The following is a 111,699-nucleotide window of genomic DNA, read 5'->3' on the forward strand; positions in this document are numbered from 1 at the left end:
CTCGAGGGCCTGCTGGGCCGGCTCGCCGCGCTGGACGTGGCGCTGCTGACCACCGCGCCGCCTTCGCGTCCGGTGCCTTCGCTGCGCGCCTGCCGCGAGGCCGGCGTGACGCTTTTCGGCGGCAATGACGGCATCCGCGACACCTGGACCCCTTACGGCAGTCCCGACATGCTGGCGCGCGCCATGCTGATCGGGCTGCGCAATGACCTGCGCCGCGACGACGAGGTCGAATGGGCCTTCGATTGCGTGACCGCCGCCGCGGCCCGCGCCTGCGGCTTCGCCGATTACGGCCTGGCGCCGGGCGCGCGCGCCGACCTGGTGCTGGTCGACGCCAGCTGCGTGGCCGAAGCCGTGGCGCAGCGCGCGCCGCGCCGGCTGGTGGTGTCGCGCGGCGCAGTCGTGGCGCGCGACGGCCGCGGCGCCTAGTCCCGGGCCAGCCCGAGCTGCGTCTCGGTCAGTTCCACGAAGGCCTGCATCAAGGCCGAACGCACGCCCGCGCGCGGCCAGATCGCGCCCACGGTGCGCACCGGGCAGGGCGCCGGCAGCGGCCAGCGCCTGACGTCGGCGGCCGGCGCGCCCGTGCTGGCCCAGTCCGGCAGCAGCGCGACGCCCAGCCCTTCCGACACCAGCCTCGCGATGGAATCGATGCCATCGAGCTCGAAGCGCACGTGCGGGCGCAGATTGCGCGCGCGCAGATAATCCTCGGCCATCTTGCCGCCCACCACGCTGCGGTCGTAGCGGATGTACGGCTCGCGCGCGAGCACGGCCAGCGGGTCGCGCACTTTCATGCCGGCCGGGGTCACCAGCACCAGCGGCTCGCGCCGCAGGTCGCGCCACGCGCAGGTCTTGGGAATGGAAAACAGGGGGTGCACCAGCAGCGCGCCGTCCAGTTCGCCGGACAGCACCTTGCTGTAGAGCAGGGTGGTGGGGGCGGGTTCTATGTAGATCTCGATCTGCGGATGCCGCGCCACCCAGGTCCGCAGCACCGGCGGCATGATGCCGGTCAGCGCCGTGGGCGTGGCCCCCAGCCTGAGCGGGCCGGCGGGCAGTTCGGTGTCCGAGGCCGCCGAGCGCAGGTCGCGCACGTCGCGCAGGATGGCGCGGGCGCGTTCGAGGATGCGCACGCCGGCCGGCGTGGGCTTGACGGTGCGGCCCGAGCGCGCGATGAGCGCGCTGCCCATGTCGGCTTCGAGCGCCCGCAGCCGCTGCTGCACGGTGGCCGGCGTCAGGCCCTGGTGGCGCGCGGCCTGGGCGATGGAACCGAGTTCCACGACGTGCACGTAGGTTTGCAGAAAACGCGAGTCCATGGCGGCGGTAGCCCTGCGGAAGATGGTTTTTCCATATTCTAAAGATGGGTGACGATAATTGTTGTTTTCTTTGGCCACGGCAAGAATACGTGCAGGGCGTCGCGCTGGCGGCGCCAGCCGAACCTCTCAGCCCCCCAAAGGAGCCTGTTGTGCCCATCATCGAATCCATAGACGTCTGCGCCGCCGCGGTGCCCCTGGACAAAGTCACCTCGTTTTCCAACCGCACCGTGTCGTTGCGGCACTATGGCCTGGTGAAGGTCCGCTCTTCCGACGGCGTCGAAGGCATAGGCTTCTGCTACGTGGGCAGCGCCGGCGGCGCCATTTTCGAGGCGGCGGTGCGGAGCCTGCTCGCGCCGGTGCTGCTGGGCAAGGATTCCCATGCCGTCGAGGGGCTGTGGCAGGCCATGTACCAGGAGGCGCTGCTGCAGGGGCGCCAGGGCACGGTGATGCGCGCGCTCAGCGCGCTGGACATCGCGCTGTGGGACCTCAACGCCAAGGCCGCCGGCCTGCCGCTGCACCGCTACCTGGGCGCGGTCGAGCTGGAGTCGGTGCCGGCGTACGCCAGCGGCGGCTACTACCTCGACGGCAAGACGCCGCAGCACCTGGGCGAGGAAATGGCCAGCTACGTGGACAAGGGATTCCGCGCGGTCAAGATGAAGACCGGCCGCCTGTCGCCGGCCGAGGAAGAGGCGCGCCTGAAGGCCGCGCGCGAAGCCGTGGGGCCGGACGTCGAACTGATGATGGACTGCAACAACGCCTGGCAGGACGTGACCCAGGCCATGCAGTACATCCGCCGCTTCGAGCAATACGATCCCTACTTCATCGAGGAGCCGTTCGGCCCCGATGACATCGATAGCCACGCCAAGCTGGCGCGGCTGACGCGCCTGCCCATCGCCACCGCCGAAATCGGCTACGGCCGCTGGTATCACAAGGAGCTGCTGGACAAGGGCGCGGCGGGCATCCTCCAGACCGACGCCGCCGTGTGCGGCGGCATCACCGAATGGAAACGCATCGCCGCCACCGCCGCCAGCTACGGCGTGGTGGTCTGCCCGCACTGGTTCCACGACGTGCACGCGCCGCTGGTGGCTGCCACGCCGAACGCGCGCTACGTCGAATTCTTCTGGGACGACCAGGTGCTGAACTTCCGCAAGCTGGTCGACCGCCAATTGAGCCACAAGAACGGCCGCGTGATCCTGCACCAGGAACCCGGCCTGGGCTTCGGCTTCGATGAGCGCATGGTGGAGCGCTACGGCAAGTGGACCCGCGTCGGCCGCTGAGCGCCGCGGGCGGCGTCGCGACCCGCGGCGCGGCATGACTATCAGTCGCCGGCGGCAAGACCGGCGCGCGAGGAGACAGCAATGCAACGTAGGCAATTCATGAGCGGCGCCGCGGCGCTGGGCGCGGCGCTGATGCTGCCGGCGATGGCGCGAGCGCAGGACATGCCGTCGGGGCCGGTGAAAATCGTGGTGGGGTTTCCCGCCGGCGGCGGCACCGACGTGCTGGCGCGCCTGCTGGGCCAGAAGCTGGGCGTGCTGTGGAACCTGCCCGTCATCGTCGAAAACCGCGCGGGCGCGGCCGGCGTCATCGCCGCCGAGCAGGTGGCCCGCCAGCCCAATGACGGCAATACGCTGATGATGGCGCACGTCAACAGCCACGGCATCGCGCCCGGGCTGCAGCCCAAGCTGGCCTATTCGGTCGAGCGCGATTTCTCGCCCATCGCGCTGGTGGGCAAGACGCCCACCATCCTGATCGGCGGCGCCTCGCAGCCGGCCAGGACGCTGCCCGAACTGGTCGCGCTGTGCCGCGCCCAGCCGGGCAAGATCGTGTTCGGTTCGGCCGGCAGCGGCTCGGCCCAGCACCTGGCGCTAGAGATCTTCAAGGCGCGCGCCGGCATCGACGTGCTGCACGTGCCCTACAAGGGCTCCGCGCCGCTGATGAACGACCTGATGGGCGGCCACGTGCAGTACTGCTTCGAAGGCATGACCACCGCGACGCCGCTGCTGCAGTCCGGCAAGGTGATCGGCCTGGCGCAGACGCTGCAGCGCCGCTCCAAGAGCCATCCGGACGTGCCCACCGTGGCCGAGCAGGGCTATCCCGGATTCGAGGCCAGCATCTGGTTCGGCATGGTGGGTCCGGGCAATATGCCGGGCCCCATGGTCCAGCGCATGAACCAGGACATCGATCGCGTGCTGGCCATGCCCGACGTGCAGGAAAAGCTGGCGCAGATCGGCGCGGAAGAAGGCGGCGGCAGCGCGCAGCGCTTCGCCGATTTCATGCGGCAGGAACAGCAGAAATACGCCAGGACCATCAAGGACGCCAAGCTCGTCGCCGAGGGCTGAGCGGCCGCGGGCGGGCCGCTCAGCCCCCGGCGGGGGCCGCCCAGCCGGCCGAGGCCGAGATCGAGCGCGCCTTCTCGCCGAGCAGGCGCGCGGTCTCGGACTGTAGATCGTCGTCGATGGAACCGACCGGCCCCATCAGCGTGATGGCGGCCTTCATTTCGCCCAGCATGTCGAAAATGGGCGCCGACAGCGACGTGAAATGCGGCAGCAGCGCGTCGCGGCAGCGGCTCAGGCCGTGCTTGAGCACCTCGTCGCGGATGGCCTGCACGTCCTGCAGCGTGTACGAGCTGCCCGCCGCGCCGCCGGCGCCCTCGGGCACCGACGAGGCCATTTCCTGCTCCAGCAGCTCGCGCGTGCTGGCTTGAGGCAGATGCGCCAGGAAGTTGCGGCCCAGCGCCGACGACAGCAGCGGCAACACGCTGCCCACGCGCAATTCCAGCAGCGGCCGGCTGCGGCTGCCCTCGACCCGGTAGACGATGGTCGGACCCTTGTTGCCCCAGACTCCCAGGAACACCGTCTGGCCGGTGATCGCGGCCACCTCGGCCATGACCGGCCGGGCCGTGGTGAAGACGTCGAACTGCTCCAGCGCCGCCAGTCCCAGCCGCAAGGCATAAGGGCCCAGGCCGTAATGGCCGGTGTCCGCATGCTGCTGCACCACGCCCACCTTCTGGAAACTCACCAGGTAGTAATGGACGTTGGGCACCGTCAGTTCACAGGCCTGCGCGATTTCCTTCAACGGGATCGGGCGGCCGGCCTTGCGGATCAGGTCCAGGATGCGGAACCCCACTTCGATCGACTGGATGCCTCTGCGCGCGGCGGCTGGCGCTTTTTCTGCGTTTTCATCGACCTTGCCGGCGGGCCTAGCCATGACTGCCTCCTCTGTTTCTGGCGGGAGTGTAGCAGCGGCGCCGGGGGCCTTCCGGGGCCGCGTGCCGGGTTTTCCCCAGCTTTTTCAGCCCCGGCTTTAGATTTGATAATAGTTAATGACTACAGCAGTATCAATCTAAGTGATCGGGAAAGCAGGCATGGACGCGAATATTGCAATGCAGCATCCGGGTGGCGCGCAGACGCTCAGCCGCAAAGAGGAACGCCAGGTCGTGGTGGCATCGACCCTCGGCACCTTGTTCGAGTGGTACGACTTTTTCATCTATGGAACCCTGGCCGTCTTCATGAGCCAGGTGCTGTTTCCGCAGGACAATCCGACCGTGGCGCTGCTGGCGGCGCTGGGCGCGCTGGCGGTGGGCTTCATCATCCGGCCGCTGGGCGCAGTGCTGTTTGGCTATCTCGGCGACAGGCTCGGGCGCAAGTACACCTTCCTGATCACGGTGGTGATGATGGGCGGGGCGACCGTGCTGATCGGCTGCCTGCCCACCTATGAATCGGCGGGCCACCTGTCGTGGATACTGCTGCTGACCCTGCGCGTGGTGCAGGGCCTGGCCGTGGGCGGCGAATACGGCGGCGCGGTGATCTATGTGGCCGAGCATTGCGAGCCGCGGCGCCGCGGCCTGTTGACCGGCTGGATCCAGATCACCTCGTCGGCCGGGCTGATCCTGTCGCTGGTCGTGATCCTGTGCACCCAGGCCGCGATGAGCGCCGAGGACTTCCGCCAATGGGGCTGGCGCCTGCCGTTCATCCTGTCGATCGTGATGCTGGCGATTTCCATCTATGTGCGCGCCAGGCTGCACGAGTCGCCCGTGTTCACGCGCATGAAGCAGCAGAACCGCCTGTCGAAGAATCCGGTCAAGGAGACCTTCGGCCAATGGTCCAGCCTGCGCCTGGTGCTGCTGGCGCTGGTCGGCGTCACCGCCGGCCAGGGCGCGACCTATTTCACCGGCCAGTTCTACGTCATGATCTTCCTGCAGCAGGCGGTGCAGCTGGACCAGACCAGCGTGTACACGCTGATTCTGATCGGCTTCATCATCGGCGCGCCGACCTTCGTGCTGTTCGGCTGGCTGTCCGACCGCATCGGCCGCAAGTGGATCATGATGGCCGGCCTGTTCATCGCCGCCATCGGCTACCACGCCATGTTCGACGTGCTGCTCAAGGCCGGCAATCCCGCCCTGGCGCAGGCCATGCAGACCACGCCGGTGCGCGTGCATGCCGATGTCGGCGGCGGCGCCTGCGACTTCGGATTGCAGGCGGCGATGGTGGGCAGCCATGCCGACCACAAGAAAGTCTGCGTGCAGGCCAAGAAATTCCTGGTCGCCAAGGGCATCAACTTCGAGTACGCCGAGCCGCTGCCGGGCCAGGAGATCGCCATGAGCGTGGGCGGCCAGACCGTCAACGGCTTCGACCGGGCGGGCTACGCCGCCGCGCTGGCCGCCGCCGGCTACCCCGAGCGCGCCGATCCGGCGCGAGTCGACAACACCGTCATCGTGCTGATCCTGGTGCTGATGACCGCCGTGGTCGCCATGGTCTATGGCCCGGTCGCGGCCTACCTGGTGGAGCTGTTTCCGGCCCGCATCCGCTATACGGCGCTATCCTTCCCGTACCACATCGGCGCCGGCATCTTCGGCGGCATCGTGCCCTTTACCGCGACCTACCTGGCCCAGGCCAGCGGCAATATCTTCGGCGGCCTGATGTACCCGGTCGCCGTGACGGCGGTGGTCGGCGTCATCGGCAGCCTGTTGCTGCCCAACACCCGCGCCACGGCCATCGACGAAGACCCGGCGCACTGAGAGAGAGGAGAGACATGTCCGTGCAACCCAGATTCAAGGCCGCCGTCATCCAGGCGGCGTCCATCCCTACCGACAGCCTCGCCTGCGCCCGCAAGGCGGCGGCGCTGATCCGCCAGGCGGCCGAGCAGGGCGCGCGGGTGCAGGTGTTCCCCGAAGCGTTCCTGGGCGGCTATCCCAAGGGCAATTCCTTCGGCGCGCCGATAGGCATGCGCAAGCCCGAAGGCCGCGACGCCTACGCCAGCTACCACCGCCAGGCCGTGCGCCTGGACGGCGAGGAAGTCGCGCTGATCGCGCAGGCCGCGGCCGATACCGACAGCTTCGTGGTCATGGGCTGCATCGAAGCCGACGGCGGCACGCTGTACTGCACCGTGCTGTACTTCAACGGCCAGCAGGGCCTGGCGGGCAAGCACCGCAAACTCATGCCCACGGCCGGCGAGCGCCTGGTGTGGGGGTTCGGCGACGGCTCGACCCTGCCGGTGTTCGACACGCCCTACGGCAAGATCGGCGCGGTCATCTGCTGGGAAAACTACATGCCCATGCTGCGCATGTACATGTACGGCCAGGGCGTGGCGCTGTATTGCGCGCCCACCGCCGACGACCGCGACTCCTGGATTCCCAGCATGCGCCACATCGCGCTGGAAGGGCGCTGCTACGTGCTGACCTCGTGCCAGCACCTGCGCCGCGACGCCTATCCCGACGACTTCGAATGCGCGCTGGGCGACAAGCCGGACACGGTGCTGATGCGCGGCGGCAGCGCCATCATCGACCCGCTGGGCGAAGTGCTGGCCGGGCCGGACTACTCGGGCGAGACGATTCTGTACGCGGACATCGACCCCAACCAGATCCTGCGCGGCAAGTTCGATTTCGACGTCGCCGGCCACTACGCGCGGCCCGACGTCTTCCAGCTGCAGGTCGACACCCGCGCCAAGCGTCCGGTGTCGGCGCTGGACGACGGCCGGCAGGAGGCCTGACCCATGCATTTCGATTTCAGCGCCTTGCCGGCGCAGACGGTCTACAACGTGCTGACCTCGACCGTCACCCCGCGTCCGATCGCGTGGCTCACCACCATCTCCGGCAAGGGCGTGGTGAACGCGGCGCCCTTCAGCTTTTTCAACGTCATGGGGCACCAGCCGCCCACGGTGGCCATCGGGCTGATGCGCCATGCCAACGGCGAGTTCAAGGACTCCGGCGCCAACATCATCGAGAACTGCGAGTTCGTCGTGAACCTGGTGCCCGAGTCCCTGGTCCGGCAGATGAACCAGACCTGCGCCGACTATCCGCCCGAGGTGGACGAACTGGCGGCGGCCGGCCTGACCGCCAGGCCGGCCATCCACGTGCGTCCGCCCCTGATCGAGGGCAGCCCGGTGTCGTTGGAATGCGTCAGCCAGGCCACGGTCGTGACCGGCCCGCGCCAGATCGTGGTGATCGGCCGCGTGCTGGGGGCGCACGTCGACGACGCGTACGTGCGCGACGCCGCCCGCGGCCACGTGGATACGCCGGCCCTGGGGCTGATCGCGCGCATGCACGGGGGCGGCTGGTATGCTCGCTCCTCGGACCTGTTCCAACTGGCCCGGCCCACGGCGCCGGTCTGAGGAAACGCGGGTCTTCAACCCAGGATTTCGGCGCAAGGAGGCCCGGCCCCGATGGCATGTGTTGCAAGTAGCGTTCGTTGCGCCCTGCTGGGCGCGGCACTGATGGCGGCGGCGCTGCCGGGCCATGCGGCAGACGTGGCGGGCTCCAAGGACCACCCGCTGGTGGGGCGTTTCTCGGGCGCGCAGATCAACGCCTACAAACAGCTGGATTACGATGAAGCGCTGGCGCCCGACCAGGCCATCCCCAAGGAGTCCGAGGCCAAGGCCCTGGCGCTCGAAGGCAAGGTCACGCGCATCGGCTATCGCATCGACGGCGGCAAGTCGGCGCTCGAGGTCTACCGCAATTACCAGGACACCTTGCAGGCGGGCGGCTTCAAGACCGTCTTCGAGTGCAAGGGCGACGAGCAGTGCGGCGGGGATTTCCAGTCCTACGTCTTCAACAGCGGCAAAGTCAGCCCGCTCGGCCACGGCGACGCCGTCTTTGGCGGCAAGTACTACGCCATGCTTGCCAGGAAGCAGGCGCCGTCGGGCGACGTCTATGCGTTCCTGGACGTGATGCAGGACGAAGCCAACAAACGCACGCCGGTGTTCCTGCAGGTGGTCGAACTCAAGGCCATGCAGACGGGCCAGGTCGAATTGCCCGACGCGACGGCCATGCAGAAAGCGCTGACCGAGTCCGGCAGGGTCGCCGTCTATGGCGTGTATTTCGATACCGACAAGGCCGAGGTCAAGGCCGATTCCAAGGCCGCGCTGGACGAAATGGGCAAGCTGCTGCAGGCCAATCCCGCGCTCAAGGTCTACATCGTCGGCCATACCGACAACCAGGGCAGCCTGGCGCGCAATATGGACCTGTCGCAAAAGCGCGCGGACGCCGTGGCCAAGGCATTGGCCGAGTCCTACCGCATTCCCGCCGGCCGGCTGTCGGCCAGGGGCGTGGCATCGCTCGCGCCCGTGGCGTCCAACGACGCCGAGGAAGGCCGCGCCAGGAACCGGCGCGTGGAGCTGGTGAAGCAATAGGGAGAGGTGCCCGGGTCACCGACAGAAAAAAGGCCAATCCCGAGGGATTGGCCTTTTTGAATACTGGCGGAGAGGGTGGGATTCGAACCCACGGTACGGGGATACCGTACGCCTGATTTCGAGTCAGGTACATTCGACCACTCTGCCACCTCTCCTTTTCGCTATTGATGTTCCGATGACGGCGAAAGCCGGATCTTGCGATCCGCACTATCCAGCTTCTGGCGAAAGATCCCTGGTCGGAAGAATCTTCGTCGTCGAACTAGCGAAGCCCGCAATTCTACAGGATCTTTTTCGTTTGTGTAAAGGGGCCTGAAAAAAGCCCGCCACGGGGGTTTTAACTAACTACCGGTGCCGCCGTTCTTTGCCCAGAATCCCGGCAACGCCGGCGCGCCGCGCCGGTCTTTCCGCTCCCTTGCGCCCATGGATCTGATCCTCATCCTCCTGCTTGCGGCCGTGCTGTGCGTGCCCATCACCCAGCAGCTGGGGCTGGGCGCCATTCCGGGTTACCTGATCGCCGGCATCCTGGTGGGGCCGTCCTGCCTGAAGCTGGTGACCAACGTGGACACCATGATCGGGGTGTCGCAGTGGGGCGTGGTGATGATGCTGTTCATCATCGGGCTGGAACTGTCGCCCAGGCGGCTGTGGGCCATGCGCAACGAGGTGTTCGTCCTGGGCTCGCTGCAGATGCTGGTCTGCGGGCTGCTGCTGGGCGTGGTGTTCGGCGCGGCGCTGCGGCACCTGGCCGGGATGAGCTGGCAGGCGGCGGTGCTTTGCGGCCTGTCGCTGGCGCTGTCGTCCACGGCGGTGGCCCTGCGCCTGCTGGAGGAACGCGGCCTGACGCGGATGCCGCTGGGGCGGTCGGCGCTGGGGGTGCTGCTGTTCCAGGACATGGCGGCGATACCGATGCTGGTGGCGGCCGGCCTGATGGGATCGGACGGAAGCTCGGCGCCGTCGTTCAAGGAGGCGCTGATCGCCGTGGCCGTGGTCGCCGCGGCTCACCACTTGCGTCTGCTGGGCTGGGCCGCGCGCGCGCAGTTGAACGAGCTGTTCACCGCCGCGGCGCTGCTGATGGTGGTGGGCGCCGCCCAGCTGTTCGACTATGCCGGGCTGTCGGCCGGCCTGGGCGGGTTCCTGGCGGGGGTGCTGATGGCCGAGTCGCGCTACCGCGACGAACTGGAAAAGGCCATCGACCCGTTCAAGGGCTTGCTGCTGGGCCTGTTTTTCGTGGCCATCGGCATGTCGGTGAACCTGAAAGTGGTGCAGCATCATTGGCTGTTCATCGTCGTCGGGGTCACCGCGCTGCTGCTGGTCAAGGGCGCGGTGCTGTACGGCTTCGCGCGCTTTCTGGGGCTGCCGCGCTACCACCGGCTGCTGTTCGCCGTGGCGCTGGCGCAGGGCGGCGAATTCAGCTTCGCCATCTTCAACGAAGCCTGGGACAACCATCTGGTGGACCTGGAACAGCGCGACGTGCTTTCCGTGGTGGTCGCCATCTCCATGGGCGTGGTGCCGGTGCTGATCAAGCTGCTCGAGCGCATCCCGGAAAACCGCGGCGGCATGGCCGAGCTGCCGGCCGTCCAGCCGCCCGCCGACGAGGCCGGCACGCCGCGCGATCCGCCTTCCGCGGCTTGACCCTGACGGTCTTGCGGGCATGGCATGATGGCCGACATGCGGGGCAGCTACACTTGACGCCTGCTTCGCTTTCCGCCCCATGCGAGATCACAGGAGAACGTCCATGTTCAAAGGAAAAATCGCCCTCGTCACCGGTTCCACCAGCGGTATCGGCCTGGGCATCGCCACGGCCTTCGCCGCGCAAGGCGCCGATATCGTCCTGAATGGTTTCGGCGACGCGGCCGAGATCGAAAAAGTCCGCGCCGGCCTGGCCGAAAAACATGGCGTGAAGGTGATCTACGACGGGGCCGACCTGTCCAGGGGCGAGGCCGTGCGCGGCCTGATCGAGAACGCCGTGCGCCAGCTGGGCCGCATCGACATCCTGGTCAACAACGCCGGCATCCAGCACACCGCGCCGATCGAGGAATTCCCGGTCGAGAAATGGGACGCCATCCTGGCGCTGAACCTGTCGGCCGTGTTCCACGGCACCGCCGCCGCGCTGCCGCACATGAAGAAGCAGGGCTTCGGCCGCATCATCAACATCGCTTCGGCGCACGGCCTGGTGGCCTCGGCCTACAAGTCGGCCTACGTGGCCGCCAAGCATGGCGTGGTGGGCTTCACCAAGGTCACGGCGCTGGAGACGGCCGGCCAGGGCATTACCGCCAACGCCATCTGCCCGGGCTGGGTCCGCACCCCGCTGGTGGAAAAGCAGATCACCGCACTGGCCGAAAAGAACGGCATCGACCAGGAAGCCGCCGCGCGCGAACTGCTGGGCGAAAAGCAGCCGTCGCTGCAATTCGTGACGCCGGAACAACTGGGCGGCACCGCCGTGTTCCTGGCCTCCGACGCCGCGGCCCAAATCACTGGAACGTCCGTCTCGGTCGATGGCGGCTGGACGGCGCGCTGAACAAAGGAAACCCGCAATGCTGTTTTTGCTTTCCCCCGCCAAGAAGCTGGACTACGACTCGCCGCTGCACATCGAGACGCATACCCAGCCGCTGTTCGTGGACCAGGCCGCCGGCCTGATCAAGGTGCTGAAGACCAAGTCGGCCGAGGACATTGCCGAGCTCATGAGCCTGAGTCCGGCGCTGTCGGAGCTGAACGTGCAGCGCTACGCCCACTGGAAGCGCAGCTTCACCCAGGCCAATTCGCGCCAGGCGGTGCTGGCCTTCAACGGCGACGTGTACGAAGGGCTGGAAGCCTCGACCCTCTCGGCCAAGCAGCTGGACTGGGCGCAGGAGCACGTCGCCATCCTGAGCGGCCTGTATGGCGTGCTGCGTCCGCTGGACCTGATGCAGCCGTACCGGCTGGAAATGGGCACGCGCCTGCAGACGCCCAAGGGCAAGAACCTGTACGAATACTGGGGCAGCGCCATCGCCGACTACCTCAACGAACGCCAGGCCGGCCAGAAGGCGCCGGTGGTGGTCAACCTGGCGTCCGAGGAATACTTCAAGTCGGTCGACCTGAAGACCCTGAAGGCGCGCGTGGTGCAGTGCGTGTTCCAGGACTGGAAAAACGGCGCCTGGAAGGTCATCAGCTTCCATGCCAAGCGCGCGCGCGGCCTGATGGCGCGCTACGCCATCCTGCACAAGGTCTCCAAGCCGGAAGGCCTGCAGGGCTTCGACCTGGAAGGCTATGCGTATGACGCCTCCGCGTCGTCGGCGGACAAGCTGGTGTTCCGGCGCAAGGCGTAATACGGGGGGCGGCGCTCAGGCCGCCACCGCCATCTGCGGCGCGTGGGCGGGATCTTCCAGCGCCTGCAGTTCCTGGCGGATCATGTGGGCGGCCTTCAGTATCTGCTTGATGGGATAGACCAGCGCGGCCTGTTCGCCTTCGGTGTCGAACTGGGTGGGCAGGTCGGCGGGCGGCTGAGCGCGGCTCTGGTCCAGCAGCCCGGCTACGCCGTTCAAGGCCCGCTGCACGGCCTCGGGCGTGGCGGGCAGGGCGGCCAGGATGGGAATGGCCGCCGTGATCTGCGAGGCCAGCACGTGGTTCTGGATCAGCAGGTTGTTCAGCTCCGGCACGTTCACCTGGTGCGACTTGGGCTCGCTCATCATCCGGTAGAAGGCTTCGGCGAAATTGCTGAACGCGATGTGCACGTTCTTGCGTCCCAGCCGCCACGCCAGGTCGGCGTCGGTCACGGCGGGCGTGTCGCCGGCGGCCGCGCCCACGGGGGCGCCGTGGGCCTGCATCGCCTCGACGTAGCGCAGGCCCGCCAGCAGGTATTCGCGGTTGGCGCGCGTGGCCGCCGCGGCCAGCGGGCGCAGGTAGCGTGCTTCCCACCAGGGCAGGATATAGCTGCAGACCAGCGCCAGCGCGCAGCCCAGCAGCGTGTCCAGCGCGCGTTCGCCGATCACCGCCATGGACACCGTGCCCGGCGAGACGAAGTGGAACACCAGCACCACGAACAGCGTATTGAAGATGGCGCTGGCCATGTAGTTGAGCTGCACCAGGCTGTTGCCCATGATGCATGCGCCCAGCAGCACGGCGAACAGGATTTCGGGCTGGTCGGTCAGGTGGAACAGCAGCAGGGCGCCCAGGCAGCCTATCAGCGTGCCCATCAGCCGCCAGCCGTTGCGCTGGCGCGTGAGCGCGAAGCCCGGCTTCATGATGATGACGATGGTCAGCATGATCCAGTAGCTGTGCGACGAGAACGCCGGCGACAGCCAGCGGCTGGCCAGCGTCATGGCGATCGCGGCCGCCGCCGTGACCCGCAGCGCGTAGCGGAAGTGCGGCGAGTCCAGCCGCAGGTTGCTGGTCAGCAGCCCCAGGCGGAATTCCTGGCGCGAAATGAAGCGCGTGAGCGACTTGTTGATGCGCAGCACGTCGGTGGGCTTGGCGTCCGGCGAGGCGGCGGTGTGGTCGGCGAGCCGGTCGACGATGCGCGCCGAATTGCGCAGGCGGCGCAGCACCTGGATGATGAGCGCCAGCATCTCGGGCTCGCGCTCGCCCAGGCCCTGCTGCTTGAGCTGTTCGATCTCGTACTCGATGGCGCGCAACTCGGCCTTGGCGCTGCTGCGGTACTGCACCTTGCGTCCGCGCGACACGTCCAGCGCGATGCGGTTGAGCTCCAGCGACATCTTCACCAGCGCGTCGCGCATGAACATCAGGCAGTCGTTGCCGGCCAGCGCGCGGCGCAGCGCCGCGTAGTCGGTGTGCGTGGCCACCAGCGTGTCCAGGAGCAGCAGCATGTCGACGAACATGTTCCAGATCATCACGCGCTGGCGGTCGCCCAGGCCCTTGCCGCGGGGCAGGGCGCGCAGCACCATGTCGCGCGCGGCCTGGTGCTTGTCGGTCATGACGGACTGGCGCTGGATCAGGTCGCGGTAGGCCTCGTCCAGGTCCGACGTGGTGTCGTAGAAGGCGGCGCGGGCGGCGACGTAGTCGGCGGTGGCGAACAGCGCCACCGACATGGCCTGCTGCTCTTCGCGCAGCCAGAACAGGCGCGAAAAGCCCAGGCTGAACACCAGGTAGAACAGCGCGCCGCCCAGCGTGGCCGTGGCGTGCGCCAGCACCTCGTGCGGCTGCAGCGGCGTATGCATGGTCAGCGTCATCAGCAGCAGGCCGGCGAAGCCGATCAGCCCGCCGCGCTTGCCGAACACGCTGAACATGGAATAGACGAAGCACTGCGCGATGACCGCCAGCCAGATCAGCACCGGATAGCTGGACGCCAGCCCCGTGATGACCACGGTCAGGGTGCCCAGCGCCGCGCCGCCCAGCATTTCGTTGGTGCGGTGGCGCTGCGGGCCGCCGGGCTGGTCGATGATGGCCAGGCACTGCGCGCCGAAGGTCGCCACCAGGCCCGTCGTGTAATTGCCGAACAGGCCGCCCACCACCAGCACGGGCAACAGCATCCCCACCCCCTGGCGCACCCCGCCGAAGAAGTAGTGGCTGTAGAGGAAGCGGCGGATGCTGGCGATGCGCAAATCCATGGGCGGGCTCGATTCTGGGCGACGGGATAAGTATAGAGAGACTGTGGATTTTTTCGGGGTCGGATGGTTACCGAAACTTCCACGCAACGCCGATTTGCCACCTTTGACGCAACGCGGTAAATTCCCCCACTTGCGCCGGCCCGCTATCCGAAGCCGGTGCGTTGAGGCGGATGGCCAGGGTCACCTCCCAGCCCTCCCGCAGCAGTTACACCTGCCGTTGGCCGCGCCACAAGCGTGTGTTGCCAAGGCTTCCATTTCGACCTCCAGCGTCCCCCAGGGGCGTTTGCACTGCGTTCTGTCGAGCGTGTGCCGGGTCGGCAGGGTGTCCGGGTGGCGTGGCTCCGTGAGCCGCTAAGCGCCGGATCATGTTGCCGCAGCCGGTATGGGTTCAGTTGCCGTCGTATCCGGGCGGGCAGCAGACAGGGTTTGCAGGGCCGGTTTTGAAAGGAATGACAACATGGAACTGAATGGCGCCGATATCGTCGTGCGCTGCCTGGCCGAAGAAGGCGTGGAACACGTTTTCGGCTACCCCGGCGGCGCGGTGCTCTACATCTACGACGCGATTTTCAAGCAAGACAAATTCCAGCATATCCTGGTGCGCCACGAGCAGGCTGCCGTGCACGCCGCCGATGCCTATTCGCGCTCGTCGCAAAAGGTCGGCGTCTGCATCGTGACCAGCGGCCCCGGCGTGACCAATGCCGTCACCGGCATCGCCACCGCCTACATGGACTCCATCCCGATGGTCATCATCAGCGGGCAGGTGCCCACTGCGGCCATCGGCGAAGACGCCTTCCAGGAATGCGACACCGTCGGCATCACGCGCCCCTGCGTCAAGCACAACTTCCTGGTGCGCGACGTCAAGGACCTGGCCGAGACCATGCGCCGCGCGTTCTACATCGCGCGCACCGGCCGTCCCGGCCCGGTGCTGGTGGACATCCCCAAGGACATCACCGTCGCGCAGTGCAAGTACGCGCCGCCCAAGGGCGAAATCTCGATGCGCTCCTACGCGCCCGTCAACAAGGGCCACCAGGGGCAGATCAAGAAAGCCGTGCAGATGCTGCTGTCGGCCGAGCGCCCGATGATCTACACGGGCGGCGGCGTGATCCTGTCGGACGCCGCTCCCGAACTGAACAAGCTCGTCACGCAGCTGGGCGCGCCGTGCACCAGCACTCTGATGGGGCTGGGCGGCTATCCCGCCAGCAGCGGCCAGTTCGTGGGCATGCCCGGCATGCACGGCACCTACGAAGCCAATATGGCGATGCAGCACTGCGACGTGCTGCTGGCCATCGGCGCGCGCTTCGACGACCGCGTGATCGGCAATCCCAAGCACTTCGCGCAGAACGCCCGCAAGATCATCCACATCGACATCGACCCCTCGTCGATCTCCAAGCGCGTGCGCGTGGACGTGCCGATCGTGGGCAACGTGAAGGACGTGCTGGCCGATCTCAGCACCCAGTACGACATTGCCGCGGCCGAACACAAGCCCGCCTCCATCGCCAAGTGGTGGGAGCAGGTCGAGGCCTGGCGCGGCAAGGAATGCCTGAAGTACGCCAACTCGGACGAGGTCATCAAGCCGCAGTTCGTGGTGGAAAAGCTCTGGGAAGTGACCGGCGGCGACGCCTTCGTCACCTCCGACGTGGGCCAGCACCAGATGTGGGCGGCCCAGTACTACAAGTTCGACAAGCCGCGCCGCTGGATCAATTCCGGCGGCCTGGGCACCATGGGCGTGGGCCTGCCCTACGCCATGGGCGTGCAGATGGCCAATCCGGGCAGCGACGTGGCCGTGATCACCGGCGAGGCGTCCATCCAGATGAACATCCAGGAGCTGTCGACCTGCCACCAGTACCGCCTGACGCCGAAGATCGTCTGCCTGAACAACCGCTTCCTGGGCATGGTCCGGCAGTGGCAGCAGATCGACTACGGTTCGCGCTATTCCGAGTCCTACATGGATTCGCTGCCCGATTTCGTCAAGGTGGCCGAGGCCTATGGCCACGTGGGCCTGCGCATCGAGCGCCCGGCCGACGTCGAGCCGGCGCTGCGCGAAGCGTTCAAGAAGCACAAGGACCGCCTGGTCTTCCTGGACTTCATCACCGACCGCACCGAAAACGTGTGGCCGATGGTCAAGGCCGGCCGCGGGCTGACCGAAATGCTGCTCGGCTCTGAAGACCTGTAAGGAGGCCACCCATGAAGCATGTGATTTCCGTCCTCCTCGAAAACGAACCCGGCGCGCTGTCGCGCGTGGTGGGCCTGTTTTCCGCGCGGGGCTACAACATCGAGACCCTGACCGTGGCGCCCACCGAGGACGCCACCCTGTCGCGCATGACCATCGTGACCACCGGGTCCGACGAGATCATCGAGCAGATCACCAAGCACCTGAACCGCCTGGTGGACGTGGTCAAGGTCGTCGACCTGACCGAGGGCGCGCACATCGAACGCGAGCTGATGCTGGTGAAAGTGCGGGCCGTCGGCAAGGAGCGCGAGGAAATGAAGCGCATGGCGGACATCTTCCGCGGCCGCATCATCGACGTGACCGACAAGTCCTACACCATCGAACTGACGGGGGTGCAGGAAAAAGTACAGGCCTTCCTGGAGGCCCTGGACCGCAGTGCCATCCTGGAAACCGTGCGCACCGGCGTGTCCGGCATCGGACGCGGCGAACGGATTCTGAAGCTTTGACCGCCGCACCCTACATCTGAACTGAAAAAATCCAAAATACTGGAATCTGGAGCACAACCATGAAAGTTTTCTACGACAAAGACTGCGATCTCTCCCTCATCAAAGGCAAGACCGTCGCCATCATCGGCTACGGTTCGCAAGGCCATGCGCACGCGCAGAACCTGCATGACTCGGGCGTGAAGGTCGTGGTCGGCCTGCGCAAGGGCGGCGCCTCGTGGAACAAGGCCGCCAACGCCGGCCTGGAAGTCAAGGAAGTCGCCGAAGCCGTCAAGTCGGCCGACATCGTCATGATGCTGCTGCCCGACGAGAACATCGCCGCCGTCTACAACAAGGAAGTGCACGCCAACATCAAGGCCGGCGCCGCGCTGGCCTTCGCCCACGGCTTCAACGTGCACTACGGCCAGGTCGTGCCGCGCGAAGACATCGACGTCATCATGATCGCGCCGAAGGCGCCGGGCCACACCGTGCGCAACACCTACAAGCAGGGCGGCGGCGTGCCGCACCTGGTGGCCGTGTACCAGGACAAGTCGGGCGCCGCGCGCGACGTGGCCCTGTCGTACGCCAGCGCCAACGGCGGCGGCCGCGCCGGCATCATCGAAACCAACTTCCGCGAAGAAACCGAAACCGACCTGTTCGGCGAACAGGCCGTGCTGTGCGGCGGCACCGTCGAACTGATCAAGGCCGGTTTCGACACGCTGGTGGAAGCCGGCTACGCGCCCGAAATGGCCTACTTCGAGTGCCTGCACGAGCTGAAGCTGATCGTCGACCTGATCTACGAAGGCGGCATCGCCAACATGAACTACTCGATCTCGAACAACGCCGAATTCGGCGAATACGAGACCGGCCCGAAGATCGTCACCGACGAGACCCGCAAGGCCATGCGCCAGTGCCTGACGGACATCCAGACCGGCGAATACGCCAAGAAGTTCATCCTGGAAAACGCCGCCGGCGCCCCGACGCTGACCTCGCGCCGCCGCATCAACGCGGAATCGCAGATCGAAGTGGTGGGCGGCAAGCTGCGCGCCATGATGCCCTGGATCGCCGCCAACAAGCTGGTGGACAAGTCCAAGAACTGATCCCTTTGCGGCGCGGGGCCCGTTCCCCGCGCAATCAGGGTCAAAACGGCATGCCCGCAGGGGCATGCCTTTTTTTTCGGGTATTCGACTGGCTAATGCCGGGCACGCCGCTTGCGGCGGCCCGCAAGCGGGGCCAGATGGGTTAACCTTTGAAAGTCCGTTGTAAGTTATTGAGACCATGCCCAATTTTTCCATGCGCGATTCCGAGAATCGCCACCGAAGCATCTACCTGCTGCCCAACGCGTTCACCACCGCGGCGTTGTTCGCGGGGTTCTACGCCGTCGTGCAGGCCATGAACGATCGCTTCGAAGTCGCCGCCATCGCCATTTTCGTCGCCATGGTGCTGGACGGCATGGACGGCCGCGTGGCGCGGCTGACCAACACGCAGTCGGCCTTCGGCGAGCAATACGACTCGCTGTCCGACATGACCTCGTTCGGCGTGGCCCCGGCGCTGGTGATGTACGAATGGATCCTGAACGACCTGGGCCGCTGGGGCTGGCTGGCCGCCTTCGTCTACGTGTCGGGCGCGGCGCTGCGCCTGGCGCGCTTCAACACCAATATCGCCGTGGTCGACAAACGCTATTTCCAGGGCCTGCCCAGCCCGGCCGCGGCCGCGCTGGTGGCCGGCTTCGTCTGGCTGGCGGTGGACAACAAGCTGCCCATCCACGACAGCCTGATGGCCTGGGTGGCGTTCACGCTGACCATGTACGCCGGCATCACCATGGTGTCGAACGCGCCGTTCTTCAGCGGCAAGAGCTTCGCGCTGGGCCGCAGCGTGCCGTTCTGGGGCATCCTGCTGGTGGTGGCGGTCTTCGTGTTCGTCTCCAGTGATCCCCCGGTCGTGCTGTTCGGCCTGTTCGTGCTCTACGGCCTGTCGGGCTGGATCACCTGGGCCTGGCGCTGGAACCGGGCGCGGCGCCTGACGCAGGAACGCCGCAACCATACTTCCTGACCGCCGCCCGCCCGTAAAAACAAAACCCGCCGACGAACCGGCGGGTTTTGTTTTGGGCCGGGCCCGGCGCTACCACCACATGAAGCGGTCTTCGTCGTACATGGGGTCGGGGCCAGGATGGAAATGCGTGACCTTGTTGCCGTCGCGGCCCATGTATACGTACATGAGCGAGTTCCACACACCGTTCTCTTTGTAGCGGTACGACCACACCACCTCGCGTTTTTCGCCCAGGCCGGTTTCCTCGATGCGGGCCGGCGGGCCGAATTCGCAGCGCACCCGGTCGGGGCTCCAGTCGCCCTGTTCCAGCACCTTGAAGTGCGCGTCCGTCAGCAGCGGCAGCACGCGGTCCACGCGGCCGTCGGCGCCCACGTTGGTGCCCCAGGCGTACTGGCCCATGGGCTGCTGCGTCCAGATGACGCGGCGCCCGCCGTTGGCCTGCGGACATTCGAAATTCGGGTTGCCGAACTGGGTCAGGACCTCGCCGTAAGGGGTGCCTGGCTGTATCTGGGCCATGTTGGCGCAGGCCGACAGGCCGGCCAGCGCGGCGGCGGCCAGCGCGCCGCGGGCGATCTTGTAGTATTTGGACATATTCATCTCCTGCGAAGCTCGGTTCGCGGCCGTCCAGCCGGGCCCGAAAGGGAGAGGCAGCCGGCGCATTGGGGTAATTCTAGCGAATCGGCTATAATCATCGAGCTTTATCAAGTGTATTGATTTGAGCAAGGTATTTAAGCAAGTACTTTGTGCCGGCCACAGCAACCGGAAAGTGCATCGAAAGTCGGGCGTCGAAGCTCGCCTGAGCACGTTTCAGGGCGCTGTTTGAGTCATCATTGGCAGCAGTGAGAAAGCGAATACAGCCAGGCTCGCACAAATTTTTTCCAAACCACGTCAGGGCGCCTCGGCCCTGTCGCATGTCCGAAGAGGTCATTAATGTCTGTTGCTGACATCAAGAAATCCGATATCGTTGCGCAATTCCAACGCGCTCAAGGCGATACCGGCTCCCCCGAAGTCCAGGTGGCTCTGCTCACCGCCCGTATCAACGAGCTGACCGGTCACTTCAAAGAACACATGAAGGATCACCACTCGCGCCGCGGTCTGCTGCGCATGGTCAGCCGTCGCCGCAAGCTGCTCGACTACCTCAAGGGCCGCAATCCCGATTCGTACCGCGCACTGATCGAAAAACTCGGTCTGCGCAAGTGATCGACGGGGCTGGCTCCCCATGACGCAACCGTGGTCGGTGCGACGCATGTCGCGGCGGCTACGGTTTTTCATTTGTAAGGAATAATCGTCATGTTCAATAAAGTGACAAAATCGTTCCAGTACGGCCAGCATACGGTCGTCCTGGAAACCGGCGAGATCGCCCGCCAGGCTTCCGGCGCCGTGATGGTGTCGATCGAGGACACCGTCGTCCTGGCCACTGTCGTGGCTTCCAAGAAGGCCAAGCCGGGCCAGACGTTCTTCCCGCTGACCGTCGACTACATCGAAAAGACCTACGCCGCCGGCCGCATTCCCGGCGGCTTCTTCAAGCGCGAAGGCAAGCCGTCCGAGAAGGAAACGCTGACCTCGCGCCTGATCGACCGTCCCCTGCGTCCGCTGTTCCCCGAAGACTTCTACAACGAAGTCCAGGTGGTCATCCACACGCTGTCGGTCAACCCCGAAATCGATCCGGACATCGCCGCCATGATCGGCGCCTCGGCCGCGCTGGCCATTTCGGGCATCCCGTTCAACGGCCCGATCGGCGCCGCCCGCGTGGGCTACATCGATGGCCAGTACGCCATCAACCCGACCGCCTCGCAGCTGAAGTCGTCGCAGCTGGACCTGGTCGTCGCCGGCACCGAGAACGCCGTGCTGATGGTGGAATCGGAAGCCCGCGAGCTGTCCGAAGAAATCATGCTGGGCGGCGTGGTCTACGGCCACGAGCAGATGCAGGCCGTCATCAACGCCATCCACGAACTGGTCAAGGAAGCCGGCAAGCCCGATTGGGACTGGCAGCCGCCGGCCAAGGACGAGGCCCTGATCGCCGCCGTCACCGCCGCCGCCCAGGAAGGCCTGAGCGCCGCCTACCAGATCCGCGAAAAGCAGGCCCGCACCACGCAGCTGCGCGAAGTCTACGCCAGCGTGTCGGAGAAGCTGAACGCCGCCGCCGCCGAGAAGGGCGAGCCGGCCCCGGACGCCGTGACCGTCGACAACATCCTGTTCTCGCTGGAATCGGCCATCGTCCGCGGCCAGATCCTCAACGGCGAGCCGCGCATCGACGGCCGCGACACCCGCACCGTGCGTCCGATCAGCGTGCGCCTGGGCGTGCTGCCCCGCGCGCACGGCAGCGCGCTGTTCACCCGCGGCGAAACCCAGGCGCTGGTCGTCGCCACGCTGGGCACCAAGCAGGATGAGCAGATCATCGACGCGCTCATGGGCGAGTACCGCGACCGCTTCATGCTGCACTACAACATGCCTCCGTTCGCCACCGGCGAAACGGGCCGCATCGGCGTGCCCAAGCGCCGCGAAATCGGCCACGGCCGCCTGGCCAAGCGCGCGCTGATCCCGCTGCTGCCGGCGCCCGAGGACTTCCAGTACACCATCCGCATCGTGTCGGAAATCACCGAGTCCAACGGCTCCTCGTCGATGGCTTCGGTCTGCGGCGGCTCGCTGGCCATGATGGACGCCGGCGTGCCGGTCAAGGATCACGTGGCCGGCGTGGCCATGGGCCTGATCCTGGACGGCGGCAAGTTCGCCGTGCTGACCGACATCCTGGGCGACGAAGATCACCTGGGCGACATGGACTTCAAGGTCGCGGGCACCGAGAACGGCGTCACCGCGCTCCAGATGGACATCAAGATCCAGGGCATCACCAAGGAAATCATGCAGGTGGCGCTGGCCCAGGCCCGCGAAGGCCGCCTGCACATCCTGGGCAAGATGAAGGAAGCCCTGGACGGTTCGCGCGGCGAGCTGTCGGCTTTCGCCCCGCGCATGCTGACCATCAAGATCAACCCCGAGAAGATCCGCGACGTGATCGGCAAGGGCGGCGCCACCATCCGCGCGCTGACCGAAGAAACCGGCACGCAGATCGACATCTCCGACGACGGCACGATCGTGATCGCCAGCGTCGACGAAGCGCAGGCCAAGGAAGCCCAGCGCCGCATCGTCGAGCTGACCGCCGACGTCGAAGTGGGCCAGATCTACGAAGGCTCGGTGCTGCGCCTGCTGGACTTCGGCGCCATCGTGCAGGTGCTGCCGGGCCGCGACGGCCTGCTGCACATCTCGGAGATCGCCAACTACCGCATCGCCAACATCAACGATGTGCTGAAGGTCGGCCAGCAGGTCCGCGTCAAGGTCATCGAGGCCGACGACAAGGGCCGCCTGCGCCTGTCGATCAAGGCCATCGGCGGCATCGAGCAGCAGCAGGCCGCTGCCGCTCCGGAAGCCGCCCCGCAATCGGAACCGCAAGCCGAATAAGCCTGCGCGACCGGTAGCCAGGAACGGCGCCCCTCGGGGCGCCGTTTTTCATTCTGTAGCCGGCCGCGGCCGACGACGCGCCGATTTCCTGTAAAGTCTTGCGCGAAGAGCCGGACCGGGCCGATGCCGCCGGCGGCCGGTAGAGCGCATGGGGGAAACGGATGGGCAAGGCATGACCGGATGGCTGAGATCCGCTGGCGCGGCGGGGCTGATCGCGGCGCTGCTGGCCGGCTGTATGAACCCCGCGCCCGGCCAGCGCGGGCCCAAGAGCGAGGACATGTCCGCCGACCAGTTCGGCCAGACCGACTTCAACCGCACCGTCACGCTGGAGGTGCGCGACAACCTCGCCAGCCTCTACGTGCTGCTGGACAAGCTGTATCGCCGCAACCCGCGCGAATGGCGCAAGACCGGGGCCCCGGACCAGGCCAAGGCGGTGGCGCTGGTCAAGCACGCGATCGAAGTCCGCATCCCTCCCCGCGACCTGCAGGGCCTGCGCGACATCCAGATCCTGGCGGTGTCGCTGGACCCCAACTACACCGGCGACCGCGTCGGCGCATTCATCTACGGCCTGGCCGACACCATCATCGCGGCCCATAATGGGAAAACCCGCTTGTACGCCATGGACGCGCTGGACGGGCAGCGGGTCTACAATGCCGCACGGAACGTCGAAGCGGCCGCCTGGCTGCTGGCGTCGCGCCGCGACAACCAGGGCGAACCGCTGCTGCTGGCCAACGAAATGTCCCAGAACGCCACGAACCTCAGCTTTGAGCGCGAATTCGGCGCCATCATCGGCCGGTTGGACCTGATCGCCAACCTGCTGGGCGAGAACGCGCGGCGCATCGGGATCAACTATGCGCAGGGGCTCTTGCTCTTCAATTTCCTTCCGGTGCGCTAAGGATTTCCCATCGTGATCGATATCGCTTCCATTCAGACCGCCCGCGAGAACCTGCGCGGCCAGGTGCTGAAGACCCCGTTTACCCTTTCCCGCACGCTGTCCGATATTTTCGGCGCCGAGATCTGGCTGAAGTTCGAGAACCTGCAGTTCACGGCTTCCTTCAAGGAGCGCGGCGCGCTGAACCGCATGCTGACCCTGTCCGACGCCGAGCGCGCCGCCGGCGTGATCGCCGTGTCCGCCGGCAACCACGCCCAGGGCGTGGCCTACCACGCGCAGCGCATGGGCGTGCCGGCGGTGATCGTGATGCCGCGCTTCACGCCCACCGTGAAAATCGCCAACACGCGCCGCTTCGGCGCCGAGGTGGTGCTGGCGGGAGACACCTTCGACGACGCCAAGGCGCGCGGCTACGAACTGGCCCGGGAGCGCGGGCTGACCATGATCCATCCGTACGACGACGAGGCCGTCATCTCGGGGCAGGGCACCGTGGCGCTGGAAATGCTGGAAGACCAGCCGCAGCTCGACATGCTGGTCATCGCCATCGGCGGCGGCGGCCTGATATCCGGGGTCGCCACCGCGGCCAAGGCGCTCAAGCCCGGCATCGAGATCGTCGGCGTGCAGACCGAACGCTTCCCGTCCATGTACGCCGCGGTCACCGGCGTCTCCATGCCGCAGGGGCAGTACACCATCGCCGAAGGCATCGCCGTCAAATCGCCCGGCGCGCTGACCCAGCCCATCGTCAGCAAACTGGTCGACCGCATCGAACTGGTGTCCGAAAGCGATATCGAACACGCCATCGTGGTGCTGCTGGAGATCGAAAAATCCGTGGTCGAAGGCGCCGGCGCGGCCGGCCTGGCCGCGCTGCTGCACGCGCAGGAAGCAGGCAGCGACCGCTACAAGGGCAAGCGCATCGGCCTGGTGCTGACCGGCGGCAACATCGACCCGCTGATGCTGGGCGAACTGATCGAGCGCGGCATGGTGCGCGCCGGACGCCTGGCGCGCATCCGCGTGGACCTGCGCGACCTGCCGGGCGCGCTGGCCCACGCCACCAAGCTCATCGCGGACGCCCAGGCCAACATCACCGAGGTCCACCACCAGCGCGCCTTCACCTCGCTGCCGGTGCGCAACGTCGAAGTCGACTTCGTGCTGCAGACCCGCGGCCCGGACCACATCCAGGAAGTGATCGACGTCCTGAACGCGGCGGGTTTCGCCGCCAGCAACCACGACCACTGAGCGCGGCCGCGCGGCGGCTCAGCCCGCCTCGCGCGCCAGCAGATTCCTCAGGCCGTACAGCCGCTCGCGATGCAGGGTGGTCGCCAGCGGCTCGGGTTCGCGCCCCAGCGCGACGTAGTCGGCCGGCACCTGCGCCACCGCTTCGCGGATACGGTCGGCGCCGGTCTGCCACCATTGCACCAGCATGCGGTCCGGGTTGTAGACGTCCAGCCCCTGGCGCCGCAGTTCGGAACGGTTGAAATCCTTCAGGTTCCAGGTCAGCACCTGCACCACCGGCGGCTGCTGCAGGCCGCAGCGCGCGCGCCGCGCCAGTCCGGCCGCGATCACGTGGAAATCCTTGGGATCGCTGTAGCGCAGCGACGCCTCGTAGACCGCCGTGTCCAACTCCCGGGCGGCCGGGAAACGCGCATTCATCTCGTCCCACATCTCGCTCATGACCTCGGGCGGGATCTCCCAGATACGCGAGGCGTTGCGGCGCCATTCCTCGCCGATGCGGTCGGTCCAGACCGGCACGAACACCCCCGCCTCGGCCAGCCGCAGCAGCAGGCGGCGGAGAATGCCGGACATGAGAACGCAGGCGTCCAGGACGATGAAGGGCGGAGAGACGGCAGGGACGGTCAAGGTGCGGCCGGACAGGGTGGAAAGGCGAGGCGCAAGAATAATGGATTTTTCGATGGGGCTGCGCGGCGGGGCGGGCGGCGCGCTCAGCGGCTTGCCCCGGCGTCGCTGCGCGGCGCCGCAAGCAGCCCCCGCGACGGCATGAAAAACGCCGGAATCCGGCCTTGCGCGATGGCGGTCCTACCCAAGGCCGCCGAGCCGGGCATGCTGATGTGGCCGGGATCGAAATACACGGGCACGCCCTGGACCTCGGCGCGGCACACCGATCCGTTGCATAGCAGGTTGTGTATGTCGAAGGTTTCGACGTTGGGAAACTTCGAGGCCAGCGCAATCAGGTAGGCGTTGACGTCGCGCTCCGGGCCGTCGCGCTGGGTGCGTTTTTCGTCGCAGCGCATGGCCGGAATCGTCAGCGCCTTCTTGTCGCATTCGCGGTCGTATTGCAGGAACAGCGGGGCCGACAGGGCGATCACGACGTGCGGGACCCGCTTGCTCAATGTCGCGACCGTGGCGGCGATGTCCTGGCGCGAATTGCCCCGGTCGAAACCCACCCAGGCGCTGCCCAGGATCACCGTGTCGTATTTGCCGACCTCCGTCTCCATGGCCTCATTGAATTTGGCGCAGGTGTCGCGGATGGCGGGCATGGTGTATTGCGCGGATGTGCCGAACAGCGGCATGCAGCCGGAGATGGATATGTTCCTGAGCGCGACCCCGGCATATTTGCCGATTTCGTCGAAATAACCGACGTAGTGCGCCGCGTGCGAATCGCCCCAGAGCAGGGTTTTTACCGGCGCGCCTTTTTTTCCGATCACGCAGCGCGGGTCGCTCAGCGCATGCTCATCGAAGGAGCCGGTCTGGCAATTGTAGGAATACTCGCTGGCCGGCTTGGTGGCGCCGTCCAGCCGGGCCAGTTGCGCCTCATACCCGGCTGGCTTGAACAGCAGGCCGCTGGTGATGGAAACATAAACGGCGATGCCGGCCAGCGCGGCGCTGACGGCGCCGAATTGCGCCGCAGCCCGGGCCCGGGACCTGGAGCGGCCGGCGCGCAAGGGCTTTTCCACGCCGAAATACGAGATCAGCGTCATGATGGTCATGGCCGCCACGCAGTACAGATAGCCGGCCGGCGTCGGTTCGCCGTAGGCGTACCGATAGAACGCCATCACGGGCCAGTGCCACAGATAGAGCGAGTACGAAACCCGGCCCACAGCGACCATGGGGGCGAGCGACAACAGGCGGCCCGTGATGGTCCGATGCGTCGATCCGGCCAGGATCAGCATCGCCGCGCCCAGCGTGGGCGGAACCGCGGCGTATCCGGGAAATCCTCCCGTCTCGCTCAGGCGCGCCACGGACCAGGCGACCAGGGCAAGGCCGGCCACGGCCAGCAGTTCGGCGTACCCCCGCTTCAGCCCGGCCATGCGGGTGCTGCACCAGTAGGCCGCCGCGCCCATCATCAGCTCCCCGGCGCGCGCCGGCAGCATGTAATACGAAAAAGAGGGATCGGACGCCAGGTAGCGCTGGCCGACCAGGAAACTCACTGCGATCAGGATGAGGCCCAGCACGGGCCTCATGAAGCCGGGCAGCCACTTGTAGGCCGCCAGCAGCATCAGCGGCCAGAACAGATAGAACTGTTCCTCCACCGCCAGCGACCACAGATGCAGCAGCGGAACCGTTTCCGAGGAGGCGGCGAAATAGCTGGTGTCGAGGAGCTTCCAGAAATAGATGTTGCCCGCGGAAATCACGCTGGCGGCGGCCGAAGCGCCCAGGTCGCGGGCGTCCTTGGGCAGCATGAAAACGGCGCCGACCAGAAGCGTGACGACGATGCAGAACAGCGACGCCGGCAGGATGCGGCGGGCGCGGGCCAGATAGAAATCGGCGAAGGAAAATGTGCCGGCGGCGATGTTGCGGCTGAGGATGCCGGTGATCAGATAGCCGGAGATGACGAAAAAAACGTCGACGCCGACGAAACCGCCGGGCAGCCAGGCTTTATTCAGGTGGAAGACGACGACCGCCAATACTGCGATGGCCCGCAAGCCATCGATGTCGGGCCTGTATCCGGCTTTGTGCTGGGGTAGTGACATATCCTCGGAATCCGCCGCGCAACATGTTGAGCCGTAGACGGAATTTTCCGCAGGCCGCCGAAAAATCCATTGATTCTAAAAGACAAATGCCAGCCGAAGCCCATATCGGCCATCGGTATTCATCCGTATGGCGCAGGCGCGATCCCGGGGTTATAGGGCCGTGGGAGAGGAAAAGCGCAGGGGAGAGGGGTGGTGCCCGAGACCGGAATCGAACCGGTACGGCCGCGAGGCCGAGGGATTTTCTTACCACTTCGGCTTTCGCCGCCAGCGCGGGCGCTGTTCGTGGTCTGGAGCACGCCTTCACCTTAGCCTTGCGGCCTTAGGTGCCCGCCGTCTGCTCTCTACACCTTCCCCGGCGATACGGCCTGGGCTTGGCTCGGCGTTGGCTCGGAACGGGTCCAGGGCATTCGCCGAGTTTGACGGGCTACACCTTTGGAGTTTCCTCCAAAGGGCTCAAATTGATTCAAGTCCCTTGTGTCTACCAATTTCACCACTCGGGCGTTGCCGGCCCGGTGAGGGCCGGCAGCGGGCGTGACTATACCATCCCACGCATGGGGATATTGGCGGCGGCGTCCATCACTCGGTGAAACGCACGGACGTGCGCGGCCGTTCGTCCACGGTCAGGGAAAACACGTCGGGACGCGCATAATGCCCCACCACGTCGAAATCGTAGCGGGCCCGCACCAGTTCTTCGGTGTCGACCTCCGCGGTCAGCAACCCCGTCCCGCCGTGCATCGGCCCGGCCAGCACCTGGCCCAGCGGGCCGACGATGACCGAGCCGCCGTTGATCAGCGGCCGGGCGGCTTCCCAGCCCGGCACGTCCTGGCCGAGTTCGGCGGGCGAGGGCTGCACCTGGCAGGCGCTGACCACGAAGCAGCGGCCTTCGTGGGCGATGTGGCGCATCGAGCATTGCCAGATGTCGCGTTCGTCCACCGTGGGCGCGCACCAGATTTCGACGCCCTTGGCGTACATGGCGGTGCGCAGCAGCGGCATGTGGTTTTCCCAGCAGATGGCGCCGCCGATGCGGCCGGCGGCCGTGTCGACCACGGGCAGGGTGGAGCCGTCGCCCTGGCCCCAGATCAGGCGCTCGGTGCCCGTCGGCATGAGCTTGCGGTGCTTGGCGGCCAGGCCCGCGCCGGGCTCGAAGAAGAGCGCGGTGCAGTACAGCGTGCTGCCGCCGCGTTCGATCACGCCCACGACCAGGCTGGCGCCGGTGCGCTGCGACAGGGCGGCCAGGGCGTCGGTTTCCGGGCCGGGCACGTCGATGGCGTTCTCGTAATAGCGGGCATAGGCCTCGCGGCCTTCCGGCAGGCGGTAGCCCAGGCGGGTGCCGAAGATTTCGCCCTTGGGGTAGCCGCCCAGCAGCGCTTCGGGCATGACGACCAGCGCGGCGCCGCTGGCGGCGATGTCGGTTTCGAAGGCCAGGATGTGTTCCAGCGTGCGGGCCTTGCCTTCGGGGGAAGCGCCGATCTGCAGCGCGGCGACGGTTTTCGCGGTCATGGGGGTCTCGCGGGTGGATGGAGGGTCGGCACAGTGTCCGGCCCGCCCTAAAATCAATCAATCCCGCCCGGAGATAAATGATATGAACAGAATTGATATCGAATCGACGGACCTCAACCTGCTGAAGGTCTTCGAGGCGATCTACGACGAGGGCGGGGCCGGCCGCGCGGCCTTGCGCCTGGGCGTGACGCAGTCGGCGGTCAGCGCCGCGCTGGGACGCCTGCGCACGCTGTATGCGGACCCGCTGTTCGTGCGCACCGGCCGGGGCCTGGCGCCCAGCCTGCGGGCGCGCGAGCTGCGGCCGGTCATCGGCGAGGCGCTGGACAAGTGCCGCCAGAGCCTGGCGCTGGCGCGCCCGGAGGCGGCGGACTTCGCCGGGCGGTCGGTGACGCTGGGCCTGTCCGACGACTTCGAGATCGCGCTGGGGCGGCAGGCGATCGGCGCGCTGGCCGCCAGCGCGCCGGGCCTGCGCCTCATCTTCCGGCAGACCCACAGCCGGCTGGCCGCCGACATGCTGATGGCGCGCGAGGCCGATCTGGTCATTGCTTCGGGCGGCCTGGCTTCTCATGCCCTGCAGCGGGTGACGGTCGGGCAGGGCGGCTACGCCTGTCTGCTGGACCCGGCGAGCCTGGCGCCGGGACAGGCGGCGCTGACCGTGGACGAGTTCATCCGCCGCCGGCACGTGCTGGTGTCCTCGGGCGGCTTCATCGGCGTGGTGGACGAGGTGCTGCACGGCCTGGGGCTGGCGCGGCGGGTGCTGGCGTCGACCACGCATTTCGCCGCGTTGGCCTTTCTATTGCGCGGCAGCGATTCCATCTCGACCCTGCCCGCGCATGCCGCGCGCGGACTGGCCGCCGCCACGGGGCTGCGCATGCTGCCCTGTCCGCTGGCCATGCCGGGCTACGCCATCGAAATGGGATGGCGGGCCGACGCATTGCGCGACGCGGCGGTGGCGGCGGTGAGGCGCAGCGTGCTGGGCCTGCTGGAGGCGTTCGACTGGATGCCTTCGGGCACGGCTATCGGGGAAACCCCCGTGACCGCTGCGGCGGACAACGCGGGACACTTGCGCCCATGAAACCCGCCGCACCCCTCATCCCGCCGCCGCGCGACATCGATCTGGTGTCGCTGCGCCTGTTCCTGTCCGCCCTGCAGGAAGGCAGCCTGGCGCGCGCCGCCGCCCGCGAGAACATCGTGCCTTCGGCGGTCAGCAAGCGCATGTCGGAAATGGAAGAGGCGTTCGGCGTGCTGTTGCTGGAACGCGGCGTCAAGGGCGTGCAGCCCACGCCGGCCGGCGATGCGCTGGCCGCGCACGTGCGGCGCCTGCTGCAGGACATGGAGCGCATGCACCGCGAAATGGCGGGATTCGCGACCGGCGTGCGCGGGCGCGTCAGGCTGGCGGTCAGCGTGGCGGCGCTGTCCGGCGAGCTGCCGGAGCAGATCCAGTCGTTTCGCCGCGCGCATCCGCAGATCGACATCCTGCTACAGGAGGACACCACGCAGGCCGCGTTTCGCGCCGTGCTGGAAGGGCAGGCCGACGTGGCGGCGGGCTCGGACTTCGGCCACGAGGGCCTGCAGGTCTATCCCTGCGGCCATTGCGAGCTGGCGGCGGTGGTGCCGGGGCAGCATCTGCTGGCCGAGCGCGAAACGCTGGACTATGCGCAGCTGCTGCCCTATGAGCAGATCGAGCTGAACCGCGACAACGGCATCAGCAGCGTATTCGAGCAGGCCGCCCGCGAGGCCGGCGTGACGCGGCGCATCAGCGCCCGCGTCAGCGCGCACGAGACCATCTGCACGCTGGTTGCCCGCGGCATGGGCGTGGCGGTGGTGCCGCTGTACCTGAAGGCGCGCCACGCGCACCTGGACATCCGTTTCATCCGCCTGACCGGCCCCTGGTCCAGCACGCCCTTGTGCATCGCCGTGCGCGACCCGGACGCGCTGGCGCCGGCGGCGCGCACGCTGCTGGCGCACCTGGGCGTGCTGCCCGCCGCCGGCGCGTGACGCCTCACTGGGGCTAACCCGGACGTTCCGAAACGAGAATGCCCCGGTGCTGAAAGACCGCTACCCGCGACGCGCCCGCGGCGGCGATCATGGATGCATTGCGGCGGCGGCCGGCCCGGTTTCCGGAGCGGGCCGCGCCGGTTCATCCAACGCGGGCCAGAGGAAACATCGATGAGCGCAGCACCGGCTTCACCCTTCATGGACAACGACGAATTACCCTTGCGCGGCATCAAGGTGCTGGAGCTGTCCCACATGATCATGGGGCCGGCGGCCGGCCTGGCGCTGGCCGACCTGGGCGCCGAAGTCATCAAGGTCGAGCCCATCGAAGGCGACCGCACGCGCCGCCTCAAGGGTTCGGGCAGCGGCTATTTCCCGGTGTTCAACCGCAACAAGCAAAGCCTGGCCATCGACCTGAAGGCGCCGCAGGGGCAGGCGGTGGTGCGCGAGCTGGCGCTGCAGGCCGACATGCTGGTGGAGAACTTCCGCGACGGCAGCCTGGCCCAGTACGGGCTGGACTACGAATCGCTGTCGGCCGCGAACCCGAAGCTGATCTACGTATCGCTCAAGGGCTTTCTGTCCGGCCCCTACAAACACCGCACCGCGCTCGACGAAGTGGTGCAGATGATGGGCGGGCTGGCCTATATCAACGGGGGCGCCGATACGCCGCAGCGCGTGGCGGCGTCGGTCAACGACATCCTAGGCGGAACGTTCGGCGTGGTGGGCGCGCTGGCGGCCCTGCACGACCGCCATCTGACGGGGCGCGGCCGGCACGTGCGCTCGGGCCTGTTCGAGAACAACCTGCTGCTGGTGGCGCAGTTCATCGCCCAGTACCAGTTGACCGGATCGGCGCCCAGGCCCATGGGCGCCGAGCGGCGGCCGCCCTGGGGGGTATACGACATCTTCGATACGGCCGACGGCCGGGTGTTCGTGGCGGTGGTCGGCGATGCGCAATGGCGCAACTTCGCGCAGACCTTCCTGCCGCCGGAATGGGCCGCCGATCCGCGGCTGGCCACCGCCGTCGACCGCGAGGCCGCGCGGCCGTGGCTGGTGCCGGGCGTGGCCGAGATCCTGAAGACCTGGAAGACGGATGCGCTGTGCGCCGCGCTGGAGGCGGCCAACCTGTCCTACGGTCCGATCCGCCAGCCGCACGACCTGCTGCAGGACGCGCACCTCAACGCCGGCGGCGCGCTGCTGAAGACGCGGCTGCCGGACGGCGGCGAGATCGACGCGGCGGCCCTGCCGATCGAATTCGACGGCCGCAAGGCCGGCAAGCGCTGCGACCCGCCCCACCGGGGCGGCGACACGCAAGCCATCCTGCGGGGCCTGGGCTGGGATGCCGAGCGTATCGACGCCTTGCGCTCGGCCGGCGTCATCGCCTGAGGGGACGCAGGCGCCCGAACCCCGTCGAGGCGGCGACAGACCGCCAAGACTTCCATCGAAGAGGAGACACCCGAGATGATCCGCAAACTTCTGGCGGTGGCCGCCCTGGCCGCCGCGTGCACGGCGCACGCGCAGGACTACCCCAACAAGCCCATCCGCATCATTATTCCGTCCACGCCCGGCGGCGGCACCGACTATATCGGCCGCCTGATGAGCACCAAGCTGCATGAACTCAACGGCTGGGCCGTCATCCCGGAAAACAAGCCGGGCGCGGGCACGGCGCTGGGCCTGGCCCCGGTGGCGCTGGTGGCCACCACGCCCATGGTGCTGCTGGTGGCCGACGGCTCGCCGTACAAGACCCTGCCCGAAGTGATCGAGGCCGCCAAAAAAGAGCCCAACAAGATCTCGTACGGCACCTCCGGCACGGGCGGCGGCGTGCACATCGCCATGGAGATGCTGCAGCACGAGGCCGGCTTCAAGATGCAGCACGTGCCATACAAGGGTTCGGCGCCCGCGCTGGCGGACCTGATGGGCGGCCACCTGCAGTTCGCGGGCTCGTCGATCTCGTCGGCCGCGACGCTGATCAAGTCCGGCAAGGTGCGCGCGCTGGCCGTGACCTCGCCCAAGCGCAATCCCGCGCTGCCGGACGTGCCCACCGTCGCCGAGCTGGGCTACAAGGACTTCAGCGTGGTCACCTACTACGGCGTGCTGGCTCCGGCCAAGACGCCCAAGGCCGTGGTGTCCCGCCTGAACAGCGATTTCAACAAGCTGCTGGCGCGCAAGGACGTGCAGGAGGCGCTGGCCTCGCAGGGGCTGGAGACCGATCCGGTTTCCACCGAGCAGTTCGCCGCGCTGATTCAGTCGGACATCGGCAAGGCGCGCGAGACCATCAAGAGCGCGGGCATCGTGGTGCAGCAATAAGCCCGCTTCAGACCACAGGACGCCGCATATGAACCAGGAAGTCAGGCTTTGCGAAGTGGGCCCGCGCGACGGGCTGCAGATGGCCAGGGGCATGATGTCCGCCGCCGACAAGCTGCGCTGGATAAGGCAGTTGGCCGAGGCCGGGCTGCGCGAGATCGAGGTGGGCAGTTTCGTGTCGCCGCGGCTGGTGCCGCAGATGGCCGACACCGGCGCCATCCTGCCCGAAGCGCTCAAGGTGGAGGGGCTGACGGTCTGTGCGCTGGCCTGCAACCTCAAGGGCGCCATCGCCGCCTACGAGGCCGGCGCGCACGTGCTGTCGTTTCCCGTCTCGGTCAGCGACACGCACAGTCGCGCCAACGTGGGCAAGAGCACCGACGCGCAGCTGGAGGCGCTGGCGGCCATCGTCGACTGGGTCCGCGCCCAGGGCCGGCCCATGCGCATCGACGCGGCCGTGGCCACCGCCTTCGGCTGCTCGCTGGAAGGCGCGGTGCCGCTGCCGCGGGTGGCCCGGGTGGCGGCGGCCGCGGCCCGCGCCGGCGCCGACGAGATCGCCTTGGCCGACACGGTGGGTTACGCCCATCCCGCCCAGGTCCGCGACGCGGTGCGCGCCGCCCAGGACGCCGTGGGCGCGCGCCTGACCAAGCTGCACCTGCACGACACGATGGGGCTGGGGCTGGCCAATGCGCTGGCCGGCCTGAATGAAGGCATCCGCAGCTTCGACGCCTGCCTGGGCGGGCTGGGCGGCTGCCCGTTCGCGCCCGGCGCGTCAGGCAACATCGTCACCGAGGACCTGGTGTTCATGCTGGAAAGCATGGGCTATGGCACCGGTATCGACCTGCCGCGGCTATTGGCCGCGCGTCCCCTGCTGGCCGAGGCGCTGCCGCAGGAAAGCCTGCGCAGCGGCGTGGCCGCCGCCGGGATTCCCAAGACCTTCCGGGCGGCGGCCTGACAGGCCTCAGCGATACACCAGCACCGGCAGCGTGGAGTGCGCCAGCACCTTCTGCGTTTCGCTGCCCAGCAGCATGGCGGCCATGGCGCCGTGGCCGCGCGAGGACATGGCGATCAGGTCGCAGCCCTGGGTCATCGCCAGGTCGATGATGGCCTGGTAGGGGCTGTTGCTCTCGCGCATTTCGGTCGTGCAGGCCACGCCGGCGGCCTGCGCCTTGGCCGCGGCCTGCGACAGGTACGACTGGGCCAGGTCGCGCGCGTGGCGCTCGTACTCCGTGCGCACGCCTTGCAGCTGCACGGCTTCCATGGAAATGGTATGGAAGGGGCTGTAGACCGTCAGCACCGTGACTTGCGCGCCCAGCGCGCGGGCCATGCCCAGTCCTTGCTCCAGTCCGGAGAAGGACAGCGCGGAGCCGTCGATGGGGATGAGTATGTGCTTGTACATGACAACCTCCCTGGAGTGGGGGAGGGCGCGCCGGTCCGGGAGCCCTCCGCAGGAGCGTGAACAGCGACAGCTATCGTCATACTACGCCTTGCGGCGCCTTCCGGCGAACCGGGCCGGCGCCGCGGATGCCGCGCGGGGACGAAAAAAAGCCCTTGCGCACGCAAGGGCTTGATTTCCTGTGTTGGCGGAAGCGGTGAGATTCGAACTCACGAACGGTTGCCCGTTGCCGGTTTTCAAGACCGGTGCAATCGACCACTCTGCCACGCTTCCGGGGGGCTTTGCCGCGCATTGTGCGGCACAGTATTGTGCGGCAAATCTTGCGGCGATTCGACCATCTGGCAAACAATCGGGCCGAGGCGGACGCGATCCGCAGCAAAGGGCGCAATAATAATCCATTTGATGCAAAGGAAGGAGGCACGCGATGCACGCCGTAGAAATCTCCCGCCCGGGCGGCCCCGAGGTCCTGGTCCCCGTGGAGCGTCCCACGCCGCAAGCCGGCGCGGGTGAAGTCCTGATCAAGGTCAGCGCGGCCGGGGTCAACCGCCCGGACGTGTTCCAGCGCAAGGGCAACTACGCGCCGCCTCCCGGCGCCTCCGACCTGCCCGGCCTGGAAGTGGCCGGCGAGATCGTCGGCGGCGACGTCGCCGGCAGCGGCCTGGCCGTGGGCGACCGCGTCTGCGCGCTGGTGGCCGGCGGCGGCTACGCGGAATACTGCGTCGCGCCCGCGGCGCAATGCCTGCCCATCCCCAAGGGCCTGTCCGATATCGAGGCCGCGGGCCTGCCGGAAACCTATTTCACGGTCTGGAGCAACGTGTTCGACCGCGGCCGGCTGTCCGAGGGCGAGAGCCTGCTGGTGCATGGCGGCGCCAGCGGCATCGGCACCACGGCGATCCAGCTTGCCCGCGCACTGGGCCACAAGGTCTACGCCACGGTCGGCAGCGACGAGCGCGCCCGCGCCGTGGAAGCCCTGGGCGCCACGCTGGGGATCAACTACAAGACCCAGGACTTCGTCAAGGAAGTGCTGGAGGCCAATGGCGGGCGCGGCGTGGACGTGATCCTGGACATGGTGGCCGGCGACTACATCGCCCGCGACATGCAGTGCCTGGCCGACGATGGACGCATCGTCATCATCGCTCAGCTGGGCGGGGCCCGCGCCGAGGTGGACACGGCCCAGGTCATGCGCCGCCGCCTGACCATCACCGGTTCGACCCTGCGTCCGCGGCCGGTCGCCTTCAAGGGCGCCATCGCTCGCGCGCTGCGCGAACGCGCCTGGCCGCTGCTGGAAAAAGGGGACATTAAGCCCATCGTGCACGCGACCTTCCCGCTGGCCGAGGCCGCCCGGGCCCACGCCATGATGGAAAGCGGCGAAAACATCGGCAAAATCATTCTGACGATGTAAGAATCGCGGGGCCTCTCGGCGTAGCGCCCCGCAACAGGATACAATCACGGGTTTCGCCTGGAATTATTTCCAGGCAGGCCCGTGGGCGCTTTTCGCCGCCCGCATCCTCTCTAGACACTACGCCATGACTTCAGTCGAAAACCGCGCCCGCCTCGTGCTGGGCAACTGGAAGATGCACGGTAACCTGGCCGAGAACGCTGCGTTGCTGACCGAGCTGCGCGCCGCGGATGCTGCGAGCCACTGCGAAATCGGCGTCTGCGTGCCGTTTCCGTACCTGGCGCAAGCCGCATCGGCCCTGACCGGAAGCAGTGTGTCCTGGGGGGCGCAGGACGTCAGCGCGCACGAAAAGGGCGCCTATACCGGCGAGGTGTCCGGCCCCATGCTGAAGGAATTCGGCTGCCGCTGGGCGCTGGCCGGCCATTCCGAGCGCCGCGTGCTGCACGGTGAAACCGACGAAGCGGTGGCCGCCAAGGCCCAGGCCGCCCTGGCCGCCGGCCTGACGCCGGTGGTCTGCGTCGGCGAATCGCTGGCCGACCGCGACGCCGGCAATACCCTGGCCGTGATCGAGCGCCAGCTCAAGCCGGTGCTGGCCCTGGGCGCCGACGCCGTGTCGCGCATGGTGCTGGCCTATGAACCGGTCTGGGCCATCGGCACGGGCCGCAGCGCCAGCCCCGAGCAGGCCCAGGAAGTCCACGGCGCCATCCGCGCCTCGCTGCGCGCGCTGGGCGCGGAGCAGGTGCAAGTGTTGTACGGCGGCAGCGTCAAAGCTGCCAACGCCGCCAGTCTGTTCGCCATGACTGATATCGACGGGGCCCTGGTCGGCGGCGCGTCGCTCGTGGCCGAAGAATTTTTGCGTATCGCCGCCATCTAAGTTTCCGCTCCGGAGTCTGTAATGCCCATCACGTTCAAACTTCTGCTGGCCGTCCAAGTGATCTCGGCGCTGGCTATCATCGTCCTGGTCCTGCTGCAGCAGGGCAAAGGCGCCGACATGGGGTCCGCCTTCGGCAGCGGCTCGGCCGGCAGCCTGTTCGGCGCCACCGGCGCCGCGAACTTCCTGTCGCGCGCGACCAAGTGGGCCGCCGTCGTGTTCTTCGCGTCCACCGCTGGCCTGGCCTACTTCAGCCACCAGGGCTCGGCCGCTCCCGGCGTCGATTCGGGCGTGATGCAAAGCTACCCGGCCGACCGTTCGGTGCCCCAGGTGCCGGGTTCGTCGGCGCCGGCCTCGTCCGTGCCGGGCGCCGCCTCGGTGCCCGCCGCCCCGGCCAAGCCCGACGCCTCGGTGCCGTCGGTGCCGGCGGCTCCGGCCACCCCCGCGCCCGCCGCGCCGGCTCCGGCCGCCGGCGACAAGCCGGCCGAAACGCCGGCGAAGTAAGCCACAGCAGTCCACGGGGCCGGCGCAAGCCGGCCTTTTTCATGGGCGCGCTGGAACGTCATGGTCGCGCTGGAACGGCCTGCGATAATGCGGGCGGACGGCGGCCGGCGAGGATGCGCGGGCCGCCGGCACAGGTATTTTCGGATCGGCCCCCATGGAAAAGCGTTTGATGCCATCGATGATGGCGCTGCAGTGTTTCGAGGCGGTGGCGCGGCACATGAGCTTCACGCGCGCCGCCGAGGAACTGCACATGACCCAGAGCGCGATCAGCAAACAGATCGCGCAACTCGAGGCGCTGCTGCGCAACCCGCTGTTCCTGCGGGTGCGGCGGCGCCTGCAGTTGACGCCGGCGGGCGCGCTGTACCAGTCCGAGGTCCGGGCCATCCTGAACCAGGTGGACATGTCCTCGCGCTACATCCTGACCTACGGCAGCGAGACGCAGGTTCTCACCATCGGCACCCAGCCGACCTTCGGCGCGCGCTGGCTGATCCCGCGCCTCAAGCGCTTCATGGCCGCGCATCCGGACATCCAGGTCAAGGTCCGCAGCGAGACCCGGCCGTTCGACCTGATGCAGGCCAAGATCGACATTTCGTTCTTCTTCGGCCACGGCACCTTGCCCGGCGCCCAGTGCCGCGAATTGTTCGAGGCCGAAGTGGTGCCGGTCTGCGCGCCCGGCTTCCTGCCGGGCGACCGGGTCGACAGCCTGGAAGCGCTGAGCGCGCAGGAACTGATCCAGTGCGCCTCGCGGCCCGAGGCCTGGCACGACTATTTCTCGCACCAGCAGTTCCAGTCCGACCGCAGCTACCACGGGCCGCGCTTCGACACTTTCTACATGTGCGTGCGCGCCGCCGAAAGCGGCTGCGGCATCGCGCTGACCCCGCGCCTGCTGGCCGAGGAAGAGCTGCAGGCCGGCAAGCTGGTGATCCCGTGGGGCTACGTGCAGCCCAGCGACGGCGCGTATTTCGTCGCCTATTCCGAGCATTCGGCCGAGGTGCCGAAGATCAAGCAGTTCGTCGCCTGGGTCGAGCAGGAAGCCGCGCGCCGTCCATGAAAAAATGGACTGATTAAGCCGAATTTTTTCATTTGATTGCGGCGGCGCGGCATGATTTCATGCGGGCCTTGTCTACCGATGCGCCAAGCCCGCCATGAATCAGAATTTCGTCAGCCCCGACCAGATCCGCGCCTGGTTCTCCCGCGCCATGTCCGACATGTACAAGTCGGAAGTGCCCCTGTATGACACGCTGCTGGACCTGGTCGCCCAGGTCAACGCCAAGACCCTCGCCGAGCAGCCCGAACTGGCCGCACAGCTGGCGCGCACGGGCGAGATCGAGCGCCTGGACATCGAGCGCCATGGCGCCATCCGCGTGGGCACGGCCGAAGAGCTGTCCAATATGCGCCGCGTGTTCGCCGTGATGGGCATGCAGCCCGTGGGCTATTACGATCTGTCGCCGGCCGGCGTGCCGGTGCACTCCACCGCGTTTCGCGCCACCCACGAGCAGGCGCTGCAGGCCAGCCCGTTCCGCGTCTTCACCTCGCTGCTGCGCCTGGAACTGATCGACGACGCCGCGCTGCGCGAGAAGGCCGCACGCATCCTGGCGGCGCGCCGCATCTTCACCCCGCGGGCGCTGGAACTGGCCGCGCGCTTCGAAGCCGAGGGCGGCCTGGACGAGGCCTGCGCCCGGGAATTCGTGGCCGAAGCCCTGCACACGTTCCGCTGGCACGGCGAAGCCACCGTCAGCCTGCAGGACTACCAGGAGCTGCATGGCCAGCACCGCCTGATCGCCGACGTGGTGGCCTTCAAGGGTCCGCACATCAACCACCTGACGCCGCGCACGCTGGACATCGACGAAGCCCAGGCCGAGATGCCGCGCCGCGGCGTGGCCGCCAAGGCCGTGATCGAAGGCCCGCCGCCGCGCAAGTGCCCGATGCTGCTGCGCCAGACCAGCTTCAAGGCGCTGGAGGAAGCCGTCAGCTTCATCGGCGCCGACGGCCGCGCCGCGCCCGGCAGCCATACGGCCCGCTTCGGCGAGATCGAACAGCGCGGCGTCGCGCTCACGCGCAAGGGCCGCGCGCTGTACGACCACCTGCTGGACCTGGCGCGCAGCCGCAATCCGGGCGCGACCAACGAAAGCAATGCCGCCGCCTACATGCAGAACCTGCAGGACTGCTTCGCCGCGTTTCCGGACGACTACTCGGAACTGCATGCCCAGGGCCTGGCTTATTTCCGCTACTACCTGACCGGCAAGACCGGCGCGCCGGCCAGCGCCGACGCGCAAGCGCTGATCGAGCAGGGCTACATCCGCTACGAGCCGCTGGTGTACGAAGACTTCCTGCCGGTCAGCGCCGCCGGCATCTTCCAGTCGAACCTGGGCGACAAGGGCCAGGCCGAATACGCGCAGAACGCCAGCCAGGCCGCTTTCGAGCAGGCGCTGGGCGCGCCGGTGCTGGACGAGCTGGCGCTCTACCAGGACACGCAGGATCGCTCGCTGGCGGCCTGTCTGCAGGCGCTGGGCGTGCAGGCCGGCGAGCCGGCGGTAGCATGAGCCGGCTGGACCGCTGCCTGTCGGTGCGCGACTTCGAGCGCGAGGCGCGGCGCATCATGCCGCGCTGCGTCGAAGGCTACGTCTGCGGCGGCACCGAGGACGGCGCTTCGCTGGCCGAGTCGGTGCGCGCCCTGGGCGACGTCGGGTTCCGGCCGCGGGGGCTGCGCGTAGTGGACCAGCGCAACAGCAAGGTCGAACTCTACGGCCAGACCTACGCCATGCCGGTGGGTTTCGCGCCCACCGGATTCTCCGCCATCGTCATGCACGAGTGCGACCTGGCGCTGGCGCAGGCCGCGCAGCACGCCGAGATTCCGTTCATCATCAGCGGCGCTTCCAGCGTGCCGCTGGAACGCCTGCAGCAGGCCACGGGCAAGCGCTGCTGGTACCAGGCCTATCTGCCGGGCAACACCGAACGCATCGGCAGGCTGTTGGGCCGCCTGCGCCAGGCCGAGATCCCGGTGCTGGTGGTCACCATCGACACCTGCGTAGGCGCGAACCGCGAGAACCTGCAGCGCCTGGCCTTCACCGTGCCTTTCAAGATGAGCGCCAGCGTGGTGCTCGACGGCCTGCGGCATCCGCGCTGGAGCCTGAACGTCTTCATGCGCACGCTGCTGGGCAGCGGCGTGCCGCGCTTCTCGAATCTTTACGAGGAGATCGGCCCGCCCATCACGCAGGACCCGCCCAACGGCTTTCGCGGCGAACGCGACAAGCTGTCGTGGGAGCACATCCGCTGGATTCGCGAGAACTGGCCGGGCAAGCTGGTGCTCAAGGGCGTGATGCATCCCGACGACGCGCGCCAGGCCTGCGCGGCCGGCGCCGACGGCGTCATCGTCTCCAACCACGGCGGCCGCCAGCTGGACGGCTGCATTTCGCCGCTGCAGGCGCTGCCCGAGATCGTGGCGGCGGTGCCGCCCGGATTTCCGGTCATGGTCGACGGCGGATTCCGCCGCGGCTCGGACGTGCTCAAGGCGGTGGCCCTGGGCGCGCGCATGGTGTTCACCGGCAGGCCGCAGCTTTTCGGGGCGGCGGTCGGCGGCCAGGCCGGCATCCGCAAGGTGGCCGCGATTTTCCGCAGCGAAATCTCGACCGACCTGGCGCTGCTGGGCTGCAGCAGCCTGGCCGACGTCACGCCGGATCTGATCGCGCCGATACGGCCGGCCAGCCCGGCATAGGCCGCCGCCAGCCCCCCACAACGATAAAAACGGCCGCGCCCGCCCGGGGCGCGCCGATCCGCTTTCGACAGGAGGAAACATGAAGAAGATCCATACCAGACTGGCCGCCGCCGCGGCGGCGCTCGCCTGCTTCGCGTCGGCGCCGGCCCACGCCCAGGCCGATGCCTATCCGTCCAAGCCGGTGCGGCTGGTCGTGGGCTATGCCCCCGGCGGCACCACCGACATCAGCGCCCGCATGATCGCCGACGTGCTGGGCAAGGAGTTCGGCCAGACTTTCGTGGTCGAGAACAAGCCTGGCGCCAACAGCAACATCGGCGCCGAGTCGGTGGTGCGCGCGCCCGCCGACGGCTACACCTTGTTCGTGGGGTCCATCTCGACCGCCATCAACCAGTCCCTGTACTCCAAGATGTCGTTCGACGCGCTCAAGGACCTGGACGCCGTCGCGCTGCTGAACGTGGTGCCCAACATCCTGGCGGTCAACGCCGCCGTGCCCGTCAAGACCGTGCAGGAATACATCGATTACGCCAAAAAGCATCCCGGCAAGCTGACCTGCGCCTCGCCTGGCAACGGCTCGTCCGCGCACCTGGGCTGCGAGCTCTTCAAGATGAAGACCGGCATCGACATCCTGCACGTGCCGTATCGCGGCAGTGGCCCGGCCGTGGCCGACCTGCTGGGCGGACAGGTCGATTCCATCTTCGACAACCTGCCGCCGCTGCTGCCGCACGTGCGCGCCGGCAAGCTCACCGGCCTGGCCGTCACCACCGGCAGCCGCGTGCCGTTCGCGCCCGAAATCCCCACCATCGCCGAATCTGGCGTGGCCGGCTTCGACGTGGCGGCCTGGTTCGGCGTATTCGCGCCCGCCGGCACCCCGGCGGACATCGTGCAGAAGGTCAATACCGCCATCAACAAGGCCCTGGCATCCGACCCCGCGCTGGCGGCCAGCTACCAGAACAACGGCTTTCTGATGCCCCCGCCGCCCAACACGCCGCAGGCGTTCAAGGCCTTCATGGAAAGCGAAACCCGCAAATGGGACGAAGTCGTCAAGGCGACGAACCTGCAGATCAACTAGAATTGCTGCAACTCGGCGGGAGCGGGCCGGACGACAAAGAACCGGCCGCTTCCCCCGAATCGCAATTTGCGTGGTAGAATGCTCGACTTTCCAGGAAGTTATGATTTTCTGGAAACCCCAGCCGACGTGGTGAAATTGGTAGACACGCTATCTTGAGGGGGTAGTGGCGAAAGCTGTGCGAGTTCGAGTCTCGCCGTCGGCACCAAGCATTTGGAATCCGTTGAACTCATATAATCAATAACGTTCAATTTCAACGGGTTGCAGGATAGGGCCTAGATCCATTGACTGCAGAAAATCAAGTTTTCGCAGGCAACATCCGAGGCAGGCCCCAGGCAATCCCCACGCATGCCAAGCATCCAGAAGATGGCGAAAGCTCACCGCACTTCGCCTTCCACGATGCGCGCCGCACTGCCGCCGCGACCGATCCTCCTCCTGACAGCCGCCGGCGCAGGCCGCCCCTCGCCGCTCAGTTTCCGTCCACGCGCAACACCAGCGACCTGAGGCGGGAGCGGTCCTCCAACATGGCGTGCGCCCCGGCCGCATCGCGCAGCGGCAGTTCCTGGCTTTCCGGAATGTCCAGGGCGCCTTCCTGGCACGCGGCAAAGTAGCGCCGGGCAGCATCGCGCAGCAGCGCGGGCGTTCGCACGTGCTGGAAGACACTGGGCCGGGAAAGCGAATTGGATTTCGGAAAGAGCATCGACACTTCGAAGGCGGGCACGGCGCCCGACGCCTGGCCGTAGTTCGCGAGATGCCCGAAGGGCGCCAGGCATTCCATCGAGCCGAAGAACGTGTCCTTGCCCACCGCGTCGTACGCGACCTGGACGCCGGCGTTCCCGGTGATCTCGCGCACGCGCGCCACGAAGTCCTCGTCGCGGTAGCGCACCACCGAATGGCAGCCGGCCGCCAGCGCCAGCGGCACCTTCTCCGCGGAGCCCACCGTGCCGATCACATTGGCTCCCAGGTGCCGCGCCCATTGGCACAGCAGCGTCCCGACCCCGCCCGCCGCCGCATGCACCAGCACCCAATCGCCTTCCTGGACGGCATACACGCGCTGGACCAGCATCTGCGCGGTCAGGCCCTTGAGCAACGAAGACGCGGCCGTGATGTCGGACACGCCGTCCGGCAGCGGCACCAGGAGATCCGCGGCGATGGCGCGCCGTTCGGAATAGGCGCCATATTGCCGGGTGACATAGGCGACGCGGTCGCCCGGCTTGAAATCCCGTACGTCCCTTCCGGCCGCTACGACGACGCCGGCCGCCTCGATGCCAGGAATACCCGGCAGGGCCAGGGTCTTGTAAAGACCCGAGCGCACATACGCGTCGTGATAGTTCACGCCGACGGCGGTATGGCGCAGCAGCACTTCATGCGCCTGCGGCTCGGCGACTTCGATGGGTTCCCACTGCAGGACATCCGGGCCTCCGGTGGTGCGCATGACGATGGCTGAAGTCATGGATTTTCCTCTTGTTCGATGAAGGGGTTACAGGGTGCCGGGATAGGCGCCGCCGTCAATCAGCAGATTCTGCGCCGTAATGTAGGCGGCCTGCCGGCTGCAAAGAAAGGCGCAGGCGGCCCCGAATTCCTCCGCGTGTCCAAAGCGCCGCGCGGGAATGGCGTCCAGGCGCTTGGCGATGTAGGCCTCCAGTTCCATCGCCGCCTGAGCGGCGCCCGCGGCCAGATTGGACCTGAGCCGGTCCGTATCGAACGTGCCGGGCAAGAGGTTGTTGATGGTGACGCCGCTGCCCGCGACCTGGCGCGCCAGCCCCGCCACAAAGCCGGTAAGGCCGCTGCGCGCCCCGTTGGACAGGCCCAGATAAGGGCTGGGGGCCTTTACCGCCGTGCTGGTGATATTGCAGATCCGCCCCCAGCCGCGCGACATCATGCCATCCAGCGTCTCGCGCATCAGCGCGATCGGGGTGAGCATGTTGGCGTCGAGCGCGCGGTGCCAGGCCGCGTCGTCCCAATCACGGAAATCGCCCGCGGGCGGGCCTCCCGCGTTCGTCACGAGTATGTCGAATTCCCCCCGTGCGCCGCCGGGCAGCCGGGCGGCGGCTGCAAGCGCGTCCGCGCGCCCTTCCGGGGTCGTGATGTCGGCGGCGACGGCCTCCACGCTTACCGGCCCCAACGATCTCAGATGCCCGGCCGCGGCCTGAAGCGGGGGCTCGTTGCGCGCCACGATCACCAGATGCACGCCGGCCCGCGCCAAGGCCTGGGCGCAGGCGTAGCCCAATCCCTTGCTGGCAGCGCACACCAACGCTCTCTTTCCTGAAATACCGAGGTCCATCGTCTCCTCCATTTCCTTTGTGCGACAAGGCGGCACTTTGCATGCGACGCCGGTACGCGCATTATTTATCAAAATAAATTTTGCTGCTTGTGAAATTTTACTTTCATTATTATGATGAAAACCGAAAATTCACCCCTCTCCATCTACGCAACCATCCGAGAAGCAATGAGCGCAACGCATACAGCCCCCGTCCCGATGTCGCGGCCCCGCACCGGCGGCCAGATCCTGGTCGACCAGCTTCGCATCCACGGAATCGAACACGTCTTCTGCGTTCCGGGCGAAAGCTATCTTGCGGTGCTGGACGCATTGCACGATGCCGACATCAACGTGACGGTATGCCGCCAGGAAGGCGGCGCCATGATGATGGCCGAGGCGCATGGCAAGCTGACCGGCCGGCCCGCCGCCTGCTTCGTGACGCGGGGGCCGGGAGCCGCGAACGCGACGCCTGGAATCCATATCGCTTCGCACGATTCCACTCCCGTGCTGGTTTTCGTCGGCCAGATAGAACGCGGCGTGCGCGAGCGCGGTGCGCTCCAGGAGCTGGACTACCGCGCCGCATTCAGCCATTTCGCGAAGTGGGCCACCGAGATCGACGACGCCTGCCGCATACCAGAGATCGTGTCGCGTGCGGTCCACACGGCCATGTCGGGCCGGCCCGGGCCGGTTCTGGTCGCGCTGCCCGAGGACATGCTCGTCGACCGGGTCGAATGCGTGGATGCGCAGCCGGCCCGGGAAACGCAAGCCTATCCCGGCGCCGGGCAGGTGGCCGCCGCGCTGGCGCTCCTGGCCCAGGCCAGCCGGCCCCTGGTGGTGCTCGGCGGCACCCGCTGGACCGCCGAGGCGGTAAGCCGTTTCGCGCAGTGGGCGCGCGACTCGCGCCTGCCGGTGACCGTTTCGCTGCGCCGCCAGATGCTTTTTCCAACCAGCAACGAATCATTCGTCGGCGATCTCGGCTTCGGGCCCAATCCGGCCCTGGTCGAACAGGTCAAGCAGGCCGATCTCATTCTCCTGGTCGGCAGCCGGATGTCCGAGACGCCCAGCCAGGGCTATACCCTGCTCGACATTCCCGTTCCGAGGCAAAAGCTCATCCACGTCTTCCCCGATGCGGCCGAGCTTGGCCGCGTCTACGCGCCCACGCTCGGCATCTGCGCGACCCCCTCGGCATTTGTCGAGGCGCTGGCCGCCAAGCCGCTGCCGGCCTCGGAATCCCGCGCGGAATATGCCGCCAGGCTGCGCACCATCTACGAGACGTGGCGCAGCACCGAGCCAGTGGCGACTCCGGGCGCGTTGCAGATGTCCAGGGTGATGGACCATCTCAACAAGGTGCTGCCGCAGGACGCCATCGTATGCAACGGCGCCGGCAACTATGCCACCTGGATTCACCGCTTCTACCGCTTCGACGCATTCGGCACCCAGCTGGCGCCGACCTCCGGTTCGATGGGCTATGGCGTTCCGGCCGCAGTGGGCGCAAAACGCGTGTTCCCGCACAAGACCGTGGTCGCGTTCGCCGGGGACGGCTGTTTCCTGATGAACGGCCAGGAATTCGCGACGGCCGTGCAATACGGGCTGCCGATCATCGTCATCGTGGTGGACAACGGCATGTACGGGACGATACGCATGCACCAGGAACGAGAGTATCCCGGCCGCGTCAGCGCCACGGCGCTGCGCAACCCCGACTTCGCCGCCTATGCCCGCGCCTTCGGCGGGCATGGAGAGCGCGTCGAGAAAACGGAGGATTTCGCCCCCGCCTTCGAGCGCGCGCTGGCCTGCGGCCAGCCCGCCATCCTGCATTGCGTGATCGACCCGGAGGCCATCAGCCCCGCTTTCACGCTCTCGCAGGTGCGCGAATCCGCGCTGGCCGCCGGCCGCGGCCGCGCCTGAACCCAAGCACGGAGAACACCGCCATGGATACAGCAAAAGCGGCGCATCGCAACCTGATCGGAGGCGAATGGTGCGATGCGGCCGACGTCACGCAGAACGTCAACCCATCGGACACGCGGGAGATCGTCGGCCTGTACGCGCGCGGCGGCGCGGCCGACGCGCAACATGCCGTGGAGGCGGCGCGCGCCGCCTTCCCGGCATGGTCTGGCAGTTCCCCGCAACTGCGCCACGACATCCTCGCTCGCGCGGCCCATGAGCTGCAGTCGCGCAGGGAGGAGTTGGGGCGTCTGCTTTCCAGCGAGGAGGGCAAGACGCTGCCCGAGGGCATAGGCGAGGTGGCGCGTGCGGCGAGCGTGCTGTCCTTCATGGCGGGCGAGGCGCTGCGTATACGCGGTGACCGCCTGCCCGGCCTGCAGCCGGGTAGCGACACCGAAGTCACCCGGGAGCCCCTGGGCGTGGTGGGCGTGATCTCGCCTTGGAATTTCCCCATCGCCATCCCCGCCTGGAAGATCGCGCCGGCGCTGGCCTATGGCAATACCGTGGTGTTCAAGCCGGCGGATCTGGTGCCGGCCTCGGCCTGGGCGCTCGTGGACATCCTGCACCGCGCCGGCTTGCCGGATGGCGTGCTCAATCTGGTGATGGGCCCCGGAAGCCAGATCGGCAGCGTGTTGTGCTCGCATCCCGAGGTCGACGCGATCAGCTTTACCGGTTCGGTTCCCACGGGCCGCCGCATCGCGGCCGACTGCGTGGCCGGCCCGTCCATGAAACGCATGCAACTGGAGATGGGCGGCAAGAATCCGCTGGTCATCCTGGACGACGCGGACCTCGACGTCGCGGTGGAATGCGCCGTGCAGGGCGCGTTCTTCAGCACGGGCCAGCGCTGCACGGCATCGTCCCGCTTCATCGTGACAGAGGGCATCCACGACCGTTTCGTGCAGGGCGTCGCCAGGCGGCTGGAAACGCTCAGGATCGGCCATGCCTTGCGGGCCGACTCGCATATCGGTCCGGTCGTGGACCGCAAGCAGCTCGACGTCGACCTGTCGTACATCGACATCGGCCGCAAGGAAGGCGCCCGCCTGGTCTGGGGCGGGGAGCGCCTGGAACGGGACACGCCGGGCTTCTACCTGCAGCCCGCCCTGTTCAGCGAGGTCGACCCATCCATGCGGATCGCCCGCGAAGAGATCTTCGGCCCCGTCGCCTCCGTCACGCGGGCCCGCGATTTCGAGGAAGCGCTCCATCTCGCCAACGACACGGAATTCGGCCTCGCCGCCGGCATCTGCACCACCAGCCTGCGCCACGCGTCCCAATTCAAGCGGCAGGCCCAGGCCGGCATCGTCAAGGTCAACCAGGCAACCAGCGGTCTGGACTACCACTTGCCGTTCGGCGGACGCAAGGCTTCCTCTTACGGGCCGCGCGAACAGGGCCAGTATGCGGTGGACTTCTATACCGTCATCAAGACGGCGTACACGTCCGCCTGAAGCCGGTCGCCGCGCGGTGAGCGGTTCCCCATCCACTGAAGGAGACAAGAAGATGAAGAAACTGATCGGCAGCCTGTTCCTGTTCTCGGCGGCCGCGATGGCGACCGCTGCGCATGCGACGGATTATCCACAGCGCGCCATCCGCATCATCGTCCCGTTCGCCGCGGGCGGCATCACCGACGTGATGGGGCGCACGATCGCCAACCATCTCGGCGCCGAGCTCGGGCAGCCCGTCATCGTGGAGAACCGGCCCGGGGCCAGCGGCATGATAGGGTGCGAAGCGGCCGCCAAGGCGGAGCCCGACGGCTATACCCTGCTGGTGGCGGGCATCGCCCCGCTGGGCACGAATCCCGTGATGTACCGGCAGATCCGGTACGACCCGGTCAAGAGCTACGAACACATCGGCCTGGTGGCCAAGCAGCCGCTGGTCGTCGTCGTGGGCAAGGCGGTGCCGGCCGACAGCATCCAGGAGCTCGCGGCCTACCTCAAGGCGCGCCCTCAAGGCGACATGTTCTATGGCACGTCCGGCAGTTCGTACCAGCTGATCACCGAAGCCTTCAACGCGCAACTGGGCGTGAAGATGACCCATGTCCCCTTCAAGGGCACGAGTCCCGCGATCGAGGCGATGCTGGGCGGACAGATCGGCTTCATGATCGATCCCTATTCCACCATGGGCGCGCTGGTCAAGGCCGGCAAGGTCAAGGCGCTGGCGCTCACCGCCGACAAGCGTTCCGACGCCGCGCCGCAGTTGCCCACGGTGAGCGAGGAAGGCATACCGGGATTCGAGGCTTCGTCGTGGCAGGGCCTGCTCGCGCCGGCGGGAACGCCCAGGGAGATCGTCGAGAAGCTGAATACAGCCCTGGTGAAGATTCTCGCATCCGATGAGATCAAGCAGAACTTCGCCGCCTCCGGCGTGCAGCCCTCGCCATCTTCGCCGGAAGAGTTCCGCCGATTCATCATCGCCGAGAACGAGCGCTGGAAGCGTGTTGCCGCGGCCGCGGGCATTCAGCCTCAGGACTGACCGCGATGGCGCCGTCCGGCCGCCGTCAACGGCCGGACAGTTGCGCGATCTGCTGCAGAGCGGGCACCTGGAGTGGCATCAGGCGGGTGCAGGCCAGCAGTTCCCTGGCGACGAACGCGACGGTCTCGTCGTCGAAGCTTTCGGAATAGGCCGTGATCGCCAGGCAGCCAAGCGCGGTCTTGTCCCAGGAATAATAATTGGCGGCGATGGCGCTCAGGCCATCGTAGAACTCGTCGCGCACCAGCACGTAGCCGTTCTCCGCGGCCCGTTTGAGATCCGCGTCCAGCGCCGCCTTCGTCGTGAGGGTCTTGCTGGTCCGCGCCGCATAGGGAGGCTTGCCCAGCAGCGCCTCGCGCCTGGCCGGATCGGATGCGAGCAGCAAGGCCTTGCCCGGACCGGAGGCATGCATGGGGCCATGCAGCCAGGTCGAGTAATACGGATTGAGCGAAGTGCCCGCCTGCATCACATCGACCACGACCCGCTCGCCGCCGATATAGGCTACCAGCACGACCGACTGGTTCACCTTGTTCGCGAGGCCGCGCACCAGCGGATCGGCCTGGCGGCGCAGTTCTTCCAGCGGGTGCTTCAACCCCAGGGGACGCAGCGTGGAAGGCGAGGCCAGATAGTATTTGCCGTCGCCGATGCGCAGGACGCGCTTGGCGTCCTCCAGCGTTCTCAACAGGCGCAACGTGGTGCTTAGATCCAGTTTGACGTCGGAGGCCAGTTCCGCGAGCGTCATCGGGTGGCTTGCGGCGATCAGGGTGTCCAGCAGGGCCAGTCCGCGCAACAGGGTGCCGGCCAGCGGCCCGCTCCCCTTGGCGCTATCGGTCAGTGCGGCCGTTCCGGCGGCGGTGGAAGATGCAGGATTTTTACGTGGTCTCGGCATAGTCTGGTCTACAAGGCGGGGCACGCATAGGCTGGAGTCCAGCCGCTGACGCGCTCCGGCCAAGCTGCGGATCAGAGTTTAGCGTACTTGCGCAGCGCTTCCGTGAACGAAAGTCCCGCCCGGATTTCGTCGCTGGCCAGCCTGTCCTGGTGTTCGAGTTCGCTTGCGCGCTGCGCCACTTCCGCCGCCCGATCGCGCGGCACCACCACCAGGCCGCTGGAGTCCCCGATGATGATATCGCCCGGATGTACGGGCATGCCATCGATCTTCACCGTGGTATTGATCTCGATGACCTTGACCCGCGTCTTGCCCGACAGCGGCACGACGTGGCGCGAGAACACCGGGAACCCCAGTTCGATGATCTCGTCGGCATCGCGCACGCCGCCGTCCACCACCAGCCCCACGACGCCGTTCTGCACGGCCGCTACTGAAGCCACCCCGCCCCAGGTGGACACCTGCTGGCCGCCGTTGTCGATCACGACGACATCCAGGGGCCGGCACATGTCGACGACGGCGCCCAGCCCGAACTCGGAGGGCTGGTAGGCGTTCTTCGCGCCCGTCACTTCCTTGACGGTGAGCGCGGCGCCGACGAATCGCATTCCTGGCGCGACCGGCCCGAGGTTCAGGCCGATGCTGCCGATGCCGAGGTCGTCGAGCACATTACCGATGGTGCTGGTAGCAAGGCCCTCGAACGCTTTGATCAGTTCGGGGGAGGTCTCGGGACGGGTTCCTTGATGGATAGGCACTTGCGTTCTTCTCCAAATTGAATGATGATGCATGCCAAAATTACAATAAAGAAATAAAACTTTCAATGGATGATTAATTAATTTCGTCTAGTGAATTACCTTTGTTTGTGCGGCCGAGTGGCAGAGCCAGGCGACGATGACTCTGCATATCTGGACGGCAAAGGTCCAAATACAAGGAGACTGGATACATGCGTGAAACTCGACGTACCGTGCTCAAACAACTCTCAGCCGCGGCGCTGGTCGGCGCCTTCGCCCCGCGGGCCTTCGCCTCCGGCGACTGGCCAAGCCGGCCCGTCCGGGTCATCGTGCCTTTCACGCCCGGCGGGTCCACCGACATCGCGGCTCGGCTGGCGGCCGAAGGCATGGGCCGCGCGCTGGGGCAGACCTTCGTGGTGGAAAACCGCCCCGGCGCCGGCGGAAACCTGGGGCTCGAGGCCTTGGCGCGGTCGGACAACGATGGCTACACGATCGGTATTCTCACCACGGCTCACCCGATCAACAGCTGGCTGTACAAGAAGCCCGGCTATGACCTCGCAAGCAGTTTTTCGCCCATCGGCTTTCTGCAGGAAGGGCCCATCATGCTGGTGGTGCATCCCAGCCTGCAGGTCAACTCGCTGCCGGAATTCATCGCATACGCCAAAGCGCGCCCGGGCAAGCTCAACTTCGCCACCTCAGGCACCGGCAATTCCACCCACATGGCGGGCGAACTGTTCTGCAACCGCGCGCAGATCCAGATGACGCACGTGCCCTACAAGGGCAGCGCGCCCGCGATCACGGACACCATCGCGGGAGTATGCGAGCTGAGCTTCGACACGATGATCTCCGCGCTTCCGCATGTAAAGGCGGGCAAGCTCAAGGCCATTGCGGTCACGACCGCCCAGCGTTCCCCGATGACGCCCGAGGTGCCCGCCATCGCCGAGACCATCCCCGGCTTCGACGTGTCGGCCTGGAACGGCATGGTGGCGCCGGCGGGCACGCCCAAGGAAGTCATCGGAAAGCTGCATCAGGCGATGGTGCAGGCGCTGGCCGCTCCCGCAGTGATCCAACGCTTCGCGGACATGGGCGTAGCGCCCCGCGCCATGCAGCCGGACGAGTTCCAGCGCTTCATCCTGCAGGAGCGGGATATGTGGGGCAAGACGGTCCAGGCCGCGAACATCACCATCGATTGAGAACGGATCCGTTGCGCCGCCTTTGATACAAAGGCGGCAAGCGTGGAACGAAAAGATAAAAACAGGAGACAAATATGAAAGCAAATCGGCGTTCCGCCATCAAGGCGGCATTGGCCCTGGCCATCGTCACGGCCGGCATGACGGGCGTGCCCGCGCATGCCAAGGACGAGGCGGCCGCCGCCTACCCCGCCAGGCAGGTGACCTTTCTGGTGCCCTACGCCGCCGGGGGGCCCACGGACCTGATAGCGCGCCAGCTCGCCTTCGGCCTGAGCAAGCTGTGGAACCAGCCCGTGGTGGTCGAGAACCGCACGGGCGCCAGCGGCATCGTCGCCTTGACGGCCCTGGCGCGCGCGCCTTCGGATGGCTATACGCTGGGGATCATGGTGTCCCCGGTGACGGCCATCGCGCCGCTCACGCAGCCCAGCTTCCGCTACGACGTCACGCAGGACTTCACCGCGGTATCCGATCTGGTCGACTACGCCCTGGTTCTGCTCGCCGGGCCTCAGATCAAGGCGGCGAATCTCAAGGAACTGGTGGAATTCGCCAAGCAGAACCCGACGGCCGTCAGCTACGGTTCCTCGGGCCTGGGCGGCACCAACCATCTTGCGGGCGAACTGTTTTCCCGGTCAGCCAACGCGCCCATGCTGCACGTTCCCTACAAGGGGAATGCCCCGGCGCTCAATGACGTCATGGCGGGGCAGGTCAGTTTCGTGTTCGCCCAGACCGATGCGGCCATCGGGCTCGCCAAGAGCGACAAGGTGCGGGCGCTGGGCATCACTTCCAAGCAACGCAACGCCATGCTGCCCAACGTTCCCACGATGGAAGAAAGCGGCTTCAAGGGCGTGGACGTTGGAGGCTGGACGGGCGTGATGGGACCGGCGAAACTGCCTCCCGATGTGCTCAAGAAGCTGGAAGCGGGCATTGCCGAAGTCAAGAAGACCCCGGAATTCAAGGAAAGAATGGAGTCCCTCGGTTTTGTGATCACCGGCACCTCTTCCGCCGATTTCACCCAGCGCGTGCGTGCCGAACGGGATTTCTGGAAAGCCAAAGTCACCGAAGCGAACATCCAACTCCAATGAACTCAAAGAAACTCCTGTCGATAGGCGACTACGAGCGTGCGGCCAAGGCGGTCCTGCCGCACGCGGTGTTCGGCTACGTCAACGGCGGCACCGAAGACTGCCTGACGCTGCAAGCCAACCGCGAGGCGTTCCGTTCGGTCCAGTTCCGTCCGCGCGGCCTGGTCGGCGTCGCGCAGCGCACGCAGGCCGTGGAACTCTGGGGAAGGCAATACCGGCATCCTTTCGGGATCGCGCCCATGGGCATGACCGCCATGTGCCGCCATCGCTGCGAATGGGACCTGGCCAAGGCCGCGTCAGAGGCGAAAATTCCGTTCGTGCTCAGCGGTCTTTCCACGCTGGCCATGGAAACCGTGCGCCAGGCCGATGCCGATTTCTGGTACCAGGGCTACATCCCCGGCGACAGGGAAGTCATCGAACCGCTGCTGCGGCGCCTGCGGGCCAACGAGGTCGACGTGCTGGTCGTCACCATCGACACGCCCGTGGGCGCGAACCGCGAGAACAACCAGCGCAACGGCTTCACCATTCCGTTCAAGTTCAGCGGCGGCCTGCTCTGGGACGGGCTGCGCCATCCCCGCTGGTCCGCCAACGTGTTTCTCCGCACCTTGCTTTCGGACCGGCAGGTGCCGCGCTTCTGCAACGTGGTCGCCGATAGGCGCGGCTACCGCATCACCGAAGAACCCAAGGGCGGCCTGCGCGGCGGCCGCGACCGGCTGGACTGGTCGCACCTGGCCTGGATGCGCGACATCTGGCCGGGCCGCATCGTCCTCAAGGGCGTCGCCCATCCCGGCGACGCGCAGCTGGCGGAACAAATGGGCCTGGACGGCGTCATCGTCTCCAACCACGGCGGACGCCAGCTCGACGGCGCGCAGGGCGCCCTGGACGCCTTGCCCGAGGTCGTCGCCGCGGTGGGCCCGAATTTCCCGGTGATGGTCGACGGCGGTTTTCGCCGCGGCGCCGACGTCCTCAAGGCCATCGCGCTGGGCGCGCGCATGGTGTTCCTGGGCCGCCCCTTTCTCTACGGCGCGTCCGTGGCCGGACAGGCCGGCGTGGCGCGCATCATCGACATTTTGGGAACCGAAATCGACCGCAACCTGGGGTTGCTCGGGTGCCGCGACCTGGCGGAGCTGGGAAGCGACTTCATCGTGTCGCGCCCTTGATCTTCGCGAGCGGGTAGTTGCCCCAATGCGCCCCTTAAGGAATTCATCACGCAGCCGGCGGTTGAACGATTCGATCAGCCCATTATCCGTCGGCTTGCCTGGGCGTGTGTAATCGAGGCCGTCGTTCGCCGCAGTAGGATATATCGCATGGCGACACCCGAAGAAATCATGAAACACCACGAACCGGACCCGGACGAAGACCCCTGGGTCCGAGGCCGGCCGGCGCCGGCGCCGGTGGAAGTCGTGCCCTACGATCCCCGATGGCCGGCCCGCTACGAGGCGCTGGCCGCGGCGATACGCGAGGCGCTGGGGCCGGCGGCGCTGGACGTGGAGCATATGGGGTCCACGGCGGTGCCGGGGCTGGCGGCCAAGCCGGTGATCGACATCGACCTGACCGTGGCCGATCCGGCGCGGGAGGAAGACTACGTGGGGCCGCTGGAGGCGATCGGCTATGTGCTGGCGCTGCGCGAGCCGTCCTGGCATCAGCACCGCGCGCTGCGGCTGGAGGCGCCGGCGGCGAACCTGCATGTGTTCGGGCCCGATTGTCCGGAGAATATCCGGCACCGGATGTTCCGCGACTGGCTGCGCGCCAATCCGGCGGACCGCGACCTGTATGCGCGGGCCAAGCAGTCCGCGGCCGTGGGCGCGATGCAGGTGATGGCGTACAACAAGCGCAAGGAGGCGACGTTGCGCGAGATCTACGAGCGCATGTTCCGCGCGGCCGGCTTTCTATAAGGCACTCAGGCGCCAGGCAGCATGTAGCGCGCGGATACGGCGAGGATGCGTTGGGCGGATTCGCGCAGCTGGCGGGCTTCGCGGTAGGCCTGCAGGGACACGACGGCGTCATAGCGGCGCGCGCTGCGGGGGCCGGCGAGCAGCGCCGGACGGCGGCTCAGGATCGGGGATATCAGGCGTTGCATATTGGAACCTTCGTGGAACCTTGGTACGGGCGTCTGGCCCGGGGTATGGCAGGCATCGTAGGCCGGCCGGCAAGGCGCGGCAACGAATTACCTTTCATATGGATATCCAGGGATATCCAGAGATATCCGGGCCTTTCCCCGGGGATGCCGGGGAGTTGCGCGCATTGCGGAGCCAGTATCGCCGGCTTATATGACAGTCTGATGCCGGCGGCGGACGCTAGCCCAATATGCGCGAGGAGGAGACCGCCGCGACCCAGACCCAGCGCTCGCCGCGCAGTTCGAAGTCGTAGGTCATGGCGTCCGAAGGCCTGTGCAGGAACGGCGCGAACCAGACGCGCACGCGGCCGGGCGACGGGGTCTGCCATAGCGAGACGCCGCTGATGGGACTGTTCGGCGTCAGGCCCAGCATGGAGATATAGGCCTCGTCGCGCGGGCTGTGGCTTTCGATCTCGATGGGCCATTCGCCCAGTTCCTTGCTGCCGGAGTAGAACGTCATGCCGGTGCCGAACGAGTCGGCCGCGTCCTCGCCGTAGCGGGCGATGGAGAGTTTGCCCATGCCGTCGTCGGAGCGGGCGCACAGGATGCGCTGGAACAGGTCGAGCAGGGCGGCCTCATGCGCCACGCCGAGCTGGCCGCGCAGCTGCGCGGCGACGGGCGCCTGGCCGTCGATGCAGTGGCGTGTTTCCAGCAGCAGTCCGCGGTCGCTGCGGACGATGGCGCTGCCGCTTTTGGCGCCGGAAAGCATGGCGCCGATGTCGCGCAGCACGGGTTGTGCGAGGGCGGGGTTGCCGGCCGCCAGGGCCGCGCAAAGAGTCAGTGTAGGGGTGATGCGCATTGCTGCTTGTCGTGAACGTCGTTGCGGAATCCGCGCCAGGTGCGCGAGTCAGGCGGGTTTCAGCCGCGAGGGCACTTCGTCGGTGTCGCTGCAGACCGCCAGCACTTCGGCCGGCTTTTTGCTCAGCGACAGGTAGACGTGGCCGATGCTGCTGTCGAAATAGGCGGTTTCGTGCTTGGCGAGCACGACGCTGTCGCCGTTCTCGAACTGGATGCGGACCTTGCCCGACAGCACCACGGCGAATTGCTGGCCGGGATGCCGGATGTAGTCCTCGAACTCGACCACTTTGCGCGAATCGATGAGGGCGACCATGGGCGTCATTTTCTTGCCCGGGTATTCGCCCATCAGCAGGCGGTAGTGGTAGTTCTCCGTGACATAGTCGCAGGCGTCGCCGAGCTTGTTCTTGACGTAGGTCGGCGCGACGGCGGCCTGGGAGGCGTCGCCCAGCATGAACAGCCGGGTCATGTCGACGTCCAGCGCGCGGGCCAGCGCGCCGAATTTCTCGTAGCTCAGGGCGATCTGCCCCAGCTCGGCCTTGGAAAGCGTGGACACCGCGATGCCGCTGGCGCGGGAGACTTCCTGCAAGGTCAGTTTTCTTGCCTTGCGCTCGGCCCGCAGGCGAGCGCCCATTTCTTCCTTGCCCACGATTTCGGGCGGAACGGTCTTGCCGGGTAGGGCCATGTAGCGGTCTGGCATCAAGGGTTGAGGGCTGGGGCTGGGGCCCGCAAGCCCCGCCGCGTTTGCCGGATTGTAAAGGTTGCGCCCGGTTCAGGCGGCCCGGTTCAGCACGCGCCCGGCGTGCAGGCCGGTAAAGGCCTGGTCCTGCCAGACCGGCGCGCCGTTGACGTAGACCGAATGGATGCCGGCGGCGCTCTCGGTGGGCCGCTCGAAGGTGGCGGAGTCGGCCACGGTGGCCGGGTCGAAGACCGTCAGGTCGGCGTAGTAGTCGGGCCGCACCTGGCCGCGTCCGGCCAGGCCGAAGCGGGCGGCGGTCAGGCCGGTCATCTTCCAGACGGCCGTCTCCAGCGGGAACAGGCCCAGGTCGCGCGAGTAGTGCCCCAGCACGCGCGGGAAGGTGCCCCACAGCCGCGGGTGCGGGCGCTCGTCGTGGGGCAGGCCGTCCGAGCCGATCATGGTGGGGCCGAAGGCCAGGATGCGCTGGACGTCGGGCTCGTCCATCATGAAGTAGATGGCGCCGGCCGGCTGCAGTTCGGGCACCACGTCGTACTTGGACTTGCCGCGTTCGGCGGCGATCTCGTCCAGGTCGCGCCCGCTCAGTTCGGGGCAGGGCTTGCACCAGGTGATGAGGGTGCGGCCGGCGAGCAGCACGCGGTCCTGCTTGAGCATGGTGGAGCCGGCCACGTAGGGATAGGCGTCCAGCGAGACGTCCTGGCCGGCCATGGCGGCCTCGATCAGGGCCAGGGTTTCGCGGGAGCGGCCGAAGTTGGGCTTGCCCATGACCTTGTGGTGCGAGATCACGACGGGCACGCCTAGTTCGCGGCCGATGCGGAAGGTTTCTTCCAGCGCCGCGACGATGTGCTCGCCTTCGTCGCGCATGTGGGTGGCGTAGACGCCGCCGCGCGCGGCCAGCGGCCGGCAGACTTCGATGATCTCTTCGGTGCTGGCGCAGGCGGCGGGCGGGTAGAACGCGCCGGTGGAGATGCCGATGGCGCCGCTGGCCAGGGCTTCGTCGGCCAGCGCCCGCATGGCCTCGATCTCGGCGGGCGTGGCCTCGCGCTGCAGCTCTGGCATGACGGCGGCGCGCAGCGTGGAGTGGCCCACCATGCAGGCGGCGTTGACGGCGGCGGGCGCGGCGCGCAGCGCGTCGAGGTAGTCGCGGAAGCGTTCGTAGCGATAGGAGCCGCCTTCGTCCAGCAGGTCCAGCGGCGCGGGCGGATTGGCGTGCGCCAGCGGCGCCAGGCTGATGCCGCAATTGCCGGTGACCACGGTGGTGACGCCCTGCGAAATCTTGGGCGTCATGTCGCGGCGCTTGAGCAGGTAGTTGTCGTCGTGCGTATGGGAGTCGATGAAGCCGGGCGCCACCACCTTGCCGGCGACGTCGATGCGGCGTGCGGCGGCATGGCCGGCCAGGTCGCCGACGGCGGCGATGCGGTCGCCGCGCACGCCCACGTCGGCGCGGCGGCCGGGGGTGTTGGCGCCGTCGATGACGGTGCCGCCGGCAAGAATGTAATCGAACGGGGTGGCGTCGGGCTGGGACATGCGTATCTCCGTCTAGGCAAAGTGGCAGGCGACCTGCTGCCCGGGGGCGACGTGGCGCGGCAGCGGGGTTTCTTCGGCGCAGCGCGGCCGGGCCATGGGGCAGCGGCTGCGGAACGCGCAGCCCGAGGGCGGCGACAGGGGGCTGGGGATTTCGCCCCTGAGCACCTCGACCGGCGTGCGCTCGCCGCGGCGGGCGGACGGCACCGCGGCCAGCAGGGCGCGGGTATAGGGATGGGCCGGGCGCCCGAAGATGGCGTCGCGCGGGCCGCTTTCGACGATGCGGCCCAGGTACATCACGGCCACCTGGTGGCTGATGTGGCGCACCACGCTCAGGTCGTGCGAAATGAACACGTAGGTCAGGCCGAGGTCGCGCTGCAGGTCCATCAGCAGGTTGATGACCTGGGCCTGGACCGAGACGTCCAGCGCCGACACCGGCTCGTCGCACACGATCAGCCCGGGGTCCAGCGCCAGCGCGCGCGCGATCACGATGCGCTGGCGCTGCCCGCCGGAGAATTCGTGCGGGTAGCGGTCGGCGGCGTCGGGGCGCAGGCTGACGCGGGCCAGCAGCTGCGCCACGCGCTCGCGGATCGCGGCGCGGCCGTGGCCGAAGTTGCGCAGCGGCTCGCCGATGATGTCGCGCACCCGCATGCGCGGATTCATGGACGAAAACGGGTCCTGGAAGATGAACTGCACCCGCTGGCGCATGGCGCGCAGCTGGCGGCCGTTCATCGCCGCCAGGTCCTGGCCTTCGAGCAGGATGCGGCCGGCGGTGGGTTCGGCCAGCCGGATCAGGCATTTGCCGGTGGTGGATTTGCCGCAGCCGGATTCGCCGACCAGGCTCAGCGTCTGGCCGCGCGGCACCGACAGCGACACGCCGTCGACGGCGCGCAGCACCTTGCCGCCGTCCACCGGAAAGTGCTTCTTGAGGTCGATGACTTCCAGCATGGGCGCGGCGGATGCGGACATGGCGGACGCGGCGGGCGCGAGGGGGATATCGTGCAGGTTCATGGCGGCTCTCACGCGGTCAGGGCGCCGGTCGCGGGCGCGGCGGCCAGTCCTTCGGCGCGCGCCCAGCACCAGACGCGGTGGCGGCTGCCGGCGTCCACGGCGGGCGGGGCGGCGTCGCGGCAGCGCGGCTGCGCCTCGGGGCAGCGCGCGGCGAAGGCGCAGCCGCGCGAGGCCGGCGTCATCACGGGCACGATGCCCGGCAGCTCGGCCAGCCGGGCGTCGTGGCCCTGGCCGTCGACGAAATCGGGCAGCGATCGGATCAGCGCCCGGGTATAGGGATGCTGCGGGCGGTCCAGCACGTCGTCCACGCCGCCTTCCTCGACCTTGCGGCCGGCGTACATGACGATGACGCGCTGGCACATCTGCGCCACGACGCCCAGGTCGTGCGTGATCAGCACGATGGCGGTCCCCAGGCGCGCCTGGATGTCGCGCAGCAGGTGCAGGATCTGCGCCTGGATGGTGACGTCCAGCGCGGTGGTGGGTTCGTCGGCGATCAGCACCTTGGGCTGGCAGGCCAGCGCCATCGCGATCATGGCGCGTTGGCGCATGCCGCCGGACAACTGATAGGGGTACTCGCGCACGCGGCGCGCGGGGTCGGCGATCTGCACCAGGTCCAGCAGTTGTTCGGCCTGGGCCAGGGCGTCGCGGCGCGACAGGCCCTGGTGCAGCATCAGCGATTCGCTGATCTGGCGGCCGACGGTGAACACCGGGTTCAGGGACGTCATCGGCTCCTGGAAGATCATCGAGATCCGGTTGCCGCGGATCGCGCGCATGGCTTTCTCGGGCAGGGCCAGCAGGTCCTGGCCGTCGAACTCGATGCGTCCGCCGGCATTGCGGCCGGGGGCGCGCAGCAGACGCATGATGGACAGCGAGGTCACGCTCTTGCCGCAGCCGGATTCGCCCACCAGGCCCAGGGTTTCGCCGGGCATCAGGTCGAACGACAGGCCGTCGACGGCGACCACCGTGGTCTCGTCGCCGTCGAAACAGGTGGTGAGGTCGCGCACGCTCAGGACGGGTCGGGTTTGCATGGACGCTCCTACAGCTTTTTGGCCAGGCGCGGATCGAGCATGTCGCGCAGTCCGTCGCCCACCAGGTTGACGGCCAGCACGGCCACGCCCAGGAACAGGCCGGGATACAGGATGATGTGGAAGGCCACGGCCACGAAGTTGCGACCCTCGGCCATGATGTTGCCCCAGCTCGGTATCTGCGGCGGGATGCCCACGCCCAGGAAGCTCAGCACGGCCTCCGTCAGGATGGCCGAGGCCGCGATGAAGGTGGCCTGCACCATCAGCGGCGCGAACAGGTTGGGCAGGACGTGGCGCAGCAGGATGGCCGGCACGCGCGTGCCGCAGGACACCGCGGCCTCGATGTAGGGCTGCTCGCGTATCGTCAGCACCAGCGCGCGCACCAGGCGCACGACGCGCGGCACTTCCGGGATCACGATGGCGACGATCACGGTGCCCAGGCCGCCCTTGAGCGTGGCCATCAGCGCGATCGCCAGCAGCACGCCGGGAATGGCCATCAGGCCGTCCATGATGCGCATGATGACGGCGTCCAGGCGGCGGAAATAGCCGGCCGCCATGCCCAGCGCGACGCCGCCCGCGGTGGCGACCGCCGCCACCACCAGGCCGACCACCAGGGACACGCGCGCGCCCCAGAGCGTGCGCGAGTAGACGTCGCGGCCCAGGGCGTCGGTGCCGAAGTAGTGCTCGGACGAGGGCGGCTTCATGCGCGCCATCGGATTGATGTCCTGCGGATCGACCGTGGCCAGCCACGGCGCGGCCAGCGCGATCGCGGCCAGGAGCAGCAGGATGGCGCCGCCGGCATACAGCATCGGGTGGCGGCGCAGCGATTTCAGCGCGCGGCGCAGGCGCGTACGCCTGGCGGGCAGCGGCAGGGTTGCGGTAGTCATGCGTCTCCCCGTCAGTAGCGGATGCGCGGATCGAAGAGCCGGTAGCTCAGGTCGACCAGCAGGTTGATCAGCACGTAGATGCCCGAGGCCACCAGCAGCACGCCCTGGATGACCGGATAGTCGTGGCGCAGCACCGCGTCTATGGTCAGGCGGCCCAGGCCGGGAATGGCGAACACGGTCTCCGTGACCACCACGCCGCCGATCAGCAGCGCCACGCCCACGCCGATGGTGGTGACGATGGGGTTGGCGGCGTTCTTCAAGGCATGCCATACGATGGGGCCGGCCGACAGGCCCTTGGCCCGGGCGGTGCGGATGTAGTCCTCGGACAGTGCCTCCAGCATGGTGGCGCGCGTCATGCGCGTGAGCAGCGCCATATACACCAGGCCCAGCGACAGGCAGGGCAGCACCAGGTGGCGCAGGTAGGGCGCCAGGCCGGCCGACAGCGGCTTGTAGCCCTGCACCGGCAGCCAGCCCAGCTTGATGGAGAAACCGTAGACCAGGCTGTAGCCGATCAGGAACACCGGCACCGAGAACGCGCAGACCGCGCCCACCATGACCAGCCGGTCCAGCCAGCGTCCGGCGTTCCAGGCCGCCAGCACGCCCAGCGGTATCGCCGCGACCACGGCGAACAGCATGGTGAAGGCGGCGATGGACAGGGTGGGGCCCATGCGCTGGCCGATCAGTTCCGAGACCGGCATCTGCGTGGCGATGGAGGTGCCCAGGTCGCCGCTGGCGATGTGCGCGACCCAGATGCCGAACTGCTGCAGCAGCGGCTTGTCCAGGCCCAGGTTCTGGCGGATCTTCTCCACGTCGTCGGCGGTGGCGTTGTCGCCGGCGATGACGGCCGCCGGGTCGCCCGGCGACAGGTGGATCAGCAGGAACACCACGACCGCGACCACGGCCATGACGGGAATGACGGCCGCGACGCGGCGCAGTATGAATTTCACGCTGTTTTCCCCCCGGCTTGCGGCCGGGCGCAAGCCGCGCCCGGCGTCTGCCTTACGGTTTTTCGATGTTCCACATCACCGGGATGCCGGTCTTGAGCAGCTCGGTGTGCTGCAGCCCGCGAAACGCGGAGACCGGCTTGAATTCGCCCCACATGACGTACGGCACCGTCTGGTAGGCGCGCGCCTGCAGCTGCGCGGCGATCTGCTTGCGCTTGGCCGCGTCGGTTTCGCGGATCCATTGCGTGCGCAGCGCGTCCAGCTCCTTGTCGCAGGGCCAGCCCGGCAGGCTGTTGCCGCAGGCCGCGGACAGCCAGGGGTTGGTCACCGGCGTGCTGGCGTCGTAATAGCCGCCCCAGGTCAGGAAGATGTTCCAGCCGCCTTGCGCGGGCGGGTCTTTCTTCAGGCGGCGCGCGGCCAGCGAGGCCCAGTCCATGGATTGCAGGTCCACGTTGATGCCGGCCTTCTTCATGTTCTGCGCCAGGACCATGACGGCCGGCGCGCTGATGTGGTCGGTCGGATACAGCACCACGACCTTTTCGCCCTTGTAGCCGGCCTCCTGCAGCAGCTGTTTGGCGCGTTCCGGGTCGCGCTTGGCGTAGGGCGCGGCGCCGGCGTCGGTGGCCGGGGGCGAGCCGCAGACATAGAGCGTGGCGCAATAGTCGACCCGGTACTTCTCGGGGTAGCCCATGGCCGACAGCATTTCCTTCTGGCTGACCAGGTAGTAGAGGGCCTGGCGCGCCTGCGGCTTGTCGAAGGGCGGATGCAGCGAGTTGAGCACGACCATGCCCTGCGAGGACACCGAGGTGTTCAGCGTGATGTCCGGATTGCTTTCCAGCACCGGCAGGAAGTCCGGCGTGGTCTGCTCGATCATGTCGACCTCGCCGTTCATCAGCGCCGCCGTCGCGGTGTTGCCGTCGGGGATGTAGACCCATTCGACCCGGTCCACCTTGACCTGCTTGCCGCCGGCCAGGCCGTCGGCCGGCTCGGCGCGCGGCACGTAGGCGGGGTTCTTGACGTACACCACCTTGTTGCCCGGCACCCATTCGTCGCGCTTGAACAGGAACGGGCCGGAGCCGACCATTTCGGTGACCTGGGTGTTGGGGTCCGTCATCGCCAGGCGCTTGGGCATGATGAAGGGCGGCATGCCGGAAGGCTTGGACAGGGCGTCCAGCACCAGGCCGAAGGGCTGTTTCAAGGTCAGCGTGAAGCTGTTGTCGCCGGTGGCGGCAAGCTCGGCGCCGGCGGCCATCATGGCCTGGCCCAGCGTGTCCTTCTTGGCCCAGCGCTGGATCGAGGCCACGCAGTCCTCGGCCTTGACCGGCGTGCCGTCGTTGAACTTCAGGCCCGGGCGCAGCGTGAAGCGCCAGGACTTGCCGTCGTCCGACACGGTCCAGGTGTCCACCATCTGCGGCTGCACCTGGCCCTTGCCGTCCTGCGAGAACAGGGTGTCGAACACCATGTAGCCGTGGTTGCGCGTGATGTAGGCGGTATTGAACAGCGGGTCCAGCGTCTTGAGGTCCGCGTGCGGCACCAGGCGCAGGGTCTTGGTTTGCGCGGCCGCGCCGGCGGCGGCGCCGATGGCCAGCAGGGCGGCTGCGCCCAGCAAACTGATACGTCGGATCATTGTTTTCCCCTTGGTCTTGCGGCGCCCGTGGCGGGCGGCGGTGGATGGCGCTTCACGCCGTGAACGGCCATTTCGGCAGCTTGCGCTTGACGAACGGCAACGCGTTGTAGTCCTGCGTGATGGCGCCCGGCGTCTCCACGTAGATGACGTGGCGGCCCACCTTCGAGTACGAGGCGTAGAAGTGCTGCGACGATTTCACGATGATGAGTTTCATGGCCGCCAGGTCCACGCCGAACTGCGTGAACAGGTCGGTGCCCATGGCCTGGGTGCGATTGGTGGTCAGGGCCAGCGTCACGCCCTGGCTGCGCACGATGGCGGTGTCGCCCAGCAGGGCCGGCGTGCCGGCCAGGCCGGTCATGACGGCGTCGCGCTGCAGCGCCAGGATTTCGCAGTCCAGGTCCAGCGGCCGGCCCGAGACCGGCGCGACCTTGCCGCCGATGCGCAGCTTGATCTGCGCGCCCACGCCGGCCTCGAAGCAGAGCTGCACGGCCACCGGGTCCCAGAACGGACCCGTGGCCACGTCGCGGATGCCGCGCGCCAGCACGCGTTCCAGGATGAAGGTGGCGTCGCTGGGCGCGCCGCCGCCGGCGTTGTCGGCGGAGTCCGCCAGCACCACCGGGAAATCGTCCAGCGCCAGCGCCTGGTCCAGCGCGTCGTCGGCGCCCGGGTAGGGCGGCGCGAGCTGGTCGCGAAAACCGATGATCTCTGCGCCCAGCGCGCGCGCGAGCGCGTCGGCGCCGGCCTGGTCGCCGTCGGTGTAGACCAGCACCTTGGAGCCCATGTCGGGCGTGTCGCCCCACGGAAAGCCATGCGCGATGGACACCGACAGCACGCCGTCCTTGCCTTCCATGGCCAGCAGGCGGTCCACGAAGCCGCGCATCGGCTCGCGGCTGGTGTGCATGATGGAGATCATCTCGCAGTCGTACACGGCGCGCGTGGGGCGGATGCGGCCTTCGGCGCGCGCCACGCACAGGTCCACCAGGTCGTAGGCGCGCTCCAGGATGTCGGTGTGGGGATATTCCTTGAAACAGACCAGGAAGTCCGCGCTGTCCGTCATGGTCGCGGTCAGGTGGCAATGCGGGTCGAGCTCGGCGCCGATCACGGTATCGGGTCCCACGATCTCGCGCGCGCGGCGCAGCAGGTCGCCCTCGCAGTCGTCGTAGCCGTCGGCCACCATGGCGCCGTGCAGGCCGAACAGCGCGATGTCGACCTTGCCGGCGCGGCGCAGGTCGTCCAGCAGTTCGTCGCGCAGGGTTTCGTAGGCATGGCGGGTGGTGATGCCGGCCGGCGTGGCGCCGGCCGTCATGCCTTCGATCAGGGTCCAGTCCTTGCCCTGCGCGCGCTGGCGCGCGGCCCACAGCGGGCCGGAGAACATCTGCATGCGGTCGGGATGCTGGCCGGCGGGGTAGTAGCCGCGCGCGCGATAGGCGGACAGCCCGGTGGGAATGGGAGAGAAGGTGTTGGTCTCGGTCGCGAGGGACCCGGAAAATATTCTCATGCTGCCGCTCCGCGTAAAGAGAGAGTTGGGGGTCGATGAACAATCAGCGCAGGCGCGCGGGACGCACGGCGGCGGCGTCCACCCCGTGCATGTGCAGATGGGCCGGCAGCGGCTGGCGCATGAGCAGCGCGGCGGCCAGCTCCGAGGTCGCCGCCGCGGTCTGGATGCCATAGCCGCCTTGCGCCGCCAGCCAGAAAAACGCCGGCGCCTCAGGGTCCCAGCCCACCACGAAGTCGCCGTCGCGCACGAAGGAGCGCAGCCCGGCCCAGGTGTGCCGGGGGCGGCGGATGGTGAGCGAGGTCGCGGACTCGATCCGGTAGATGCCGGTGGCCACGTCCAGTTCTTCGGGCACCACGTCGTGCGCCTCGACCGGATCGGCGTTGGCGGGCGAGCCCAGCAGCTGGCCGGCGTCGGGCTTGAAGTAATAGCTTTCGTCGACGCCGACCACCGCGGGCCAGCGCGAAAAATCCACGTCCTGCGGGCCGGAGAAGGTGAAGGCGGTGCGGCGGCACGGCTGCAGCCCGACCTGGCGCGCGCCGCACAGGGCGGCGGCCTGGTCGGCCCAGGCGCCGGCGGCGTTGACCACGGCGCGCGCGCGCACTTGGCGGCCGTCGGCCAGCGTCAGCGTCCAGGCGTCGTCGGCGTGGACCGCGGCCGCCACTTCGGCGCGGTTGAGCAGCGCCGCGCCCTGGCGCGTCATGGCGCGCAGGAATCCCTGGTGCAGGGCGTGCACGTCGATGTCGCGGGCGTCCGGCTCCTCGATGGCGCCGCAAAGCTGTTCGGCGCGCAGGCAGGGCACGCGGGCGAGCGCCTGCCCGGCGTCGATCAGCCTCACGTTGGGCGACTGGCTGCGGAAGTCTTCATACACCTGGCGCAGCAGGCCTTCCTGTTCGGGCGTGGCCACGTACAGCACGCCGCGCGGATGCAGCAGCGGCGTGTCGCTGAAGCCCGGCGGCGGGTTTTCGTAGAAGGCGCGGCTGGCCCGCGTGAGCGCCTTGATCTGCGCGGTGCCGTAGGTTTCCATGAACATGGCCGCCGAGCGGCCGGTGGAGTGATAGCCCGGCTGGGGCTCGCGTTCCAACACGGCGACCGAGGCCGTGGCGCTGAGACGGTAGGCGACCGAGGCGCCGGCGATGCCGGCGCCGATCACGGCGTAATCGTATAGGGGCTCTGCTGTCATTTTGTCGGAATCGAGAATTCTCTTATTTGATAATTCTCGAATACGATAGTTTTTTGGCGGCAGACGGGTAATAGGGGTAAGCCCTGATGGGCTCGGCAGGCTTCAGGCCGGCCTGTAATGCATGGGCGCATCCGCGATGCCGGAAGATTTGGCGCATGAGTGGAACGGTTTGTTCCGGCCGGAAACGCGGCCGCATCGGCGCTTTACGCCATCGCCGGCCGTAGAATTCCTCATGCACGTTTCTCTATCTACCAGTCGGAAGGTCATATCGTCATGAGCAATGCTTACCTCGAAGCGCTGAAGAAGCGCCGCACCCAATATTCGCTGGGCCGCAATCTGTCGATGCCCAAGGATGAACTGGCGACGCTGATCCAGGAAGCGATCAAGCACAGCCCGTCCTCGTTCAACTCGCAGAGCTCGCGCGCGGTGATCCTGTTCGGCGCGGAAAGCGAAAAACTGTGGGACATCGCCATCGAGGAAGTGCGCAAGGTCGCCCCGGCCGAAGGGTTCGACAAGACCGAGGCCAAGCTCAAGAGCTTCGCCGCCGGCGTGGGCACCGTGCTGTTCTTCGAGGACCAGGACGTGGTGCGCAGCCTGCAGGAGAAGTTCGCGCTGTACGCCGATAACTTCCCCGTCTGGTCCGAACAGGCCGGCGGCATGGCGCAGCTGTCGGTCTGGACCGCCCTGGCCAACGCCGGCGTTGGCGCCAGCCTGCAGCACTACAACCCGCTGATCGACGCCGCCGTGGCGAGCCAGTGGAATATCCCGGCCTACTGGAAGCTGCGCGCGCAGATGCCGTTCGGCTCCAATGAGAACGGCTTCGGCGAGAAGCCGTTCATGGACGACGCCGAACGCTTCCGCGTGATCGGCTGATCGCACCGGGCGCCCGCGGGCGCCCGACGTCGCGCCCGCCGGTCAGCGCTTGAGCACGACCGGCGGCGTCGGCGATTCGTCGACCACCAGCTGGAAGATGTCCGGCCGCGCATAGTGGCCCACCACGTCGAAATCGAACTTGCCGCGCGCAATGTCGTCCAGGTCCAGGTCGGCGGTCAGGATGCACTCTCCCTCATAGTCCGGTCCGGCCAGGACCTCGCCCAGCGGGCTGACGATGGCGCTGCCGCCGCGCATCAGCACGGTGTCGGGCGCGTTGCCCTGGATCGCGTCGTAGTCCTCCGGGAAGTCGGCGCGGGTCAGGTACTGGCAGGCGGTCAGCACGAAGCAGCGGCCTTCCAGCGCGATGTGGCGGGCGGTGGCCAGCCAAGAATCCTTGTCGTCGGCCGTGGGCATGCAGTAGAGCTGGATGCCCTTGCCGTACATCGCCATGCGCAGCAGCGGCATGTAGTTTTCCCAGCAGATCACCGAGCCCAGCTTGCCGAAGGGCGTGTCGAACACGGGCAGGGTGGAGCCGTCGCCGTAGCCCCAGACCAGCCGCTCCATCGCCGTGGGCATGAGCTTGCGGTGCTTGCCCAGCAGTTCGCCCTCGGGCGAGAAGAACAGCACCGTGCAGTACAGCGTGCCGCCGTCGCGCTCGATCACGCCGATGACCACGTACGAGCCGGCCTCGCGCGCGGCCTCGGCGATCTGTTCGGTCTCGGGGCCTGGCACGTCGATGGCGCTGTCGTAGTAGCGCAGGAACTCATCGCGTCCGCGCGGCAGGCGTCCGCCCACGCGCGCGCCGAAGTCGGCGCCCTTGGGATAGGCCGACAGCAGGGCCTCGGGGAACACCTGCAGGCGCGCGCCCTGCGCGGCCGCCTCCAGGATGAGTTTGACCACCTTCTTGGTGGTGGCGGCGCTGTCGAAGGGAACCGATGCGGTCTGGATCACCGCGGCTCGCAAATGCATAGGGACTCCTTAGTGGGTCTGTCTGGCGGCGTCTGCCGCGGAAATCGCGCCCCGTTCGATCGACAGGGTGCGATCGGCCATGGCGTCGAGCAACTTGGGGTTGGATTCGGTGATGATGATGGCCAGCTCGGGCTGCTGGCGGCGCAGCGTGCGCAGGCTGTCCGCATAGCGCAGCGCCAGCGCCGGGGCCAGGCCCTGGAACGGTTCGTCCAGCAGCACCAGCCGGTGGCCGGCCATCAGCGCGCGGCCCAGCGCCACCATCTTCTGCTGGCCGCCCGACAGCAGGCCGCCGGCGCGCGCGCTCAGCGCGGGCAGCTCGGGGGCCACGGCGTAGATCAGGTCGAGCCGCTGGCGCACCGCGCGCGCGGGCAGGCCGCAGGCCCAGGCCGGCACCATGATGTTCTCCAGCACCGAGAATTTGCCGATCAGGNTGCGCAGGCTGTCCGCATAGCGCAGCGCCAGCGCCGGGGCCAGGCCCTGGAACGGTTCGTCCAGCAGCACCAGCCGGTGGCCGGCCATCAGCGCGCGGCCCAGCGCCACCATCTTCTGCTGGCCGCCCGACAGCAGGCCGCCGGCGCGCGCGCTCAGCGCGGGCAGCTCGGGGGCCACGGCGTAGATCAGGTCGAGCCGCTGGCGCACCGCGCGCGCGGGCAGGCCGCAGGCCCAGGCCGGCACCATGATGTTCTCCAGCACCGAGAATTTGCCGATCAGGCGGCGTTCCTCGGGCGCGTAGCCGATGCCCAGGCCGGCGCGCCGGTGCGCGTCCATGGCGCGCAGGTCCTGTCCGTCGAAGCGCAGCGTGCCGCCGTCGGCGCGCAGCACGCCCATGATGGCGCGCAGCAGCGAGGTCTTGCCCGCGCCGTTGCGTCCGATCAGGGCCAGCGTTTCGCCGGCGGACAGATCGAGGCCGACTTCGCGAAGGACGGCGGCGCCTTCGATGCGGGCGGTGAGTCGGTCGATATGCAGCATCACATCGCTCCCACCACGTCGCGCAGCACGTCCTCGCGCTGGAGGATGTCGGCCGGCGTGCCGACCGCCGCCACCTGGCCGGCGTTCCAGAACACCACGCGGTCCATGTAGCGTTCGACCAGTTCCATGTCGTGCTCGACCAGCAGGGCGGTGATGCCCTGGTCGCGCAGCACGGGTATGAGCATGTCCATGATGGCGAATTTCTCCTGTGAACTGACGCCGCTGGTCGGCTCGTNGCGGTGATGCCCTGGTCGCGCAGCACGGGTATGAGCATGTCCATGATGGCGAATTTCTCCTGTGAACTGACGCCGCTGGTCGGCTCGTCCATCAGCAGCAGGCGCGGCTTGAGCGCCAGCGCCACGGCGATGTCGATGAGCTTGCGCATGCCTTCGGGCAGCGAGCCGATCTCGCGCTTGCTGTGGCCTTGCAGGTGGAACAGGCGCAGCAGCGCCGCGGCTTCGTCGCGCGCCTCGGGGGTGGACAGCGGCGACAGCCGCCAGAAGCCGCGGCGCGCGGCGATGGCGAGCAGCAGGTTCTGTTCGACCGTCTGTTCGGTGAAGAGCTGCGGCAGCTGGAAGGCGCGCGCGATGCCCAGCCGGGCGATCCGGCGCGGCGGCAGCCGCGTCAATTCCACGCCGTCGAACTGCACGCTGCCGGCCGAGGCCCGCACATAGCCCGTGCACAGGTTCAGGAAGGTGGTCTTGCCCGAGCCGTTGGGGCCGATGATGGAGGCCAGTTCGCCCGCGTGCAGCGTCAGGTCCACGCCGTTGGCGGCCTTGACCCCGCCGAATTCGATGTGCAGGCCGCGGGCCTGCAGGATGGGCGCGCTCATGCCGAGGCCTCCTTGGCGGCGCGGGCCGCGCCCGCTTTCCTGACCAGGCCGCACAGGCCTTGCGGCGCGAACAGCACGATGAGTATGAGCACGGCGCCCATGATGAGCTGCCAGGCGTTGGCGGCCGCGGCGCTGGCGTAGCTGCGCAGCAGTTCGAAGCCCACCGCGCCGGCCAGCGCGCCGGCCACGTGCCCCACGCCGCCCAGCACCGCGATGAACACGAATTCGGCGGACTTGGTCCAGTAGCCCAGTTCGGGCGTGACGTGGCCGGTGCCCAGCGCCGCCAGCGCGCCGCCCAGGCCGGCCAGCGCCGCCGAGGCGACGTAGGCGCGGTAGAGCACGGCGCGGCCCGACACCCCCAGGTATTCCAGGCGGGTCTCGTTGGTTTTCAGCGCCGACAGCGCCTGGCCCTGGGGCGAGGCCAGATAGCGCGAGGTGGCGAGCAGCGCCAGCGCCAGCAGCGCCACCGCGAGCGCATACGTGGCCGGGCCGTAGTCGTCGGCCGGCAGCGCCAGGCCGGCGTAGCGGTGTTGCGCGACGGTCAGGCCGTCGCTGCCGCCGGTCAGGTCATAGAGCTTGAGCAGCAGCGTGAAGCCCACCATCGAGAAAGCCAGGTTCAGCATGGCGAAGAAGATGTCGCGGTAGCGCACCAGGATGGCGCCCAGCGCCGCGCCCAGCAGCGCGCTGCACGCCACGGCGAAAGGCAGCGTGAGCAGCAGTTCCGGACCCAGCCAGCGCGATCCGAACGCCACCGCATAGGCGCCGGCGGCGAAGTACAGCGCGTGGCCGTAGGAGATCTGGCCGGCGCGCAGCAGCACCAGGATGCCCAGCGCCACCACCGCCTCGGCGACCGCCATGAACAGGATGGCGCGCAGTCCGGGCGCCATCGCGGGCGCGGCCAGCAGGATGGCCGCGGCCAGCAGCACGGGCGCCTTGTCGCGTAGAGAAAATTGCATGATTCAAACCCTCTTCACCTGCGCGCGGCCGAACAGCCCGTAGGGCCGGACCAGCAGGATTAGCGTCATCACCACGTAGGGGACGACCGATGCGATTTCGCTGTACAGGTGCACGCACAGCGCCTGGCCCAGCCCGATGATGAGCGCGGTTACCGCCGCGCCCTGGAAATGGCCTAGCCCGGCCGCGGCCACGATGGCGAAGGACAGCACGATGGTGTCGGCGCCGATGCCCGGCACCAGCGAAGTGGTGGGCGAGGCCAGCGCGCCGCCCAGCGCCGCCAGCATGGCGCCCAGCGTGAAGGTCAGCAGGTAAACGCGCCTGGCGTTCACGCCCAGCGTGCAGGCGACCTCGTAGTCCTCGATCACGGCGGTGATGAGCTTGCCCTGGCGCGTGTACGAAAAGAACCAGGTCAGGCCCGCCATCACCGCCACCGCCGCGGCCGGCAGCAGCACGAGCTGGTAGACGGTGTAGTAGATGCCGCCGATCTCCAGCATGCCCAGGCGCGCCAGCGGCGCGTCGGCGAAGATGGGCTCCACGCCGAACAGCAGCTTCTGCGCGTCCTCCAGCATCATGAAGATGCCGAAGGTGATGAGGATCTGCAGCGAGGGTTCCTTGCCGTAGACGCGCCGCAGCAGCACGCGCTCGATTACCGGGCCCAGGGCCAGTCCGACCACCAGCGCGGCCGCGAGCAGCGCGGGATAGGTCCAGGCGCCGCCGTCGGGGCCGGCCAGCCACAGGCCGAGCGCCGCGGCCGTATAGGCGCCCAGCGCGTAGAAGCTGCCATGGGCGATGTTGAGGATGCGCATGATGCCGAAGATCAGGCTCAGCCCCACCGCGACCATGAACGAGACCGACGCCTGCGCCAGCCCGTCCAGGAGCGCCAACAATAGGGTTTGCTGCATGGTCGCCGCCGTTATTCAGCCGGGATGGAGATCTGTTCGAGCAGCGACGGCTTGAGCGTGCGCAGCCAGTCGTCGGTCTTTTCGCCCACCGGCGGCGAGACCAGCTCGGGCGGAATCAGCGCCAGCCGCGACAGCGTCAGGAACGGCTGGCCCTCGGCCGGCTTGCTGACGCCGTAGAGCTGGCCTTCCATGGCCTGGTGGTCCGCGCGGATGGCCAGCTTGCCGGTGTAGTCGTCCAGCTGCAGGCCGTCCCAGCCTTGCAGCAGCGCGGTCTTGAGCGTGGCGGGCTGGCCGTCCCAGCGCTGTTCCAGCGCCTGGCGCACGGCCGACAGGGCCTGGGCCATGTGGTAGGCGGGGAAGCTGGGATAGGCGCGCGTCTTGGCGCGGAAGTCTTCCACGAACTTGCGGTGCTGCGCGTTGTCGCGCATGGCCGGGTTGAACGCCCAGCTGTCGCCGCGCATGCCCACGATCGCGTTGGCCGGGAAGGTCTTGCCCAATTGCTCCAGCGAGCTCTGCCCGTTGGGCGCCACCAGGCGGCTGGTGCGGAACAGCGCGCGCGAGGACGACTGCTTGACGAAGGTGTTCATGTCGCCGCCCCACAGCGTGGTGAAGACGACGTCGGGGCGCAGCGCCGACAGGCGCGAGATTTCGGTCGAATAGTCGGCCGTGCCCAGCTTGGGGAACAGCTCGGCCACGAACTTCACGTCCGGCCGCAGCGCCTGCACCGCCTCCTTGAACGCGGCCCAGTTGTCGCGGCCGAAGGCGTAATCCTGGTTGATGCCGGCGATGGTCTTGACCTGCGGCATGTCCTTGAGCAGGTAGAGCGCGGCGGCCACGTTGTTCGAGGGCGTGTAGTCGGCGGTGCGGTACACGTGGTCGTAGCGCTGTTCCTCGAACAGCCGCGCGGTGCCGCAGTCCCACAGCAGGGTCGGCATCTTGAGCTGCTCGGCCACCGGCGCCACCGCCAGGCAGGTCGAGCTGGACAGCCCGATCACCATGGCGTCGACCTGGTTCGATTCGACCAGGCGCTTGTACTCGATAACCGTGTTGTCCACGCCCTGGTTCTCGTCGAAGAACGTCAGCTTCACCTGCGCGCCCTTGATGCCGCCCTGGCGGTTGATGTCGGCGGCCACCAGTTCGGCGGCGTCGCGGGCCGGCACCCCGAACACCGCGCCGGCGCCGGACAGGAAGGTCGAGATGCCGATCCGGACGCTGCGGTCGGATTGGGCCTGGGCTGCGCTGGCGCACAGCAAAAGGGCGCTGACCGTGGCCAGTGCGGTTTTACGGGATAGGCGCATGAGTGACTCCCCTGGGTGTACGCGTCCGGACAAAGATGACGGAAATTTCCGACATCGATTTCTTTTGCTTCCCGTTTTACGGGAATCATGACGCCGAATCGTAAGTTTGTCGGGTATATGCGTCAATGTCGCATGTGCCGCTTTTATCTTGGGAAGTTTATTTAATGCATTGATTATTAATGATAAGTTAATAAAACTAGGTGTTTTCCCTGTTTCCGGCTCCGGTGATTTGAGTGGACAAAGCGATATAGTGTCGGAAAACTCCGACTTGAATTTTTTAAGTCGGATTGTTCCGACAAATTGAATGGCAGAGCGCTTCGTTACACTGCGGCAGGTGGCTCTGGCCATTCACCAACAACGAGCGAACCGGCGCAATGGATGTAGAAGATCAACTCGCCCGCCTGGGCATCAGCGGCAATCTGTTCAAGGTCTATCGCGCCGCGATAGAGCTGGGGGAGGCGCCCGTGTCGGAGGTCGCCACGCGCGCGGGGCTGCCGCGCACCACGGTCTACGACGCCGTCACGCGCCTGCAGGAGCACGGGCTGATCGCGCTGGACGATCGCGGCAGCCGGTGCTTCGTCACCGCGCTCGATCCCAGCGTGCTGCTGGAGCAGGCGCAGGCGCGCCGGCAGATGCTGGAAAACATGATGCCGCAGCTGCGCTCGCTCTATAACCAGGCCAAGGGCAAGCCCAACATCCGCTTCTACGAAGGCGCCGAGGGCGTGCGCACGGTGCTGCGCGATTCGCTGTCGGCCGAGTCCAAGCAGCTGCGCGCGATCTTTTCCATGTCCGAGCTGGAGGACGCGCCCGGCCTGGACGAGATCGACGTCTATCGCGCCGAGCGGATCGCCCTGGGCATCCACATGAAGGTCGTGCGCTCGCGCAGCCGCGACACCGCCGACATCTGGCCGTCCAGCGTGGACGAGCTGCGCGAACTGCGCTTCGCGCCGGAACACATGACGCTATCCATGACCGCGCTGATCTACGACCACCGCGTCGCGCTGGTGTCGTCGCGGCGCGAGAACTACGGGCTCATCATCGAAAGCGAGGAATTCGCCGCCTTGCAGCGCACGCTGTTCGACGCGATCTGGTCGCTGAGCCACCCGCCCGAAGCCGAAGGCTGAGGCGGGCGGGCCCGGTCAGTCCGTCTTCCAGCCCCACTTGCGGAAGATGGCCTTGCCTTCGGGCGCTTCGAGGAAATCGACGAAGGCCTGGGCCTGGGGATTGGCCTTGCCCTTGCGGGTCACGACCGCGCCGGCGTCGCGATAGATGCGGTACGGCTCTTCCACCTCGACCATGCTGGCCAGATCGGGATTCGACACCTGCCAGATGTTCCAGATCAGCCAGGCGTCGATGCTCTGGTCCTCGGTCCATTGCTTGCGGGCCTGGGCGCTGTTGCCCGCTTCCGGCAAGATTAGGTTGGCGCGCAGCGCCCGCACGCTTTCGATGTCGCCCAGCCGGCCGGCCACGTCCTCCCACAGCCCGGTCTGCCCGGCGCCCGAGACCGCCATGACCTTGACGCCCGGCTTGAGCAGGTCCTTGAAGCCGCCGATGCCCTTGGGGTTGCCGGGACGCACCAGGATGGCGGCGGGACGCAGGTACAGCGGGCGGGCCTCGCGCAGGTCGAACACGCCGGGCAGCGCCGTGGCGAAGCCGCTCATCATGTTTTCCGCGCCGCTGTAGATCACGTCGGCGTCCTGTTTGGCCTGTTCGGCCCAGGCCGGCGTGGGGCCGGCGGTGACCGTCACGCGCAGGCCGTGCTGCTTGCCGAAGGCGGCGGCCGCTTCCTTCATGGCCGGGGCGGGGCCGCCCGGTCCGTACACATTGAGGTCCTGCGCCGCCCAGGCGGCGGGGCCCGCCAGGCAGGCCAGGGCGGCCACGCCGCAGGCGAACTTTCTGATCGACTTCATGGTTGTTTCCGCTGTATTCCGATGCGCGCCGGGGCCGGCGCGCCAGGTTGGTCTGAGGGCATGCCGTGGCGTGCGGGGCATGCTTTCAATGGACGCATGCGGGAAAGCGGATATTCCGCAAGACGGTCCGCCGGCGCGTCCGGCGGACAGCAAAATCCGGAAGATAGGGGTGGGCAGCGCGCCGTTAGCGGCTTTTTGGCAAGAAATGCATGATTTTGCGGGTATCGTGTCTATATGTAAACGCGACGGGCCGGCCGCGCGGGGGAAGCCGGAACGGCTTGCAAGATTTTGAAACGGCCTACCCGCCCTTCGGTCCGATTCGTCCATACCCCGGACGTAGAATGCCGCTTTTCACCCGTGCCATCCGGCTCAAAGGACCGAACCATGAAAAAAACCATTCTCCTTGCGTCCGTATGCGCCGCGCTGCTCCAAGCTTGCGCCCCGGCATCGTCCCCTCGCGAAGAATCCTCCATGCCTACCAACGCCGCCACCTCCGCCTCCAGCCAAGTGACCCTGCCCGCCTACTACTGGCGCCTGGCTTCCGCCGTCGACGCCTCGGGCAAGCCGATAGCCGCGCTGCAGGAAGGCATCGGCCGTCCGCTGCGCCTGGAGTTCAGCGACGACAAGATGAGTGTGCGCGGCGGCTGCAACACCCAGTTCGGCGGCTACGCCTACAAGAACGGCGTGCTGCGCATCGACAACCTGGCCTCCACCATGAAGGCCTGCGAACCGGCCCTGATGAAGCTGGACGCCGAACTCGGCCTGCGCCTGAAGGGCGAGCTGCGCGCCACGCTAGGCGGCGACAGCGCCGAGCCCACCCTGGAGCTGGTGGCCAAGGACGGCAGCGTGCTGAAGTTCGTCGGCGAGCCCACGCCCGAAACGCGCTACGGCAGCGCCGGCGAAATCATGTTCCTGGAAGTCGCCCCGAAGAAAACGGCGTGCAGCCATCCGCTGATTCCCGGCTACCAGTGCCTGATGGTGCGCGAGCGCCGCTACAACGAGGCCGGCGTCGCGCAGCCCACGACCGACGAATGGCGCCCGCTGTACCAGTCGATCGAGGGTTATGAGCACCAGGACGGCATGCGCACCGTGCTGCGCGTCAAGCGCTACGACTGGAAGAACCCGCCGGCCGACGCGCCGTCCCAGGTGTACGTGCTGGACATGGTGGTGGAGCAGGGCGCCGCCCGCAAGAAGTAAGAAGCACAGTAAGAAGCACGTGAAAGCGCCGGGCGAGGCGGCTACGCCTCGGCCCGGCAGAACGTGATCTGGAAGCTGCCCGGCAGCTCGAACGCCACGTGGTGCCGCACCTGCGGCTCGATCACCACCTGCTGGCCGCTGGTCAGCACCACCTCGGTATGCGGCGGGTCGTCAAGCGTATAGCGCAGCACGCCTGCATGCACCAGCAGCAATCCCCATGTGCCTTCCTTGACCGTATGCGCGGTGCGCAGCGCGGCGGGCAGATTGTCGGGGGTGAATATCGGACTTTGTGAGTAGGGCCGCACGCCTTCCGGCAGCACGTCGGGCAGGCTGGGCAGGCTGTGCCGCGTCTGCCACACGCTCCAGAGCTTGGCGGCGATGCCTTCGGCCATGATGTCGGCCTGTTCCTGCAGCAGCGGATGCCCGAGGCTGGCGGTGACGCCGTGGAACAGCCCCAGCCAGCGCTGGAACAAGGGCCAGGACAAGTCCGGTATGCGCACGTGCGCCTGCACCGGCGCGCCCTTGAAGCGGCCCGTGCCCAGCAGCACCGACGACCAGAAATCGCACAGCATCTCCAGGTGGTGATCCCAGTCGGCCACGCGGGAGTTGAATATCGGCCCCAGTATTTCGTCCTGGCGCACCAAGGCATAAAAGCGGTGCACCATCTGCTGGATGTCGGATTCGGCGATGAAGTTCGGAGCGGATGCGGGGGCGGTCTGGGGCATGGCGGAACCAGGCAGGGTAGTGGGCGCGCAGCCATTGTCCGGCGCGGCCGGCCGGCCGCCGATGACAATCGTCATTGGGCCGCGCGGCCGAACTGGACGCCATGCCGCCGGTTCGGCATTGATAATCGTCATTCTGGGTGTTTCGGCGTGAATGAGAAGATTTTTATGTAAATCATTCTCGTGTGATATCCAGGAATTCAATGACGGACTCTTTCGCGCGCCGCCACCCTTGCGCCAACCTTTCCGGCGCCCTGCTTTTGCCTGGCCGGACGGCCCCGGTGCGGATCTCGCCGGCCTGGTGCGCGGCCGGCGTGCTGCTGCTGGTGCTGGCGTGGCATCTGGCGGCGCGCCAGCTCGGCCCGCAAGTGCTGGCCACGCCCTGGCAGGCCTTGCGCGCCATCGGCCCATTGCTACACAGCCCGCAGTTCTACGCCAATGCCGGCGTCTGCCTGATGCGCATCGGCGCGGGCGTGCTGGCCGGCGCATCCGTCGGCTTCGCGCTGGGCATGCTGGCCGGGCACAGCGGCCGGCTGCGCGGGCTGATCGAGCCGCTGCGCTGGCTGTTGACCGCCTTGCCGCCGGTGGTGGCGGTGGTGCTGGCCGCGCTGTGGTTCGGCCGCGGCTCGCCCATGGTGATCGTCATCACCGCGCTGATCATGGCGCCGGGCATGTACTCCCATACCGTCCAGGGCGTGCAGGCGGTGGATTGCAAGCTGGTCGAAATGACGCGCGTCTACCGCTATGGAATGTGGCGCAGCCTGCGCCACCTGTACCTGCCGGTGCTCCGGCCCGTGCTGTTGGCCGCGCTGATCGGCGCAGCCAGCACCGGCGCGCGGCTGGTGGTCATGGCCGAAGCGCTGGGCGCCGAGAGCGGGGTGGGCCACGCGCTGGCCAATGCCCGCGGCGCCTTCGCCAGCGCCGAGCTGATCGCCTGGGCGCTGTTGATCCTGGGGCTGGCGGCGGCGCTGGAATTCGCCTGCCTGCGGCCGCTGCGGCGCCGGCTGGAACCCTTGCTGGAGCAGCCCCGCCATGCTTGAAATGCAATCCGTTTCGCTGCGCTACGGCGCCCGCCACGTGCTGCACGACGTGGACCTGCGCCTGCGGCCGGGCGAGCGGCTGGGCCTGATCGGCCCGCGCGGCGCGGGCAAGACCAGCCTGCTGCGCCTTGCCGCCGGCCTGGCGCGTCCCAGCGGCGGCGTGCTGCGCAATGGCTTCCGGCATCCGCTGCTGATGTTCAAGGAGCCGCGGCTGCTGCTCTGGCGCCACGCGCTGGAGAACGTGGCGCTGCCGTTGCGGGCGTCGGGATTGCCGGAGCCGGAGGCCCGCAGCGTGTCGGCGTACTGGCTGCGCCGCGTCGGCCTGGACGCGGCGATGGAGTCGCCGGCCGCCGAACTGCCCCGCGCCCTGGCGCAGCGCGCGGCCCTGGCGCGCGCGCTGGCCCTGGCTCCCGACCTGCTGATGCTGGACCGGCCCTTCAACGCAATGGAGCCGGCCGCGCGCCGCCAGCTCGCCGACTGCTGCCGGCAGGCCGTGGTCCGCAGCGGCGCGGCGCTGCTGTGCGTCAGCGACGACCCCGACGAACTGCTGGGGCTGGTCGATCGTTGCGCGCTGCTCCACCGGGGGCGGCTCAGGCCGGTCTCGCTGGTCTCGCCGTTTGGCGGCAGCATGCAGGCCGACGCGCAGCGCCTGCGCGAACTGCTGGCGGTGGCCGGGGCCGAACCCTGACTGGCTCGGGCCGCTTTGATTTAGCTCATCCATCGGTGGGGCGGCGGGGTGAGACAATCGTTTGCAGGAGCTCCCAGCCATGAATACCTATCCCTTGCTGCTCGTCCTGCATCTGCTGGCCGCTTTCGTGTTCGTCGGCACGGTGACCTTCGAGGTGCTGTTCCTGGAACCCGTGCACAAGCGCCTGCCCGCCGAGGTGCGCAAGGCATTGGGCAGCCAGCTCGGCCCGCGCGTGCGCTCGGTGGTTCCGTGGGCGGTGCTGGTGCTTTACCTGGCCGGCCTGGGCCTGGCCTGGCAGTACCGGGGCGCGCTCGCCAGCCCCGGCTCGTCGCCCTTCGGCATCCTGTTCAGCCTGAAGATCCTGCTGGCCTTGAGCGTGCTGGCGCATGTGGTGACGGCGCTGACGATGGCCCGGCGCAAGCGGCTCACGCCCGAGCGGCAGCGGCGCATACACCGCAGCGTGTTCTGCCACATGGTGGCCATCGTGATCCTGGCCAAACTGATGTTCTACGTGAACGGGTAGCGCCGGGTCAGCGCGACAGCCGCAGGCACTCCATGAAGTAGGCAGCATGTTCCGACGCCAGCGCCGCGTCGCGCCACACCATGCCGGTGATGCCGCGGCTGCGCATCGCCAGCGGCAGCACCTGGATCATGTTCTGTTTGGCGAAATGGCGCGCCAGCCGTTCCGAGATCGGCATCACCAGGTCCGAATCCGCCAATAGCGAGAGGTTGACGAGAACCGACGAGGACTCGACCTGCTGCCAGGGCGCGGGCTGCCCGGCCAGGGCCAGTTCATAGTCCATCCGCATGCGCATCGGGGTGGAGGGGCCGGGCACGATCCAGGGATGCGCCTGCACGTCGCGCCAGGTGACCGAGCGCTTGCCGGCCAGCGGGTGGCTGCCGCCCACGGCCAGGCAGATGGGCTCGTCGTAAAGCTCTTCGTAGTGCAGATTGCGCGGCAGCGAGTGCTGCTCCAGGCGTCCCACCAGCACGTCGTAGGAGCCTTCCTGCATCAGCGGAAGCAGGTGGTCCAGCGTGTTTTCCGCCAGGCGCAGCAGCACCTTTGGATAGCGTTCGCGGAAGCGCCGGATGCCGGGCGGCAGCAGCACCGGCGCGATATTGGGCGTGACGCCCACGGCCAGCGTGCCGGTGGCGCCGTGGGCCAGTTGCGCCATGGTGTCCTGGGCGCGGCCCAGCTTACCCAGGATTTCACGCGCGTGGGTGCGCAGTTCCAGTCCGTACAGCGTGGGTTCGATGCCGCGCGCATGCCGCTCGAACAGCGGCAGGCCGATGTCTTCTTCCAGGCTGCGCAGCCATTTCGACAGCGCCGGCTGGGTGATGTTGAGTTCGGACGCAACCTGGCTCAGGTTACGGCTCTCGCACAGGCGCACCAGGATGGCCAGGTGGCGCAGGCGGATGCGGTGGGTCCAGTCCATGCGTGTCCGTCGTCTTTTCAGACATGAGTCTGTGGTTATGGCTCAGTAATATTAATTCATTATCAATTCATGTCTGCCCTGCACATAATGGCCGCACAACAGAGCCATGCCGGCATCGACCCGGCGGCGAGGAGACACGATGCAGCCGAATTTCCTGCTATTCATCACGGATCAGCAGCGCGCCGATCATCTGGGCAGCTATGGCAACGCCATAGTGCGCACGCCGGAACTGGACGCGCTGGCGGCGCAGGGGTGGTCCGCCGACCGCTTCTACGTGGCCTCGCCGATCTGCATGCCCAACCGCGCCACGCTGATGACAGGCCGCATGCCTTCAGTGCACGGCGTGCGCCACAACGGCATCCCGCTATCGCAGCGCGCCACCACCTTCGTCGAACGCCTGCGCGGCGCGGGCTATGCCACCGCGCTGGTCGGCAAGGCGCATTTGCAGAACATGACGGGCAACGGCCCCGCCTGGCCGCCGGCCGGCGGCGACGGCACGCAGGGCGAAGCCTGGACCGCGGAACCCGGCGACTACGACCAGGAGTGGGGGCCGCTGTGGCGCACCGATCCGGCCCACGACCTGGATACGCCGTTCTACGGTTTCGGCCGCGTGGCGCTGGCGGTGGACCACGGCGACCAGGTCTGGGGCCATTACGAGCGCTGGCTGGCGCAAGAGCATCCCGAGGCGCGGCGCCTGTGGGGGCCCGAGCACGCCTTGCCCGCGCCGGAGTTCGAGCTGACCCGGCATCACCAGGCCTGGCGCACCCGCGTGCCGGAGGAGTGCTCCACCAACGCCTATATCGGCGACCAGACCATCGCCTTGCTGCGCGAGCATGCCGCGGGCGGCAAGCCGTTTTTCATCCAGTGTTCGTTTCCCGATCCGCACCATCCGTTCACGCCTCACGGCAAGTACTGGGACATGTACCGTCCCGAAGACGTGGAGCTGCCGGCGTCCTTCCATGCCTGCGCCGCGCCCGGCCACCGTCCGCCGCCGCACGTGGCGTGGCTGCATGAGCAGCGCGACCGCAACCAGGCGGTCAAGCACACGCCGGCGATCTTCGCCTGCACCGAGCGCGAGGCGCGCGAGGCCATTGCGCTGAACTACGGCTCCATCAGCCATATCGACGCCACCATCGGCCGGGTCATGCAGGCCTTGCGCCAGACCGGGCTGGACCGGAACACCGTGGTCATCTTCACCAGCGACCACGGCGATTACCTGGGCGATCACCAGTTGCTGCTCAAGGGGCCGGTCCATTACCAGAGCCTGATCCGCACGCCTTTCATCTGGCGCGACCCGCAGGCCGCGCCGGCCGCGCCGCGCAGCCAGGCGCTGTGCTCGACCGCCGACATCGCGGCCACGGTGCTGGCCCGCGCCGGCCTGCCCGCCTACAACGGGATGCAGGGCCAGTCGCTGCTGCCGCTGATGTCCGGCGCGGCGACGGCGGTGCGAGACGCTGCGCTGATCGAAGAAGAGGGCCAGCGCACCATGTTCGGCTTTGCGGGCCGCACCCGCATGCGCACGCTGCAGACGCCGCGCCACCGCCTCAGCGTGTACGCGGACGCGGACTGGGGCGAACTCTACGACCTGCAGGAAGACCCTCACGAACTGCGCAACCTGTGGAGCGATCCGGCCGCCGCCGCGCTGCGCGGCGAGCTGCTGATGACGCTTGCGCGCAGCATGATCCGCCACGCCGAAACCAGCCCGCACCCCACCGCCATCGCCTGACATCCAGGCAGGAGACAACCATGATCAAGCCCATGCTGCTGTTCTGTACCGCGATGTTGCTGGGAGGCGCCGCGGCCGCCGCGCCGTCGGACTACCCCACGCGCCCCATACGCCTGGTCGTCAATTTTCCGCCCGCCGGACCGCTGGACCTGGAGGCCCGGGCCATCGCGCAGCATGCCGGACAACTGCTGGGGCAGACCGTGGTGGTCGAGAACCGCTCGGGCGCGTCCGGCAACATCGGCGCCCAGTCCGTGGCCCAGGCCGCTGCCGACGGCTACACACTGCTGATGACCCTGGACACGCTGATGACGGTCAATCGCTTTATCTTCAAGGACCTGGAGCGCGACGTCACCGCCCGGCTGGAACCGGTGAGCCTGGCCGGCAGCTTCGGCATGGCCCTGGCGGTGCGGCCCGAACTGGGCGTCGCTTCCCTGGACGAGTTCCTCAGCTACGCCAGGTCGCATCCCATCAGCTACGCCTCCGCCGGCTACGGCAGCCCGGGCAACCGCGCCTGGCCGTCGGCATACCGGCCGCGCACGTGCCTTACCGCGGCAACGCCCCGGCCGTCAACGCGCTGCTGGGCGACCAGATACAGGCCGCCTTTCTCGCCACGCCCGGCATTCTGCCGCACGTCAAGGCGGGCAAGCTGCAGGCCCTGGCCGTGTCGGGCGGGCAACGCGACGCCGACCTGCCCGAGGTGCCGACGGTGGCGCAGTCCGGCGTGGCCGGCCTGAAGAACTACGACGTGGCCTTCGGTTTCCTGGTGATGGCGCCCAAGGGCACGCCCGAGCCGATCGTGCGGATCTGGGAAAAGACCCTGGCGCAGGTCTATGCCATGCCGGAATTCCAGCGCAGCATGGCGAGCCTGGGCATACGCCAGCCTTACGCCGGCCAGGCGCAGGCCCGCGAATGGGTGCGCAAGGAATCCGAGGGCTGGAAGGCCGTGATCGAGCAGGCCGGCATCAAGGCGCAATAAGTCCCGTCACGCGCCGGCCAGCGCCGGCGCCGGCGGATGGCCGGGCGCCGCCTGCGCGCGCAGGCGCGGCGCTTCGGCGGAAGGGCCGTCGTCCTGCAGGCGGAACACGCCCACGGCCTGCAGCAGATGCGCGGCCTGCGATTGCAGCGCCGTGGACGCGCTGGCGGCCTGGGCCACGCGGGCCGCGGTCTGGCGGGTCAGTTCGTCCATCTTGTCGACCGCCTGGTTGACCTCTTCGATGCCGGCGCTCTGGGCGCGGCCGGCCTCGCCGATCTCGGCGACGATGCCGGCGACGCGGTCGATGCTGGAGACGACCTCGCGGATCACGCCGGCGGCGGCGTCGGCCTGGCGGAACCCGTTGCTGGTTTTCTCCAGCGAGCCGTCGATCAGGCCGCGGATCTCGCGCGCCGCGCCGGCGCTGCGCTGGGCCAGCGCGCGGACTTCGCTGGCCACCACCGCGAAGCCGCGTCCGCTTTCGCCCGCGCGGGCCGCTTCCACCGCCGCGTTCAACGCCAGGATGTTGGTCTGGAACGCGATGCTGTCGATCAGGCCGGTGATCTCGGAGATCTTCTGCGATTCCTGCTGGATCTCGCCCATCACGGCGGCCACGCCGGCCACCGCGGCGCTGCCCTGTCCGCCGATCTGCCGCGCCTGCTCGCTGAGCTGGCCGGCCTGCTGGGCGCGCTGCGCGTTGTCATGGACGTTGGCGGCCAGCGCATGCATGGAGGTCGCGGTGCGCGCCAGCGATTCGGCCTGGGTGCGCGCGCGTTCGTCCAGCTGCAGATTGTCCTGCATCATGTGGTGCGAGGCGGCCGACAGGGCCGACGCGGTGGAGCGCACTTCGCTCATGGTGCGATGCACGGCGTCCATGGTGGTCTTGAAGCTGCGGCCCAGGCCGCTGGCCATGCTCAGCCCGCCGAAGCGCAGGTCGAACATGCCGGGTTCGCGTCCGATGTGCGCGCTGAGCCGCGCCAGTTCTTCGGCGGCGACGGCGGCGCGCTCCATTTTCCAGGCCAGCCATCCCAGCGCCGCGGCCTGCACCACCACATAGGCCGCATGCAGCAGCACCATGCCCAGGCTGGGCTCGGTGAAACAGAGCGTGCCGTATCCCCATTGCTGCAGGTAATTGAAGGACAGGTGATGCACGGCGATCACCAGCGCCGCGCACAGGATGGTGCGCCAGTCGCGATAGGCCAGCAGCAGCGACAGCAGCACGAAAATGCCGAAGTGCACTTCCGTCTGGCCGGATGCGAGGTGGATGTGCAGCGCGGCCAGCACCATCAGGCCACAGGCCACGGCCAGGCGGGTGGAGAGGCGGCCGGGACGCCAGAGGATCAGCAGCGTGGGTATGCCCGCCGCCAGCAGCCCCGCGGTGGTGGCTTCGCCCCAGCGGTTGTAGAGCGGCGCCATGCCCAGCCCTACGATGAACAGCAGCCACAGGAGCGGCAGCATGGCGCGGTCAGTCCGGCGATACGAGTCTTCCAGCAAGCGGCTTGCGGTGCTCATGGGGCGGTTCCTCGGGCTAGGTGGCGCGCGGTGTCGCGCAACCGCGATTCTGCTCGAAAAATCGCAATTTGTGAACAATTATGGCAAATTATGCAGCGATGCAACAAAGGCCCCGGCGGCGGCCGGCGCTATAGTCGAAATCCACACTCTTCCCACGGGAGCTCCCATGCAGACGCACGAAATCCATCGCGGCCGGCTGATCGACCACATCCAGCTGGTGGTGCGCGACCTGGCCGCCAGCAGGCGCTTCTATGAGGCGGTGTTCGACGTGCTGAAGGTGCCGCTGGGCGGCGCCGGCGAGGACTATTTCTGGGCCGACGAGCTGTTCGTGTCCACGGCCGACAGCAAGGCCGCGCTGGGGCAGTTGACGGGCCGCCACCATCTGGCGTTCCAGGCGCGGGACCAGGCCATGGTGGATGCCTTCTACCAGGCGGCGCTGGCGAACGGTGGCAAGGACAACGGCGCGCCGGGACCGCGCAACTATCACCCGGGCTATTACGGGGCCTTCGTGCTGGACCCGGACGGCAACAATATCGAAGCGGTATTCCACGGCGAGGCGCAGCGCAGCGCGCCGTCGGTCAAGGTGACATTCTGACCGAAGGCGGCGCGCCGGCTGCGGACCGGGTTCACTGTGCGCGGACCGGGGGCGCGGCGGCGGGCTTCACCGTGTCCATGTACTGCCGGTAGCTGGCGCGGTATTGCGGGCTGTAGACGTCAGGCGTGCTGTCGCCGCTCCAGCTGTTTTCCAGTCCGGCCTGCTTCCAGGCGGCCAGGTCGCGCATGACGTCCTCGCGGGTGACGGTGGAATTGTCGTCGGGCGAGGCCGCGGCCGATTGCGCGCTTGCCGGACCGGACAGCAGCGCGGCGGCCGCCAGGGCGGCCGGGACGGCGACACGGAAGAATAGGGCGGTTTTCATGAGGTGCTCCTCGATGGCAAGAGTGAGCGCGGCGTTGGGACCGGTGTCCTCGGGGCTTGCGGGAAGGCAGTCTCGGCAAGGGCAGCCGCGCGACCGGTTATATGCATCCGGCTTCATGCTTTCGAGTCCATCGTAGGTCGCATACCGATGCGGCCGCATACCCAAAATGGAGTACGCGGCCGGGCGCGGCCTACAGCAGGGAGGCGAGCCGCACCAGTTCGGACTGGCGGCTGCATTCCATCTTGCTCAGCAGCGACGCCACCTGTTTGCGCACGGTCAGCACCGAGGCCTGGCGCAGCGTGGCGATCTCTTCGACGCTGTGGCCGGCGGCCAGTCCGGCCAGCACGGCGGCTTCGGCATGCGTGATGGCGAACACGGATACCAGCCGGTCGATGTCGGGCGGCGCGAAGGCACTTTTGCGCCGCATGCGCACCAGCAGCATGTGCTCGCCGACCAGGTTGAGCGCTTCCGGCGCCACGCTGACGTCGATCCAGCACAGCTCGCCCCAGCCGGTGGACGAGGCCAGCGAATGCGTGCGTCCATCGCGCACAACGGCTGCGCGGCAGGCGTCGAGCTGCGCCTGCATCTTTCCATCGGCATGGCGCAGGCGCCCGCCGTTCACGTTCCAGCCGTGTCCGTCGTCCAGGTAGCGCGCGGCCAGCGGCGACATCCTGGCCACCAGGCCGTTGTTGGTCATGAGCAGGACCGCTTCGCCGACGTCGCCGAATGCGCTCTCGATGGAGCGCCAGCCGATGGCCAGCGCTTTCTCGCGTTGCGCCAGCAGGCCGCGCAGCATGCGGAAATAATGCGCGTAGGCGCCTTGCTGGACGCGTTCATAGGTCTTGTCGTCGATCGTCGAACGCTGGAAGCCGATGCCCGCGTGCATGGTGGCGTTCGATTCGACCACCAGCGACACGATCTGCGCCATGCGGTGCTTGACCATGAAGTCCGCGTAGTATTCGGTGCGATGCAGCTGTCCGCGCTGGTGGAGGTTGGCGGTGTCCAGCCACGTGCCGGCCGGCGACAGGCGCGCATCTTTTTCGAGCACGTCGTGGCGGTAGTAGTGCTGCTGGTAGTCCGCGGTGCAGTCCTCGGGACAGCCGTGCGAATACAGGTTCACCAGGTTGTTGCGCCTGTCGAACACCAGCAGCGCGCTGCTGTCGGCGCCCACCATGTCGCGCGCGGTAGTGAGTATGTCCTGCCAAGGCGGATCGGGATCGGTAAGGTGGCTGACGGCCTCGATGGCTCGCCGGACCGCAAGCATGTGTTCGGCCATTTGACGCCTCCGACTCTGGTTCAGGCAGGCATGGCAGCCGCTGCCGCTTTTGCAAATTATCCTCGCAAATGCGCGCTTCGGATGAGAATCATCGATCTGGTGCGGCCGTACCGGAGCGTTTCAATCAAGCGCGCCGCCGGGGCCCGGGCCGCCCGTCGCCGGCGCGCCCGCGGGACCGGCGGCCGGCGCCTGGACCGCCGCACGCCACAGGTCCAGGAAGTGTTTTTTCTTCAGCGGGTCCAGGTACACCAGCAGGCCCACGCCCAGGCCCACCGGGCGCACGCCGGCGGCGGCGATGACCGAGGCGTTCACCGGCCGCATGCCGGATTGCTCCTGCACCATCTGCTGGCCGCGCGGCGACAGCAGGTAGTCCAGGAATTGCGCGCCGAGATCGGGACGCGGCGCCTGGCGCGGGATGATGGCCGAGCGCGACAGCATCAGCGTGTAGTCCTGCGGGTACACGATGGCCAGCGGCGCGCCGCGCGCGATGCGGTGGCGCGTATAGGATTCCAGCAGGTTGTAGGCCAGCGTGGTCTGGCCGCGCTCGAGCTGGTCCAGCGCATGTTCGGTGGACGCGTGCATGGCGACGCGGTTGCGTCCGAACGCGGCCAGCAGCGCGCCGGCCATGCTGTCCAGGCGCGTGTCCTGCGTGGCGGCCAGATAGCCGATGCCGCTGCCCTGCACGTCATAGGTCGAGATGCTGCCGGCCAGCGGCTGGTCCGGCGCCTGCAGCAGCGACAGCAGTTCGCGCCGCGTGCGCGGCGCGCGCGCGGCCGGCAGCCTGTCGGTGTTGTAGACCATCACGATGGGATCGGTGCCGATGCTGAAGACCTCGTCGCGCCAGTTCGCCCAGCGCGGCAGCGCCTGCGTCTGCGGCGACACATGGGGCAACGCGTAGCCGTCGTTGACCAGCTTGGTCTGCAGGTCCATGGCGCTGCTGATGACGATGTCCGGGCCGGTGCGCGCGCCGGGCGCCTGCCACGCGCGCGCCACGGCCTGCGCGTACAGGTCCTGCGTGGAGATCTCGGTGTATTCCAGCCGCACGGAGGGATTGAGCCGGCTGAAATCCTCCAGCACGCCGCGAAACACCTGCACGCTGTTGGAGGCATGCACCACCAGCACGTTGCGGCTGTCGGCCGGCCCCAGCGTCAGCCCGTCGCCGCTGGTTTCGGCGGCCTGGCCGGCCAGCGGCAGCAGCACGGCGGCGGCGATGGCGAGCCCGCGCCAGGCGGCGATGAGCCTACTTTTCATGGGCCGTCCCCGGCAGCGTGATCGCGGCTTCCAGTCCGCCGTCCACCCGGTTGCTCAGGACCAGCCGGCCCTGGTGGATCTCGACCACGCGCTTGACGATGGACAGCCCCAGGCCGGCGCCGGACGAGCGCGGATTGGGGCCGCGGGTGAAGCGCTCGAACGCCGCGTGGGCCAGCGCCGGCGGTATGCCGGGGCCGCGGTCCGACACGGCGACGCGCCAGCCCGCGTCCGCGCGCTCCAGCCGCACTTCGATGTGGCCTTCTTCGTTGGCGCCGTGGCGCAGCGCGTTGTCGATCAGATTCTTGAAGGCTTCGCGCAGCATCAGGCTGTCGCCCGGCACGACCGGCGGATGCGCGTCGCCGGCGTCGGGCAGGCGCAGCCGCACGTCGGGCTGCGGGTCGGCCTGCGGCACCGTGTCGTACACCGCCTGGCCGAGCAGTTCGGCCAGGTCCACCGGCTGGAACTGCCTGACGTTGCTGCGGTGGATCACGCTGGCGTCGGACAGCAGCTGGTTGACCAGGCGCGAGAGTTTCTCGGCGTTGCGCAGCACCGCCAGCAGGCTGCGGCGCTGTTCGGCCGGGTCTTCCTCGTCCAGCGCCACTTCCATCTGGGCGTGCAGCGCGGCCAGCGGCGTGCGCAGCTGGTGCGCGGCCTCGGCGATGAACAGGCGCAGCGTGTCCAGGTTTTCCGACAGGCGCGCCATGAAGCCGTCCAGCGCATGCACCAGGGTGTCGAGCTCCTGCGGCACGGGCGCATCGATGGGATGCAGTTCGGAGGCGCCGCGCGCGGCCAGTTCGCGCTCGATGCGCTGGATCGGCGAGAGCGAGCGCTGCAGGCCCCAGTAGGCCAGCGCCAGCGCCGCGGCGGCAAAGCCGATCAGGGCCAGCGTGCCCTGCCACAGTATGCCGGCGGCCAGCGCGTTGCGCGCCTCGCGCGTCTGGGCGACTTCGATGACGGCGGTTTCTGCGTCGCGCGGGCCGGCGATCTTGCGCTCCATCCAGGCCACGCGCACCGGCTCGTCCTGGTAGCGGGCCTCGAACAGGCGCGGCGTGTCGGCCGGCGCGGCCTCGGCGCGCGCGGGCGGCGAGGGCAGGTCGGCGTAGCCCGAGACCAGTTCGCCGCCGCCGGCGGTGACGCGGTAGAACACGCGGTCGCGCGGCGCCTGCTCCAGCAGCGCCAGCGACGCGTAGGGCATGTCCATGCGCCATTCGCCCTGCACCAGCTGCAGGCTGTCGGCGATCGACAGCACCGAGGCGCGCAGCAGCTGGTCGTAGGTGGTGTCGGCGGTCTGGTAGGCGTAGCTGCGCACCAGCAGGTAGAGCGCGGCCAGGGCGGCCGCGAACAGGGCCAGCAGCGTGGCCAGCATGCGGCGGCGGACGGAGATTCGGCGCTGCGGCACGGGCTACTCGGAGTCGTCGGCCGCCTCGCCGACCGCCGTCAGCAGGTAGCCGGTGCCGCGCTGCGTCTCGATGCGCAGCGGCGTGCCTTCGAGCTTGCGGCGCAGGCGGGCGATGTAGACCTCGATGGCGTTGGGGGCCGCGTCGTCGTCGAAGGCGAACAGCTTGCTGGCGATTTCGGCCTTGCTGACGCTGCGGTTCATGCCGGCCAGCAGGATCTCCAGCAGGCTGTATTCGCGCTTGGGCAGTTCGATGCGCCGTCCGCCCAACGTGACCTGGCGCGCCGCGCTGTCGATGGCCAGTTCGCCGAAGCGCAGCACGCCCGCGGCCTGGGCCGCGGGCCGGCGCAAGAGGGCGCGGCAGCGCGCCTCCAGCTCGCGGAAATCGAAGGGCTTGGCGAGGTAGTCGTCGGCGCCGGTATCCAGGGCGTGGACCCGGTCTTCGATGTCGATGCGCGCGGTCAGCGCCAGCACCGGCGTCTTGCTGCCCCGGTCGCGCAGGCGCAGCAGGATGTCGAAGCCCGACATGCGCGGCAGGCCGATGTCCAGGATGACCAGGTCGAAGGTCTCGTATTGCAGCACGCCGTCGGCGCTCAGGCCGTCGTTCTGGCTGTCGACCGCATGGCCGAGCCGGCGCAGCCGGCGCACGATGGCGTCGGCCAGGTCCTCGTCGTCTTCGATCACCAGTATGCGCATGGCGGGAATTGTCGCACGGAGATTCAGGGGGACGGACCAGCGTCCGCCACGAAAAAGACAGGTTGTCGACAGCTTTAGTTTCTAGTCTTGCGGTCCAGCTTCCCCCGCCGGAGGCTGCCTCGCATAACAACGACGAGTCGGAGATAACCCTCATGCTATTGACCCTGCTTGGCTTCGGCATGGTGATCACGTTCATGACGCTGATCATGACCAAGCGGCTGTCGCCCCTGGTGGCGCTCATTCTTGTTCCCATTCTTTTTGCCTTGCTGGGCGGCTTCGGGGCGGGCATAGACAAGATGATGCTGGACGGCATCCGCAAGATCGCGCCGACCGGCGTGATGCTGATGTTCGCCATCCTGTATTTCGGCGTCATGATCGACGCCGGCCTGTTCGACCCCATCGTGGGCCGCATCCTGCGCGCGGTGAAGGGCGATCCGCTGAAGATCGTGGTGGGCACGACCGTGCTGGCGCTGGTGATCTCGCTGGACGGCGACGGCTCGACCACCTACATGATCGTGGTGGCCTCGATGCTGCCGCTGTACCGGCGTCTGAAAATGAACGCATTGGCCATGACCTGCCTGGCCATGCTGGCCAGCGGCGTCATGAACCTGACGCCCTGGGGCGGGCCCACGGCGCGCGCGGCCAGCGCGCTGCACGTGGACGCCGGCGACATCTTCGTGCCGCTGGTGCCGGTGATGGGCGTGGCCATCGTCGCCATCCTGGTCCTGGCGTTCTGCCTGGGGCTGCGCGAACGCCGCCGCCTGGGCGTGCTGTCGCTGCCCGAGGGCGCGTCGCTGCACGCGGGCTACGACGAGGACGGTCCCAAGACGCTGCCCGAGATCGAGGTCGACCACGACCTGCGCCGTCCGCGCCTGCTGTGGGTGAACGCCGGCCTGACGCTGGCGCTGATGGTGAGCCTGATCCTGGGCGTGCTGCCGCTGCCGGTGCTGTTCATGATCGCCTTCGCGATCGCGCTGGTCATCAACTACCCCGACCTGGCCGAGCAGCGCCGCCGCGTGACGCAGCACGCCGGCAACGTGCTGTCGGTGGTGTCGCTGATCTTCGCGGCCGGCATCTTCACCGGCATCCTGTCGGGCACCGGCATGGTCGAGGCCATGTCGCGCAGCCTGCTGGCGGTGATCCCGGACGCGATGGGGCCGTACCTGGCCGGCATCACCGCGCTGGTGAGCCTGCCCTTCACCTTCTTCATGTCCAACGACGCTTTCTACTTCGGCGTGCTGCCGATCCTGAGCGAAGCGGCGCAGGGCTACGGAATTTCCGCGGTCGAGATGGCGCGCGCCTCGCTGGTCGGCCAGCCCGTGCACCTGCTCAGCCCCCTGGTTCCTTCCACCTACCTGCTGGTGGGCCTGGCCGGCGTCGACTTCGGCGACCACCAGCGCTATTCGCTGAAGTGGGCCACCATGGTCTGCCTGGTGATGCTGGCCGCCGCGCTGGCGTTCGGCCTGTTCCCGCTAGTGGGTCAAACTTCCTGAGGACTTGTCATGGCTTTGCGCATTGCTTATGTCACCAGCGGAATGGGCCACACCGGCACCGCGATCTGCCAGGCGCTGCACCTTGCGGGACACCGTGTGGTGGCGGGCTGCGGCCCGCGCTCCACGCGCAAGGACCACTGGCTGAAGGAACAGAAGTCGCTGGGCTACGACTTCATCGCCTCCGAGGGCGACGCCACCGACTGGGCCTCGACCGAGGCGGCCTTCGCCAAGGTGCGGCGCGAGGTCGGCGAGATCGACGTGCTGGTCAACAACGCCGGCGCCATGCTGGACATGCGTTTCCGCCAGATGAGCCACGCCGACTGGTCGGCGGTGCTGCGCAGCAACCTGGACACGCTGTTCAACAGCACCAAGCAGGTGGTCGACAGCATGGCCGACCGCGGCTGGGGCCGCATCATCAACATCGGTTCGGTGGCGGCCGAGAAAGGCCAGATCGGCCAGATCAACTACGCCACGGCCAAGGGCGCGGTCATCGGCTTCACGCGCTCGCTGGCGCAGGAAGTGGCCGCGCGCGGCGTGACCGTCAACCTGGTGTCGCCGGGCTTCATCGCCGACGACACGGTCAAGGCCTTCCCGCCGGCGCTGCTGGACCGCATCGTCGAAAGCGTGCCGGTCGGCCGCCTGGGCACCGCCCAGGACCTGGCCGGGCTGTGCGCGTGGCTGGCCTCGGACGAGGCCGCTTTCGTCACCGGCGCGAACTACGCGATCAACGGCGGCGTCTACATGAGCTGAAGCGCCTGCTTCAGTTCTGCAGCTTGACCGCGCCGCTGTCGAGCAGCTTCTTCCACTTGGCGTCGTCGGCCTCGATGAACTTCTGCAGGTCGGCCGGCGAGCCGCCGCCGGCGATCATGCCGGCGTTGTCGACGGCGGCCTTGAATTCCGGGGTGGCGATGGCGGCACGCAGCGCCGCGTTCACCTGTTCCAACTGCGCCGCCGGGATGCTGTTGGCGGCGGCGACCGAGAACCATTGCGTGGCGGCGTAGCCCTTGAAGCCGGTTTCCTCCACCGTAGGCACGTCGGGCAGGCTCTTGAGGCGGTACGGCGTGGTGACCGCGTAGGCCTTGAGCGCGCCGGCCTTGATCTGCGGCATGACGGGGGCCGAGCCCAGTATCGCCAGCGGAATCTGGCCGCCGGCCACGTCCGACACCGCCTGCCCGCCGCCCTTGTAGGGTACGTGCACCATGCGCGTGCCGGCATACTGGTTCAGCAGTTCGCCGGCCAGGTTCTGCGAAGTGCCGTTGCCCGAGCTGCCGTAGCTCCACGCTTCGGGCCGGCGCCTGGCGTCGGCCAGCACGTCCTGCAGCGTGGCGCGCGCGTTTTTGGCCGGTCCGACGATGACCATGGGGCCTTCGGCCATCAGGATGACGGGCGACAGTTCATGGCCGATCCGCGGCTGCGGCGTGGGGTAGACCAGCGGCCCCGGCACGGTCAGCAGATAGCCGTCTTCCGGCTTGCTGCGCGCCACCAGCTGCAGCGCGATGGCGCCGGCCGCGCCCGGGCGGTTTTCCACGATCACGTTCAGCCCGCTTTGCCGCGCCAGTTCCTGGGCGGCGATGCGGGTCAGGACGTCGGCGGTGCCGCCGGGCACGAAGCCCACGACCCAGGTGATCTGCTTGGCGGGCCAGTCCAGCCCGGCCTGCGCCGCGCCGGCGGCGGCGAAGGCCGCGGCGCCGAACAGCAGCGCGCCGCAACGGATGACGAACTTCATGGTATTCCCCTGATGCTTTTCTTGTGTTGTGTTGGCGGTTCCGCCCGGGCCTTCAACTGGGGTCCGGCTTGCCGGGCGGCGTGTTCGGGTGGGCGAGGCACGACTGGTTGAACGCCTGCACCATTTTCAGAATGGGGCCGAGCACCCAGGTGTTGAAGATGAGGATGTCGCTCTCTTCCTTGGGGTCCTGCTTCAGGTTGAACAGATAGGGCGACTCCAGCTTGCCCTTGCCTTCGTTGACCTCCGGCTCCCAGTAGAAATGCAGTTTCCAGTCGCGCCACTTGACCGCGCGCAGGTCGTTCTTGATGTAGAACAGAAAGCCCTCGCGCGCCGAGGCCGGGCTGGCGCCGGTGAAGAAGTCGGTCTGGTCCACGCCGTCGATGGGCCGGTCCTGCGGAATCGGCGCGCCGCCGATGCGCGACAGCGTGGTGTACAGGTCGGTAACGTGCACGATCTCGTTGGAGACCCGGCCCGGCTCGACCTTGCCGGGCCAGCGGATGATGAAGGGCACGCGCAGGCTGCCTTCCATGGCCGTATGGTAGGTGCCGGTCCAGGGGCCGGCGGTGCCGCGGTACGGCTTGCGGAACTCGGGGCCGTTGTCGCTGCAGAAGATGAAGACGGTATCGTCGCGCAGGCCCAGCTCGTCCACCGCCTGCGAAATCTGGCCCACGCGGTGGTCCATTTCCACCATGGAGTCGGCGAAGTCGCCGGCCCCGGTGCGTCCGGCGAAATCCGGGTGCGGCAGGGTGGGGAAATGCAGGTGCACCAGCGGCAGGTACAGGAAGAAGGGGCGCGCGGCCTGCGCGTGCCTGCGCATGAAGCCGATGGAGCGCTCGACCAGTTCGGCGTCGATGCCGCGGCGCGTGTCCAGGTCGTAGACCTTCACGTTTTCCGAGGGCGAGCCGGCCTGCCCCTGCATGATGTGCGGGATGTCGGCGACCGCGGGATCGAAACCGATCGAGGACGTGAACTGGCTCTCGTCGGTGGTGCGCGGAATGCCGTACCACTCGTCGAAGCCGCGGTCGCTGGGGTAGCGGCCGGGGATGTCGCCCAGGTGCCATTTGCCGTAGTGCGCGGTGGCGTAGCCCTGCGCCGACAGCTGCTGCGCCAGCGTGATTTCGTCGCGCGCCAGCCCCTGCGGCAGCCCGGGAGGCACCGATTGCAGGCAGCCGGTGCGGATCGGATGGCGGCCGCTCATCAGCGCGGAGCGGGTCGGCACGCAGTCGCTTTCCACGTTGAAGTTCTGCAGCAGCAGGCCTTCGGCGGCGAGATGGTCGATGTGCGGCGTGGGCGCGCCGCGCAGGGCGCCGCCGCCATAGCAGCCCAGTTCTCCCCATCCCAGGTTGTCGGCCACGATCAGTACGATGTTGGGCTTGTTTGCCACGCGCTGCACCCTCTGTTTTTTGTCGGTTACGACGGAAATTCTAGGTCGGGGCGCTTGGCGTAATATTCCTGAAGGTATGAATTCCCATAAATAATATTCATGAACCTGTCGCTGCGTGACATCGAATACTTCCTGGCGGCCGTGGAACACGGCAACCTGGGCCGCGCCGCGGCGGCCTGCGACATCAGCCAGCCGGCGCTGTCCAAGTCGCTGCAGCGCCTGGAGGCCGACACCGGCCTGGCGCTGCTGGACCGCGGCGGGCGCGGCCTGCGCCTGACCTCGGCGGGCCTGGTGTTCCTGGAGCACGCGCGCAAGCTGTGGGCCGAGTATCGCGACGCGGTCAGGCACGCGATGGAGTTGCGGGTGGGCGCGGCCGGACTGCTGCGCGTGGGCGCGACCGGCGCCACGGTGGACAGCTTCGTGATGCCGGCGCTGCGCCTGCTGCTGCCGCGCCGTCCGGCCCTGCGCATCGAGCTGACCCAGGGCCTGTCCGACGACCTGAACGAACAGGTGGCCAGCGGCCGGCTGGACCTGGCGGTGACGCCGGTCTATGCGCCCGCGCCGGCGGCGCTGCTGCAGGAGCCCATCATCGAGGACCAGTTGTGCGTGGCGGCCAGCCGCAAGCATCCCCTGGCCGCGCGCCGCAAATTGTCGCTGCGCGATCTGCAGGGACAGCGCTGGATACTGCCGGCTTCCAGCTCCATCGCGCGCAAGGCGCTGGACGCGCGCTATGCCGAAGCCGGCCTGGGCCTGCCGACGGCCGCGCTCGAGGTGGAGCATTTCTCCAAAGGCACGCTCGCGCTCCTGGCCGGCTCGGACCTGCTGGCGGTCGCGCCGCAAAGCGCGCTGGACGCCGAGCGCAGCATCGCGGTGCTGGCGGTCGCGCTGGGCCGGCCCCTGCAGCGCCACATCGCGCTGATTTCGCGCCACGACACCACCTGGTCGCCGTTGATGACGGAGTTCCGCGAGGCGATTCTGGATAGCACGGGGATGGGCGGGTAGATGGCGGCAGGGGCCGCCTCAGACCCTCACCCCTTCAACCCGATACGCCGCGCCAGCTTGTGCAGGTTGCTCGGGTCCACCTCCAGCGCGCGCGCGGCGTTGGCCCAGTTGCCCTGGTGCGCCTGCAGCGCGCGGCGGATCGCCTGGCGCTGGCAGGCGTCGACGGCGGCGCGCAGCGGCTGCGTCACGCCGGCGGCGTGCGCGTCGGAATCCGCGTCGTCTTCCGGCGGCGGCGACGGCATGTCGCCGTCGGCCAGGTCCAGCAGCTTGGCGCCCAGCGTCACGATTTCATTGCGGCTGGCGCCGTGGCTGACGGCCTTGATGGCCGCGCGGCTGATGACGTGCTCCAGCTCGCGCACGTTGCCCGGCCAGCGGTAGCGGCGCATCACTTCCTCGGCCTCGGCCGACAGCCTCAGGCTGCGCAGGCCCAGGCGCGCGCGGTTCAGTTCCAGGTAGCGGCCCGCCAGCAGCAGCACGTCGTTGCCGCGGTCGCGCAGCGGCGGGATCGGGATCGGGTAGACCGACAGGCGGTGATAGAGGTCGGCGCGGAAATCGCCCGCCTGCACCAGGTCGCGCAGGCTGCGGTTGGTGGCGGCCACGATGCGCACGTCCACCCGGCGCGGGCGGTCGTCGCCCAGGCGCTGGATTTCGCCGTTCTGCAGGGTGCGCAGCAGCTTGGCCTGCACCAGCAGCGGCAGTTCGCCCACTTCGTCCAGGAACAATGTGCCGCCGTTGGCGGCCTCGAAGCGGCCGGGGCGGTCGGTGACCGCGCCGGAGAAGGCGCCCTTGGCGTGACCGAACAGTTCGCTCTCGGCCAGCGATTCGGGCAGCGCGGCGCAGTTCACGTGGACCAGCGGCTTGTCGCGGCGGCGCGAGAGGCGGTGCACGCGGTGCGCGAACAGCTCCTTGCCCACGCCGGTTTCGCCCAGCAGCAGGATGGGCAGCTCGGAATCGGCCACCACTTCGATCTCGTGCAGCAGCCGGCCGATGGATTCGCTCTGCCCCAGGATCTCGTTGCCGTCGAGCGCGGCGCTGTCGGCCGGTTCGGCGCCGCGCGCCACGCGCAGCGCGCGGATCTCGGCTTCCAGCCGGGTGGTGCGCAGCGCCGCTTCCAGCAGCACGATGTAGTCGCGCAGGTCGGCCTGGGCCTCGGCGTCGAAGGTGCCCACCTCCAGCGCGTCCAGCGTCAGCACGCCCCAGGGCCGGCCCTCGGTGTGCAGGCTGGTGCCCATGCAGTCGTGCACCGGCAGCGGTTCGCCGGCCATGCCGTTGATCAGGCCGTCGTAGGGATCGGGCAGGGTGCTGTCGTGGTGGAAACAGGTGACCCCGCGCCGCGCCAGGATGGCGGCCAGCCGCGGGTGCTGCTGCACCGCGAAGCGGCGCCCCAGCGCGTCCTGGGTCAGCCCGTCGACCGCGACCGGGCGCAGGTGGTCTTCTTCCAGTTGCAGCAGCGCCACCGCGCCGCAGCGGAAATGCGTGCGCAGGCTGGAGACCAGCCGCTGCAAGCGGATGGCGGGAGGCAGGTCTACGACCAGGTCGGCGAGCAGGAGGTTTTGCATGGGGTGAATTCTACCGCCGAGGGTGATTATTACCCAGAATCGATAGGGTGATATTCACCCATTAAATTGCAGGCGATTGATAAATAACAAGTTTTTCCTGGCACGGATTTCGCTCTATTCCAGGTACCCGTTACGCACACTGGAGAATACGATGAGCTTGGTTGAGCAATCCCTGGGGCAGTTGGCCCGCAGCATTCCTGGCGCCACCCAGGTCTTTCACGAATATGAGCTGGACTTCTGCTGCGGCGGCAAGAAAAGCCTGGCCGAGGCCGCCGCCCAGCGTTCGCTGGACGTGGCGCAGATCGAAGCGCGCCTGGCCGAACTGGCCAGGAACCCGTCCACCGAAACGGACTGGGGCCTGGCCACGCCGGCCGACCTGATCGACCACATCGTGCAGCGCTATCACGAGGTTCATCGCCGCCAGCTGCCCGAACTGATGCGGCTGGCGCTGAAGGTCGAGCAGGTGCACGCCGACAGCCCCGACTGCCCCGCCGGCCTGGCCGACCACCTGCGCGTCATGCAGCAGGAACTCGAAAGCCATATGCAGAAAGAGGAACAGGTGCTGTTCCCGATGCTGGCCCGCGGCCACGGCGCCATGGCCACCATGCCGATCCGCGTCATGCGCATGGAGCACGACGACCACGGCGTGGCGCTGGAACGCCTGCTGGCCCTGACCAACAACGCGACCTTGCCGCGCGCCGCGTGCAACACCTGGCGCGCGCTGTACCTCGGCATCCGCGCCTTCAAGGAAGACCTGATGGCGCACATCCACCTCGAAAACAACATCCTGTTCGAGAACGGTTCCGGCGACGGCGGCGCGTGCTGTGGCGGGCAGGCGGCAGGCTGACGACGCGGCAGGTGAGCCCGCATCGAAACGCGCTAGCGCTCCTCGGGCGCAACGCCTTCCAGGCTGCGGCGCAGCGCCGCATGCGCGGCCAGGTCCACCGGCCGGTGCCGGCGTTCCTGGCTGGCCGGATACCGGCCCAGGTAGTTGCCGCCCTTGCGGTCGCTGGCCGGCCGCACCGGCCGGGGGGCGAAGCCGCCGCCGCAATTGGGGCAGACGTTGCCCAGCAGGCCTTCGGCGCAATCGGCGCAGAACGTGCATTCGAAGCTGCATATCCGGGCCTGGGTGGAGGCTGGCGGCAGCGCGGCGTCGCAGTGTTCGCAGGTGGGGCGCAGGGCGAGCATGGCAATCTCCCGGGACGGAAAACCTACAGAGTAGGCGGCGGCGGGCCGTCCGGCCATGCCGATCCGGACACAAAAGGAATGAAAACGGCCATACGCGCGGCGGTGCGCCGCCTGTACACTCGGAAAACCTTACGAGGACAGGGGTCTGCCGATGGCCGGAAGCAGTTTCTTCGCGTTGTTCGACGATATCGCCACCATCCTGGATGACGTCTCCGTCATGACCAAGGTGGCGGCCAAGAAAACCGCCGGCGTGCTGGGCGACGACCTGGCCTTGAACGCGCAGCAGGTCACCGGGGTGCCGGTGGACCGCGAACTGTCGGTGGTCTGGGCGGTCGCCAAGGGCTCGTTCGTCAACAAGCTGATCCTGGTTCCGGCGGCGCTGCTCATCAGCGCCTTCGCGCCCTGGGCAATCACGCCGCTGCTGATGCTGGGCGGCGCGTTCCTGTGCTACGAGGGCGTGGAGAAGCTGGCCCACAAATACCTGCCGCACGGCGATTCGCCCGAAGGCAACCATGCGGCCCGGGCCGAGGCCTTGCAGGACCAGGCGGTCGACATGGTGGCGTTCGAGCGCGACAAGATCAAGGGCGCGGTGCGCACCGACTTCATCCTGTCGGCGGAAATCATCGTCATCAGCCTGGGCGCGGTGGCCGACGCCGACTTCACGCGCCAGGTGCTGGTGCTGTCCATCATCGCCATCGCCATGACGGTGGGCGTCTACGGCCTGGTCGCCGGCATCGTCAAGCTCGACGACCTGGGCCTGTACCTCAGCCGCAAGTCCTCGCAGGCCCTTGCCTGGCTGGGCCGGCGCATCGTCGGGGCCGCGCCCTATCTGATGAAGACGCTGTCGGTGGTGGGCACGGCGGCCATGTTCATGGTCGGCGGCGCCATCCTGACCCATGGCATCGCGCCGGTGTCGGCCGCGATCGAACACGCCGCTTCCGCGGTGGGCGGCGGCGTGGCCGCGGCGCTGGTCTCGACCCTGCTCAACGCCTTGTTCGGCATGGCGGCCGGGGCCGTGGTGCTGGGCGCGGTCAGCCTGGTGAAGCGGCTGCTGGGGAAGCGCTGACCGGCGCGGGGCTCGCGGGCGAGCCCATGGCCTGGAACAGCGCCGCCGTTTCGGTCAGGCGCGCCTCGGCGTAATCGAGTTCGCGCAGCCGGGCGGCGACGTAATGCTGCTCGGCCGCGTATTCGGTGTAGGGCGGCAGCGCGCCCAGCCGCACGCGGCTGGCCGTGTTGCGGTAGGACTGTCCGGCCGCCTGCCGCGAGGCTTCGGCCGAAGCCAGCGCCTGGCCGCCGCCCTCCAGCCGCGACAGCGTGTCGGCCACGTCCCGGAACGCCATCAGCACCGTCTGCCGGTATTGCAGCAGCGAGGCCTGGTAGCGCTCCTTGGCCGCATCGCGTTCGGCCAGCAGCGCGCCGCCGTGGAACAGCGGCTGCGTGAGCGAGGCGCCCACGGCCCATATCGCGCCGGCGCCCGACATGGCCGCGGGCCAGTTGAAGCCGGCCTGGCCCATGGAGGCCGACAGCGACAGGCTGGGAAAGAGCTGCGCGGTGGCCGCGCCCACGTCGGCCGCGGCGGCCTGCACCACGGCGTCGGCCAGCAGAATGTCCGGGCGCGAGGCCAGCAGTTCGGACGGCACCACCACCGGCACCTGCTGCGGCACGGCCAGGCTGTCGAAATCCAGGTCGGGCGGCGCCTGGTCGGGGTTGCGGCCCAGCAGCACGGCCAGCGCATGGCGCGTGGCGTGCCAGCGCGCCCGCAGCATCGGCAGCGCGGCTTCCAGCGCGGCGGCGTCCTGGTCGGCGTCGAGCGCGTCGTTCTGCGAGGCCGCGCCCAGCTCGTAGCGGCGTTGCGTATCGCGCGCCACCCGCCGCGCCAGCAGCGCCTGCTTTTCGTTCAAGGCCACGCGCTGCGCCAGCGCCGAGGCGGAGATGGCGCCGGTGACGATATTGCCGGCCAGTGCGCGCCGCGCGGATTCGAGCTGGAACGCCTGCTGCGCGAACTGCGCCGTCAGCGACAGGTTGGCGAAGCGCGCCGCGCCGAACAGGTCCAGGTCGTAGCGGGCCTGCACCTGGCCGGTGAAGACGTTGTAGCGGGCCGTGGGCTCCGGCAGGTTGGGCATGGTGAGCGCGCGCCGGCGCGTGGCGTCGGCGCCGGCGTCCACGGCCGGCATCAGCGACGAATTGACCTGGCCGCGCAGCTGTTCGCGCGCGCCGGCCAGGTTGCGCTCGGCCGCGGCCAGGTCGGGACTATTGGCCAGGCCTTCCTGCACCAGCGCGTCCAGCGCCGCGGAGCCGTAGCGCTTCCACCATTCGGGCACCGGCCGCGCGCCGTGTTCGAAGCGCTGCGCCACGCCCTGGGCCGTGGCGCCGGCGGCCGGCGTGGGGGCCACGCCGTATTGCGCGGGCTGCGTCACGGCCGGCGGCTTGCCGTCGGGCGCGAAGGCGCAGCCGCCCAGGGCCAGCAGCAGCGCCAGGACGGCGGGACGGATCGGGGTTCGTGGCATCGTCATGCTCCGCGCTCCACGGTATCGCCGGCGTTGGCGCCGGGCGGCACGCCCGCGGGTTCGTCGCGCTCGTCGCGGCGCACGCGGAACCAGGCCGCATACAGCGCCGGCAGGAAGAACAGCGTCAGCACCGTGGCGCTGGTGATGCCGCCCATGAGGGCGGTGGCCATCGGGCCGAAGAAGTTGCTGCGCAACAGCGGGATCAGCGCCAGCACGGCGGCCGCGGCCGTCAGCGTGATGGGCCGGAAGCGCCGCACCGTGGCGCCGACGATGGCGTCCACGCGCTTGTGGCCGGCGGCGATGTCCTGTTCGATCTGGTCCACCAGGATGACCGAGTTGCGCATGATGATGCCGAACATGGCGATCACGCCCAGCATGGCGACGAAGCCGAACGGCTTGCCGAACAGCAGCAGCGCGGCGACCACGCCGATCAGCCCGAGCGGGGCGGTCAGCACCACCATGAGCACCCGCGCGAAACTCTGCAGCTGCACCATCAGCAGCGTCAGCACGGCCACCGCCATCAGCGGCATCTGCGCGTTGATGGACGACTGGCCCTTGCCGCTTTCCTCCACCGGCCCGCCCACTTCGATGCGGTAGCCCACCGGCAGGCCGGCGCGCAACTTGTCGAGCCGGGCGTCGATGGCGCGGGTGACGTCGATGCCCTGGGCGTCGCCCAGCACGTCGGCCTGCACCGTGATGGTGGGCTGGCGGTCGCGTTCCCAGATGACGCCGTATTCCAGGTCGTAGCGCACCTGGCCCAGGCTGCCCAGCGGCACCGGGCCGTTGGGCGTGGGCATGGCCAGCGTCGCCAGGCGCGCGGGGTCGACCCGTTCGTCGCGCGGCGCGCGCAGGCTGACGGTGATCAGCTTGTCGCGTTCGCGGTATTGCGTCACCGCGTAGCCCGACAGCGTCATGGCGAGGAAGTCGGAAATGTCGCTGGAGCTCACGCCCAGTTCGCGCGCCTTCTGCTGGTCGATCTCGAAGCGCACCGAGCGCTCGGAGGGTTCGTCCCAATCGAACTGCACATTGGTCGAGCGCGCGTCGGCGCGGACTTCGGCGGCCACCTGCTCGGCCACCGCGCGCACGTCGGCGATCTGGTCGCCGCTGACGCGGAACTGCACCTGGAAGCCCACCGGCGGCCCGTTCTCCAGCCGCGACAGGCGGCTGCGGATGGCCGGGAATTTTTCGCGCAGCATGGGCTGCAGCCATTGCGCCAGCTTTTCGCGGTCTTCCACCGAATGGGTGGTGATGACCAGCTGGGCGAAGTTGGGCGTGGCCAGCTGCTGGTCCAGCGGCAGGTAGAAGCGCGGCGCGCCGGCGCCGACGTAGCTGACCGAATGCTCGATCTCGGGACGGCCCTGCAACGCCTGTTCCAGCCGTTCCACCTGGCGCAGCGTGGCGTCGAACGAGGCGCCTTCCTGCAGGCGCAGGTCCACCAGCAGTTCGCTGCGGTCGGAGCTGGGGAAGAACTGCTGCGGCACCAGCCCGAAGCCGGCCATCGCCAGCGCGAAGGCCGCGACCGTGCCGCCCAGCACCAGGTAGCGGCGCTCCACGCACCAGGCGACCCAGCGCCGCAGCCGCCGGTAAAAGCCGGTGTCGTAGATGTCGTGTTCGTGGTCCTCGGGCAGGTGGGCTTCGCGCTTGCGCTCGGGCAGCAGGCGATAGCCCAGCAGCGGAATCAGCACCACGGCGGCGAACCACGAGACGATCAGCGCGATGGCCGAGACCTGGAAGATGGAGCGGGTGTATTCGCCGGTGCTGGACTTGGCCAGCGCAATCGGCAGAAAGCCCGCCACCGTCACCAGCGTGCCGGTCAGCATGGGAAAGGCGGTGCTGGTGTAGGCGAACGCGGCCGCGCGCGCGCGGCTCCAGCCCTGTTCCAGTTTCACCGCCATCATCTCGACGGCGATGATGGCGTCGTCCACCAGCAGGCCCAGGGCCAGCACCAGCGTGCCCAGCGACACCTTGTGCAGGCCGATGCCGAACATCTCCATGAAGAGCGCCGTGACGGCCAGCACCACCGGAATCGAGATCACCACCACCATGCCGGTGCGCAGCCCCAGCGAGACCAGGCTCACGATCAGCACGATGGCGACCGCTTCGGCCACCGAGCGCAGGAATTCGTCGACCGAATGCGACACCGCCCGCGGCATGCTTGAGACTTCCTTCAGGGTCAGGCCCGCCGGCAGCTGCGCCTGCAGCTCGCCGAACCTGGCGCTCAGCGCGCGGCCCAGGTGGACCACGTCCTGGCCGGGCTGCATGGTGATGCCGATGCCCAGCGCCAGGCGTCCGCCCAGGCGCATCTGCTCCACGGGCGGGTCGTCGTAGCCGCGGCGGATGGTGCCGATGTCGCCCAGCCGCAGCGACTTGCCGTCGATGCGGATCAGCGTGTCGGCCAGGGCCTGCGGGCTGTCGTACTGGCCGGTGGGGCGCACGAAGACGCGGTCGTCGGCGGTGGTCAGGGTGCCGGCGGCGGTGACGGCGTTCTGGCTGTTGATGGCCTGCGCGATCTGCTGCGGCGACACGCCCAGCCGGCTCAGCCGGGTATTGGAGATCTCGATGTAGATGTGTTCGGGCTGCTCGCCGAAGTAATCCACCTTGGCCACGCCGGGCACGCGCAGCAGCACCGTGCGCAGCTTGTCGGCGTAGTCGCGCAGCTGCGCGGGCGTGAAGCCGTCGCCCTGCAGGGTGTAGATGTTGGTGTAGACGTCGCCGAATTCGTCGTTGAAGAAGGGGCCCTGTACGCCGGGCGGCAGCGTGGCCGAAATATCCCCGACCTTCTTGCGGATCTGATACCACTGGTCGGCCACGGTGCTGGCCGGCGCCGAGTCCTTCATGGTGTAGAAGATCAGCGACTCGCCGGGCCGCGAATAGCTGCGCAGGAAGTCGGTGTTGGCGGCTTCCTGCAGTTTTCTGGCGATGCGGTCGGTGACCTGTTCCTGCACCTGGCGGGCGGTGGCGCCGGGCCACATCGTCTTGATCACCATGACCCGGAACGTGAAGGGCGGGTCTTCCGATTGCGCCAGCCGGGAGTAGGACAGCACGCCGAACAGCGTCACCAGCGTGATGATGAATATCACCAGCGGCTGGTGGCGCAGCGCCCAGGCCGAGAGGTTGAAGCGGCCTTCCTCGTGGCCCGGCGCGCTCATGAGGCGTGGTCCTCGGGATGCAGCGGCGCCACCGGGCGTACTTTTTCGCCGGCGGACACGGTATGCACGCCCTGCCACACCACGCGTTCGCCGGCCTGCAGGCCGCCGGCCAGGGTCACGGTGCGCGCGTCGAAGCGCAGCACCTCGACGCGGCGCAGCTCCAGCGTGTCTTCGCCCTGCCTGACGACCCACACCGCGGGCGCGGGGCCGTCATGGAACAGCGCGGTGGCCGGCAGCGTATACGTGGGCGGCCCGTCGCCGGCCGGGTTGTCGAAACGGATATTGGCCGTCATGCCCAGGCGCACGTCCGGGGTGGGCGCCTGCAGCGTGAGCTTGGCGCGATAGGTGCGGCTGCGCGGATCGGCGGCCGGCGATATTTCGCGCAGCACGGCGGCAAAGCTGCGGCCGGGCAGGGGGCCGAGCGTGACGCTGGCCTGCTGGCCGATCTCCAGGCCCGCCAGCACGCTTTCCGGCACGTCGCAGATGGCGTCGATGTCGCCGGACCAGGCCAGGCTGTACACCGGTTGGCCGGCGGCCACGTTCTGGCCGGTGTCGGCCTGCTCGGCGGTGACGACGCCGGCATGGTCGGCCCGCAGCGTCGTGTATTCGAGCTGGTCGGCCGCCAGCCCCGCCTGCTGCGCGGCCTGGTCGCGCTGCGCCAGCGCCGCGGCGTAGGCGTTGCGGGTCTGTTCCAGTTGGGTCGTGGCGATCAGGTTTTCGCGCGCCTGGGCGCGGTCGCGGTCGAGCTGCCGGCGCGCATAGTCCAGCTGGTGCTGGGCGGCGGTCAATTGGGCGCGGGCGCTGGCCGCGTTCTTGCTGGCGTCGGCGGGATCGAGCCTGGCCACGACCTGGCCGGGTTCGACCGCGTCGCCCAGCCTGACCGCGCGTTCGACGATCTTGCCGCCCACGCGAAACGACAGCGGCGTGCTGTAGCGCGCCTGGACTTCGCCGGGCAGGGTCCAGGCCGGCAGGCGTTCGTCGGCCTGGGCCGGCATGGCGACGACCGGGCGCGGCGCCGGCGCGGGCGCCGGCTCGCGTCCGCAGCCGGCAAGCGCAAGCGCCAGCAGCGCGGCGGCGGGCAACCGCAGCAAATGGGTACTCGGGGAAGAGGACGCCGCGCCGGGGGCGGCACGGCGCAGGCCTGGGCCAGGGCAATTCACGGAACACCTCGCGGCGCGGAGAAACAGGCGGCCGCTACCGGCCGATACGGCCTGGATTCTAATACATCAATGTATCTGGATTCAATGGTGAATCCGAAACTGCGTCCGATGCTAAACTTGCCGCCATGTCAAAAGTCCGTCTTACGCGAGAGCAAAGCCGTGACCAGACGCGGCAGCGTCTGCTCGACGCTGCGCAATCGATTTTTCTTGCCAAGGGGTTCGTGGCCGCCAGCGTCGAGGACATCGCCGAGCAGGCGGGGTACACGCGCGGGGCGTTCTATTCCAATTTCTCCAGCAAGTCCGAGCTCTTCCTGCAGCTGCTCAAGCGCGACCACGAAAGCGTGATGGCCGACATGCGCGCCATCTTCGAGGACGGCGAGTCGCGTGCGCAGATGGAGGCGCGGGTGCTGGAGTATTACTCCACGCACTACCGCGAGAACGATTGCTTCCTGCTGTGGATGGAAGCCAAGCTGCAGGCCGCCCGCGACCCGGAGTTCCGCGTCGGTTTCGCGACCTGTATGCGCGAGCTGCGCGAGGCCACCACCGAATACATCCGCCAGTTTTCGGCCCGCGTCGGCACGCCTTTGCCGCTGCCGGCCGAACAGCTGGCGCTGGGCCTGCTGGCCCTGTCGGACGGCATGCAGTTCAGCTATGCCTTCGATCCGCAGGCCGTCACCCCGGAGATGACCGAGGCCGTGCTGGCCGGATTCTTCCGCCGCGTGGTGTTCGGCGAATCCGGCCCGCCGCAGGCGGAACAGCCCTAGGGCAGCAGCTCGGAAATCTCGATCAGGTTCAGGTCGGGGTCGCGCAGGTACACCGAGCGGATCTTGCCGGTGGCCCCGGTGCGCGGCACCGGGCCTTCGATGATGGCGGCGCCGGCCTGGCGCAGCCGCTCGATGACTTCATCCAGCGGGCGATCGGCGATGAAGCACAGGTCCAGCGCGCCCGGCACCGGCAGATGGGCCTTGGGTTCGAACTCGCGGCCGCGCACGTGCAGGTTGATCTTCTGGTTGCCGAAACGCAACGCCTGCCGGCCTTCCCCGAAAGTTTCCAGGCGCATGCCCAGGATACGGGTGTAGAAATCCACTGTGGCTTCCGGGTCGGTGCAGGTCAGGACCAGGTGGTCCAGATGGTCGATCATGAGGGCTCTCCGGCTGGCCGCCTGCATTGGGATCGAGTTTGGCAGACGGCGCTTGGCCGTGATAGTAATACTTGCGGCGCGCAGCCGGACTGAGGGGGGCGCGCGCCGGATTTTCCCACCCTCGCCGCAAGGATCTGCTGCATGACTTCAGAAACCCGGCCATCCACCATAAACCGACCCGTGTTCTTTCCCGCGGCCCTGTTCACGCTGCTGCTGGTGGGCTTCGCGATACTCGCGCCCAAGGCCGCGCAAAGCCTGTTCGGGTCCGTGCAAAGCTGGATACTGGGCAACGCAAGCTGGTTCTACATACTGGTGGTGGCCATCATTCTGCTGGCCGTGGTGTTCCTGGCGGTCAGCCGCTACGGCGACATCAAGCTGGGCCCCGACCACAGCGAGCCCGACTACCGCAACTTCACCTGGTTCGCCATGCTGTTCTCGGCGGGCATGGGCATCGGCCTGATGTTCTTCGGCGTGGCCGAGCCGGTCATGCACTTCATGTCGCCGCCGGTGGGCGAGGGCGGCACGGTCGCGGCCGCGCGCGAAGCCATGAACATCACCTTCTTCCATTGGGGCCTGCACGCCTGGGCCGTGTACGCGGTGGTGGCGCTGATCCTGGCGTTCTTCAGCTATCGCCACGGGCTGCCGCTGACCCTGCGCTCGGCGCTCTATCCGCTGATCGGCAACCGCATCCACGGGCCGATCGGCCATGCCGTCGACATCTTCGCCATCATCGGCACGGTGCTGGGCGTGGCGACCTCGCTGGGCCTGGGCGTGGCGCAGATCAACAGCGGCCTGAACCAGCTGTTCGGCATCTCGGTGGGCGTGCCCACCCAGATCGTCCTCATCATCATCACCTGTGGCCTGGCGACCCTGTCGGTGGCCAGCGGCCTGGACAAGGGCATCCGCATCCTGTCCGAAACCAACCTGGCGCTGGCGGCGGTGCTGCTGCTGTTCGTGCTGGTCGCCGGTCCCACCGTGTTCCTGCTGCAGACCTTCGTGCAGAACACCGGCGCCTACCTGTCCGACATCGTCAACAAGACCTTCAACCTGTACGCCTACGAACCCACCGACTGGATCGGCGGCTGGACCCTGTTCTACTGGGGCTGGTGGATCGCCTGGTCGCCCTTCGTGGGCCTGTTCATCGCGCGCATCTCGCGCGGACGCACCATCCGCGAATTCGTGACCGGCGTGCTGCTGGTGCCGGCCGGCTTCACCCTGTTCTGGATGACGGTGTTCGGCGATACCGCCATCCACATGATCCTGGTCGACAAGGTGCAGGGCTTCGCCGAGGTCGTGCAGGCCGATTCGTCGCTGGCGCTGTTCGCGTTCCTCGACCAGCTGCCCTGGAGCAGCGTGCTGTCGGTCATCGCCATCGCGATGGTGGCCGTGTTCTTCGTGACGTCGGCCGACTCCGGCGCGCTGGTGGTGGACCTGCTGGCTTCCGGCGGTTCGGACCGCACGCCCGTGTGGCAGCGGATTTTCTGGTCGCTGCTGATGGGCGCGGTGGCCATCGCGCTGCTGCTGGCCGACGGGTTGACCGCGCTGCAGACGGCCACCATCGCCAGCGCGCTGCCGTTCTCCATCATTCTGCTGCTGTCCCTGTGGGGGCTGTTCAAGGCGCTCAAGCTGGACGCCACCAAGCGCGGCATCCGCTACCAGTCGCTGACCCTGTCGCGTCCGGCCCGCGGCGGCCAGTCCTGGGAGCGGCGCCTGCGCAACATGGTCATGATGCCGCGCCGCGCCCACGTGCTGCGCTTCATCGCCGACGTGGTGCGCCCGGCGCTGGAAGACGTGGCCGACGAACTGCGCCGCCAGGGCTACGCCGTGGCCGTGCGCGACGACGAGAACGAAGGCGCCGTCACGCTGGAGGTCTCGCATGGCGATTACCTGGACTTCTGGTACGCGGTGCGCCCCGAGGCCTTCGTGCGGCCCAGCCTGACGCCGGAAGAGGCGGCCGACGAAGACGAACGCAAGTACTTCCGCGCCGAAGTCCACCTGCGCGAAGGCGGGCAGGACTACGACATCATGGGCTGGAGCCGGGATGCCGTGATCGGCGACATCCTCGACCAGTACGAACGGCACCGCCATTATCTGCACATGGTCCGCTGACGCGCGCCGCCGCACCATCCATCGCCGCCGGATTTTTCCGGCGGTTTTTTTTCGCCGGGCCATCCCCGTTCATCGGCAATAGGCCGACGCTATGTAGGGTTTTGCGTTTTCTTCTTTGACGAAATCTACGATTTCAAGGATTATTCAAAGCCGTGTCTTTGATAAATAACGAGACGGGCATGAGATCGAATTCTGGAACGTGGAAGGCGGGCGCCGTGGTGCTGGCGGTGGCGCTGGCCGGCGCGGGGCTGTACTGGAAGTATGGCGGCGCGAAGCAGAGCGGCGGCTGGAGCATGGCGCCGGTCAAGGTGGCGGTGGCGGCGGCGCAGCAGGCGGATTTCCCGGTGACGCTGGGCGGCATCGGGTCGCTGGAGGCCACGCGCCAGGTGCAGGTGGCCGCCGAGGTCGACGGCCGCCTGGCCCGCATCCTGTTCTCGCCGGGCGAGCGGGTGCGGGCCGGCCAGCTGCTGGCGCAGCTCAACGACGCGCCCGAGCAGGGCGAACTGGCGCGGCTGCAGGCCCAGGCCCGCAATGCGCGGGCGCAGCTGGAACGCACCCGCCGCCTGCTGCCGCAGCAGGCGGCCACGCGCGAGCAGCTGGACCAGGCCCAGGCCGACTACGACCAGACGGCCGCCGATATCAGGCGGGTGCAGGCGCTGATCGAGCAAAAGCACATCAAGGCGCCGTTCGACGGCGTGCTCGGCGTGCGCCGGGTGCACCTGGGGCAGTTCCTGCGGGCCGGCGATCCGCTGGTGTCGCTGACCGACGCGTCCATCATGTACGCCAACATCACGCTGCCCGAACAGGCGCTGGGGGCGTTGCAGGTGGGCCAGCCGGTGACGCTGACGGTCGACGCCCATGCCGGGCGCGAGTTCACCGGCAAGGTCACCACTGTCGAGCCGCAGGTGGACCCGGGTTCGCGCACCGTGCGCATCCAGGCGACGCTGCCCAACCCCGACGGCGCGCTGGCGGCCGGGATGTTCGCGCATGGCGAGGTCGGCCTGCCCGCCCGTCCCGGCGTGATCACCGTGCCGGAAACCGCCATCAGCTACAGCGCCTACGGCGATTCGGTCTATGTGCTGACCCCGCCCGAGGCCGGGCAGGAGTCGGCCTCGCCGACCGTCAGGCAGGCCTATGTCAAGACCGCCGAGCGCGTGCGCGGCCGGGTGGTCGTGACCGAGGGCCTGCGGCCCGGCGACCGGGTGGTGACCTCGGGCCAATTGCGGCTGCACAACGGCGCCGCGGTGGCCGTCAGCCCCGACGACACGGTGGCGCTGGACGGCGCGCCGCGGGCCGTGGCGCAGGCTCGGTGACGGCGCGGAGACCGATATGAAATTCACCGATCTCTTCGTGCGCCGGCCGGTGCTGGCCCTGGTGGTCAGCACCCTCATCCTGCTGCTGGGCATCAAGGCCCTCTGCCGGTGCGGCAGTATCCGCTGACCGAAAGCACCACCATCACCATCACGACGCAGTATCCGGGCGCCTCGCCCGACCTGATGCAGGGCTTCGTGACCCAGCCCATCGCGCAGTCGGTGGCCACCGTCGAGGGCATCGACTACCTGTCCTCGTCCTCGACCCAGGGGCGCAGCGTCATCACGGTGCGCATGAAGCTCAACGCCGATTCGAACAAGGCCATGACCGAAGTGATGGCCAAGGTCAACGAGGTCAAGTACCGGCTGCCGCAGGACGCCTACGACCCGGTGCTGGTGAAGTCCTCGGGCGAGGCGACCGCCGTGGCCTATGTGGGCTTCTCCAGTTCGACCCTGTCGCTGGCCGCGCTGACCGACTATCTGTCGCGCGTGGTGCAGCCGCAGCTTTCCTCGATCGACGGCGTGGCCAGCGTGGAGCTGTACGGCGGCCAGAAGCTGGCCATGCGCGTGTGGCTGGACCCGTTCCGCATGGCCGCGCGCGGCATCTCCGCCGGCGAGCTGGCCGACGCGCTGCGCCAGAACAACGTGCAGGCCGCGCCGGGCCAGGCCAAGGGCCTGTACGTGGTGTCCAACATCCAGGTCAACACCGACCTGGTCAACGTGGCCGAGTTCCGCGACATGGTCGTCAAGCACGATGGCGACGCCATCGTGCGGCTGGGCGACGTGGCCACGGTCGAGCTGGGGGCGGCGTCCTCGGATTCCAGCGGCCTGATGGACGGCGAGCCGGCCGTGTACTTCGGGCTGAACGCCACGCCGGTGGGCAATCCGCTGGTCATCGTCAAGCGCCTGAACGAACTGCTGCCCGGCATCAAGCAGAACCTGCCGCCGGGAACCAGCGTGCAGGTGCCGTTCGAGCTGGCGCGCTTCATCAGCGCCTCGATCGACGGCGTGGTGCGCACGCTGCTGGAGGCCGTGGTCATCGTGGTGGCCGTGATCTTCCTGTGCCTGGGCTCCTTGCGGGCGGTGCTGATCCCGGTGGTGACGATCCCGCTTTCCATGCTGGGCGGAGCGGCCATCATGGCCCTGTTCGGCTTCAGCGTGAACCTGCTGACCCTGCTGGCGATGGTGCTGGCCATCGGCCTGGTGGTGGACGACGCCATCGTGGTGGTGGAAAACGTGCACCGCCACATCGAGGAGGGCAAGTCGCCGGTGCGCGCCGCGCTGATCGGCGCGCGCGAGGTGGCCGGGCCGGTGATCGCCATGACGATCACGCTGGCCGCGGTGTACGCGCCCATCGGCCTGATGGGCGGGCTGACCGGCTCGCTCTTCAAGGAGTTCGCCTTCACGCTGGCCGGGGCGGTGGTGGTCTCCGGCGTCATCGCGCTGACGCTGTCGCCGGTGATGAGTTCGTTCCTGCTGGACAGCCGCGTCTCGGAAAACTGGATGGCGCGCCGCGCCGAGCATTTCTTCGGCTGGCTGGGCGCGGCCTACGGCCGGCTGCTGGACGTGTCGCTGCATCACCGCTGGGTCACCGGGCTGGTCGCGGTGGCGGTGCTGATCAGCCTGCCGTTCCTGTACAACGCGGCCCAGCGCGAGCTGGCGCCGGTGGAAGACCAGTCCACCGTGCTCACCGCGATCAAGTCGCCGCAGCACGCCAACATCGACTACGTGGAGAAGTTCGGCAAGAAGTGGGACGACGTGATGAAGACCCTGCCCGAACAGAACGGGCGCTGGCTCATCAACGGTTCCGACGGTGTGTCCAACAGCATCGGCGGCGTGGATTTCGTGCCGTGGGAGCAGCGCAGGCGCTCGGCCGACGAGATCCAGGCCGACATGCAATCCATGGCCAACCAGGTCGAAGGCAGCAATATCTTCGCTTTCCAGCTGCCATCGCTGCCGGGCTCGACCGGCGGGCTGCCGGTGCAGATGGTGCTGATGAGCGCGGCCGACTACCCGGTGGTCTACGAGGCCATGGAAGCGCTCAAGCAGGCGGCGCGGGAAAGCGGCCTTTTCATGGTGGTAGACAGCGACCTGGACTACAACAACCCCGTCGTGCGCCTGAAGGTGGACCGGGCCAAGGCCAACAGCCTGGGCGTCACCATGAAAGCCATCGGCGATACTCTGGCCGTGCTGGTGGGCGAGAACTACGTCAACCGCTTCGGCATGGACGGGCGATCGTATGACGTGATTCCGCAGAGCCTGCGAGCCCAGCGTATTTCGCCCGAATCGCTGGCCCGCTACTACGTCAAGAGCGCCAGCGGCGCGCAGGTGCCCCTGTCGAACCTCGTGAGCGTGTCCATGGGCGTCGAGCCCAACAAGCTGACCCAGTTCAACCAGCTC

General features: G+C 68.1%; 100 protein-coding genes, 3 tRNA genes and 4 pseudogenes (2 of these 107 running past the window's edge). 57 read left to right on the plus strand and 50 right to left on the minus strand.

Translation table 11 applies throughout. The features are described from left to right. A protein-coding gene (locus tag C1I89_RS19550; protein ID WP_102774244.1) for an amidohydrolase family protein crosses the window boundary here: on the plus strand, window positions 1-426 show its end. Its footprint begins 756 nt before the window's first position; 426 of the gene's 1,182 nt are visible here — the last part of the coding sequence; its start codon lies beyond the left edge, outside the window; its stop codon occupies window positions 424-426. Here the strand turns inward: C1I89_RS19550 and C1I89_RS19555 are convergent. Beyond that, window positions 423-1,307 carry a LysR family transcriptional regulator gene (locus C1I89_RS19555; RefSeq protein ID WP_102774245.1) on the minus strand — a complete coding sequence of 295 codons (885 nt, stop codon included), beginning with the start codon at window positions 1,305-1,307 and terminating at the stop codon, window positions 423-425. The two genes, C1I89_RS19550 and C1I89_RS19555, sit on opposite strands and share 4 nt — an antisense overlap. Window positions 1,308-1,456: 149 nt before the next feature. On the opposite strand from C1I89_RS19555, the gene C1I89_RS19560 reads away from it, so the two are divergent. Continuing rightward, the gene (locus C1I89_RS19560; RefSeq protein WP_102774246.1) at window positions 1,457-2,584 is read left to right on the plus strand and encodes a mandelate racemase/muconate lactonizing enzyme family protein; all 1,128 of its coding nucleotides are present in this window, start codon (window positions 1,457-1,459) and stop codon (window positions 2,582-2,584) included. An 81-nt stretch (window positions 2,585-2,665) separates the two neighbouring features. Next, window positions 2,666-3,646, plus strand: a complete 981-nt coding sequence (locus tag C1I89_RS19565; protein ID WP_102774247.1) for a Bug family tripartite tricarboxylate transporter substrate binding protein — start codon at window positions 2,666-2,668, stop codon at window positions 3,644-3,646. 19 nt (window positions 3,647-3,665) lie between these two features. Here the strand turns inward: C1I89_RS19565 and C1I89_RS19570 are convergent, their stop codons facing one another. Continuing rightward, window positions 3,666-4,514 (minus strand): IclR family transcriptional regulator, encoded by an 849-nt coding sequence (locus C1I89_RS19570; protein ID WP_102774248.1) that lies wholly within the window; start codon window positions 4,512-4,514, stop codon window positions 3,666-3,668. A 157-nt stretch (window positions 4,515-4,671) separates the two neighbouring features. On the opposite strand from C1I89_RS19570, the gene C1I89_RS19575 reads away from it, so the two are divergent. From C1I89_RS19575 to C1I89_RS19590, 4 genes are read left to right on the plus strand one after another with little or no spacing between them, the layout of a single operon-like run. After that, window positions 4,672-6,324 (plus strand): MFS transporter, encoded by a 1,653-nt coding sequence (locus C1I89_RS19575; protein WP_102774249.1) that lies wholly within the window; start codon window positions 4,672-4,674, stop codon window positions 6,322-6,324. A 14-nt stretch (window positions 6,325-6,338) separates the two neighbouring features. After that, the gene (locus tag C1I89_RS19580; RefSeq protein WP_102774250.1) at window positions 6,339-7,295 is read left to right on the plus strand and encodes a carbon-nitrogen hydrolase family protein; all 957 of its coding nucleotides are present in this window, start codon (window positions 6,339-6,341) and stop codon (window positions 7,293-7,295) included. 3 nt (window positions 7,296-7,298) lie between these two features. Further along, on the plus strand, window positions 7,299-7,916 hold the full coding sequence (locus C1I89_RS19585; RefSeq protein ID WP_102774251.1) for a flavin reductase family protein: 618 nt from the start codon (window positions 7,299-7,301) through the stop codon (window positions 7,914-7,916). A gap of 51 nt (window positions 7,917-7,967) precedes the next feature. Then, window positions 7,968-8,933 (plus strand): OmpA family protein, encoded by a 966-nt coding sequence (locus C1I89_RS19590; protein ID WP_102774252.1) that lies wholly within the window; start codon window positions 7,968-7,970, stop codon window positions 8,931-8,933. A 64-nt stretch (window positions 8,934-8,997) separates the two neighbouring features. Here C1I89_RS19590 and C1I89_RS19595 read toward each other — a convergent pair. Beyond that, window positions 8,998-9,088: transfer RNA gene (locus C1I89_RS19595), tRNA-Ser, on the minus strand. 265 nt (window positions 9,089-9,353) lie between these two features. Between C1I89_RS19595 and C1I89_RS19600 the strand changes: the two genes are divergently transcribed. The 3 genes from C1I89_RS19600 (at window position 9,354) to yaaA (ending at window position 12,235) form a co-directional block, all read left to right on the plus strand. Further along, window positions 9,354-10,562 carry a cation:proton antiporter domain-containing protein gene (locus C1I89_RS19600; RefSeq protein ID WP_102774547.1) on the plus strand — a complete coding sequence of 403 codons (1,209 nt, stop codon included), beginning with the start codon at window positions 9,354-9,356 and terminating at the stop codon, window positions 10,560-10,562. A 103-nt stretch (window positions 10,563-10,665) separates the two neighbouring features. Then, window positions 10,666-11,448: a 3-hydroxybutyrate dehydrogenase gene (locus C1I89_RS19605; protein ID WP_102774253.1), complete on the plus strand. Its 783-nt coding sequence runs from the start codon at window positions 10,666-10,668 to the stop codon at window positions 11,446-11,448. 16 nt (window positions 11,449-11,464) lie between these two features. Next, a complete protein-coding gene (yaaA, locus tag C1I89_RS19610; RefSeq protein ID WP_102774254.1) occupies window positions 11,465-12,235 on the plus strand; it encodes a peroxide stress protein YaaA in 771 nt (256 codons plus the stop codon). Window positions 12,236-12,250: 15 nt separating this feature from the next. Here the strand turns inward: yaaA and C1I89_RS19615 are convergent, their stop codons facing one another. Then, entirely contained in the window at window positions 12,251-14,473 is a 2,223-nt protein-coding gene (locus tag C1I89_RS19615) for an FUSC family protein (protein ID WP_102774255.1), read from the minus strand. 382 nt (window positions 14,474-14,855) lie between these two features. On the opposite strand from C1I89_RS19615, the gene C1I89_RS19620 reads away from it, so the two are divergent. From C1I89_RS19620 to pssA, 4 genes are all read left to right on the plus strand, one after another. Further along, window positions 14,856-16,646, plus strand: a complete 1,791-nt coding sequence (locus tag C1I89_RS19620; RefSeq protein WP_258231483.1) for an acetolactate synthase 3 catalytic subunit — start codon at window positions 14,856-14,858, stop codon at window positions 16,644-16,646. Between the two features lie 11 nt (window positions 16,647-16,657). Beyond that, on the plus strand, window positions 16,658-17,149 hold the full coding sequence (ilvN, locus tag C1I89_RS19625; protein ID WP_102774257.1) for an acetolactate synthase small subunit: 492 nt from the start codon (window positions 16,658-16,660) through the stop codon (window positions 17,147-17,149). Window positions 17,150-17,208: 59 nt separating this feature from the next. Then, the gene (gene ilvC, locus C1I89_RS19630; protein ID WP_102774258.1) at window positions 17,209-18,225 is read left to right on the plus strand and encodes a ketol-acid reductoisomerase; all 1,017 of its coding nucleotides are present in this window, start codon (window positions 17,209-17,211) and stop codon (window positions 18,223-18,225) included. Between the two features lie 178 nt (window positions 18,226-18,403). Then, window positions 18,404-19,177 carry a CDP-diacylglycerol--serine O-phosphatidyltransferase gene (pssA, locus tag C1I89_RS19635; RefSeq protein WP_102774259.1) on the plus strand — a complete coding sequence of 258 codons (774 nt, stop codon included), beginning with the start codon at window positions 18,404-18,406 and terminating at the stop codon, window positions 19,175-19,177. 69 nt (window positions 19,178-19,246) lie between these two features. On the opposite strand, the gene C1I89_RS19640 is transcribed toward pssA, so the two are convergent. Beyond that, window positions 19,247-19,765 (minus strand): hypothetical protein, encoded by a 519-nt coding sequence (locus C1I89_RS19640; RefSeq protein WP_102774260.1) that lies wholly within the window; start codon window positions 19,763-19,765, stop codon window positions 19,247-19,249. Between the two features lie 339 nt (window positions 19,766-20,104). On the opposite strand from C1I89_RS19640, the gene rpsO reads away from it, so the two are divergent. The 4 genes from rpsO to C1I89_RS19660 all read left to right on the plus strand — a co-directional run bounded on the left by rpsO (window position 20,105) and on the right by C1I89_RS19660 (window position 24,752). Beyond that, window positions 20,105-20,374 carry a 30S ribosomal protein S15 gene (rpsO, locus tag C1I89_RS19645; RefSeq protein ID WP_006223612.1) on the plus strand — a complete coding sequence of 90 codons (270 nt, stop codon included), beginning with the start codon at window positions 20,105-20,107 and terminating at the stop codon, window positions 20,372-20,374. A 90-nt stretch (window positions 20,375-20,464) separates the two neighbouring features. Further along, entirely contained in the window at window positions 20,465-22,627 is a 2,163-nt protein-coding gene (gene pnp, locus C1I89_RS19650) for a polyribonucleotide nucleotidyltransferase (RefSeq protein WP_102774261.1), read from the plus strand. Window positions 22,628-22,799: 172 nt separating this feature from the next. Then, a complete protein-coding gene (locus C1I89_RS19655) occupies window positions 22,800-23,522 on the plus strand; it encodes a hypothetical protein (protein ID WP_102774262.1) in 723 nt (240 codons plus the stop codon). Window positions 23,523-23,534: 12 nt separating this feature from the next. Beyond that, entirely contained in the window at window positions 23,535-24,752 is a 1,218-nt protein-coding gene (locus C1I89_RS19660; protein WP_102774263.1) for a threonine ammonia-lyase, read from the plus strand. An 18-nt stretch (window positions 24,753-24,770) separates the two neighbouring features. Here C1I89_RS19660 and C1I89_RS19665 read toward each other — a convergent pair whose 3' ends face one another. The 3 genes from C1I89_RS19665 to C1I89_RS19675 form a co-directional block, all read right to left on the minus strand. After that, window positions 24,771-25,319, minus strand: a complete 549-nt coding sequence (locus tag C1I89_RS19665; protein WP_440130646.1) for a PIN domain-containing protein — start codon at window positions 25,317-25,319, stop codon at window positions 24,771-24,773. Between the two features lie 137 nt (window positions 25,320-25,456). Continuing rightward, complete coding sequence (locus tag C1I89_RS19670) at window positions 25,457-27,445, minus strand: acyltransferase family protein (protein WP_102774265.1); 1,989 nt, start codon at window positions 27,443-27,445, stop codon at window positions 25,457-25,459. 576 nt (window positions 27,446-28,021) lie between these two features. Continuing rightward, the gene (locus C1I89_RS19675; protein WP_102774266.1) at window positions 28,022-28,945 is read right to left on the minus strand and encodes a carbon-nitrogen hydrolase family protein; all 924 of its coding nucleotides are present in this window, start codon (window positions 28,943-28,945) and stop codon (window positions 28,022-28,024) included. 82 nt (window positions 28,946-29,027) lie between these two features. Between C1I89_RS19675 and C1I89_RS19680 the strand changes: the two genes are divergently transcribed. The 5 genes from C1I89_RS19680 (at window position 29,028) to C1I89_RS19700 (ending at window position 34,193) form a co-directional block, all read left to right on the plus strand. Further along, window positions 29,028-30,020 (plus strand): LysR substrate-binding domain-containing protein, encoded by a 993-nt coding sequence (locus tag C1I89_RS19680; protein WP_102774267.1) that lies wholly within the window; start codon window positions 29,028-29,030, stop codon window positions 30,018-30,020. Next, window positions 30,017-30,943 carry a LysR family transcriptional regulator gene (locus C1I89_RS19685; protein WP_102774268.1) on the plus strand — a complete coding sequence of 309 codons (927 nt, stop codon included), beginning with the start codon at window positions 30,017-30,019 and terminating at the stop codon, window positions 30,941-30,943. The genes C1I89_RS19680 and C1I89_RS19685 overlap by 4 nt, the downstream gene beginning before the upstream one ends. Before the next feature lie 171 nt (window positions 30,944-31,114). Beyond that, the gene (locus C1I89_RS19690; protein ID WP_102774269.1) at window positions 31,115-32,323 is read left to right on the plus strand and encodes a CaiB/BaiF CoA transferase family protein; all 1,209 of its coding nucleotides are present in this window, start codon (window positions 31,115-31,117) and stop codon (window positions 32,321-32,323) included. Between the two features lie 75 nt (window positions 32,324-32,398). Next, a complete protein-coding gene (locus C1I89_RS19695) occupies window positions 32,399-33,244 on the plus strand; it encodes a Bug family tripartite tricarboxylate transporter substrate binding protein (protein ID WP_102774270.1) in 846 nt (281 codons plus the stop codon). Between the two features lie 28 nt (window positions 33,245-33,272). Next, window positions 33,273-34,193: a hydroxymethylglutaryl-CoA lyase gene (locus tag C1I89_RS19700; protein ID WP_102774271.1), complete on the plus strand. Its 921-nt coding sequence runs from the start codon at window positions 33,273-33,275 to the stop codon at window positions 34,191-34,193. Between the two features lie 6 nt (window positions 34,194-34,199). Here C1I89_RS19700 and C1I89_RS19705 read toward each other — a convergent pair whose 3' ends face one another. Continuing rightward, on the minus strand, window positions 34,200-34,637 hold the full coding sequence (locus C1I89_RS19705) for a universal stress protein (protein WP_102774272.1): 438 nt from the start codon (window positions 34,635-34,637) through the stop codon (window positions 34,200-34,202). 182 nt (window positions 34,638-34,819) lie between these two features. Continuing rightward, a tRNA-Ser gene (locus tag C1I89_RS19710) sits at window positions 34,820-34,907 on the minus strand. Window positions 34,908-35,058: 151 nt separating this feature from the next. Here C1I89_RS19710 and C1I89_RS19715 point away from each other — a divergent pair. The 8 genes from C1I89_RS19715 (at window position 35,059) to C1I89_RS19750 (ending at window position 42,397) form a co-directional block, all read left to right on the plus strand. Further along, on the plus strand, window positions 35,059-36,036 hold the full coding sequence (locus C1I89_RS19715) for an NAD(P)H-quinone oxidoreductase (protein WP_102774273.1): 978 nt from the start codon (window positions 35,059-35,061) through the stop codon (window positions 36,034-36,036). A gap of 124 nt (window positions 36,037-36,160) precedes the next feature. Then, window positions 36,161-36,907, plus strand: a complete 747-nt coding sequence (gene tpiA / locus C1I89_RS19720; protein ID WP_102774274.1) for a triose-phosphate isomerase — start codon at window positions 36,161-36,163, stop codon at window positions 36,905-36,907. 21 nt (window positions 36,908-36,928) lie between these two features. Beyond that, window positions 36,929-37,408: a preprotein translocase subunit SecG gene (secG, locus tag C1I89_RS19725; protein WP_102774275.1), complete on the plus strand. Its 480-nt coding sequence runs from the start codon at window positions 36,929-36,931 to the stop codon at window positions 37,406-37,408. Window positions 37,409-37,562: 154 nt separating this feature from the next. Then, on the plus strand, window positions 37,563-38,459 hold the full coding sequence (locus tag C1I89_RS19730; RefSeq protein WP_102774276.1) for a LysR substrate-binding domain-containing protein: 897 nt from the start codon (window positions 37,563-37,565) through the stop codon (window positions 38,457-38,459). Between the two features lie 94 nt (window positions 38,460-38,553). Further along, on the plus strand, window positions 38,554-39,951 hold the full coding sequence (hglS, locus tag C1I89_RS19735) for a 2-oxoadipate dioxygenase/decarboxylase HglS (RefSeq protein WP_102774277.1): 1,398 nt from the start codon (window positions 38,554-38,556) through the stop codon (window positions 39,949-39,951). Then, the gene (locus C1I89_RS19740; protein WP_102774278.1) at window positions 39,948-41,123 is read left to right on the plus strand and encodes an alpha-hydroxy acid oxidase; all 1,176 of its coding nucleotides are present in this window, start codon (window positions 39,948-39,950) and stop codon (window positions 41,121-41,123) included. Before hglS ends, C1I89_RS19740 begins: the two co-directional genes overlap by 4 nt. A 79-nt stretch (window positions 41,124-41,202) precedes the next feature. Next, window positions 41,203-42,192, plus strand: coding sequence for a Bug family tripartite tricarboxylate transporter substrate binding protein (locus C1I89_RS19745; RefSeq protein ID WP_102774279.1), 990 nt, complete (start codon window positions 41,203-41,205; stop codon window positions 42,190-42,192). A 120-nt stretch (window positions 42,193-42,312) separates the two neighbouring features. After that, window positions 42,313-42,397: transfer RNA gene (locus C1I89_RS19750), tRNA-Leu, on the plus strand. A gap of 261 nt (window positions 42,398-42,658) precedes the next feature. Here C1I89_RS19750 and C1I89_RS19755 read toward each other — a convergent pair. Both C1I89_RS19755 and C1I89_RS19760 read right to left on the minus strand, forming a co-directional pair. Further along, window positions 42,659-43,642: a quinone oxidoreductase family protein gene (locus tag C1I89_RS19755; protein WP_102774280.1), complete on the minus strand. Its 984-nt coding sequence runs from the start codon at window positions 43,640-43,642 to the stop codon at window positions 42,659-42,661. 27 nt (window positions 43,643-43,669) lie between these two features. Then, window positions 43,670-44,473, minus strand: a complete 804-nt coding sequence (locus C1I89_RS19760) for an SDR family oxidoreductase (protein ID WP_102774281.1) — start codon at window positions 44,471-44,473, stop codon at window positions 43,670-43,672. 165 nt (window positions 44,474-44,638) lie between these two features. Between C1I89_RS19760 and C1I89_RS19765 the strand changes: the two genes are divergently transcribed. The 3 genes from C1I89_RS19765 to C1I89_RS19775 are packed head-to-tail and all read left to right on the plus strand — an operon-like array spanning window position 44,639 to window position 48,853. Beyond that, on the plus strand, window positions 44,639-46,354 hold the full coding sequence (locus C1I89_RS19765) for a thiamine pyrophosphate-binding protein (protein WP_258231484.1): 1,716 nt from the start codon (window positions 44,639-44,641) through the stop codon (window positions 46,352-46,354). A gap of 23 nt (window positions 46,355-46,377) precedes the next feature. After that, a complete protein-coding gene (locus C1I89_RS19770; RefSeq protein ID WP_102774283.1) occupies window positions 46,378-47,832 on the plus strand; it encodes an aldehyde dehydrogenase family protein in 1,455 nt (484 codons plus the stop codon). 52 nt (window positions 47,833-47,884) lie between these two features. Next, window positions 47,885-48,853, plus strand: coding sequence for a Bug family tripartite tricarboxylate transporter substrate binding protein (locus tag C1I89_RS19775; protein ID WP_181391004.1), 969 nt, complete (start codon window positions 47,885-47,887; stop codon window positions 48,851-48,853). Window positions 48,854-48,878: 25 nt separating this feature from the next. On the opposite strand, the gene C1I89_RS19780 is transcribed toward C1I89_RS19775, so the two are convergent. Next, window positions 48,879-49,739: an IclR family transcriptional regulator gene (locus C1I89_RS19780; RefSeq protein WP_102774285.1), complete on the minus strand. Its 861-nt coding sequence runs from the start codon at window positions 49,737-49,739 to the stop codon at window positions 48,879-48,881. Between the two features lie 71 nt (window positions 49,740-49,810). Next, on the minus strand, window positions 49,811-50,485 hold the full coding sequence (locus C1I89_RS19785) for an RraA family protein (protein ID WP_181391005.1): 675 nt from the start codon (window positions 50,483-50,485) through the stop codon (window positions 49,811-49,813). 188 nt (window positions 50,486-50,673) lie between these two features. Between C1I89_RS19785 and C1I89_RS19790 the strand changes: the two genes are divergently transcribed. From C1I89_RS19790 to C1I89_RS19800, 3 genes are all read left to right on the plus strand, one after another. After that, window positions 50,674-51,654, plus strand: a complete 981-nt coding sequence (locus C1I89_RS19790; protein ID WP_102774287.1) for a Bug family tripartite tricarboxylate transporter substrate binding protein — start codon at window positions 50,674-50,676, stop codon at window positions 51,652-51,654. Window positions 51,655-51,728: 74 nt separating this feature from the next. Then, window positions 51,729-52,733 (plus strand): Bug family tripartite tricarboxylate transporter substrate binding protein, encoded by a 1,005-nt coding sequence (locus tag C1I89_RS19795; RefSeq protein ID WP_102774288.1) that lies wholly within the window; start codon window positions 51,729-51,731, stop codon window positions 52,731-52,733. Beyond that, a complete protein-coding gene (locus C1I89_RS19800; RefSeq protein WP_102774289.1) occupies window positions 52,730-53,890 on the plus strand; it encodes an alpha-hydroxy acid oxidase in 1,161 nt (386 codons plus the stop codon). Before C1I89_RS19795 ends, C1I89_RS19800 begins: the two co-directional genes overlap by 4 nt. 35 nt (window positions 53,891-53,925) lie before the next feature. On the opposite strand, the pseudogene C1I89_RS19805 reads toward C1I89_RS19800, so the two are convergent. After that, window positions 53,926-54,007: pseudogene (locus C1I89_RS19805) on the minus strand (integrase core domain-containing protein); the annotation flags it as partial. Window positions 54,008-54,037: 30 nt separating this feature from the next. Between C1I89_RS19805 and C1I89_RS19810 the strand changes: the two are divergent. Then, a complete protein-coding gene (locus C1I89_RS19810) occupies window positions 54,038-54,625 on the plus strand; it encodes a GrpB family protein (protein WP_102774290.1) in 588 nt (195 codons plus the stop codon). A gap of 5 nt (window positions 54,626-54,630) precedes the next feature. Here the strand turns inward: C1I89_RS19810 and C1I89_RS19815 are convergent, their stop codons facing one another. The 11 genes from C1I89_RS19815 to C1I89_RS19865 form a co-directional block, all read right to left on the minus strand. Continuing rightward, window positions 54,631-54,810, minus strand: a complete 180-nt coding sequence (locus C1I89_RS19815; RefSeq protein ID WP_102774291.1) for a hypothetical protein — start codon at window positions 54,808-54,810, stop codon at window positions 54,631-54,633. Window positions 54,811-55,027: 217 nt separating this feature from the next. Continuing rightward, a complete protein-coding gene (locus tag C1I89_RS19820; protein WP_146196922.1) occupies window positions 55,028-55,645 on the minus strand; it encodes a hypothetical protein in 618 nt (205 codons plus the stop codon). A gap of 48 nt (window positions 55,646-55,693) precedes the next feature. After that, window positions 55,694-56,326, minus strand: coding sequence for a helix-turn-helix domain-containing protein (locus tag C1I89_RS19825; RefSeq protein ID WP_102774548.1), 633 nt, complete (start codon window positions 56,324-56,326; stop codon window positions 55,694-55,696). Between the two features lie 87 nt (window positions 56,327-56,413). Continuing rightward, the gene (locus C1I89_RS19830) at window positions 56,414-57,865 is read right to left on the minus strand and encodes an N-acyl-D-amino-acid deacylase family protein (RefSeq protein WP_102774293.1); all 1,452 of its coding nucleotides are present in this window, start codon (window positions 57,863-57,865) and stop codon (window positions 56,414-56,416) included. Between the two features lie 12 nt (window positions 57,866-57,877). Next, the gene (locus C1I89_RS19835) at window positions 57,878-58,873 is read right to left on the minus strand and encodes an ABC transporter ATP-binding protein (protein ID WP_102774294.1); all 996 of its coding nucleotides are present in this window, start codon (window positions 58,871-58,873) and stop codon (window positions 57,878-57,880) included. An 8-nt stretch (window positions 58,874-58,881) separates the two neighbouring features. Next, window positions 58,882-59,901 (minus strand): ABC transporter ATP-binding protein, encoded by a 1,020-nt coding sequence (locus C1I89_RS19840; protein WP_102774295.1) that lies wholly within the window; start codon window positions 59,899-59,901, stop codon window positions 58,882-58,884. Between the two features lie 8 nt (window positions 59,902-59,909). Further along, complete coding sequence (locus C1I89_RS19845) at window positions 59,910-60,785, minus strand: ABC transporter permease (protein WP_102774296.1); 876 nt, start codon at window positions 60,783-60,785, stop codon at window positions 59,910-59,912. Window positions 60,786-60,796: 11 nt separating this feature from the next. Then, a complete protein-coding gene (locus C1I89_RS19850) occupies window positions 60,797-61,732 on the minus strand; it encodes an ABC transporter permease (RefSeq protein WP_102774297.1) in 936 nt (311 codons plus the stop codon). Between the two features lie 52 nt (window positions 61,733-61,784). After that, window positions 61,785-63,356, minus strand: a complete 1,572-nt coding sequence (locus C1I89_RS19855; RefSeq protein ID WP_102774298.1) for an ABC transporter substrate-binding protein — start codon at window positions 63,354-63,356, stop codon at window positions 61,785-61,787. 52 nt (window positions 63,357-63,408) lie between these two features. Further along, a complete protein-coding gene (locus C1I89_RS19860; RefSeq protein ID WP_102774299.1) occupies window positions 63,409-64,854 on the minus strand; it encodes a M81 family metallopeptidase in 1,446 nt (481 codons plus the stop codon). A 43-nt stretch (window positions 64,855-64,897) separates the two neighbouring features. Continuing rightward, on the minus strand, window positions 64,898-66,034 hold the full coding sequence (locus tag C1I89_RS19865; RefSeq protein ID WP_102774300.1) for an NAD(P)/FAD-dependent oxidoreductase: 1,137 nt from the start codon (window positions 66,032-66,034) through the stop codon (window positions 64,898-64,900). Window positions 66,035-66,307: 273 nt separating this feature from the next. On the opposite strand from C1I89_RS19865, the gene C1I89_RS19870 reads away from it, so the two are divergent. Beyond that, window positions 66,308-66,907, plus strand: a complete 600-nt coding sequence (locus tag C1I89_RS19870) for a nitroreductase family protein (RefSeq protein WP_102774301.1) — start codon at window positions 66,308-66,310, stop codon at window positions 66,905-66,907. Between the two features lie 42 nt (window positions 66,908-66,949). Here C1I89_RS19870 and C1I89_RS19875 read toward each other — a convergent pair whose 3' ends face one another. From C1I89_RS19875 to C1I89_RS19905, 7 genes and pseudogenes are all read right to left on the minus strand, one after another. Beyond that, entirely contained in the window at window positions 66,950-67,876 is a 927-nt protein-coding gene (locus tag C1I89_RS19875; RefSeq protein WP_102774302.1) for a carbon-nitrogen hydrolase family protein, read from the minus strand. Between the two features lie 9 nt (window positions 67,877-67,885). Next, window positions 67,886-68,845 carry an ATP-binding cassette domain-containing protein gene (locus C1I89_RS34900; RefSeq protein WP_219929597.1) on the minus strand — a complete coding sequence of 320 codons (960 nt, stop codon included), beginning with the start codon at window positions 68,843-68,845 and terminating at the stop codon, window positions 67,886-67,888. Further along, entirely contained in the window at window positions 68,845-69,036 is a 192-nt protein-coding gene (locus tag C1I89_RS19885; RefSeq protein WP_102774303.1) for a hypothetical protein, read from the minus strand. Before C1I89_RS19885 ends, C1I89_RS34900 begins: the two co-directional genes overlap by 1 nt. 179 nt (window positions 69,037-69,215) lie before the next feature. Then, window positions 69,216-69,677, minus strand: a pseudogene (locus C1I89_RS35765) (ATP-binding cassette domain-containing protein); the annotation flags it as partial. Next, window positions 69,674-70,633, minus strand: a complete 960-nt coding sequence (locus C1I89_RS19895) for a branched-chain amino acid ABC transporter permease (RefSeq protein ID WP_102774304.1) — start codon at window positions 70,631-70,633, stop codon at window positions 69,674-69,676. The pseudogene C1I89_RS35765 and the gene C1I89_RS19895, both read right to left, overlap by 4 nt. A 3-nt stretch (window positions 70,634-70,636) precedes the next feature. Further along, entirely contained in the window at window positions 70,637-71,536 is a 900-nt protein-coding gene (locus C1I89_RS19900; RefSeq protein WP_102774305.1) for a branched-chain amino acid ABC transporter permease, read from the minus strand. 11 nt (window positions 71,537-71,547) lie between these two features. Beyond that, entirely contained in the window at window positions 71,548-72,834 is a 1,287-nt protein-coding gene (locus C1I89_RS19905) for an ABC transporter substrate-binding protein (protein WP_168202243.1), read from the minus strand. Window positions 72,835-73,208: 374 nt separating this feature from the next. Between C1I89_RS19905 and C1I89_RS19910 the strand changes: the two genes are divergently transcribed. Then, complete coding sequence (locus tag C1I89_RS19910) at window positions 73,209-73,958, plus strand: TrmB family transcriptional regulator (protein WP_102774307.1); 750 nt, start codon at window positions 73,209-73,211, stop codon at window positions 73,956-73,958. Window positions 73,959-73,973: 15 nt separating this feature from the next. On the opposite strand, the gene C1I89_RS19915 is transcribed toward C1I89_RS19910, so the two are convergent. Then, on the minus strand, window positions 73,974-74,744 hold the full coding sequence (locus C1I89_RS19915) for an extracellular solute-binding protein (protein ID WP_102774308.1): 771 nt from the start codon (window positions 74,742-74,744) through the stop codon (window positions 73,974-73,976). 471 nt (window positions 74,745-75,215) lie between these two features. On the opposite strand from C1I89_RS19915, the gene C1I89_RS19920 reads away from it, so the two are divergent. Further along, complete coding sequence (locus C1I89_RS19920; RefSeq protein WP_219929598.1) at window positions 75,216-75,941, plus strand: META and DUF4377 domain-containing protein; 726 nt, start codon at window positions 75,216-75,218, stop codon at window positions 75,939-75,941. 41 nt (window positions 75,942-75,982) lie between these two features. On the opposite strand, the gene C1I89_RS19925 is transcribed toward C1I89_RS19920, so the two are convergent. After that, window positions 75,983-76,666: a DUF1971 domain-containing protein gene (locus C1I89_RS19925; protein ID WP_102774549.1), complete on the minus strand. Its 684-nt coding sequence runs from the start codon at window positions 76,664-76,666 to the stop codon at window positions 75,983-75,985. Window positions 76,667-76,866: 200 nt separating this feature from the next. On the opposite strand from C1I89_RS19925, the gene C1I89_RS19930 reads away from it, so the two are divergent. The 3 genes from C1I89_RS19930 to C1I89_RS19940 all read left to right on the plus strand — a co-directional run bounded on the left by C1I89_RS19930 (window position 76,867) and on the right by C1I89_RS19940 (window position 78,914). Beyond that, a complete protein-coding gene (locus C1I89_RS19930; RefSeq protein ID WP_102774310.1) occupies window positions 76,867-77,703 on the plus strand; it encodes an ABC transporter permease in 837 nt (278 codons plus the stop codon). Further along, window positions 77,696-78,391, plus strand: coding sequence for an ATP-binding cassette domain-containing protein (locus C1I89_RS19935; protein ID WP_102774311.1), 696 nt, complete (start codon window positions 77,696-77,698; stop codon window positions 78,389-78,391). Before C1I89_RS19930 ends, C1I89_RS19935 begins: the two co-directional genes overlap by 8 nt. 79 nt (window positions 78,392-78,470) lie before the next feature. Next, a complete protein-coding gene (locus C1I89_RS19940) occupies window positions 78,471-78,914 on the plus strand; it encodes a CopD family copper resistance protein (protein ID WP_102774312.1) in 444 nt (147 codons plus the stop codon). A 7-nt stretch (window positions 78,915-78,921) separates the two neighbouring features. Here the strand turns inward: C1I89_RS19940 and C1I89_RS19945 are convergent, their stop codons facing one another. Then, a complete protein-coding gene (locus tag C1I89_RS19945; RefSeq protein WP_102774313.1) occupies window positions 78,922-79,827 on the minus strand; it encodes a LysR family transcriptional regulator in 906 nt (301 codons plus the stop codon). Between the two features lie 139 nt (window positions 79,828-79,966). Here C1I89_RS19945 and C1I89_RS19950 point away from each other — a divergent pair, with 139 nt between their 5' ends. From C1I89_RS19950 to C1I89_RS35345, 3 genes and pseudogenes are all read left to right on the plus strand, one after another. Beyond that, a complete protein-coding gene (locus C1I89_RS19950) occupies window positions 79,967-81,553 on the plus strand; it encodes a sulfatase family protein (RefSeq protein ID WP_102774314.1) in 1,587 nt (528 codons plus the stop codon). 53 nt (window positions 81,554-81,606) lie between these two features. After that, window positions 81,607-81,990 (plus strand): annotated as a pseudogene (locus tag C1I89_RS35340) (Bug family tripartite tricarboxylate transporter substrate binding protein); the annotation flags it as partial. Window positions 81,991-82,091: 101 nt separating this feature from the next. Next, window positions 82,092-82,529, plus strand: a complete 438-nt coding sequence (locus tag C1I89_RS35345; RefSeq protein WP_258231486.1) for a Bug family tripartite tricarboxylate transporter substrate binding protein — start codon at window positions 82,092-82,094, stop codon at window positions 82,527-82,529. A 6-nt stretch (window positions 82,530-82,535) separates the two neighbouring features. Here C1I89_RS35345 and C1I89_RS19960 read toward each other — a convergent pair whose 3' ends face one another. Next, window positions 82,536-84,035, minus strand: a complete 1,500-nt coding sequence (locus tag C1I89_RS19960; RefSeq protein WP_102774315.1) for a methyl-accepting chemotaxis protein — start codon at window positions 84,033-84,035, stop codon at window positions 82,536-82,538. 166 nt (window positions 84,036-84,201) lie between these two features. On the opposite strand from C1I89_RS19960, the gene C1I89_RS19965 reads away from it, so the two are divergent. After that, window positions 84,202-84,630: a VOC family protein gene (locus tag C1I89_RS19965; RefSeq protein WP_102774316.1), complete on the plus strand. Its 429-nt coding sequence runs from the start codon at window positions 84,202-84,204 to the stop codon at window positions 84,628-84,630. A 31-nt stretch (window positions 84,631-84,661) separates the two neighbouring features. Here the strand turns inward: C1I89_RS19965 and C1I89_RS19970 are convergent, their stop codons facing one another. The 5 genes from C1I89_RS19970 to C1I89_RS19990 all read right to left on the minus strand — a co-directional run bounded on the left by C1I89_RS19970 (window position 84,662) and on the right by C1I89_RS19990 (window position 89,571). After that, window positions 84,662-84,952: a DUF4148 domain-containing protein gene (locus C1I89_RS19970; protein WP_102774317.1), complete on the minus strand. Its 291-nt coding sequence runs from the start codon at window positions 84,950-84,952 to the stop codon at window positions 84,662-84,664. Between the two features lie 190 nt (window positions 84,953-85,142). Then, a complete protein-coding gene (locus C1I89_RS19975) occupies window positions 85,143-86,228 on the minus strand; it encodes a LuxR C-terminal-related transcriptional regulator (protein WP_102774318.1) in 1,086 nt (361 codons plus the stop codon). 120 nt (window positions 86,229-86,348) lie between these two features. Next, a complete protein-coding gene (locus tag C1I89_RS19980; protein WP_102774319.1) occupies window positions 86,349-87,479 on the minus strand; it encodes an ABC transporter substrate-binding protein in 1,131 nt (376 codons plus the stop codon). Then, complete coding sequence (locus tag C1I89_RS19985; RefSeq protein WP_181391007.1) at window positions 87,469-88,878, minus strand: sensor histidine kinase; 1,410 nt, start codon at window positions 88,876-88,878, stop codon at window positions 87,469-87,471. Before C1I89_RS19985 ends, C1I89_RS19980 begins: the two co-directional genes overlap by 11 nt. Before the next feature lie 3 nt (window positions 88,879-88,881). Then, window positions 88,882-89,571 carry a response regulator transcription factor gene (locus tag C1I89_RS19990; protein WP_102774321.1) on the minus strand — a complete coding sequence of 230 codons (690 nt, stop codon included), beginning with the start codon at window positions 89,569-89,571 and terminating at the stop codon, window positions 88,882-88,884. Between the two features lie 152 nt (window positions 89,572-89,723). On the opposite strand from C1I89_RS19990, the gene C1I89_RS19995 reads away from it, so the two are divergent. Both C1I89_RS19995 and C1I89_RS20000 read left to right on the plus strand, forming a co-directional pair. Continuing rightward, on the plus strand, window positions 89,724-91,064 hold the full coding sequence (locus C1I89_RS19995) for a CitMHS family transporter (protein WP_102774322.1): 1,341 nt from the start codon (window positions 89,724-89,726) through the stop codon (window positions 91,062-91,064). Between the two features lie 9 nt (window positions 91,065-91,073). Further along, window positions 91,074-91,814, plus strand: a complete 741-nt coding sequence (locus C1I89_RS20000; protein WP_102774323.1) for an SDR family oxidoreductase — start codon at window positions 91,074-91,076, stop codon at window positions 91,812-91,814. Between the two features lie 10 nt (window positions 91,815-91,824). On the opposite strand, the gene C1I89_RS20005 is transcribed toward C1I89_RS20000, so the two are convergent. Beyond that, window positions 91,825-92,790 (minus strand): tripartite tricarboxylate transporter substrate binding protein, encoded by a 966-nt coding sequence (locus C1I89_RS20005; RefSeq protein WP_102774324.1) that lies wholly within the window; start codon window positions 92,788-92,790, stop codon window positions 91,825-91,827. Window positions 92,791-92,842: 52 nt separating this feature from the next. Then, window positions 92,843-94,174, minus strand: coding sequence for an arylsulfatase (locus C1I89_RS20010; protein WP_102774550.1), 1,332 nt, complete (start codon window positions 94,172-94,174; stop codon window positions 92,843-92,845). 99 nt (window positions 94,175-94,273) lie between these two features. On the opposite strand from C1I89_RS20010, the gene C1I89_RS20015 reads away from it, so the two are divergent. Further along, on the plus strand, window positions 94,274-95,176 hold the full coding sequence (locus C1I89_RS20015) for a LysR family transcriptional regulator (RefSeq protein ID WP_102774325.1): 903 nt from the start codon (window positions 94,274-94,276) through the stop codon (window positions 95,174-95,176). Between the two features lie 26 nt (window positions 95,177-95,202). Here C1I89_RS20015 and norR read toward each other — a convergent pair whose 3' ends face one another. Further along, window positions 95,203-96,735, minus strand: a complete 1,533-nt coding sequence (gene norR / locus C1I89_RS20020) for a nitric oxide reductase transcriptional regulator NorR (RefSeq protein ID WP_102774326.1) — start codon at window positions 96,733-96,735, stop codon at window positions 95,203-95,205. A gap of 151 nt (window positions 96,736-96,886) precedes the next feature. Here norR and ytfE point away from each other — a divergent pair, with 151 nt between their 5' ends. Continuing rightward, window positions 96,887-97,582: an iron-sulfur cluster repair protein YtfE gene (ytfE, locus tag C1I89_RS20025; RefSeq protein WP_102774327.1), complete on the plus strand. Its 696-nt coding sequence runs from the start codon at window positions 96,887-96,889 to the stop codon at window positions 97,580-97,582. Between the two features lie 32 nt (window positions 97,583-97,614). Here ytfE and C1I89_RS20030 read toward each other — a convergent pair whose 3' ends face one another. Then, on the minus strand, window positions 97,615-97,923 hold the full coding sequence (locus C1I89_RS20030) for a DUF1272 domain-containing protein (protein ID WP_102774328.1): 309 nt from the start codon (window positions 97,921-97,923) through the stop codon (window positions 97,615-97,617). 151 nt (window positions 97,924-98,074) lie between these two features. Here C1I89_RS20030 and C1I89_RS20035 point away from each other — a divergent pair, with 151 nt between their 5' ends. Beyond that, on the plus strand, window positions 98,075-98,989 hold the full coding sequence (locus C1I89_RS20035) for a DUF808 domain-containing protein (RefSeq protein WP_102774329.1): 915 nt from the start codon (window positions 98,075-98,077) through the stop codon (window positions 98,987-98,989). Here the strand turns inward: C1I89_RS20035 and C1I89_RS20040 are convergent. Genes C1I89_RS20040 through C1I89_RS20050 form a run of 3 tightly spaced genes read right to left on the minus strand, consistent with a single transcriptional unit; the run spans window position 98,955 to window position 104,718 of the window. Next, window positions 98,955-100,436, minus strand: a complete 1,482-nt coding sequence (locus C1I89_RS20040) for an efflux transporter outer membrane subunit (RefSeq protein ID WP_440130647.1) — start codon at window positions 100,434-100,436, stop codon at window positions 98,955-98,957. The genes C1I89_RS20035 and C1I89_RS20040 overlap by 35 nt on opposite strands. Further along, a complete protein-coding gene (locus C1I89_RS20045) occupies window positions 100,433-103,579 on the minus strand; it encodes an efflux RND transporter permease subunit (RefSeq protein ID WP_102774331.1) in 3,147 nt (1,048 codons plus the stop codon). The genes C1I89_RS20040 and C1I89_RS20045 overlap by 4 nt, the downstream gene beginning before the upstream one ends. After that, window positions 103,576-104,718: an efflux RND transporter periplasmic adaptor subunit gene (locus tag C1I89_RS20050; RefSeq protein ID WP_440130653.1), complete on the minus strand. Its 1,143-nt coding sequence runs from the start codon at window positions 104,716-104,718 to the stop codon at window positions 103,576-103,578. The genes C1I89_RS20045 and C1I89_RS20050 overlap by 4 nt, the downstream gene beginning before the upstream one ends. A 146-nt stretch (window positions 104,719-104,864) precedes the next feature. Between C1I89_RS20050 and C1I89_RS20055 the strand changes: the two genes are divergently transcribed. Then, a complete protein-coding gene (locus C1I89_RS20055; RefSeq protein ID WP_102774333.1) occupies window positions 104,865-105,503 on the plus strand; it encodes a TetR/AcrR family transcriptional regulator in 639 nt (212 codons plus the stop codon). Here the strand turns inward: C1I89_RS20055 and C1I89_RS20060 are convergent. Continuing rightward, entirely contained in the window at window positions 105,500-105,880 is a 381-nt protein-coding gene (locus tag C1I89_RS20060) for a VOC family protein (RefSeq protein WP_102774334.1), read from the minus strand. The two genes, C1I89_RS20055 and C1I89_RS20060, sit on opposite strands and share 4 nt — an antisense overlap. A gap of 141 nt (window positions 105,881-106,021) precedes the next feature. Here C1I89_RS20060 and C1I89_RS20065 point away from each other — a divergent pair, with 141 nt between their 5' ends. The 3 genes and pseudogenes from C1I89_RS20065 to C1I89_RS20075 form a co-directional block, all read left to right on the plus strand. Continuing rightward, window positions 106,022-107,989, plus strand: a complete 1,968-nt coding sequence (locus C1I89_RS20065) for a BCCT family transporter (protein WP_102774335.1) — start codon at window positions 106,022-106,024, stop codon at window positions 107,987-107,989. 179 nt (window positions 107,990-108,168) lie between these two features. Next, a complete protein-coding gene (locus C1I89_RS20070) occupies window positions 108,169-109,302 on the plus strand; it encodes an efflux RND transporter periplasmic adaptor subunit (protein WP_102774336.1) in 1,134 nt (377 codons plus the stop codon). A gap of 16 nt (window positions 109,303-109,318) precedes the next feature. Beyond that, window positions 109,319-111,699: pseudogene (locus C1I89_RS20075) on the plus strand (MexW/MexI family multidrug efflux RND transporter permease subunit) (it continues 702 nt past the right edge of the window).

It is taken from the genome of Achromobacter pulmonis, assembly GCF_002885955.2.
GTDB classification, from domain to species: domain Bacteria; phylum Pseudomonadota; class Gammaproteobacteria; order Burkholderiales; family Burkholderiaceae_B; genus Achromobacter; species Achromobacter pulmonis_A.

Bases quoted from the DNA above. Each gene is read 5' to 3' on its own strand.
- C1I89_RS19555 (WP_102774245.1), bottom strand. From the start codon at position 1,307: ATGGACTCGCGTTTTCTGCAAACCTACGTGCACGTCGTGGAACTCGGT.
- C1I89_RS19565 (WP_102774247.1), top strand. From the start codon at position 2,666: ATGCAACGTAGGCAATTCATGAGCGGCGCCGCGGCGCTGGGCGCGGCG.
- C1I89_RS19570 (WP_102774248.1), bottom strand. From the start codon at position 4,514: ATGGCTAGGCCCGCCGGCAAGGTCGATGAAAACGCAGAAAAAGCGCCA.
- C1I89_RS19575 (WP_102774249.1), top strand. From the start codon at position 4,672: ATGGACGCGAATATTGCAATGCAGCATCCGGGTGGCGCGCAGACGCTC.
- C1I89_RS19580 (WP_102774250.1), top strand. From the start codon at position 6,339: ATGTCCGTGCAACCCAGATTCAAGGCCGCCGTCATCCAGGCGGCGTCC.
- C1I89_RS19585 (WP_102774251.1), top strand. From the start codon at position 7,299: ATGCATTTCGATTTCAGCGCCTTGCCGGCGCAGACGGTCTACAACGTG.
- C1I89_RS19590 (WP_102774252.1), top strand. From the start codon at position 7,968: ATGGCATGTGTTGCAAGTAGCGTTCGTTGCGCCCTGCTGGGCGCGGCA.
- C1I89_RS19600 (WP_102774547.1), top strand. From the start codon at position 9,354: ATGGATCTGATCCTCATCCTCCTGCTTGCGGCCGTGCTGTGCGTGCCC.
- C1I89_RS19605 (WP_102774253.1), top strand. From the start codon at position 10,666: ATGTTCAAAGGAAAAATCGCCCTCGTCACCGGTTCCACCAGCGGTATC.
- yaaA (WP_102774254.1), top strand. From the start codon at position 11,465: ATGCTGTTTTTGCTTTCCCCCGCCAAGAAGCTGGACTACGACTCGCCG.
- C1I89_RS19615 (WP_102774255.1), bottom strand. From the start codon at position 14,473: ATGGATTTGCGCATCGCCAGCATCCGCCGCTTCCTCTACAGCCACTAC.
- C1I89_RS19620 (WP_258231483.1), top strand. From the start codon at position 14,856: ATGGGTTCAGTTGCCGTCGTATCCGGGCGGGCAGCAGACAGGGTTTGC.
- ilvN (WP_102774257.1), top strand. From the start codon at position 16,658: ATGAAGCATGTGATTTCCGTCCTCCTCGAAAACGAACCCGGCGCGCTG.
- ilvC (WP_102774258.1), top strand. From the start codon at position 17,209: ATGAAAGTTTTCTACGACAAAGACTGCGATCTCTCCCTCATCAAAGGC.
- pssA (WP_102774259.1), top strand. From the start codon at position 18,404: ATGCCCAATTTTTCCATGCGCGATTCCGAGAATCGCCACCGAAGCATC.
- C1I89_RS19640 (WP_102774260.1), bottom strand. From the start codon at position 19,765: ATGTCCAAATACTACAAGATCGCCCGCGGCGCGCTGGCCGCCGCCGCG.
- rpsO (WP_006223612.1), top strand. From the start codon at position 20,105: ATGTCTGTTGCTGACATCAAGAAATCCGATATCGTTGCGCAATTCCAA.
- pnp (WP_102774261.1), top strand. From the start codon at position 20,465: ATGTTCAATAAAGTGACAAAATCGTTCCAGTACGGCCAGCATACGGTC.
- C1I89_RS19655 (WP_102774262.1), top strand. From the start codon at position 22,800: ATGACCGGATGGCTGAGATCCGCTGGCGCGGCGGGGCTGATCGCGGCG.
- C1I89_RS19665 (WP_440130646.1), bottom strand. From the start codon at position 25,319: ATGTCCGGCATTCTCCGCCGCCTGCTGCTGCGGCTGGCCGAGGCGGGG.
- C1I89_RS19670 (WP_102774265.1), bottom strand. From the start codon at position 27,445: ATGTCACTACCCCAGCACAAAGCCGGATACAGGCCCGACATCGATGGC.
- C1I89_RS19675 (WP_102774266.1), bottom strand. From the start codon at position 28,945: ATGACCGCGAAAACCGTCGCCGCGCTGCAGATCGGCGCTTCCCCCGAA.
- C1I89_RS19680 (WP_102774267.1), top strand. From the start codon at position 29,028: ATGAACAGAATTGATATCGAATCGACGGACCTCAACCTGCTGAAGGTC.
- C1I89_RS19685 (WP_102774268.1), top strand. From the start codon at position 30,017: ATGAAACCCGCCGCACCCCTCATCCCGCCGCCGCGCGACATCGATCTG.
- C1I89_RS19690 (WP_102774269.1), top strand. From the start codon at position 31,115: ATGAGCGCAGCACCGGCTTCACCCTTCATGGACAACGACGAATTACCC.
- C1I89_RS19695 (WP_102774270.1), top strand. From the start codon at position 32,399: ATGATCCGCAAACTTCTGGCGGTGGCCGCCCTGGCCGCCGCGTGCACG.
- C1I89_RS19700 (WP_102774271.1), top strand. From the start codon at position 33,273: ATGAACCAGGAAGTCAGGCTTTGCGAAGTGGGCCCGCGCGACGGGCTG.
- C1I89_RS19705 (WP_102774272.1), bottom strand. From the start codon at position 34,637: ATGTACAAGCACATACTCATCCCCATCGACGGCTCCGCGCTGTCCTTC.
- C1I89_RS19715 (WP_102774273.1), top strand. From the start codon at position 35,059: ATGCACGCCGTAGAAATCTCCCGCCCGGGCGGCCCCGAGGTCCTGGTC.
- tpiA (WP_102774274.1), top strand. From the start codon at position 36,161: ATGACTTCAGTCGAAAACCGCGCCCGCCTCGTGCTGGGCAACTGGAAG.
- secG (WP_102774275.1), top strand. From the start codon at position 36,929: ATGCCCATCACGTTCAAACTTCTGCTGGCCGTCCAAGTGATCTCGGCG.
- C1I89_RS19730 (WP_102774276.1), top strand. From the start codon at position 37,563: ATGGAAAAGCGTTTGATGCCATCGATGATGGCGCTGCAGTGTTTCGAG.
- hglS (WP_102774277.1), top strand. From the start codon at position 38,554: ATGAATCAGAATTTCGTCAGCCCCGACCAGATCCGCGCCTGGTTCTCC.
- C1I89_RS19740 (WP_102774278.1), top strand. From the start codon at position 39,948: ATGAGCCGGCTGGACCGCTGCCTGTCGGTGCGCGACTTCGAGCGCGAG.
- C1I89_RS19745 (WP_102774279.1), top strand. From the start codon at position 41,203: ATGAAGAAGATCCATACCAGACTGGCCGCCGCCGCGGCGGCGCTCGCC.
- C1I89_RS19755 (WP_102774280.1), bottom strand. From the start codon at position 43,642: ATGACTTCAGCCATCGTCATGCGCACCACCGGAGGCCCGGATGTCCTG.
- C1I89_RS19760 (WP_102774281.1), bottom strand. From the start codon at position 44,473: ATGGACCTCGGTATTTCAGGAAAGAGAGCGTTGGTGTGCGCTGCCAGC.
- C1I89_RS19765 (WP_258231484.1), top strand. From the start codon at position 44,639: ATGAGCGCAACGCATACAGCCCCCGTCCCGATGTCGCGGCCCCGCACC.
- C1I89_RS19770 (WP_102774283.1), top strand. From the start codon at position 46,378: ATGGATACAGCAAAAGCGGCGCATCGCAACCTGATCGGAGGCGAATGG.
- C1I89_RS19775 (WP_181391004.1), top strand. From the start codon at position 47,885: ATGAAGAAACTGATCGGCAGCCTGTTCCTGTTCTCGGCGGCCGCGATG.
- C1I89_RS19780 (WP_102774285.1), bottom strand. From the start codon at position 49,739: ATGCCGAGACCACGTAAAAATCCTGCATCTTCCACCGCCGCCGGAACG.
- C1I89_RS19790 (WP_102774287.1), top strand. From the start codon at position 50,674: ATGCGTGAAACTCGACGTACCGTGCTCAAACAACTCTCAGCCGCGGCG.
- C1I89_RS19795 (WP_102774288.1), top strand. From the start codon at position 51,729: ATGAAAGCAAATCGGCGTTCCGCCATCAAGGCGGCATTGGCCCTGGCC.
- C1I89_RS19800 (WP_102774289.1), top strand. From the start codon at position 52,730: ATGAACTCAAAGAAACTCCTGTCGATAGGCGACTACGAGCGTGCGGCC.
- C1I89_RS19810 (WP_102774290.1), top strand. From the start codon at position 54,038: ATGGCGACACCCGAAGAAATCATGAAACACCACGAACCGGACCCGGAC.
- C1I89_RS19815 (WP_102774291.1), bottom strand. From the start codon at position 54,810: ATGCAACGCCTGATATCCCCGATCCTGAGCCGCCGTCCGGCGCTGCTC.
- C1I89_RS19820 (WP_146196922.1), bottom strand. From the start codon at position 55,645: ATGCGCATCACCCCTACACTGACTCTTTGCGCGGCCCTGGCGGCCGGC.
- C1I89_RS19825 (WP_102774548.1), bottom strand. From the start codon at position 56,326: ATGGCCCTACCCGGCAAGACCGTTCCGCCCGAAATCGTGGGCAAGGAA.
- C1I89_RS19830 (WP_102774293.1), bottom strand. From the start codon at position 57,865: ATGTCCCAGCCCGACGCCACCCCGTTCGATTACATTCTTGCCGGCGGC.
- C1I89_RS19835 (WP_102774294.1), bottom strand. From the start codon at position 58,873: ATGAACCTGCACGATATCCCCCTCGCGCCCGCCGCGTCCGCCATGTCC.
- C1I89_RS19840 (WP_102774295.1), bottom strand. From the start codon at position 59,901: ATGCAAACCCGACCCGTCCTGAGCGTGCGCGACCTCACCACCTGTTTC.
- C1I89_RS19845 (WP_102774296.1), bottom strand. From the start codon at position 60,785: ATGACTACCGCAACCCTGCCGCTGCCCGCCAGGCGTACGCGCCTGCGC.
- C1I89_RS19855 (WP_102774298.1), bottom strand. From the start codon at position 63,356: ATGATCCGACGTATCAGTTTGCTGGGCGCAGCCGCCCTGCTGGCCATC.
- C1I89_RS19860 (WP_102774299.1), bottom strand. From the start codon at position 64,854: ATGAGAATATTTTCCGGGTCCCTCGCGACCGAGACCAACACCTTCTCT.
- C1I89_RS19865 (WP_102774300.1), bottom strand. From the start codon at position 66,034: ATGACAGCAGAGCCCCTATACGATTACGCCGTGATCGGCGCCGGCATC.
- C1I89_RS19870 (WP_102774301.1), top strand. From the start codon at position 66,308: ATGAGCAATGCTTACCTCGAAGCGCTGAAGAAGCGCCGCACCCAATAT.
- C1I89_RS19875 (WP_102774302.1), bottom strand. From the start codon at position 67,876: ATGCATTTGCGAGCCGCGGTGATCCAGACCGCATCGGTTCCCTTCGAC.
- C1I89_RS19885 (WP_102774303.1), bottom strand. From the start codon at position 69,036: ATGGACATGCTCATACCCGTGCTGCGCGACCAGGGCATCACCGCCCTG.
- C1I89_RS19895 (WP_102774304.1), bottom strand. From the start codon at position 70,633: ATGCAATTTTCTCTACGCGACAAGGCGCCCGTGCTGCTGGCCGCGGCC.
- C1I89_RS19900 (WP_102774305.1), bottom strand. From the start codon at position 71,536: ATGCAGCAAACCCTATTGTTGGCGCTCCTGGACGGGCTGGCGCAGGCG.
- C1I89_RS19905 (WP_168202243.1), bottom strand. From the start codon at position 72,834: ATGCGCCTATCCCGTAAAACCGCACTGGCCACGGTCAGCGCCCTTTTG.
- C1I89_RS19910 (WP_102774307.1), top strand. From the start codon at position 73,209: ATGGATGTAGAAGATCAACTCGCCCGCCTGGGCATCAGCGGCAATCTG.
- C1I89_RS19915 (WP_102774308.1), bottom strand. From the start codon at position 74,744: ATGAAGTCGATCAGAAAGTTCGCCTGCGGCGTGGCCGCCCTGGCCTGC.
- C1I89_RS19920 (WP_219929598.1), top strand. From the start codon at position 75,216: ATGCCTACCAACGCCGCCACCTCCGCCTCCAGCCAAGTGACCCTGCCC.
- C1I89_RS19925 (WP_102774549.1), bottom strand. From the start codon at position 76,666: ATGCCCCAGACCGCCCCCGCATCCGCTCCGAACTTCATCGCCGAATCC.
- C1I89_RS19930 (WP_102774310.1), top strand. From the start codon at position 76,867: ATGACGGACTCTTTCGCGCGCCGCCACCCTTGCGCCAACCTTTCCGGC.
- C1I89_RS19935 (WP_102774311.1), top strand. From the start codon at position 77,696: ATGCTTGAAATGCAATCCGTTTCGCTGCGCTACGGCGCCCGCCACGTG.
- C1I89_RS19940 (WP_102774312.1), top strand. From the start codon at position 78,471: ATGAATACCTATCCCTTGCTGCTCGTCCTGCATCTGCTGGCCGCTTTC.
- C1I89_RS19945 (WP_102774313.1), bottom strand. From the start codon at position 79,827: ATGGACTGGACCCACCGCATCCGCCTGCGCCACCTGGCCATCCTGGTG.
- C1I89_RS19950 (WP_102774314.1), top strand. From the start codon at position 79,967: ATGCAGCCGAATTTCCTGCTATTCATCACGGATCAGCAGCGCGCCGAT.
- C1I89_RS19960 (WP_102774315.1), bottom strand. From the start codon at position 84,035: ATGAGCACCGCAAGCCGCTTGCTGGAAGACTCGTATCGCCGGACTGAC.
- C1I89_RS19965 (WP_102774316.1), top strand. From the start codon at position 84,202: ATGCAGACGCACGAAATCCATCGCGGCCGGCTGATCGACCACATCCAG.
- C1I89_RS19970 (WP_102774317.1), bottom strand. From the start codon at position 84,952: ATGAAAACCGCCCTATTCTTCCGTGTCGCCGTCCCGGCCGCCCTGGCG.
- C1I89_RS19975 (WP_102774318.1), bottom strand. From the start codon at position 86,228: ATGGCCGAACACATGCTTGCGGTCCGGCGAGCCATCGAGGCCGTCAGC.
- C1I89_RS19980 (WP_102774319.1), bottom strand. From the start codon at position 87,479: ATGAAAAGTAGGCTCATCGCCGCCTGGCGCGGGCTCGCCATCGCCGCC.
- C1I89_RS19990 (WP_102774321.1), bottom strand. From the start codon at position 89,571: ATGCGCATACTGGTGATCGAAGACGACGAGGACCTGGCCGACGCCATC.
- C1I89_RS19995 (WP_102774322.1), top strand. From the start codon at position 89,724: ATGCTATTGACCCTGCTTGGCTTCGGCATGGTGATCACGTTCATGACG.
- C1I89_RS20000 (WP_102774323.1), top strand. From the start codon at position 91,074: ATGGCTTTGCGCATTGCTTATGTCACCAGCGGAATGGGCCACACCGGC.
- C1I89_RS20005 (WP_102774324.1), bottom strand. From the start codon at position 92,790: ATGAAGTTCGTCATCCGTTGCGGCGCGCTGCTGTTCGGCGCCGCGGCC.
- C1I89_RS20015 (WP_102774325.1), top strand. From the start codon at position 94,274: ATGAACCTGTCGCTGCGTGACATCGAATACTTCCTGGCGGCCGTGGAA.
- norR (WP_102774326.1), bottom strand. From the start codon at position 96,735: ATGCAAAACCTCCTGCTCGCCGACCTGGTCGTAGACCTGCCTCCCGCC.
- ytfE (WP_102774327.1), top strand. From the start codon at position 96,887: ATGAGCTTGGTTGAGCAATCCCTGGGGCAGTTGGCCCGCAGCATTCCT.
- C1I89_RS20030 (WP_102774328.1), bottom strand. From the start codon at position 97,923: ATGCTCGCCCTGCGCCCCACCTGCGAACACTGCGACGCCGCGCTGCCG.
- C1I89_RS20035 (WP_102774329.1), top strand. From the start codon at position 98,075: ATGGCCGGAAGCAGTTTCTTCGCGTTGTTCGACGATATCGCCACCATC.
- C1I89_RS20040 (WP_440130647.1), bottom strand. From the start codon at position 100,436: ATGACGATGCCACGAACCCCGATCCGTCCCGCCGTCCTGGCGCTGCTG.
- C1I89_RS20045 (WP_102774331.1), bottom strand. From the start codon at position 103,579: ATGAGCGCGCCGGGCCACGAGGAAGGCCGCTTCAACCTCTCGGCCTGG.
- C1I89_RS20055 (WP_102774333.1), top strand. From the start codon at position 104,865: ATGTCAAAAGTCCGTCTTACGCGAGAGCAAAGCCGTGACCAGACGCGG.
- C1I89_RS20060 (WP_102774334.1), bottom strand. From the start codon at position 105,880: ATGATCGACCATCTGGACCACCTGGTCCTGACCTGCACCGACCCGGAA.
- C1I89_RS20065 (WP_102774335.1), top strand. From the start codon at position 106,022: ATGACTTCAGAAACCCGGCCATCCACCATAAACCGACCCGTGTTCTTT.
- C1I89_RS20070 (WP_102774336.1), top strand. From the start codon at position 108,169: ATGAGATCGAATTCTGGAACGTGGAAGGCGGGCGCCGTGGTGCTGGCG.